The following is a 105,338-nucleotide window of genomic DNA, read 5'->3' as shown; positions in this document are numbered from 1 at the left end:
TCAGGGGTAGTATCCGACCTAGAATTCTGGTATTGAAGCTGCCCCGCGGATCTTCCGCCCGGTTCACAGCCACAGCCAGAGGAGGCGTTACATGCTTATGCGTATTTGCACGTACCAACGCGCCGCTCTCCTCGTCACGACCCTAGCTGCTGGTGGCTCCAATGAACCCGACCGTATTCCCTCTGCCCTTTGTAGGGCTCGCCTTCCGCTTTGAATTTGTTCGCGTGCCGCGTAGGCCCGCGAATGATCACGCGCGGCCTGTAGCAACAGCCGAACTCGATCACCTGCGCCGTCACGAACTTCAGCAGGAGCTGCGTCACGAGCTCAGCCCGCACATGCTTCGTGATGTCGGCCTCGACCACAGCCGGACAGACTGATGTGCTGGCTGCAGTGCGGTCAGTTGATCGCGTCCGGAACTGCTAACGTGCGTCGCCGCACATCGGCATGTCGCGGCCGCATCTACATAGATCGTGCGATGCCGGAACACATCGCACGCGCCCTGGTGGGAGGTCTGGTGCTCAGCCTCCTGCCGGGGCAACTCTGCTTGTGCACAGCCTAATGTTGAACCGGCGAGGCACTTGGTGTATTATCGTGACGTGGTATTGCAACCGGTGCCACAACAATTCGCCCTGACAGTGAGCTCCGCACGGCTAACTCTGTCAGGGCGTTTTCGTTTGATAGTGCGTTGACGCGATCACCAGGCATCCTATCTACTCAGTTGTGGTCTCTCCCTAATTGACCGCGGACGCCTTGGTTGAGGGTAAAAGACAGCACCTCAGCCAAGGCGTTTTTATATCCGCCGTTCGGAACAGCGACGTCACGGCAGTTCTCCCAAACTTGATAAGACACATGTTCAGAGAAATTGGTCTCTGGCGAGGCCAACGCTTGCATCCACGATCCTTACAGGAGGACTATCGATGACGTACTACACCAACACCAGCCTTCGTCTCCTGGAGACGGCATCGACAAAGGCCAATACCGAGTTCTCGCCGTGGTGGCTGGCTCTGAACGGGGAGCTTGCCAAGCGCAACCTGCCGGAGGCCCGCTATGGGGATGCTCGCGATTACTACGAGACGGGCCATTCACCGGAAACCGCCGCGGACGACGTCGTCGCGACCGCATGAAGCATTACCTCGGGCGTAATCGACCCGCCTCTCTGTCTCCTTCATGGTCCTCATGCCGGGATTGCCCCAGCCCACTATCAGGAGACATCTCATGACCGACGCCACCTCGATCGCTAACCGCTACATCGCTCTCTGGAACGAGACGAATGCCGACCGCCGGCAGGATCAGCTGGCCAATCTATGGTCCGAGGACGGCACCTATAGCGATCCCCTTATGCAGGGGAGCGGCCATAGCCAGATCGATGCGCTCATCAGCGCGGTGCACCAGCGCTTCCCCGACTTTCGCTTCTCCCTGATCGGCCAACCTGATGGCTACGGCGAGAACATCAGGTTCTCCTGGCAGCTCGGGCCCGAGGGCGCGGATGGCCCGATCAAAGGAACCGACTTCGCCACGTTGAACAACGGACGCCTGAAGCAGGTCACGGGCTTCCTCGACCAGGTCCCTGCCGGGGCCTGACACCTACCACCGTTAACCATCCAGAGGCTGGCCCTGATTGAGTTCAGGCCAGCCTTTTATTTTTTCAGTTCTGAACATTTGCCAGTCGGCATTCCTCAAACCCCAAAGAAGAATCTCGACGGCGCGGGCTCGACGCATGGTCGATCGAACCGCAACCCACCCTTACCGGCACAGAGTTGACCGGAGGATCCCATGACACATGATTTCAAGCTCAGGAACGGGCACCGGGCTCGCGCGCTCTCGCACGCGATATCCCTCATCAACGCTCAAGCCTGCAAACCCCTGTTCGAGCGCCGCGCCAGACTCTTGAGCGACATCGTTCATTGCGCCTACCAGATCGGCACCATCGCCTCCGATCGCTACAAAGCCCACGATGAGTTCATCGTGGCGGGTCTCGCCGAGAAGACCAATGAGATCGAGCTCGGAGCCCTGGCAAGCCACCTGCTGGGCTACGTCGAGATTGCCCCCACGTACCGCTCCATGTGGGGCGTGTGGCTCGATCACTGCGCCCGGCCTGGCTTCCTGACGTTCCAGGTGCCGCAAGGCGCCAAGTACCGTCAGACTATGGCCGGCGACATTCTCAGCTTCAGCCACGTGAATGGCGCAGGGCAGGGTGGACCAGCTTCCTGCCTGCCGATCGCGACTCTCGCTTGGGCCCTGTCAACGGAAGCACCAGGAGTTGAGACCTACCAGGACACACTGAAAGGGCACATCAAGACCTTGGAGGAAGAGATCTGCCCGGCTGTGATGGCAGAGTTCGGACAGGTGCCGCAGTTCGCCCAAGCCTTCAATGACTGCCTGACTTACCAGGACATCGTCCGGCTGTTTCCAGCCGTCGACAAGATCCTCAAAGCCGACGACGAGCATCGCAACGACAACGCCGTCTCGGCTCTCCTCACCCTCGCCGGCTGACCCTCTCCAGATCCTTAAGGTTCCTGTAATGAACATCCTCTCCACCACCCAGGTCGAAGCCACGCTCGGCCGCAAACTCATCTCCCGGGCTGACCAGTTCTTCAGCCATTCCTTCGACTGCATCATCGATGAGATGATCCAAAATTCACGCCGCGCGAAGGCAAAGAACGTCCACTTCACCCTGGAGGACGGTGATCTCATCATCGCCGATGACGGGCACGGCCTGACGGCTGAGAATGCCCATGTGCTCCTGATGGCAGGCGGCAGCAACAACGACGCTGCCGTAGAGATCAATGAGGCGGCCGCAGGGCTCGGATTCTTCGCCCTTGCTCACTACGATGTTGTCGTTCGTTCCCATAACTGGGAAATGCAGATCCCAAAGGCGGCCTTCACCGGCAATGCGACTGCCGCCCTGACCACTGGACATCCCCAACAGGGCGGTCTTTCGATCCGGATCCGTGCCTTCACCGACAAGGACGGTCTACGCCTGGGCGAGATCATCCAGAAGTGCGTGGTCTACTCCGGCCTGACAGCAACCCTGAAGGGCTTTCCAGAAGGTGTGCCGACCATTGTCATGCCCCAGACCTTCCTCGATCATGCCCTGACGGATCATGCCGATTGCATGGTGGCGGTACACACTGACACGGTGCACGGCGTCACCATCAAGCTCGCCCGGATCAAGGGGGAAATGTGGCGCAAGGAGAAGACGAAGCTCAACTTCTTCGGCAAGGTCATCAGCCTTGAGGACCACCGCGCCGGGCATAAGATTCCAGACGTTGAGAAGACTGTCACCCTCGACGAGGAGAAGAAGCTGTTCAAGGAGACCAGCTTCTGCACGATGGTTCTGATCGATGTGCACGACACCTCCCATCTCAAGCTGAAGCTGCCTGAGCGTGACGTCCTGATCCAGAACGACGGCCTGGAGGAGATCTGGAAGACCATTGATCTGCTCTACTGCAAGATGCTCTCCAATCCGGACCTCGTGAACGGGCTCTCGGCTCACCATCCGCTGCGAACCTTTTCGCCTTATCCGATTCCTCGTCCATCAGCGTCAGTCGCCAACATGGCCGGCACCCGCTGGATGCCAAAGGGTGACGGGCTGATCAGTGCCGAGGGCGACCGCCTTGAACTGCACGAGATCGTCAGCCTCTCGCTAGAGTCCTATGGGGTCCAGGATGGCGGCTATCTGGAGTCGATGCTCGAGAGCAACTACAGCCAGGGCGGCTGCCCCGAGGTCACCCGGATCCTGTTCGACGTAGGAGAGATCGAATACATCCTCGGCCGAGAGACGATCCCGTTCGTGGTCGGGAACACCCTGCTGATCAAAGCCGAGGGCGACGAGATCCAGGTGCCGCTTGACGATGGCACCTCCGGTTATCCCCTCACGTTCACGGATGTGGGCGAGGCCATAAAAGAGGTCGATATTGAGGATCTCTACGACACCATTGTCGAGGACCTGGCACTCAAGTTCTTGATCGATGACCGGAAGGGCGGCCATGGTTCACTCACGGTTCCGATTCCGGCGGTCTACTTCAATCCGGATTGGGACACGAACTACCCGTTTGTAATAATCGCCAAGGGCCGGGAGGATGAGGCAGTGTCGCGCATGATGCGCGGAATCCCTTGGAATAATGAGGAAGAAGATTATGAGCCGCAGGAGCGTGCCGCTGAGGAGAGCTACACGGCTCTGGTTGCTAAGATCACCGGCCAGACCCGCTCACACTTCCAGCAGAAGGTTCAGGCAGCGGTACTCGACCAAGCCTACTCCCTCATCGGTGAGATTGACGGTGAGGATGAAGAGATCATCGCCATGACCGTTACCGTCCGGATCAAGAAGGGCGAAACGCCCCTCGTGACCCTTGAGCCTGCCTCAGCGCCAATGGCAGAAGCCGCGTAAAACAGAAAAGGGCGGTCATGCCGACCGCCCTATTTGCTTCTCAAGGAGGTTACCAGCCGCCATAATAGCCAGAGCCGTAGTACGGCGAGCCGTAGCTATAGTCATAGGACCGAACCACGCGACGGGTACGGTACACCGGGCGGGGCTCCTCATAGTAGCGGACCACACGCCGCTCCCGGTAGGCCGGCCGTGCGTAATAGCCGTCATCATAGCGGTACGAGGTCACCGGAGCGGCATAGCCATAGGCAGGTGCGCCATAACCATAAGCAGGGGCCGCATAAGCCTGAGAGGCCGCACCAGCAATGATGGCGCCGGCAGCAAGGCCAACAGCACCGGCCGCAATAGCAGCCCCGCGGCGGCCCGAGCGGGCCTCAGCTTCCGAGGTGGATAGAGCGCCAAGAGCCAGAACGCCCACTGCGGCAAGAGTAGCGATCTTACGCATGTAATGTCTCCGGAACAGTTCTGGGGGAATTAACACAGAACCCCAACTTGAATTCATTTCATCACAGCACGCCTGAATACAGGCTGAACCAAATTGTTTGCTGGATCGCTCGAAATTCCTGTCCCTGCTTAAGTTCGACTTAGGTTGTTCTTGGCCCATGCCTGCTGTCCCAAAGGCGCAGCGCCAGGGTGGGGAAGGGGTAGGCGCTGCGCCTTGTAGGCGTGCCGCTCATTTGTTGCGCCGTAGTACGCAAGAACTCGCGTTGTGAGCTTTTAAGTCGAGCATTGGGTGAACCCGACAGTTGGTCAAAACCCCGAAAGGGAAGGGAGATCTCGATGCAGCTCACGCGCACGAACCGAAGCCTCATCCGCCGTCTGTTCCGCGAATTGAACCGCAACAAGGTCGATTTCCTCGCCCAACGCATTGAGCGGAAGAGGCAACTCGCCGAACTCGAGGAAGGCGGAATGGTCGCGATCGTCCATGGCGGCATCGATTGTGACGGCGGCCGCTGGGACAACCGCGTCAGCCTGGTTCCCGCAACAATCACCGCTGTGGAACAGTGGGCGGAGCGCTACCACGCCCAAGCCGAGGGGCCGCAGTGGCAGAGGCTGGAACGACCCTCGGTTGCCGCGGATCTCGTTGAGGATGACCGCGACCTCGCGCTGGAAGCCTTTGAGGACGGGCACGCTCACCTCCTCTGCGCCTGACCCGAGCCGGCCCGCACCATCGGGCAACCTTCTATTCCTGTGTTTTCGATAAGTGGTGGACCCGCCATGACGATGCGCCGTGCCCAGAACGACAACAGCCGCTTTCATCTCGGTTATCTGACCGTCAATCGCCGGGATCCTCATTCAGGGGCAGAGGTCCGGTTTGATCGACTCGACATCCTGCTGACTGACGCCGTCTTCGAGGCAAGCAACGGCGGCATCTACCGCAAGCTGCGGGCGAAAGGCCAGAACGGGGAGTTCTATTACGGCAGCGCCTTCGCAGGAAAAGAGCGCAACTTCACGAAATCGATGACCCTCGTTGTCTACTACGGATCCGAGAAGCTCACCGTCCCAGTGCCGGTGGCAGACCTTGCCGTCGGCGACATCTCCTCGCTGGAGCTCTCCTGCTGCATCCAGGCTACTCACCAGACGGCGCGCCCAGTGGCACCCGACCCCGAGGTGAAGCAGACCGACCTCCAGGAGGCTCGCCTCTGGTCCGTCACGGAAACCTTCATCCGGGCGCAGTCAATCAAGGAGAAGGGGCACCTCACGAAGCTCCGCCGGGCCGTGACCCTAATCTACCACCCTGATCCGTACGAGGAGGCGGAGCGGGAGATCCGGACCCGGATCATCGCCCGGGCCAATGACCTGATCGACAAGATGGGCCAGCAGATTGCGGCATGATCCTTCCCTCTAAAACCAAGGAAATCGCCTCGTGGACACAGCCGAACAGAGGACTGGGGATCAACCTGAGACGGTTGAGGCCCTTCTGAACACAATCCATGCCTACTTCGCCACCTTTGCGAATTGCGAGCAGCTGTCGCTGTCCGATACCGAAGAATCCCATGTCCTGTGCCTGAAGGACGTCACCCATATCGGGAGCACTGGCCTCGACCTTGTCGAGAAGCTTCAAGACAAGCTCAAAGCTCAGGAACAGGCCCGGTCACCGGTTCCGGTATCTGAGAAGATCGATCCTCTCGCCGGCCTCAAGGAACTGCCGCTCGACCGTGCCGTGATCCTCTATCTCGCCTCGGGCCACGCGCTCACAGGCGCCCTGGCGGAGAGCCCAGACGGTCAGATTGCCCTGTTCGAGCCGCGGAACAGGGGTTCCTCGCATTACCATGTCGTCCCGCTCACAAGCATCACTGCATGGTCTGATATGCGGGGCGAGGACGCTGACCCGCTGTTTCTGTACGATCGCCAGTACCTGTCTGAGCGCCAGATCCGCGAGAAGGAAAAGTGCAAGGCCAGCGGCTGAGCGGAAACCATATCGCTGGGTTCTGGGTTGCCCTGCCTCTCCTGCGCCGTATACCTAGGAAAGCCTCCTCAAGTCCTTTCATTCCTCGGGCTTCATGACCATTCGCCGCCGCTTTCTCCTCACCCCCTCCTTCGCCCGTCTGATCCAACGGGAGAGGGGCGGCTTGCGCCAGGTCGAAGGCTTCTTCCTGGAGCAGCGGGACCGAACCTCCTGGGTCCGTCTTGAGGAAAGCCGAGGGCTCCTCATCCTCAGTTCGGCAGGACCCGATGGCGACGTCGAGGAGGAGACCGAGGTTCCGGTGGGCCACATCCATGCGCTGCTCGATGTCTGCGCCGGTGAGGTCGACTATTCGCGAACAGCCCTGCCGATCAGCGACCGCCACGCCCTGGTCGACCAGATTGTTCGTCCCCGTGCCCTGCATCTCGTCACGGTGGAATTTGACACCGAGGCCGAGGCGCAGGCTTTCCAGCCTCTGGACTGGTTTGGTCCTGAGGTGACCGGAGATCCTCGTTACACCCATCACTCCATCGCCCTAAGAGGGCTCGATGAGGTTCCGGAGATCACCTTGTCCGATGCGGCGCTCAACAGCCTCATCGATACCATGGAGGGCCGCTTCCCCGCCCAGACCCGGATGGCCACCAACCGCCCAAAGGCCAGACAAGTCCCCGTGACCAGGGCCACGGCACAGACCGGCGATCAGGCCATCAAGGTCGATCTTGACGAGATCGAGAAGGCGATGATGCGCGAGATGGAGAAGACGCTCCAGAAGGACAAGCCTGAGTAGGGGGTGGCTATCCGATGCCCGACGCCCGTTCGCCCATACGGCACCACTTGGTGCTCTATCGGCGTGACCCGGAGCAGGGCAGGGCACGCTTCTTCAGCCTGATGATTGAGCGCGACTTGTTCGGCACGATCCGGCTGGTGCGCAACTGGGGTTATGTTGGTACCAAGGGACAGGGGAAGGTCGACATTTACCCTGACGAGGTGGTCGCCGCAAAAGCGCTAGAGGGCTGGGCAGAAACCCAGCGACAGAAGGGCTACACCGACCTTTGATCTGACTAATTGATCGCACTTCAGTGCCGGTAGAGCCGAAGAAGGACGACCTTGTGGACTTCATCGGGGAATAGACAAGAGATCAAGACCGGAAGGACCCCCTTTACGTAGCCTTTTCTTTGTCTGGCGGGGACAACCAATATGTCGCTCTTGCGTGCGCCCCCGCCTCAGGTAGCTTGGGACGCCTCATTCCCGCCATAGTCCATAATGATTTCCCCAGACCAGTATCTCCGTAATATCCTCATCCGCGAGGCGATCCCGGCCGGCCTCTACACCCCCCTCAACGTCTGCAAAACGACCCTCGTGCCTATTCTGCAGAATTGGGCCGGAGAATACCTGGCGGCGATCACGCCGAGCGGGTCGTTCGCCAAGGGTACGGCCAACCGTAGCGGGACCGACATCGACATCTTCGTCTCCCTGCGGTCCGAAACCCGGGAGACACTCAATGAGGTGTACGACAAGCTCCACGACCATCTGAAGGGCAAGGGCTTCACGCCCCGCCGCCAGAATGTGTCGCTTGGCATCAAGGTGAACGGGTTCGACGTCGACGTCGTCCCGGCAAAACGTCAGGACAGCTACAGCCAGGACCATAGCCTGTACCGGAGCAAGGCCGACACCTGGACGAAGACAAACGTGGCGCGCCACATCGACATCGTGGCCAACTGCGGCCGACGGGACGAGATCCGGATCCTCAAGCTCTGGCGAAACCAGAAGGGGTTGGATTTCCCGTCATTCTATCTTGAGCTCAGCGTCATCGAGGCCCTGAGGAACACCTACAGCATCGGCCTCAGCGGCAATGTCGTGACCTGCCTGACGTACCTGCGCGACCGCTTCCCGAACGCCCGGGTCGTCGATCCCGCCAACACCAACAACATCCTTTCCGACGAGTTGACTGCGATGCAGAAAGCCATGATCGCCAGCGCCGCCAAGGACGCCCTGTCAGCAGCATCCTGGGACCGGGTAGTAAAATGACCGAGTGGAACCTCGCCAACCTCCTCGCCGGCCTCCACACGGAGATCCACCAAAAGCTCGAGCACTCGCGGGCACTCCTCGGTCACCCCGTTCTGAAGGGAGATGCAACGGAGAACATCTGGCTCCAACTCCTGGGCAACTACCTGCCGAAGCGTTACAGCGTCGCCCGGGCGACGGTGGTCGACAGCAACGGCAAGTTCAGCCAGCAGATCGACGTCGTCGTGTTCGATCGGCAGTACAGCCCCTTCATCTTCACGTTCGAGGGGCAGACGATCATCCCGGCCGAGAGCGTCTACGCCGTGTTTGAGGCCAAGCAGGCAATCGACGTGGAAAACGTACGCTATGCACAAGACAAGATCGCCAGCGTCCGACGTCTGTACCGGACCAGCCTCCCCGTCCCTAACGTAAGCGGCATCGCGAAGCCAAAGCCGCTCCACCGCATCCTCGGTGGATTGCTGACTTTCGAGAGCTCCTGGAAGACGCCTTTCGGACAGCCGCTGCAGCAGGCGCTCGCGGACGGCGATCCGGACGGCAGCGTGGATCTCGGGTGCGTGGCGGCGCACGGCCACTTCAGCCGCTGCGAGGACGAAACCTACGTCTTTACCCTTGAGGGCAAGCCGGCGACGGCGTTCCTGTTCGAGCTGATCGCGAAGCTCCAGGCGAGTGCGACCGTCCCAATGATCGACATGCGCGCCTACGCGAAGTGGCTGGCGGACTGAGAGGCCGAGATGTCATCAAGAGACGCCACCATCATCAAGTTCCTCTTGGGCGGGATCCTCCTGGTCCTTTTGTTCGGCCGCGACGCAGTTATGAACTCGCTGCAGAGCGGGCTCTGGGTTGTACTCGGACTCGGAGCCCTTCTCGTGGTGGGGTGGATCGGCTGGGCGTTCGCGAAGGCCTTCTTCTACGACGTCCCAGCGGAGTACATCTCGGACATCAAGAAGGAGAAGACCCAGGGTGGCCCATGGCTCGCCGGCGCGGTCCTCGGCGTCGGTCTGCCGTTCGGCATGGCGTGGGTCGCCGGCATCTTGCTCCACAAGTGGGGTTGGGCGGACATCCGCGAGTATACCGAAGTGGCCGGCCAAGTCTGGTACATCCTCATGCCGATCTTCTTGGTCCTCTACGCGTGGAGTGGGCTGAAGAAGCACTACCGATCGATCCCTGGCGCGTTCGCCGCTGGTCTCAAGTCGTTCTTCCAGAAGTGGGGTTATCTCGCTGCCAGTCCGGTCCTCGCGCCGATCGGCCGGATCCAAGAGTACAAGGCGCAGCGGGTGGCCGGCACCTTTCGCGGCTACGGGTATGCCACGTTCGATTTCGCGATGACCATCATCGTGTCGCTCTTCCTCTCGATGATCGCGATCGTCCTTCCGCTGGTCTTCGCGCTGATCACCTATCACGAGATCTTCGGTTAGCTTTTGGATGGACGCACCTAGTAAAAACTCATCGGTGCGTCCGAAAACTAACCTGACAACAGGCCTCTATAACTTGTGCCCGTTATATCCTCTTACTGGGTTGGGCACTTTGCTGCCTCCGGAGCACTCGCAGCGGGAGCAAACCCGTACAATGCTGCCACACCCGCGATGTCCTTCGCGCTCAGAGTAGTGCGCTGACCAAGTGTGACCTGCGTGGTTTGCTTCGGTGTGATTGTGGGTCCCGAATTAGGTCTTGCAAAGGCTTCCCCAGAATAATGCATCACACTTCCGTAGTCGTATTCGCCCAAGGCTCGCGCGTTCGATGATATTTCAAAGTTGTTCTTTGCGTTATCTTGTATATTTCCCCAGTGTATTTCAACAAATGCATCCCGGTTAGGATGGGTGTGCTCATGATAAAGACCAATTGCGTGACCAATCTCATGCACAATATTGCCACACTTGCAATCAGGCTTCAATCTGATGATTTGTTCTCCCCCTTTCATACCTATAGACGAACTGCAAGCCCCTTGATCCAACTGAAACTTGACGTAGTTCTTTTCCCCCGCCTGACGCGCCACTAATTTGATTGCCCCTCCGGTTGCTTCTCTCCAAATCCCTATTGCTTTATCGATTTCAGGCTTACGCTGTTCCAAGCTTTCGTCGATTTCATATGGTATAGTCCCGTTAGGCCAAATTCCGCCGCTGGCGATGCCAGTAGAATATACACCTACTCTGTCCAGTTCTGACTTTATCTCAGCGACAACTTTATCGAGTTCAACGATATCATAAGGTGGCTCGTTCGGATTCTCAGGATCATCTGGCGGGCCCTTGTTGGCTTCAGCTATGTAGCGTTCCCTTAATATATCTAAGGCTTCAGCTGTACTATCTTGAAACCTTCTATCCGTCCGCCCAGCCAGAAATGCTTCCAAATCATCTTTGACGATTGAAGCGCCAAACAAAGAGCTGAGAGCTGCCTTGAACTTCAGGCTATCTAGCGATCCAACCCAAATATCTCCCTCCACGTAACCTTGCCTCCTGATGATGGTGGGGGTCGCAATACGCGTGTTCATTTGAATGAAATTTGCTATCGTGCGTCGATCGTCTGCCTTCCCACCTGTAGGTACAGTTAGCGGCAGTGGATAATCCACTGCAAGGCGGGAGGAGAAGAACCGCCGTCTATGTGTCTGTTGCTCTGGCAACGTTTGATCTTGCTGCGCCAACGCGCCTTCATTCGGCATGCTAAGTAGACAGAGGGCACTCACAACAAGAATTTGCATCCGGCTCATGCGTAAGCTCCTTCACATGCTTGAAGATCTGACTACAAGCGGTTGGAGCATTGAGACCGCGCCTCAAATGCGCTTTATAGGTGGCGCGGTTCTGAAAGGCCTGGCACCCTAATACGCAATAACCAAAAGCTAACTGGCCATTTCGGCAGACCACATCAGCTAGTTAAGCGGATTGATCCTGTTTGCCGGTCATCGCATCGATTGCCTCAAAGCTCCGCGTGAGCGCCCGCCAGAGGCTGCCGATCTCCTCCGATCCAGCCGATCCGGCGCTGAACTCGCTCACACCGGCTCCATGGGACAGGGAAAGCGACAATTCAGCGCGATGCGTGATCTGACCCGACCATGTCGGAACGTCGAGCGCCTGCATGGCCCCGCGTGCATCCGCAACCATCGGATCCTCCGAACCATTCTTGACCGGGGCCGCGTTGATCACCACCGCGTAAGGCTTCTTGAGTTCACGGCACATTTTGATTGTGGCTTGAACGGCATCGACATCGAATAGACCCGGGCGCATGGGGATCACGACGAGATCCGCGTGCCAGATCGCCTCGGCCACTGAGGCTTCCGCATTGGGCGGCGTGTCGATCAGGACCCATTCAGCCCCGGCTCGACGTGCCTTCGCCAGAGTGGCCGCAAGATGCTTGGTACCAACATGGAGCGGAAGATCCTGTGCGCCCCGGACCCGGTGCCAAAGGGCCAAAGACCCCTGCGGGTCCGCATCGATCAGGAGCGTCGGCCGCGCATTCTCGGCCATGTAGCTCCCCAGCTGCGCGGCAAGGGTGCTCTTTCCGGAACCTCCCTTGCGGGATGCAAAAACCACGACATTCATGCCAGTTCCCCCAGTCTTGATCAGGCACTGCATCGTCGCGCAGGTATGGTTAACGGAGCCTTATCACCGAGGGGACAGCAAAACGCCCTCACCGAGGGGCCACTGCGGACCTCCGGCTGAGGGCGGCTGGAGCCCCGGCCGAGGAAATCGGGTGAACCCTCAACCAGGGCTTATGCGGTTCAAGGAGGCTGAAACCGCACAAGCCAACCTTGGCCGTTCAACCGTGGCAATATTATGGGCTGCTTACCAGCGACGTGCCCCTTGGATCTTTACCACGCCAGCAGCCAGAACATCCAACCTGACCCGCTCCGCTCGCTCCAGGACCGCGGCCATAATGCCTGTCTGATAGGACACCGACCGCGCCAGCATGAGACGGGTTATCACGCGCGGTTCGTTGTCATTGGATGGCGCCGGCGGTGTTGGCCGCCTGTCGATCTGTCGCTTGCACATGACTTCCCCCTAAGCCCTGCAGGAGGATTACCAGGCCTAGATTGCGTGAGGGTGTCATGGCCTGCTGCGACGTCAGGGCCGCTTCGCCGGATTGAGCTTCAGAAACAGATGGGCCGCCAAGAGGGCATCGTTCAACGCATCGTGCGCGTCACGCAGGTGAGCAATGCTGATGCCCGCCTGCGAACAAGCATGGCGGAGTTTGCCGGGCAGGCCCGAGCGCTTTGCCAGAGCCATGGTGCAAAAGAAGCGCTCTCGCGGGTAAGTCGGCCGTGATGCCCGCTCGAACTCTCGTTTGAGCGTATTGTACTCGTAGGCATAGTTGTGAGCGACAATCGTATCATCACCCACGAACTCAATGAGCTCGTGAACGACCTCCTCGAAGTGTGGCTCATTTTCCAAGTCAGCCAGCGAAATGCGATGCACCGCATAGCAGAATGGGCTCATGGCTGAGCGCGGCTTGACCCTGCGGACAAACGAGCGAGGGGAGATCGTTCCGCCAACGACCTCAACAGCGGCGATTTCAATGACGTGATCATAGGATTGGGCGGTTTCAACGTCGATGACGACGTGTCGGTCAAATAGGTTCATCGTACAATATCGTGAGTATTTCTTGAGCAAATCAGTGCTTCAGCAATCTGCTCCTGGTGTGATTTGCCGGCGATGTTAAGGCAGCGCCGGCCGGGACACCAGTTTGTGGACGCCGCCACCAGCCCCAGGCAAGCTTAACCTCCTATCAAGATCCTCGGCGCAGTGTGCCCGCTCCATCATGAGGAGACGGCACCATGAGCGAATGGCATCACCGGGAGCGCGGACCGATCACGGAAGAGAAGTTGGTCCGGGCTGTTCACATCCTCGCTGACATGGTCGAAGACCACGGGCCAACGTTCCGCCCGCTCTACCAGGACCTTCGCCAGCAACTGGCCGAGCATCGTCAGCGCGAGCAGGCTGCCGCAGCGGCCGAGGCCAGAGCAGCTCAAGCAGGAAGCAAGGTCGCTTAAGGCTCATGACTTCCACTGGGTGGTGAACCTGAGGAAGATCAAACCCCATAAAAGGCTGGATCTCCTCAAAGCTACCACACGCTTCCAAGGAGGTCCGGTGCTGTGAGTTTGATATTCAACGAGCGGCAAAAGCTGCTCGCGAACAACTTTGACCGAATGTCGACTGCCTGCTTCACTGTCGGCATCGCCACCCCGCTTGCGGGGTATCTATATAACATTGGCAATTTTGCCAACACGGTGCGGCTCGCGGAACTCCTGCCGGTTGCAGCCGGTTGGACAATTGCTGCAGTTCTACTACATATTATCGCCAGGAAGGCTCTTAGAGGCTTGATATCATGAACGGACAAACACTGGTGGTTTCTGTCGTTCTGCCCGGCATGGTCGTACTGCTAGCCTTTGCGGCCCTGAAAGCGAACGAGTGGTACAACAAGCGTCACCCACAATAAGCCATCGGCTTAGCATTCGCTTGTAAGCATCTGATTTTCCAAGGATCGGCAGGATCTTCCGCCGGTCCTTTTTCTTTGCCCATCGCCGGCTGACAAACCCCAAGCCGCGCTATCCCGGACAAAGATATGCTCAAGTTTCTCCTCGGCCTCCCGCATGTGATGCGAGGGCCGCTGATCGACGCTGCCCGTTCCCTGAACGCGCCCGTCCTGATCAGCGCCAATGCGCTTTCCATATGGAAGAAGGACGCCAACGGGGTTCCTGTCTGGCATGGCTTCAGAACCACGAACCTGCATCATCTCAATGGTTTAGAAGCGTATCTTGATAGCGCAGGTTTCGTTGCAGCCAGCCGGTACCGCGGGCTCCCTTGGTCCGTAGACGAATACCTCGATCTGTGCGCAGCCTATCCTTGGAGATGGGCTGCAGCCGCTGATCTCTGTGTCGAACCCGAGGTGGCCCGAAACCGCGATCTGGTCCTAGACCGGATCTCGGCAACGGTTGACCTCAATCGGGCCTGCATTCGGGGCGCCAGAGAGCGGGGCATCCTCAGCCGCTTGATGCCTGTCCTGCAGGGTTGGGTTCCCGAGGACTATGTCCGCTGCCTGGAGCGCATGCCCGACCTCTCCGGCTTCCCAATCGTCGGAGTCGGATCCATGTGCCGGAGGCATCTGCATGGGCCGCAAGGCATCCTGCAGGTCATCGAGACGCTCGACCGGGAACTCCGAGGGACGGACATCAGGCTCCATCTGTTCGGCCTCAAAGGTGTCGGAGCTGCCGAACTGCGCCACCATCCCCGTGTGGCAACGGTGGATTCTCAGGCCTACGGCACCAAAGCCAGGGTCGAGGCCCGAGAGGCCGGAATCAGCAAGACCAACCAGTTCCTCGCCCGGATCATGACCGAGTGGTACCTGAAGCAGGTGGAGGCCCTGCAGGCTCCGGCCGGCGAGAACCGGCATCCGCCCGCGCTGCTTGATCTGAGAATGCCGCCCCCTTTGAACCCCTTAGAGGCGAGGCTTCACCAAGCCCGTGAGCAAATGCGGGAGCTTCTCGAGGCAGGCGAGATCGATTGGCAGCAGCTTCATGATGAAAGCGTGCTGGCCTTTGCCTTCGATGAGGACGATCAGGATACAGAAGCCGAATTTAATCTCGCCTTTGCTGCTTGATCCTGTCGATTGGCGGTGCCAGGGAGGAAGGGGTTGCGCCGCCAATCGCCCTAGCCTCGCCATGAGCGAATGGATTAACCAACGCGAGCGTAGCAGGAATTGCCGTTGAGCCGGCCCTTTTGGAGAGCGACGCTGATCGGCCGATGCGCGGAACCGCGTCGATGAGCGAAAGTTCTGCTATTTCACGATCTGGAGGCGTGGTCATTACAAACCCTCGCCTGCGACACAGCCCGAGCTTCAAGGAGACCGTTTCTGAATGACGACGAAGATCAATACTCCTAGCTTCCAGCCCGGTGAAACGGTCGTGTACCCGTCTCATGGCGTCGGGGTGATCACAGCGATTGAAGAGCAGGAGATTGCCGGTTTCGAACTCCAGCTCCTGGCGATCACTCTTGAGAAGGATCGGCTCACCGTCCGCATTCCACTCGCAAAAGCAAAGAGCAGCGGCTTAAGAAAGCTGTCGGATCCTGCCGTCATCGAACAGGCTCTTGGAATCCTCAGCGAAAAGGCAAAGGCGAAGCGCGGCATGTGGAACCGCCGTGCCACCGATTTCCAGGAGCGTATGGCGACCGGCCAGCTGACCGCAATGGCCGAAGTTCTGCGGGACCTGAACAGAGGATCTGAGCAGACGGAGGCCTCCTACAGTGAGCAGCAGATCTTCGAAACCGCATTGGACTTCATGGCCCGGGAGATCGCAGCCGTCCGAGGTGTGACCCACTCCGAGGCCCGCCAGCTGATTGCGACACATCTTGCTAAGGCCCCCCATCTCAACACGGCCGCATAAGTCTGATTGGCGGCGCTAGGGGAGGAGGGGGTGCGCCGCCAATCATCTAGAATGACCAGCTCTCGGCTTATTAAGGCACTGCTCAACACCGATGCGGCGGCGACATAAGCCGGCAGTCCATCATGATCATGCGTTCCGAGACCCAGCCGGTTCCATAGGCTGTTTGAACGTGCCATCGACTGCCACCGTGCCCAATGATCCGGGCCGGAGCATGGTCCGGAAGCTTGTCGCACCGCATTTGATCTTTATCGCATAGAGCAGCACCCGCTTTGATCCAGCACGCTTGCTGCTGGGTCGATACACACAGGCGGCGGGTATCCTTCTGCCAAGGCGTCTCCGCCATCGCTGCATTCACATAAAAAATCGATGCCGCGACGAGAACGCAGGCCAAATAGAAGCGAGCCATCCTAGTTCCTCTCGCCAGCAGCGTAAACCACCTCGCTGGCGCTCCACCCTAACCGTTCACTCCCCGACCAAATTAACCATCTGGCTCCGGGTGCAAAGAGCGATGCACGGACGATCCCGCCCCACCCACAAGGAAGTTACATGACACGTAGACGCCGGAAGGCCCCGCCACCCGAGCATCCGATCGAGAAGCTTCTCCGAGCGGCCAGTTCCATCGGTCACCTTGAGATCCTGGCCGGGATTGATCGCTTGCCTGAGGGAAGGAAAGCTTTCTGGAATGCTTACAAACACATCAATCCGCCTGGGGCCAGTTTGGACGCGGGCTGTGCCGAATTGCGGCGGATGGCTCGGGAGAAAGCAGGCTTACAGCCTGCTTGACGCAATTCATTCCGGAGCGCTCCCAACCTACTGCCGGGGCCAGGTTCGATACAAGCGCACCAGATGTTCGTCGATCTTGATCCCACCCGGGAGCTTTGAAAACCGCCACGTTTCTTGGTCGTAGCGAAGACCACTAAAATCGGCGGGTTGATTCCCAGATCCGCGGAAGACAAATCGGAAGTTCGGAGTAGCTCCAGTCCCCTGATTCCCAACCATGATCTTCTTGATCGGCTTCCCGATGATCCGCGCAAAGCGGAGAATTCGCATTCTGGCTGCTTCGTCAAGTTTGCTTAACCACGGATCCTCGCAACGGGGATCGCTGCAAAGGGCCGCAAAGTTCTGTTCGATGTAGTGCCCGAACTTATCCTCAGTGATACTCGGATCCTTGAGAAAGTTCTCGATCATCTCTTTCAGGCGTTGACGATCTTCGTCGGTGAACGGTCTTTTTCCAATGTCACTGTGGTGGGTGAGCAGGTAGACTTCGGTCCCGTCATTGTCCGTCTTGCGGCCGGTTTTCTCCTTGAATGACCATATTCCGTCCCATTCAAGCTTTTTGGTCGTATGATCATACGCAAAGCAGATGTACCTGTCGGTCGGTGAAATCTTCCAGTCCGGATGCACCTCGAAGAAGGGGAGGAGCTTCTCTGCCTCATAAGCTTTGCGTTCTGCCTCCGTGTACTTCGTTTTCGCCACTTCTTCGACATGCTCGATGACAGCAGCATCTGAGGCGCTCGATGCGTAGACCAGGACCTTGACGCCCTTACTGTGGATCCAGCTTGGATCTTGCGTCATCATATCGAACACGCCCTCAGCTACACCGGGAGCAGGGGCATCCTCAGAATTGAAATCAGAGGGGTCGGGAGCCTGATCGATCAACTCAAGAGTGAGTGGCTTCGCGTCTTCCCACTTGCTCTTAAACCACTGCTCAATCCGTGCGATCTCAGCAGCATCGTCAACGCGAACGGCTGCCTCATGGTTATGGACGAAGCCACGGGTGGAGGCATTGGCCGAACCGACAACGGCACTGGCTCGTGTGAGGTAAACCTTCGAATGAAGTCCCCTCAAGTGCCTGAGATCGTCACCTAGCTTCATTCGAAGTTCTCGCAGTTCATCCTTATTGCACGCCCCGCTCCACGGATCGCATATAACGCGGACCTTGCGCTTCTTGGCGAAGATTTGCATTCTTTTCGCGGCACCCTTGCCCCAATAGGCAACCGCCAAGTCACATACATCAGATTTCGAGATGATGCCTTTTACCGCTTCAAGGATCGCACTACCGTAAAGAAAGACTTGCACATTCGCCCCCGATTTTCGAGGGCAGGCTATTGATCCTTCTGAAATCCTTCAATCTTCGATGGCTCGGAAGTTCTGTAATCCTCAGTTCTTTTCGATTCCTTCGATAGTCCAAACCCCAAAACACCCGATGACCTCTCCGCCACGGCCAACACGACCGTGACGAAGGGGCCTTTAACCCCTTCAGGGCCTCAGGTAAGCCCGCCGGTTCCAAAGAGACCTTGTCTCTCGCGGTCCGCTCTCGGCCGCAGGCGAATCCTGTCCAATTTCACCCTGCGATTAACCCCTGCTGCATCCTGCGGCGGCCGGCTCGCGGTCAATGGAACCCCCGTCTCGATAGAGCATGCCGGCTGCCCTGAAGGAGACAGCTTATGAAACTCAAATCCCTTTCCGTTCATCTTGATCGCCTCGAGAAAGTCCTCAGGGCGCGTGGGCTCCCTTGTAAACGTCATCAATCCCTGGAAATCGCTGCGGCCGCATTCGGCTACCACAACCAGAACGAACTCACTGCTGCCGGTAAGGCTGGCGACCTCAACCCGCCGATGGCCGAGCCCATTGGGGAAGTCGCCTTGCCGTCAGGTGAGACCATCATCGTGGTTCGTGACCCCGTTGCCAACTCGGCATATGCGCTGGACAATGCCTTCGTCCAACAGGTGATCGCCGAACAGCGCGCCGAACTCTTCGGCCCCACGCCCTACGGACACCTTCTGAACCTGTCGCGGCTCTTGGACGATGCGACTGTGCCGCTACAAGCCAGCCTGGTTGGCCTGAGCTCTGATGCAGTTATCGAGATCCCTCTGTTCATTGCAGAAGTCAGCCACAAGCACGGAGACAACCTCTATGTGATGGCGACCCAAGAAGCCGTTGATGCGGAGGTCGCCGATTACTGCCGATCAAGCCTTTTCAACGATCGGACATTCCGGCCCGGCAACCCCGCAGAAACGGGTGACGATTTCACGAAGCTCTCCGACAAGGAGATCATCAGCCTATACTTCGACTCCCCGCACGAAGAATACCTCCATACGTCGACCGACACACTGCGGGTGCCGCTGCCGCTTCTTCGTCAGATCCTAGGCATCACGCGAGGCGCAGCGTCCCAGCCGAAACGCGAAACGCGGCCTGCTGCCAATATCGCACCGAAGCCACTTCCGGATACCACTCACCCCGATGCCTCGCAGCTGATCGCTGGGATTGACAGTGTCTGGGATGATCACCCTGACTACCCGTCTGAGGACTGGCAGTATGAGGTGGGGAACGGTGACACGCGCCGCGGCTACTGGGATTGGGTCGCGGCCAAACTCGAAGAGGCTGAGAACGAGGGCGATGGGGCCGAGGATGCCTCAGACCTTCCCCCAGTTCAGAAGTGGTGCACCGACGATGCCGAAGGGTACGCGGGAGGGCTGTTATACACCACGAACGGTTGTGCGGAAGTGGCCCACGCAGGGCCACGCCTGTTCACCAAGCTCGGGCTGGAGTGGAGTGTCGATGAGCATGGGTTCTTCTATCCGCTGACGGAGAAGGAAAGCCGGTTCATCGGCGAGGATGGCATTGAGCTTCCCAACGGCTTCTGGCCTCACATGGCCTATAGCTGCCTCTATGAGGGCCGGAAGTTTGCCTGCCCGTCTATTGAGATCGGCTATGGCCGTGACAATGAGAGTGACCGGGAAACTGTCCTGCGGCAGCTCAAGACTTTTGCCGACGAAATCCGGCCCCGGATCGAAGCGATCGGCGGTCATGTCATCCTCGAGGAGGACGAGCCCGACACCAGTCACACGCTGCTGACCCTGATCCCGTTCGACTACATCGTCCGGAACGCCGTCGAGTTCGACGACTGGAAGATCAAGCTGGCCCGGCTGATGATGCCAAACGATTCCCCGAAGGTGATTGCGGAATTCACGCCGCAGGTGTGGGTCGGGGATCAAACCATGGTGGTTGATCCGCAGGGTGACACAACCTGGGACATCACCCCGGAGATCGTGGCCATGGGGCGCCAGAAGGCACTCGAGCTGCAGGACGACCAGCACAACACGGACGATCTCCGGTACACCCTTAATGCCCCAAAGTGGGTCCAGGAATGGGAGGGGCCGTTCTACATTGAGGTGTCAGACCGGATTGCGGCCTTCTATGAGGCTCTCGACAAGAAGGCGTAAGTGTTTGGCACAATAACCAGCGAGCTTCGAGCGGCGGGTTTAATCCCGCCGCTTCTCTCCCTCTCCGTGGATTTACCAAGTTGTAGGGCCTTGGCTCCTACACAGATCATGAGGGCAGCGCTTTGGGGGTGGATTCGTTCGTCCCCAAAGCGGTGCGCTCATCACGCACCCCGCGACTGCCGCCACGCGGCCGGTTGGGGCATTCCCAGGGAGGAAAGATTGATCATCTTTTCCCTGCAGGTCAAAAACGAGAAGAGCGAGTGGAGTTTCACCCTCACACTCGCCCTTCCGTGGATGATCTAACCACCTGACCCTTCGGGTCAAACCCTGTAAAACAGGGGGAGACGTAGGTGCTCGCAACACCTGCGCCTTCCTGGGAATATATCAAACGCCGGAGCGCATGGGAAGTTGCGCTCCGGCGCGATCTCTGAAAGCCCTAACGCGGCTTCTTTCCGGCTAAAGGTTTGGAAGTTCAGCTACTTGGACGCCCCCTCAGTGGAAATCCCGTGCCGCGACCCGGATAATTGGCACCTCGGCTGATTGCTCCGGCAATTCAGCTGCCGGCGGAATGACGATCTCCCTCGGGCCTTCGCGCAGACGGTCCCGAGTGCCGATTTTGGCCTCATCGCCGCGTCCATGGCGCATGCTGAAGGGATCATCCCGGTCGCCGACGCTGCGCAGAAGGTCCGTCAAGTCGATCAGGTGCTCAGCGATCAAGTGCGTCACGCCCCCTTCGCGCTGGAAACGCCCGCGGACGCCAATCATACCCGATGAGAGGATCAGGCGGCGCTGCTCCTCAAAGAGGGACGGCCAGACAATGATATTGGCCACATCGGTTTCGTCCTCGATCGTCATGAACATGACGCCCTTGGCCGAGCCCGGCTTCTGGCGCACCAGCACCATGCCGGCAATAGTGAGCCATTGACCGTCCCGGACCCGTCGCAGCGTGGCACAGCTATGGATCCGGCGCTCGCGCAACTCGCCGCGCAGGAAGGCGAGGGGGTGCTGACGCAGCGTCAGACCCTTCGAGCGGTAATCCTCCACGACCTCGCGCCCTTCCGTCATCGGGGTAAGTACGACCTCCGGCTCAATGCTCTCGGACCGGATGATCCGATCCCGCTCATCGGCTGCCGCGAACAGCGGCATCACCTCGTCTGACAACCCACGGATCGTCCAGAGTGCGTCGCGGCGGTTCACGCCAAGAGAGCCAAAGGCATCCGCCTCGGCCAGACGCTCAAGGGCCGTGACCGGGATTTCCGCTCGGCGCCACAACTCTTCGATGGACCCATACGGCGTATCGCCCCTCGCAATCGGGATCATGCCGCCGTCGGCATTGGCCAGCCCATGCACCAGGCGAAGACCCAGGCGGACCGCAAAGCGGTGGCGGTTGCGGGTCGGCTCCAGGGTGCAATCCCATCGGGAGTGGTTCACATCGACGGGCCGGATCTCGACGCCGTGGGCCTTTGCATCCCGGACCAATTGCGCCGGAGCGTAGAAACCCATCGGCTGGGCATTCAGGATCGCGCAGCAGAACACGTCCGGATGATGCCGTTTCATCCAGGACGAGGCATATGCGATCTTGGCAAACGACGCCGCGTGGCTCTCCGGGAAGCCGTAAGAGCCAAATCCCTCGAGCTGCTTGAAGGTGCGCTCGGCGAATTCTGCGTCATAGCCGCGGGTTATCATTCCCTGCACCAGCTTATCCCGGAACTTCGTCACGCCAGCCGTCAGCTTGAAGGTCGCCATAGCGCGTCGGAGTTGGTCGGCTTCAGATGGCGTGAACCCGGCGCATTCGATGGCGACCCGCATCGCCTGTTCCTGGAAGAGCGGCACGCCAAGGGTCTTCTGGAGAACCCGTTGCAGTTCAGGGCGAGGGTACTCCGGCTTTTCGTGCCCCTCGCGCCGCCGCAGATACGGGTGCACCATGTCGCCTTGGATCGGACCCGGCCGAACGATGGCCACCTGGATGACAATGTCATAGAAATTCGCCGGCTTGATCCGGGGTAGCATCGCCATCTGGGCGCGGCTTTCGATCTGGAACACCCCAACGGTGTCGGCTTTCTGAATCATCTCGTAAGTTTTCTGATCATCGAGCGGAATTGATGCCAGATTGTGCTCGACGCCCTTGTGATCCCGCAGGAGATCGAAGGCACGGCGCATGCAGCCGAGCATCCCGAGCCCCAGAACATCGACCTTCATGAACTTCAGGGTGTCGATATCGTTCTTATCCCACTCGATGACCTGCCGGTTTTCCATCGCGGCCGGCTCAATCGGCACTAAGTCATCGAGACGGTCCTGGGTCAGCACGAAGCCGCCCGGGTGCTGGGAGAGGTGGCGAGGCGCTCCGATCAGCTCGGAGGCCAGTTCCAGCGTCATCCGCAGCCGCGGGTCGTTGAGATTGAGGTTGAGCTCCTTCGCCTCCTTGTCGGTGACACCATCGTTGCCCCAGCCCCAGACGAGACTAGACAAGCCCGCCGTCACGTCCTCTGGCACGCCCAGGACCTTGCCGACCTCGCGTACGGCGCCCCGGGCGCGGTAGCAGGTCACGACCGCCGTCAGGGCAGCCCGATGCCGCCCATAGGTGTCGTAAATCCACTGGATCACTTCCTCGCGGCGCTCATGTTCGAAGTCGACGTCGATGTCCGGCGGCTCCCGGCGCTCCTGGGATACGAAGCGCTCGAACAGCAGATCGTGCTCAGTCGGGTTAATGGAGGTGATCCCGAGCACGTAGCAAACGGCAGAATTCGCCGCCGAGCCGCGCCCCTGGCACAGGATGCCGCGTGACTTCGCGAAGTTCACGATTGCATGGACGGTAAGGAAATAGGGGGCATAGTCCAACTCCTCGATCAGGTGGAGTTCGTGCCGGCAGGTGGCTGCGACCACATCTGGCACCCCGTCCGGATAGCGTTTGGCAGCACCCTCCCAGGTCAGCCGTTCCAGCTTGTCCTGGGCCGTCTCTCCCGGTTCGGTCTCCGATGGATACTGGTACCGTAGCTCGTCGAGCGAGAACGTGCAGCGGTCAAGAACCTCATTGATGCGCCGGAACGCTCCAGGGTGCCGCTCAAATAACCGCTGCATTTCCGCCGGGTCCTTCAGAAACCGGTCGGCATGGCGATCAAGCCGGAATCCAGCCTCGTCGATGGTACAGCGCTGGCGGATGCATGAGACCACATCCTGCAGGCGCCGACGAGACGGATGATGGTAGAGGACATCGCCCATAGCCACCGTCGGCACCTTTGCGGCTTTGGCCGCCTCCTCCACGTGATAAAGCCTGAGATGTTCGTTGGGCGCGAACCGCCGGATAAGGGCCATGTAGGCACGATCGCCAAAAACCGCCTTCAGCCGCGCCAGGTTCGATTGAAGCTCATCGTCGGCCTCATCGCCCAAGAGGATTGCCAGCAGGCCTTCGTTCCAGGCGACCACATCATCCCACGTCAGGAGGCACTTGCCCTTTCCGCCGCGGCTCTTACCGACGCTCAGAAGCCTGCACAGGCCCGAGTAGGCAGCACGGTCGGTCGGGTACACCAGGAGTGACGTGCCGTCAGTCAGATCGAGACGGCAGCCGATGACGAGGCGCACGCCTGTCTCCCTCGAGGCTTCATAGGCCCGCACGATCCCGGCCAGCGAGTTACGGTCAACGATCCCCAGCGCTGTGATGCCGAGGAGTTTCGCCTGTTCAAACAGTTCACCCGGACTCGACGCTCCCCGTAGGAAGGAAAAATGGGTGGTGACTTGGAGTTCGGCGTACATCACCCGAAGAACCCGTGCATCCACCAGCGCCCGCCATCAACTGTCGGAGCATCGCGGAAGACCCAGAAGCGGCCGCCCTGATCGGTTTCGATCCGGTAATAGTCCCGGGAGGGTCCGTCAGGATCACCGGCCCACCATTCCGGTGCAATTCGCTCCGGCCCGTCGGCTCTGACGACCTTGTGACGAACCTTGCGCCAGACAATCTGCACCGGCGGGTGATCCGGCAGCAGCGCTGTGGACACGACCGGCTCCGGTGGGGCGAGCAAACGCGTCGGCCGGGGCAGGGTCTCCGGCCAGATGGCCTCGGTTGGAGGCGCCAGCGCCGGGATCCGCTTGGCCATGCGCTCTGGGATAAGGGTCTGCACCGGAGCAAGGCGATACACGCGGGCGCTGCCCACCTTGGCGCTGAGCCGGTCCACAAGGCGGCTCAGGTCCACGTCCGCCTCCGACCCGCCCTCAATGCCACGGGCCTCCGTCTGGGTCTCCACAAAAGGCTCAACCTTGCTGGCAACGAGCACCATCTCCTCGATGCCAAAGCCCGGGTCGACGGTCTGCAGGCGCTCGTCGAAGAGTTTGGCAAGGTGCGCGTGTTCGCGAGTGGCCTTTGCGGTGCCAACCCGGAGGGACGCCCCTTTCTCGTCCACCCGGCGCAGGATCAGGTCCAAGCGGCGCACGCCCTGACCGCGCTTCACAAGCTGCCGACACAGGTCCTCAGCCAGATCCCGCAATACCTTCTGCAGGTGTTCCAAGCGGCTGATCGGCTCCGCAAAGGCGCGACTGGCAAGCGCCGTCTCCTCCGGGATCAGCGGATTGATCGGCTCGAAGGCATGGCCCATCGCCTGATCGAGCCTCAGCGCCACGTCTTTGCCGAAACGGCGGACCATCGGCGCACGCGGCATAGCGGCCAGCTGTCCAACCCGTTCGACCCCGAGCTTCTGCATCGTGGCGATCGTCCGCGGCGGAATCCGAAGCGAAGCGACCGGCAAGGTGGCAACGGCCTCAATCGCGCGGCCGACCGGAATGATCCCGCCTCCACGAAAACGGGCGACTGCCCATGCAGTGCCAGGCGCATCGGCAATTGCCGCCTTTGCATTGATGCCTTGCCGGGCAAAACGGATCAGCAGGTGCTCCAGCAGCTTCTCCTCGCTGCCGAACAGATGGGCTACCCCGGCGATATCGATCCAGATGCCGTCCGGTGGATCGACAGCAACGATGGGTGAATAGGCGATCGCCCACTGGGCCAATCGCCCCAGTGCGGCTTCATCCTCCTCCGGCGCGGCCTCGACAATATGAAGGTTCGGGATCCGGGCCTGTGCCTGAGCAAGCGGGAGGCCAGCGCTCAGGCCTAACGCTTGCGCTGCCATACAGGCGGTACCGATGCGTCGGGCTGACCCAGCTGACAATGCCGTGACCAGCGGTTCACCCGGAGGAGGGCCACCGTGTTGGCGCCTGAACCTGTCCGTAGGCCAGGTCGGAAGATACACCGAGACCATCCTCCTCATTCCAAGCCCCTGTAGTCGTCTTCAGGCAAACCGCCCTGAAGGTAGGACCGGCATCCATCGCCCGGCCCGATTCATGGCCGGAACATAAGGCGAACGTCACAGGCGGTGGAAGAGATCCCTAAATTATCCCCACGGGGCCTGTGGATAGCGGGAACAAATCGTGATCATGGCCGGCCGTTAATCTGTCGGAAACCAGCTAACCAAGTTTGAGGGCGCCGGGGCGGCGACAGTGGCAAGCCCGGCAATGTCTGATATAAAAGGGGTAAGATTTGCAAATCATTTCTGATTTTCGAAGCATGATGCCAGGATGTTCCGCCCCGATGCAGCACGCCGAAGCCGTTGAAGCTCAAGACTCCGTCGTCTCTTTCGTCAGTGATGCTCATCAGGCTCTGACAGATCTCGGCCTGCGCAACAAGATGATCTCGCTGCCTGCCCCGGCAAAGAAGGGGCGCTCGATCGACTTCGCCGTTGATCCTGATGTACTGGTCGATCTGTTCTCCAAGCCGGACGCTGCCCTTCGGATTGGAACAGACCCACTCATAATTGCCCCAGGCTCCCAGCGCACCGCAGCCGATCTACGCCGGGCAATTGTCACTCTGATCGCCGATGCCGAAACCATCGCGAGCGAGCAGGGCATCGAGACCCGTAGGCTCGCCATTGGGGCGATCGCATGGAAGGACGCGGAGAACGCGATCCGGACCGCACCTCTGTTTACCATGCCGGTGACCGTCACGAGCGACCTGGTGATCGCCCCGGCTGGTTCTCTTGAGCCCAACGAGACATTCCCGCTCTTTGCCGCCTCCCTCGGCTGCACCGTTGGGATCGACCCCACAAAGCCGCCGTCCAAGGCGCTGTCGGTCAAAGCACATTCAGTCGAACCCGTTAAAGCGGGTGGCATGGCTATCCTTGGCTACACCCCGCGGGTCAACCTCAACCTCTATGCGGGTAAAAGTGCTGCCATGCACCGCGCGCTCGACCTGTCAGCTCGGCCTCACTTGAACGAGGTCGGCGCTCTTAAGGTCCTCGCAGGCTGCCCGCCCATTGCTCCGACGGTCTCTCCTGCTACGGCAAACCTCCACGTCGTTCAGGCCGACCTCAGCCAGGACGAGGCGATCACAGCCGCTAGGGCAGGGGAGTCGTTTGTTCTGCAAGGCCCACCTGGAACGGGTAAGTCGCAGACCATCGTCAACATTGTCGCCAACCTGCTCAACGATGGGAAGCGGGTTCTTGTCTCCGCCGAGAAGACAGCGGCCTTAGAGATCATCGTCGATCGCTGGCCCAAGGACCGGGCTGGCCTTCCATCTCCCGTAATCCTCACCGAGAATGGGGCCGCCCTTCCACCCGATACTGCCTTTGCAGTCTCAACGCCTGCCGTTGCCGCTCTCAAAATTCCACCTGGAACCGCCTTCGATGTGGTCATTGTGGACGAGGCCTCTCAGGTCAGGCTCTCCCATGGGGCCGTCGTTGCGGCTCTTGCATCCCAGATCATCGTCATAGGTGACTCACAGCAGATGGCGCCGAGTGCCTCGTTTGCCCGGGCGAGCCAATCCCAGACATCGACTGCGATGATCGTCAGCCTGCTGGACCATGCCGTCGCCTCTCGACTTCCGTCCCGGATGCTCAAGCAGCATTACCGTTCAAAGCACGAAAGTCTCATCCTGTTCTCAAGCAAGGCCTATTATCAAAGCCAGCTCGACATCATTCCGTCTCCATTGCTGGATGGCTCTCTGGGAGCAACATTCCGCTTTGTTCCCCACGCCGTCTATGACCGCGGAGGTAAGGGGGACAACCTTATTGAGGCCCAGGCACTCATTGCAGACGCAGTCGCCTATGCGAAGGAGAACCATGCCAGGCGGCATCATCCTCACGGTGGCGCACTCCGGTCGATCGGCATCATCACCCTGAATGAGCCTCAACGCGACCTCATCTTGACCCTCCTCCCTGACGCTCTCGCCAAAGAAGGCTTGTCCGAGACCGATCTCGCCGGCGGCACTGGCCTTGAGAGGCTCTTTGTCAAATCACTCGAGAACGTCCAGGGAGATGAGCGCGACATCATTCTCGTCTCGATGACCTATGGCCCTGACCGTAAGGGACGGTTCATCGCAAACCTGGGACTTCTCAGCCAGGCCGGAGCCGCGAACCGAGTCAACGTCCTCGCAACACGCTCGAAGTGGAAGACGATCGTGTACCATTCTTTCGACATGACCGGCCTCAATCGCAGCGATCACGACGGGAGTGCAGCGTTCAAAAAGTATTGGAGAGCCCTCAATACAGCTTCCACAGTTACCCCGGTCGCCACTCCATCCGGTGAACCCAACCCCGATGATGAACTCGATATTGCTTTTAGGCTTATGCAGAAGCGGCTCACGTCCGAGCGGTTCAACGTACACAAATTTCCTCGCTTTATTGCCGGGTATGAGCGCAACAAACCCCATCGCTACATTCTCTGCTTTTATTTCGAGGGTCTCTACTCGCCGCTGCAGGAAGCGTCAGACATTGCGCGGATCAAGAGTGCCGGATGGACCTTGTGCCGGATCCCGCTGGAGCGCTGGCGAGCCGAAACCAAGGAAGCCATCGATGGCGTCTATCGTGCCTTGATGAACGCCACGATCAATAAAATCGAGCTCTGATCGCTCTCGATTTATGGTTGAAGTTATAGGAAAATACAACTTCAGGTTCCATAAATAGTATTATGCGAATCCGATTTTAGAGGCAGAAAATACCCATGAAGCCCACCCTCGATGTCGATCCCTTTATCCTCAGCCTCAATCCCACGTGGGACCAAGTTTTCGATTTCATCCACAAATGCGTGACCTTCCAATTAGACATGCTGGATTATCTACATACGGAAGCGAGCAAACTTGATCTCGAAGTTCCGTTCAGCAAGTTGAAAATCAGCGAAGCACGAAAAGAGTATGCTGCTCTTCACGAACGGCTTCTTAAGTCAGAGGGGTCGAGTAAAGTTACAGATTTGGTCCTGAAGAAGGTCGTGGAAAACGCAGCCCTTTCCATCGCCCTGCTGGATAGCCTTGCAGAAAGCTTTCAAGGTCAGACCGGGTCGAAGGCTGAGCACTTTCGCGCACACATCGCACAGGTAAGAGCGGCAATGCAATCGACTATACCCACGATTGCCCCTGCGGTTCACTAACCACCGACCGCCCTGCTCGCCTCACCCGCACACGATCTAGTCCGTCGATAAACCGGAGTCGGTATGAAAGTCGCCAAGAAAGACAAAGAAGCCTATAATGAGCATATTGAGATGATCCGCTCCAGCTTGACGGAATTGATGGACAGGATCGATGATCTCTATGACGGACTCGCCGCCCTTGATGGCAAGGTAAACGCCTACAGCGAGAGGTCCGAGGATCTCCGCTCCACGATTTCCGAGTCCTGCAGCTATCTCCTCAAAGACCGCAACTGGATCCTCGCGTCAGACGCCCAAGCTGCGCTCCTTGCCAAGACCGATGCCCTCTATGATGAGGTAAAGGGTGCGCTAAACCGGATGTTTCAGGAGACCTTTGCTCATGAGATTGCGAAGGGAAATCCAAAGTACGTCAATGCCCTCCTCCCCGCGAGCAGCCAACTCTCCTGACATGAACTCAATCCTCCAAACTCCACAATCAGGGCCCACTCCCGGTTCCTTTGAGACCCTTATGGCCGAGATCGAACGCATGTCCGATCTCTTCGCAGGAATCCTTGATCAAATCGATGACCAGATCGAACACGCTCATGAGCTCGGCGGTCAAATGCATTTTGTCGAAGTCCGCGCAGAGCAGCTTCGGGACGAGATGGCTGCAACGTTCAATCGGCTGCGTAAGGCTGGACACAGTGATCGTGTCTGGGACCTAGCCATGGTTCAGGCCGGGTCGGTGTACGAGAACCTCGTGGCTCTACGAAAAATCATCGACGCTGAGATCGAACTCCTGGCTGATGCCGCTGGTATCGACCACCCAGTGCCAGCGCCTCGCTTCCTCCATTAGGGCCCTGCCAGGAGACAGTAATGAGCGAGTTCAACGATCTGTGGAGTCAGGTTGAGGCCTTGCCTCATCCTGGCCCGGCGCCAGCTCCATCCAATCTGCCCACCAGCCTTTTGCCCCAAGTCCGCTGGTTCCGCACCCTGCTGGATATCCGGACCATCGCCATCACTGTCATGTGGTCGGGGTTTGCGCTCCTGATCGTCTTGAACGTCATGGCGCGAGGCTCGGCAGTTGGCTGGATCATCGGCGCAATCACCCTACTGGCCGTCAGTTATGTTCTGATTGTGCCCACCGACACGAGCGCTTTTAGAGATCGCGCCGAGGCCGCCAAAGCGGAGTGGGATCGGATACAGGAGGAATGGGAGAACGAGGCAGGACCTCGGACGTTTGAAGTCAAGAAGCTGTTCCTCCTCCGGCTCCGAAATGCCAGTAGGGATCTTCCTGCCCTTCGGGACAGCAAGGTTCAGTCTCTACAGGACGACCAGCGACGGTCGCAGCTCAAGGCCTTCTTGTCTCAGTACAAAATCGACCAGTCAAAGATTGCCAACATCGCAGCCGTCCGGAGCGGCGCGCTACAGAAGGCTGGGTTCGTGACAGCAGCCGATATCGATGGAGCAAAGCTCTCCAATGTTCCGGGTATCGGCGATTCTGTTGCCAGCTCCCTGATTAGTTGGCGCAATGGACTGGAGGCTGAGTTCCAGTTCGATCCCTCAAAGCCGATCACCCCGGCTGATATTGAAACTGTCGACCAAGACATTGGAGCCCAGGAAAAGGAGCTTGTACTCGGCCTGGAACAGGGACTTGCTGATCTGCAGAGGACCCTCCGCCGGATCCAATCCGTCCGGACCCGCGGAATCCCGATTCTTGAGGCGACCCACCACGCCCATCGGCAGGCTCAAGCACAATTATCCCACCTCACCAGCTGAACGTGCCGCTCTGCTGGAGCAGGATTCCTGCTCGTTAACTCTAATTCGGCGCCTACAACCAGTGCGGACTGGTAGAGGTAAGTGTATGAATTTCTTAAAGTAGCGATCGTCGCCCACGTCGCCGTCAATCTCGTTTACGCTGATTTAAATCGCGAATTCAAAATAGTTACCCTTTGCCTTATCGTGCTGCTCGCATTCATCGGGAAGTATCTCGATTGATCAGCATGAGGACCCGGCGCAATGCAGCACAGCCCTGCCCTATCGATGGACCGTCAATCTGACTGGATCCCTTCTGGAGAGGGCATCGCCATCAACCTAAACGCTCCGCAAGTCTCTGATCAGGCTGGAGTTCCCATTCGATTGGGTGAGGAGCTAACCCACTCTGGTCAAGCCACCATTTACCGAGTTGCTGGTGACAATCGGGTTGCCGCCAAGATCTTTCACGGGGGAACATCACGTCACCTGACCGCTCGCCTGAACGGGATGGCCCAGCTCAGTAGCGCTGAACTCCGCAGGGTTACGTCCTGGCCGACGGCTCTTCTCTATCCCAAGGGTAGTGACGAACCCATCGGCTTCCTCATGCCGTTGCAGACCGCCCGCAGGAGCATCGAGAGCCTCTATAGCCCGAACGCCCGCCGGGCTCATTTCAAAAGGGCAGACTGGAAGTTCCTGATCCGGGCTGCCATCAACACATCTGCGACCTTCGATGCCATCCACAAGGCAGGCTGCGTCATCGGAAGTATCAGCCCCGCCAGCCTTCTTGTCGGCCAGGACGCAAGCGTCCACCTTACCGATTGCGACAGCCTCCAAATCAATCTTGAGAACAGTCTCACCAGCAGCCAAACCTCCCTTGAGACGCTCACACCCCCCGAACTTCAGGGAAAACCGTTCGGGGGCCTCGCTCGCGAAATCCATCACGATAACTTCGTGCTGGCTGTACTCATATTCCAGTTGCTGTTCATGGGGCGGCATCCCTTCGCCGGCCGGTACCTCGGCGGCGGGGACATGCCGATTACGAAGGCAATCGCGGAATTCCGGTTCGTCTACGGGACACGGCGTAATGCCCATATGATGGAACAGCCGCCGGGTACCCCTGCCCTTTCGATCGTCGGAAACGAACTCGCCTGCCTGTTCGAACGAGCCTTCGGGAAGTCCGCGGTTAAAGGTGGTCGGCCGACCCCTCGGGAATGGGTCTCGGCACTCAGCCGGCTTGAGCAGGAAGTCGCGCCGTGCAGGGTCGATTCCTCCCACTGGCATCGTCTTGGCTCCTCATGCCCTTGGTGTCGCGTGGAGGCCGACAGCGGCTCCTCACCTAGGTTCTTGGCCGAAGATGTTCCTTCCGCAGGAGGACCCGGCTTCGAGGCGCTCTGGAAAGAGGCCGAAGGCCTGGAGCCACCCAGGGGTGGCCCTGCCGTCGCGTTATCCGACTCCACCCCTTCCGAGGCCGCGCTGGCGATCCGCCGCAAAGGGAACTACGGCCACCTTGCTGCCTTTGTAATCGCCGTGACGCTCATTGGAATTGGGTTCCTCTCCAAGACTGAAGCCATTCATTCGATCTGGTTCGTCGCCGGTATCGTGGCTTTCTTTATCATGCACGGGATCTTCGATACCGCCTCTGATGAGGCTGCCCTGAAACGTCGCCTTGATCGGGCCAAGTTCAAATGGGAAGCGGCAGAAGCCGAGTGGGTCCTCCGGACGAGCGCTGACGAGTTCTCCCGACAGAAGGCTAGCATTCAAACCCTCCGGGAAGGCTGGGATAAGCTCCCCGCCTTGAGCCGCCGCAAGCACGATGAGCTCAAACAGAACCAATGGGCCCTGCAACGCCGGCGCTTCCTCGAGGGGTTCCTGATCACTGACGCCAGGATCGACGGCATGTCGAACGAGCGGCGGGCGTTCCTTGCCTCTTATGGCATCGAGACTGCCGCCGATCTCGATATCGCCCGGTTCAACGCTGTCCCCGGCCTGCCCACTCGGACCCTAGACAGCCTCATCGCCTGGAGAACCTCCATCGAGCAGGATTTTCTGTTCAATCCCAATCTCCCGGTCGACCCGGTGGATATCGCAAGGGTGGATCGGGAACTCCTGGCCGAACGTCGCCGGCTTGAAAGCCAGATGCGGAACGGGTTAGCCAACCTGAAACAGATCCGGCGCGACATCGAAGCAGCCCGCAGAACCCTCAAGGAGCCGACCGAACGAGCCTACCGTCATTACGCACAGGCTCAGATCGACGCGGCAGTGATTTTATAATCCCGATTGGCCGGTCGCCCGAGGGCGTCGGACAAGAATATTCAGAGTCTCAGATCTCTAGATCCATGGACCAGACCCAAACCCCGAAAAGCGGCTTGGATCAGGAGATTTACAATGAGCAAGCGCCCTCTCCCTCGGCTGAACCACGCGTTGAGCCTTGCAGGTTTCAGCCAATCTGAGGCCCATTCCGCCATCTATACCCGCCGAACCTACAAGGATGACTTTCTGGCCGCGTCCGAGGCAATATGCCATGTGGGCGGCGCGACGAAGGCCATTCAGTTCGCCCTCCGGTGCAAGCGGATCAATCTACAAAGCGCCAGATCTCTGGGCCAAGCGTAGAAAAGTTAAGGACATTTCCCCTTGCCTCTTGCAAGAGCGGGAATCGCCTTTGGAAATATCTCTCGTTTCTAGTACAATCTATTTCGCAAATCATACTTGCGGTGCGCCAGCTCGTTTGGTCCGCTTCGGGTATGCCCTCGAAAGGGAAGCGATAAGACCCTGAGACTACGCATCCACGGGCCCAGACAGCGACCCATAGATCGAGTTCTCGTAAGTAAGGATTAGACCACGATGCATTTCGAGCGCCGTTTCACCACAGCAGGGCAGTCGCCCTACGCTGCCCTCGCCTTCCGGCTCGCCACGAGCGAGATCCGCAATCCGGATGGCTCCCTCGTCTTCAAGCTTGAGAACATCGAGGTTCCCGAATCCTGGAGCCAGGTCGCTGCAGATGTCCTCGCCCAGAAGTATTTCCGCAAGGCCGGCGTTCCGGTTCGGCTGAAGAAGGTGGAGGAAAACGACGTTCCGTCCTGGCTGTGGCGCTCCGTGCCCGACGAGGCTGCCCTCTCCTCTCTACCTGAGGATCAGCGCCTCGGCTCCGAGATCTCCTCCAAGCAGGTGTTCGACCGGCTCGCCGGCTGCTGGACCTATTGGGGCTGGAAGGGCGGCTACTTCTCGTCCGAGGAAGACGCCCAGGCCTTCTATGACGAGCTACGCTTCATGCTCGCCAACCAGATGGTGGCACCGAACTCCCCGCAATGGTTCAACACCGGTCTGCACTGGGCCTACGGTATCGACGGCCCCGGCCAGGGCCACTATTACGTAGACTACAAGACCGGCAAGCTCACCAAGTCCAAGTCCTCCTACGAGCACCCGCAGCCGCATGCCTGCTTCATCCAGGGCGTCGAGGACGATCTGGTGAACGACGGCGGCATCATGGACCTGTGGGTCCGCGAGGCCCGCCTGTTCAAGTACGGCTCCGGCACCGGCTCCAACTTCTCCAAGCTGCGCGGCGAGGGCGAGAAGCTCTCCGGCGGCGGCCGCTCGTCCGGCCTCATGAGCTTCCTCAAGATCGGCGACCGGGCCGCGGGCGCGATCAAGTCGGGAGGCACCACGCGCCGCGCCGCCAAGATGGTGGTGGTCGACGTCGATCACCCGGACATCGAGAGCTACATCGACTGGAAGGTGAAGGAGGAGCAGAAGGTTGCCGCCCTCGTCACCGGCTCCAAGCTCGCCGCCAAGCACCTGAAGGCCATCATGAAGGCCTGCATCAACTGCGAGGCCGAGGGCGATGCCTGCTTCGATCCGGAGAAGAACCCGGCTTTGAAGAAGGAAATCAAGCTGGCCCGCCGGGTGCAGATCCCGGACAACTACATCAAGCGCGTGATCCAGTTCGCGAAGCAGGGCTACAGGGATATCGACTTCCCGGTCTACGATACCGATTGGGATTCGGAAGCCTACCTCACGGTTTCGGGCCAGAACTCCAACAATTCGGTTTCAGTAACCGAGGAGTTTCTTCGCGCCGTCGAGAACGATGCCGACTGGCACCTCACCGCCCGTCGGGACGGCCGCGTCATGAAAACTCTGAAGGCCCGCGACCTGTGGGAGCAGATCGGCCATGCCGCCTGGGCGTCTGCCGATCCGGGCCTGCACTTCAACACCACCATGAACGACTGGCACACCAGCCCAGAAGGTGGCCGCATCCGGGCGTCGAACCCCTGCTCGGAATACATGTTCCTGGACGACACCGCGTGCAACCTGGCCTCCGCCAACCTGCTGCAGTTCCTAAACCGCAATGCAAGCACCTTCGACATTGAAGGTTTCAAGCACGCCTGCCGCCTCTGGACGGTGGTGCTCGAGATCTCCGTGACAATGGCGCAGTTCCCCTCGAAGGAAATCGCGCAGCTTTCCTACGAGTACCGCACGCTCGGCCTCGGCTTCGCGAACATCGGCGGCCTGCTCATGACCATGGGCCTGCCTTACGACTCTGATGAAGGACGAGCCATTGCTGGGGCGATCACCGCGATCATGACCGGCGTATCCTATGCCACCTCGGCCGTTATGGCAGGCGAGTTGGGGCCGTTCCCACAGTACAAGAAGAACGCGAAGCACATGCTGCGGGTGATGTATAATCACCGCCGGGCTGCCATCGGTGCTCTCGACGGGTACGATGGGCTGTCAACCAGCCTTGTTCCCCTCGACGTTGATACCCTCACTCGCCCCGGAGTTCTGAACGAAGTCTGGAATTCGTTAGGCAAGCAGCTTGCGATCGAATCTGCCCATGCCTGGGACATGGCTGTGGAACTCGGCAAGAAGAATGGCTACCGCAACGCGCAGGCCACCGTGATCGCCCCCACGGGCACCATCGGCCTCGTGATGGATTGCGACACCACCGGCATCGAGCCTGACTTCGCCCTGGTGAAGTTCAAGAAGCTCGCCGGCGGCGGCTACTTCAAGATCATCAACCGCGCCGTTCCGGATGCCCTGCGCACGCTGGGCTACCGCGAGCACGAGATCGCCGAGATCGAGGCCTATGCGGTCGGTCACGGCTCCATGAAGCAGGCGCCCGCCATTAACCCGGGCTCACTCGCTACCCGGGGCTTCACGGACGACAAGATCGACGCGGTGGAGAAGGGCCTCCGTTCAGCCTTCGACATCAAGTTCGTGTTCAACCGCTGGACGCTCGGCGAGGACTTCCTCACCGGCACGCTCAAAGTCCCGGCGGAGAAGCTCAACGATCCATCCTTCGACCTGCTGCAATTCCTCGGCTTCTCGAAGGCCGACATTGAGGCCGCGAACATCCACATCTGCGGAGCGATGACGCTGGAAGGCGCACCGCACCTCAAGACCGAGCACTACGCGGTGTTCGATTGCGCCAACCCGTGCGGCAAGATCGGCAAGCGCTATCTCTCGGTGGAGAGCCACATCCGCATGATGGCGGCGTCGCAGCCCTTCATCTCGGGTGCGATCTCCAAGACCATCAACATGCCCAACGACGCCACTGTCGAGGATTGCAAGAACGCCTACATGCTGTCCTGGAAGCTGGGTCTGAAGGCCAACGCCCTCTACCGCGACGGCTCCAAGCTCTCGCAGCCGCTCAACTCCGCTCTCATCGCCGATGAGGACGAGGATGCGGACGACGCGGCAGAAGCCGTCGCCAACCTCCCTGTCGCCGCGAAAGTAGCTCAGATCTCCGAGCGCATGGTCGAGAAAGTTGTCGAGCGCATCGTCAAGGTCAGAGACCGTGAGCGCATGCCGGATCGCCGCAAGGGCTACACCCAGAAGGCAACCGTCGGCGGCCATCGCGTCTACCTGCGGACTGGCGAGTACAATGATGGACGCCTCGGCGAGATCTTCATCGACATGCACAAGGAAGGCGCCGCCTTCCGGGCCATGATGAACAACTTCGCCATCGCGATCTCGCTCGGCCTGCAATACGGCGTGCCGCTGGAGGAATACGTGGAGGCCTTCACCTTCACGCGCTTCGAGCCGGCGGGCTTCGTCCAGAACAATGATCGCATCAAGTCCGCCACCTCGATCCTCGACTACGTGTTCCGCGAGCTCGCCGTATCCTATCTCGGCCGCAACGACCTCGCCCACGTGGACCAGGAGAACACGCCGACTACGGTTGGCCTTGGCAAGAACGACGGAAGTTCTGCCGAATCCTCGGGCGTTGTTCTGCCGATTTCCCGCGGCTTTGTCCGCTCGGATATCCAGACGGTTGCCGTATCATCGTCGGCAGTGATCCCTCAGATCGACGGGAACGCAGCACTCGCGCTTCATCCAGTGGAGAACCTTCCGTTTCAGCCGCCAGCAATTGCACGAGCCGAGGATGACATGGCCACGAAGCTCAGTGTCGCCAAGAACCAGGGCTTCATTGGTGAGGCCTGCGGTTCGTGCGGAAGCTTGAGAGTAATTCGCACGGGCAAATGCACAACTTGCCTTGAGTGCAATTCAAGCGGCGGATGTGGGTAAGGAAAAGAGTCCTAAACATTGCGCCCATATGCGCGGTGTTTAACCCAGTCCCCGGCGCGGCATTGCCATAACGCAGTTGCGCCGGGGAGCCTCACAAATACTAATGCCACCCCTGCCCTCGATACAATCATGCGGAAATCTTCGAAAACAGGCTCGTACGGTAACCGGACCCGATTCGGCCGAAAGCTGAATAGCAAGGTCCGGCAATGTGCCGTGTCGGCTGAAATCAAGCTGGTCCCGCAGGACGGCTCCCGTGTCGAATTGATCGTCGCAGGAGCCAGCCACGGGATCTTCCATAACACCATGGCTGCAATGGCCCAAGTCTCTGCTCTGAGGCTTGTAAGATCTCTCCCGACGACGGCCAAGAAGCCGCGGTCCGAGCGTGTCTATGATGTGACCCCGATCCGGGGATCGGGCCATGTTCGCCTCTACATCGACGGCAAGTTCGAGGGTGTATTTTCCAGCGCGGCGGCCGCCGGATCCTATGTAGCTGACAGGAGCGGCCCGCGACCTGGCACCCCTTCCAAGCCCGGCCACATTCCCATTCGCCTCCCTTCGTACTGAATGACCTCGCACATGCATATCGTTGACGTCGAAAATGGCCCGTCGGTCCTCTATGACGGTCCGCGCCTGATCGCCAGTGGCTCCCGGGAGATGTGTGAGGCCGTCCGGGATGGGCGGCTGGCTGACTATATCGCTAGATGCGAAGAGGAGCGCAAACGCCTGAAGATCGGGTTCCACAGCCCTCGTCTTCAACGGCAGCTCGCTCTTGAGGAAGCCCAACTCGCTGCCCTGCCACGACAGGCTGAATTGCTGCTGTAACTGGTCTTCGCCAGCGTCACAAAAGCGTCGGCTGATACAATAGGGGAAGATTGCCGAGCCCTTTCCTCCCTATCACTCCGCATTTCATCAACAAGTGACAGAGACCTCATCCTATGGCGCACCATGCAATCGCTTCGATCGCCGGCTACTACGACGATAACGTCTACTGGCGAAAGTCCGCCAATACCATGAATGGCGAGCAGGCAGTGGTCACCTATTCATTCCTGACGACTGCACCAGGATGGAGCGATCCCTATTACGGAACGCCGCGGACAACGTTCCAGCGCTACTCGGAAGGCGAGAAAAGCCTTGTCCGGAATGCGCTTGCAACAATTGCCTCAGTAGCAAATATTCAGTTTGTTGAAGCAGTCGGCGATCCTCTCATCACCTTCGGACAGTTCAACATTCCCGGCAACGTTGTCGGATTCGCCAATCAGATCACCTACTTGAAACCGGACGCCGACTTCAGCGGAGCTGAAATCTGGATCGACACCCAGGAGGACTTCAGCCTTATGGGCAGTGGCATGCACACGATCCTGCATGAGATCGGCCATGCCCTCGGCTTAGAACATCCGTTTGATGGAACTTCGCCCCTCAAAGGTAAAGAGCTCAATTCCTCCATCATGGGCTATTCGTATGTTGGGCCGAACAACAAACTGGGTGTGTTCGACATCATGGCCCTGCAGAGCATCTATGGGCCGGCGAAGGCTCGCCTTGGGAACAACACCTATAAGTTCGGCAGCGACACGCTCATCTGGGATGGCGGCGGAAACGACACCATCGATGCCAGGGGTGCCAGTTCCAAGATCGTCTTGAACCTCAACGACAGCACCTGGAGTTATATCGGCAAGAAGGCTGCCTCTCTGCTCGATCCCAAACAGGTGTTCATCGGCGACTTCACCATCATCGAGAATGCCAATGGGTCCCAATACGGTGACCAGATCATGGGCAATGAAGCCGCCAATAGCGTCCACGGGAACGGCGGCAATGACACCCTCAAAGGCAGTTCAGGAGACGATCGCCTCTGGGGTGACGCCAACAACGACAGCCTTAGCGGCGGCTGGGGACTGGATACCCTGTCAGGCGGATCAGGCCACGACCAACTGAGCGGCGGTGGCAACGCGGATGTCCTTAGCGGCGGGACCGGTCGGGATAAATTCCAGTTCTCCTCTTACTCCAACTTTGGCGATCTCACCTCTTACGACCGCATTTTGGATTTCAGGCGCGATGATAAAATGGATTTTTCCAAGCTCGACGCTAATCCGTCTGCTGCGGGCCGTCAGAGGATGATCTTCCTCGGAAACGGCGTCGAGGACGCAAGGCTTTCAGCCTCGAAGGCCGGGCAGTTCTATTATAACACCAGCAAGGATGCGCTTGTTATCGACGCCACAGGCGACGGCATCGCCGATCACCTGGTTGGGGTGCGAGGGGTGAACGAGTTTAAATCCAGTTATTTCATTCTGTAGGGGGTTACAGGGAAAGCTTTTAGGCTTCCCCCTTTTTGTTCGGATCGCCAAACCCGTTTGCCATAATCCTTAACGAAAAGATCCGAATTCGGAGAACGCACAGGCCAAGGCGGGGATCGAGAAGGCGTCCTTATGGGACGAGGGATTTAATCCCCAAAATCAGACCAAAAGATCTTGACCGTAAGCTGTGCAGAAGGTTTTGTATCGTACCAATCTATTTCGGTTCGATACATTTTCAGGCGCACGCGCTTGCTTCATGCGCTAAGAAAAAGAAAGAAACGTTATGTCGCATAAAGCTATTCTCGCAATTCGGGGCGTTGGGAACGAGGATGAGTATTTCCGGTGGTATTCCAACACATATGATGGTGAAGGAGTCGTAATCACCTACTCGTTCCGAACCTCGTTGCCGAGCGATCACCAAGATATCCTTTATGACGGCGCCGATGCCACGTTTTCCACTTACAACAGTCAGGAGCAGGCTGTCGTCCGTGCTGCACTTCAGCACTATTCCTCATTCACAAATATCAGATTTGTAGAAACGGCCGCAGCTGACGCACTTATTCAATTTGGCCAATATGAAATCCAGGGCAGCATCACTGGTCATGCGTACAGCCTCTTCTATGACAAGACACAAAGCAGGTACAACCCTGGTCAAGTGTGGCTTGACACGGAACTCGATTATGGAAAGGGCGGAAATGCACAGGAAACCGCCCTCCATGAAATCGGTCACGTTCTTGGACTAAATCATCCCTTCCTTGGCCCCAACAAGCTTTCAGGCAAGGAACTCGCCTCTTCGATCATGGGGTACACTTATGATGGTCCCCATAACAAGGTTGGCGTGTTCGACATGATGGCCCTACAGTCGCTTTATGGGCCCGCGCAGGCTCGGCTGGGCACCAACACCTACAAGTTCGGCAAGGACAAGTTAATCTGGGACGGCGGCGGCACGGACACCATCGACGCCTCGGCAGCCAAGGCCAAGGTCGTCCTCGACCTGAACGACGGCACCTGGAGCTACATTGGCAAGAAGGCAAGTTCGCTACTATCAGCCAACCAGGTGTACATCGGTGAGTTTACGGTCATCGAGAATGCCAAGGGCTCGAAGTACGCCGACAAGATCTACGGCAACGAGGTGCGGAACGGCATCAAGGGAGGATCGGGCAACGACAGTCTCGATGGACGAGCCGGCGATGACAAGCTGTATGGAGACGCTGGCAACGATCTTCTCAGCGGTGGTTCTGGGATGGACTATCTGTCAGGCGGATCAGGGAATGATACGATCCGCAGTGGGACAGATGCCGACCGGCTCTATGGCGGCTCAGGCAAGGACAAGTTCAAATTCAACGGCTACGGCGACCTCGGCGATCTCTCTTTCTTTGATCAGATCTTCGACTTCAAGAAGGAGGACAAGATCGACTTCAAGTCGTTCGATGCCAATCCCGAGGCTGCGGGCCGTCAGAAGATGACCTTCCTCGGCAACTCTACCGGCGACTGGAAGCTCAACGCCGGCAAGGCTGGTCAGTTCTACTTCAACACCGCCTCCGACAGGCTTGTGATCGATGCAAACGGAGATGCGGTCGCTGACCACTACATCGGTCTGAAGGGCGTCACCTCGATGAAGGCGGACTACTTCCTGCTTTAAGCGCGAGAGGGAGGTCTTTTAGACCTCCCTTTTTTGTTTCGGGCCAGGGAATTCAGGAGATCCCCGAGACAATGCCGACCCTTCGAGAATATTTTGCCGAAATGGAAGCTCGCCGGAAACGGCTGCAGGAAGCGCACGATCGCGGCTGGTCCGATTGCATCGAAGGCGAGCAACGCACCGTCGATGAATTCGAACACGTCCTTATGAACGCTCTGACGAAGAATGGTACCGAGCTGGTGGAGGCCGCAGGTGATGTGAACCTTGGCGCTCTGCCGATCGGGATCTCTCTGGCTTATAGCTGCGAGTGATATGATCGCTGGCACGAACTTCGGGAGGACGGTACATCCGCGTCTCTCCCGAACTCGCCAACCAGTTTTCCCAGCCCGGTTGATGCCTTGATAATGCCGGTATGGTTAAAATCCGGTTAACGCTGCGAATTAAAATCTTAAGATTGATCTCTATTTCTTCTTCGGAGCGTGGTTTTTTGGAAAAGACTGATCCCCAAAAAGTAACCAACCTGTCCGCGCCCGTTCACCCGTTATGAACGGCCAAGCTTTGAGCGCTGCAAAGCGTTCGAAAGGAGTTCGACTTGCGCTTCGATATTGTTGCTGACGTCCATGGCCATGCCTCCAAGCTGACTGCCCTGCTGTCTAAGCTTGGCTATAAGCTGAAGAATGGCACCTGGCAGCACCAGGACCGGACACTTGTGAGCGTTGGCGACCTAATCGACCGTGGCCCGGAGCAACTGGAAACCGTCGATATCCTCCGCCGGATGCGCGACGAGGGCTTTGCCCTGGTGACGATGGGCAATCATGAGCACAATGCCATCGGCTGGTTCCTCACCGATCCGGCTGATCCAGCTAAGCCTCTACGGGCGCACAGCGCAAAGAACCGGAAACAGCACCAGGCTTTCCTCGATGCCGTCGGAGAGGGCTCGCCCCTCCACAAGGAGCTGGTCGAGTGGTTCATGACCCTCCCTCTCTGGTGGGAAACCGATGGCCTTCGGGTCATTCATGCCTGCTGGCATCCCCGCGAAATTGCCGTGGTGCGGGATTTCGTCAATAACGACGCTTCCCTCACCGAGGACGGCGTCTATGCGTCCTTCGCTAAAGGACATCCAGCACACAACGCTGTCGAGATCCTCCTGAAGGGCCTTGAGATAGCCCTTCCGGCAGGCGTATCATTCCTCGATAAGGATGGCCACGAGCGGACCAACACCCGCATCCGATGGTGGGACGATGCGGCTACCACCTACAAGACCGCTGCTCTGGTGGATCCGGAAACCACCGCCCTCCTCCCGGACATCGAACTCGGCTCCGGGGATCGTTTGGCCTACGATCACGCTGCTGCGGTGGTCTTTGGCCACTTTTGGCTCCAAGGCGAGCCGGTCCTCACCGACCGGAGCCGGCTCTGTCTGGACTACTCCGTGGCCAAAGGAGGTCACCTTGCCGCTTACCAGTGGGACGGTGAGACGGAGCTCGATTCCAGCAAGCTGGTGTACGTCAGCTAACCAGATGCGCAGGTCTGTAAAGGCAGGCCTGCGTCACTCCTCTAGCTCCAGTGCTTTGAATGCCGAAGAACAGGTTCGTTGACGACGATCGGGATTAACCCTGGTGCTGAATTTGCTGCCGGTTGATTGTAGTCGGATGCGATCCGAATTAAACGTCTGATAAGCAAAACTTCATGATTTGCGTTTCAAATGGCGGATTGGAAGCTCACTCGTTTGAGCCCGATCCAAAGGCATGATGCCGCCCCGCCATACCGGTGCGAACCCGGTATATCGAAACTGTTGAAGCTCTTTCGGGTTCAAGCGCTTAGTGGCCGCTGACGCTCGAAGGTTGATGCGGGCATCACATGCTGACCATTCACGAATTCGTTTTCACGGAGCGATCCGCTCTCCTGATCGCAATGGGAATCGCAACTCTCGTCATTGCGTGTCTCACGAGTGCCCACCAGTGGGCGCAGGCGCGCAAAGCCCGCGGTATCTCTCGTATTGTCCTGAACGGCATATCTGTTTCATCTGCCCTGTTTGCTATCTGGTCTACCCACTGGGTTGGGAGCAGAGTGCTATCGCCCCCTCCTCCAGACGGATTTGGAATCAACCCTACCCTGTTGGCCTACGTTGCCGGTGTCGTCCTGAAGGGCATCGGCGCCGGTATGGGAATCCGTGACCGCTGGAACCGCACGCGCGATCTCGTTACTGGTCTCGAGAACCGAGCAAACTTTATAGACAGGGTTGATCGCGAGATCGCGCGGCATCAAGCCAGGAGCCAGAAGCTGGCGATCCTCTGCCTCGACATCGACGGATTCAAGAACATCAACGACCACTACGGGCACACGACGGGTGACCATGCTCTTCGGGAAGTTGCTGGCAAGCTCTCCGCAACACTCAGCCGCGGACAGACTCTTGCCCGCCTTGGCGGGGATGAATTCGCAATCCTGATGCCCAACATTGAAAGCCCAACGGAAGTCAGGCTCCAAGTCGAGAGGCTGCAAAGAAACGTCAGCGCCGGGATCAATGAGATTGGCGTCCCCGGATCCATTTCCGTCAGCGTCGGCATCGCCCTATATCCGTCTGACGCTAGTGATCGCGCCGAATTGTTAACGTACGCCGACACCGCTCTGCATCGGGCCAAGGACGGCGAGAGCGGATCGTGCCGTTTTTTCGACCCCGCTATGGGCCGCCAACTTCGCGAGCGCCGGACCATTGAAGAGGATTTGGCAAAAGCCATCCCGGACGGCCAGTTTCATCTCGTCTATCAACCTCAAGCCAAAATTCGCACCGGCGAGGTGACCGGCTTCGAGGCTCTATTGCGTTGGGCGCACCCCACCCGCGGAGATGTTTCGCCCGGGCTGTTCATCCCAATCGCGGAGGAAAGCACCTTCATCCTCACTATCGGCGAATGGGTTTTACGCGAAGCCTGCCGAGAGGCAGCAACCTGGAAGCGGCCCCTCACAGTCGCCGTAAATGTTTCCGCCCGACAGTTAGTCGATACCGGATTGGCTGATTTGGTTCGCAATGTCCTGGCGGAGACTAATCTCCCGCCGAACCGGCTTGAGATTGAGGTGACCGAGACGGCGCTCATCAGTGATCCAAACCGAGCACTGCAAACACTCGACAGGCTCAAGGCTCTTGGCGTCACCATCGCGATGGACGATTTCGGAACTGGCTATTCCTCCTTGTCAAACGTCCGGGAGTTCCCGCTCGACAAGATCAAAATCGACCGGTCGTTCATCAAGGGGGTTCACACCAACAAGCAGGCCGGGTCGATCATTCGCGCCATCCGCCTCCTGTGCGATGGCTTGGGCCTGCCCGTCATCGCTGAAGGGGTGGAAACGCCAGACGAACTCAACTTCCTGATAAAGGAAGGGTTCACCGACGCTCAAGGGTACCTTCTGGGAACTCCCGTCCTACCCAGTGAGATTGCCGCCCTGACCTATGACAATGTCATCCCGCTGCCGAACACACGCGTTCGGATGCTCAGCGAGGTGGCCGCTCAATGATCCGCACCCTCCTGACCTCGACCAAAATGATAGGCCCCACCGCGCCGACACGAGTACGCACCCTCAGTCGGTTTAAGGTCGTCCTGGTGGTCCTTGCAGGATGCTTTATCGTCTCGGCTGCCTATTTGTCTTGGCTAATTGCAGAACGACAGGCACGGCTTGAACGGGTCTCCCGCCTGGATGTTGCATGGGTGGCAAACAAGGCGGAGTCCGAGTTCTTTCGCCTTCAACAGACCCTTCTTGCCTATCGAACAGGTACGGGAGGCGTAAACGCCGATGATGTAGTTCTCAGGTTCGACATCATTCACAGCCGCTTCAAGATGCTGACGGAAGGCGATTTTGGCGCCTTCGCGCGGAGTGGAGCAGAGATCCAGCGGACAGCGGACCGTCTGAATGAGATCCGCACAGCCGTGGAGCCATTCATAAACCGCCTTGAGGAACCCGGAGCGGCTGACCAAGCAGCCGCACTACTTGAGCCGATTGAAACTCTCCTGCCGTCCCTCGTTGGCACGGCAAACCAGTATGTTGCCGGCCTGATTACGGAGGATCATGCATCCCTGTCGGGTTTGCATCGAACTTTCACGCTGATGATGCTTGGAATGATTGCTTGCGGCTTCGCCTTGATGGCTTTCATGAAGCTCCAGAACGATCGGCTCGAGAACGCCCATGATGAGGTTCAGGAGCTTGCCAGGAACCTGTCGCACTTGGCCCATTATGACGCTATGACGGGCCTGGCGAACCGCGTTCTCTTCCGAGAGCATTTGAACAGCGAGCTCGATGCGTTGCGCTCCCGGGGTCAACCGTCGACAGTCTTGTATCTCGATCTGGACGGCTTCAAAAAGGTCAATGACAGGCTCGGACACGCGGCTGGTGACGAGTTGCTGCGGGCGGTCGCCAAGCGTCTTCAACACTCCATTAGACCAAGCGATGTCGCTGCTCGTCTTGGCGGCGATGAGTTTGCTGTTCTGCTCCGGGACACTCTTTCGGTCGAGGTGGCAGAGTCTATTGCACAGCGGATCATCGGAGCCGTCAGTGCTCCAATTCTGCTGGATCGTCAGGAGGTCTCGATAGGGATAAGCATCGGGATCTTCGTGGCGAAAGATCGCAGCCTGACCGGCGACAAGATTATGCGGCGTGCAGACAAAGCCCTTTATCAGGCAAAATCGGAAGGCAGGGGTCGCTACCGTCTGTTCGATACTATTCCTCAGCCTGATCAAAAGGTCGCCTGAAAAGAAAAGGCCGGTCAGATCGACCGGCCTTTCGCTGTTTACGCAGCGTCGTCGGCCGCCTCATCGCCCGTGTCGTTGGCCTGCAGATCATGCATGAGCAGGCCGGCGTTTTGGCGGATCCTGGCCTCGATCTGGCCAGCGACTTCCGGGTTCTCCTTGAGGAAGGTCTTGGAGTTCTCCCGCCCCTGCCCCAGCCGCTGACTGTCGTACGAGAACCAGGCACCCGACTTCTCGACCACACCGGCTTTGACGCCGAGATCGATGAGTTCGCCCATCTTCGAGATGCCTTCGCCGAACATGATGTCGAACTCGACCTGCTTGAACGGCGGAGCGACCTTGTTCTTGACAACCTTCACCCGCACTTGGTTGCCGATCGGCTCATCCCGATCCTTCAGGGTCGAGGTCCGGCGGATGTCCAGGCGCACGGAGGCGTAGAACTTGAGAGCATTGCCGCCTGTCGTGGTCTCCGGGCTGCCGTAGGTGACACCGATCTTCATCCGGATCTGATTGATGAAGATCACTAAGGTGTTCGTCCGGTTGATCGACCCGGTGAGCTTGCGCAGGGCCTGGCTCATCAGACGGGCCTGAAGGCCCGGGCGGCTCTCGCCCATCTCGCCCTCGATCTCAGCCTTTGGCGTAAGCGCCGCCACGGAGTCGATCACCACGACGTTGATCGCGCCCGAGCGCACCATCGTATCCGCGATCTCAAGTGCCTGCTCGCCGTTATCCGGCTGCGACACGAGTAGGTCATCGAGATTCACGCCGAGCTTGCGGGCATAAACTGGGTCGAGCGCATGCTCGGCATCGATGAAGGCGCAGACGCCACCCAGCTTCTGCGCTTCCGCAATGGCGTGCAGGGTCAGAGTTGTCTTACCCGAGCTCTCAGGTCCGTAGATCTCGACGATCCGGCCCTTCGGGAGCCCGCCCACGCCAAGTGCGACATCGAGGCCCAAAGAGCCGGTAGAGATGGTCTCAACCTCGACCACCTGCTCACCCCCAAGGCGCATGATCGCGCCTTTTCCGAAGGCGCGTTCGATCTGAGCGACCGCTGTATCGATCGCCTTCTTCTTATCCAAGCTCATAAAGGCTCCGCACGTCCAAATTGTCTAGGAATGAGGGAAGGCTATCTCAAAGGACCCCAAAAGACCAGAACAAAAAGGGAACTGCGGTGAATTGTCAGCAGCTTCCGGCCAAGGTGACTTCACCCCGAATGGAGCCTCAAAGCTCAAGCTTTAGCTGAGGACTCTCCGACTCCTCGTCTGTATTCAAGCTCGACAGAGACGTGCCGAGAAGGCGCACGCTCTTCCCAAACGGGAACTCACCGGCAAGCAGGTCTATGACCGTATGGTCCAGAGTTGCTCGGCTCTCGACCATTCCAGGCAGGGTACGGCTGCGGGTAATCTGCTGGAAATCCGAGAACTTTACCTTCAGCGTGACCGTACGGCCCCGCACCCCGGAGTTCTCGCAGTAGCGCCAGACCTTGTCGATGATCGGCTGCAGCGCGGCCGTCATCTCCTCTAAGGTCGCCAGGTCCTTCTCGAAGGTATTCTCGGCGCCCACGGATTTCCGAATGCGATCAGGACGCACGGGCCGGCCATCGATGCCTCTGGAGAGCCAGTAGTAATAGCTCCCTGCCTTACCGAACCGCTCCTGCAAGAGTTCCAAGGATTGGGCCTTGAGGTCGAGGCCGGTGAAAATACCCAGCGAATTAAACTTCGCAGCGGTTGCCGGACCAATCCCGTGAAACTTCTTGATCGGCAGTGCCTCCAAGAAGGCGGGTGCCGTTTCTGGCGTGATCACGAACTGACCGTTAGGCTTGTTCTGATCCGACGCCATTTTGCTTAGGAACTTTTGGAAACTGATCCCGGCCGAAGCCGTCAGACGCGTCTCCTCCCAGATCCTGGCTCTGATCTCCCTAGCCACCTGGGTCGCGTATTGGATGCCCTTCAGGTTCTCGGTCACATCCAGATACGCCTCATCAAGCGACAGCGGCTCAACAAGCGGCGTGTACTCAAAGAAGATCTCGCGGATCTGCTGCGACACCTGCTTGTAGACGTCAAAGCGCGGCTTCACGAAGATCAGGTCAGGGCACTTCCGCCGGGCTGTGACCGACGGCATCGCTGAGTGAACGCCGAAGCGGCGGGCCTCATAGCTCGCGGCTGCCACGACTCCCCGCTCCCGCGAGCCACCCACCGCAACAGGTTTGCCGCGCAGTTCTGGATTATCTCGTTGCTCTACAGCGCAATAATAGGAATCCATGTCTACATGGATGATGCGCCGGTCGCCCATAGCCCGACGCAGATCCGTATCATGCGTCTCGAAAGCAGTAATGGCTGGATCAAGGTCAATGACCGACATGGTTCCCACGACTGGACGCAAGCAGGCAACGTCCTCCCGGATATAGCATTTCCTGTTCTGCTTTTGTACCCGCGCGCCAGTTTTCCACCCGTTTTCTGCGGCGTTGCCGGTTTGAGATCTTCTTCGATCAATCCCCGAAATGAGGTGCTTCGAATGTCTGCCGACAAGCACAGAAGCCTTGCCCGTCGAACGGCGTATCTTCGCCTCGCGGCTTCCCGCGGGGACACGGGCTTTGCCGTCCAAATCAAGTGGGGCTATGCGGTCACGCCAGACATGAACGCCCTTGAGAAGCTCGGCTGCCTTCGCCGTTCCCGGAACTCCGCCGGCGGCCGCAAGCGGGTTACCTGCATGGTGATTACGCCAGCCGGGCAAGCGCTCCTCCAAGGAACCCTCGCCCGCCGTGGCCATGACTTCGGCCCCGTTTCCCTGATCCGAACCATCGACCCGCGCAAGATCCGCAAGGACGAGAGGCGCAAAATTGCCTCTCAAGTCGCTGGATACACGAGCCGCCGCGTCTATTCCGGTATCCGCACGATGGATGCCGCAGCGGCGGCCCGACACCTGGAGCGGGTCAGGCGTTCCTTTGCCACCCTGGCGGCTGTCTGAGGCTCACCATGCACGCTGTTATTCTGACCATGGCCGCTGCCCTCGTTGTCTGGCTTCTCTGGAGAACCAGCGGCGCTCGGGCCAGGCGACCTATCAACCCCCGTCTCCTATGCGTCATCGATGGAGATACGCTTTGGATCCTGAATCCGGACCGCACGGTCTCGGAAAAGGTCCGTCTCCAGAACGTGAATGCGCCTGAGCTCCGGCGCCCCCACTCCCGTCGGGAACTCAACCGGGCAGTCGCGGCAACTGGGTTCCTTCGAGGAAAGATCGAACAAGCCCGATCAGCCACGATCCGGCGGAGGGGGAAGGATCGATACGGGCGAACCCTCGCCCGTATCGCCATCGACGGACAGGACCTCGGCCGCATGCTGGTCCGCGCCGGCCATGCCCAGCGCTGGGTCTAAAAAGCGGTTCTAAGCCGATGCGGCAGTTGAGCGGCGGCCAGCATTCTTCTTCACTGCCTTTGCCGCGGTCTTCTTCCTCATGACACCAAGACCTATCGTTTTAGCCATTTGGGAACGCTGCTCAGAGTAGCTCGCGGCAACCATCGGATAATCCGCCGGCAGCCCCCACTTTGCCCGATACTCATCCGGCGTCAGGCCTGCAGTCCTCAGGTGCCGCTTCAGGGTCCGATACTGGCGGCCGTCTTCCAGACTGATCAGGTAGTCCGGCGTGATCGTCTTCTTGATCGGCAGCCGCGGCTGCAGGGGCTCTGCCGCCTTGATCTCCTGGGGACCGTTCTGGATTGAGGCGAACACCTTGTGCACATTCTCGATAAGTGTCGGGATGTCCTGCCTGACCATGGAATTGTTGGTTACGTAGGCAGTCACGACGTTCGCGGTCATCTGGAGGAGATCGTCGCTACTCACGTCAGCGGAAGTTGCAGTGGTGGTCATAGAGTTACTTTCTTTGAGTCCTAAGCAGTCCGGAGGCTATTAAAGGGGGGTGGTTCGTCTGAGGCCACCTTCTGAAAGGCTTAGTTGGTTAGGGCAAAAGGCTATTGGGATCTTCCAGTAGCGTTTGTGTTCTATCCGGGATCTGCTGAGTTCTTGGACTTGCGGTCAACGGACCAGGTAGGCATTCAAAATGGCGGGGCAGTTAAACCCCGTAAGGCGTCTATCTTCCAATTGGCTTTCTTCCAAGAGGTATCCTTTGCTTTTGCAGGTTTACCTCTGGAAGGTTTGATCGGTAGAGCAAAAGCTATTGGCGTGTTCCAGTGGCGTTCCTGTTCTATCTGGGATCTGCTGTGTTTTTGGATTGGCGGTCAGCGGACCAGGTTCAGGGCGAAAAATGGCGTCTATTCTAAACCCCATAAGCCGTTCAATTCATCCAGTGAGTTCATTTAGGACTGTAGTTCTGTTTCTTCTTTGATGGTCTCGAAATCGGTTCAAAAGATCAGTGAAAACCCCGGGAAGGCTGCTGACTAATGCAGCAGCCAGGAAGGCAAAGCTGATCCAACACGAGAGTAGAGTACATGATCGCGATCGACACGAACTCCCGGTACGGCACCCTCGCCCAGCTGCGCGACCGCTACCGCAGCATGTATGAGCCGACCCACGGCGCTCTCAAGTCGATGAGCCTGAACCTCATCTCGAGCGAGAACCGCGCGACCCTCGTCCTCGGCTTTGCTCCGGCCTCCGGCGGTCCGCGCAAGATGACGGCGGAAGTCGCCTTCGATCCCGGTGAAACCACGGTTGCGAGCCTCGCCTCCCGCTGGCACTAAGGCGATGCATGGAGGACCATTCGGGCCTCCCCCTTTGCCCCTCGTTTCCATTCCAGCACGAGATCTCCCGCATGTTCGACACCCACTTCTCCCGTGATGCTGCCGGTCGCCTCCTCGTCGAGGCCTATATCGACGGCGCCTGCTCCGGTAATCCGGGTCCTGGCGGGTACGGCGTCGTCATCCTGGACACGAATGGGGAAGCCCATTCCCTCTCCGGCAATGGCGGCGCAATGACCACGAACAACAGGATGGAGCTTTCGGCCGCCATCGCATTGCTCGATTACTTCGGGGAGGAGAAGTGCAGTTTCACGATCCACGCCGACAGCCAATACGTGATCAAGGGCATCACGGAATGGATCATCAACTGGAAGCGCAACAACTGGCGCAACGCCCAGAAGAAGCCAGTCGAGAACCAGGATCTCTGGCAGGATCTCGATCGCCTCGCCTCCCGCCAGCAGATCAAGTGGAACTGGGTCCGCGGCCACAACGGCAACCGCTACAATGAGATGGCTGATCAGCTTGCCGTCAATGCCGGTCGGGGCATCGTCCTGACGCCAGATTTGGTCGGGTCCGGTGGGCAGAAGCGCCCTGCCCCGCCAAAGATCGCGATTCCGATCACATCGCCGGAAGAGCAACTCATCACCCAGCTCGAGCAGGCTCTCGCGACGGGCGCGCTTCCCGATCTCAAAAGCGCCGCTCAGGCCGCCCTCGACCATCTGAAATCCCGCTAGCCTCTCACGCCTAAGGACAGCCATGACGACAATTGCATCCCAGGCTCTGGTCTGGGCACGATCCCGCTCGCCCCGATCCCTGATGGCTAAACTTGGCGAGGCGCCGGTACTGGTCGCCGTCCTGGCATTCCTAGCCCTCGCGATTGCGGATCTGATTTTAGGCACATCCTTTGCGACGGTGTTTCTCATGTTCGCCGTCCTGCCGGCGACATTTTACTTCGTCCGCGATCACTTCCGCCCCAGCCCAGTACAAAAACGCATCGCGAGTTTGGCTACGTCATCGCTACAGCGTTATGTGACCCTGGCCGAAATCACCGTCGAGGCACCGCTCGTCTCCAAGACGGGCAGCCTGATCCTGATGTTGGACCGGCGGTCACGCCGGGTATCCGACGGGATGGAGTCTTTCCGGCTACTGCAGGAGGGCGCACTCCGGCAGACGTTTGTAATCGCGCCGACGATCCGGTTTCATCGGGACGGTGTTGCCGACATCGAGCTCAGTCGCCACGACCTGAAGCCGGTACGGATCCGGGTCGACCTTCGGCGCGGGCTCACCCGCATCACGCTCAGGGAGACTGTCCCTGACGACAAGAACCCCTTCGTTAACGAGGTTCGATCGATCCTGTCGAAGGCGTCCCTCGACAGTGTTGCCGACATCCGCAAGGCGCGAATTCGCATCGCGCAACTCCTTAAGGTGGATACCTGCCTCCCGGCCGAAAAGGCTAATAGGACCGCCGCCATGGCTTTTGCCAATGACAGGCTGGATAGCCGCAAAAAGGAACTGTTCGGCCAATGAGCATCGCGAAACTCATCTCGGCAGATGAAACTAAACTCCTCTGCTCGATGCTCCTGTTCTTTCCTGCCTGCGCTGCCGGGAGCGTGGCGCTGGTCACCCTTGTTGGCATTTTGGCTGACTGACCGATTCACCCGTCGAAAGGCTATCCCATGATCAATCCGCAATCAGTCCATTGGGCTGAGACGGTCCTCGATGCCGTTGCAGGAACTTCCCGCGCCGAGCTCGCCATTGAAACCTATGACCGCACCGCTGGGATGGTCGGCAACACAGGTATTCAGATCTGGCACCTGATCCTGTCGCTTATGGACCTGTGTGAGGCCCAAGGATCGCACTTCGACGTGCTCCTTCAGCAGGCCCAAGTGGCCTTTGCCAAGGACGTGGCCGGCAAGCCCGACGCTCAGATCCTGATCCTGCTGTTCGAGCTGATGGCCTTCTGCAAGACGAAGGACATCGACCTTGCCGAGATTGTTGCCAACGTCCGGGCCGAGCGGCCGATCATCAATGGAGAGAATGCCGATGCTTGATCGACAGAAAGCACGTACCGAGATCCTGGAGGCCGTTCGGGCAATGGCCCGGGAATATCCTGACGCGGAATATGGCTTCGCCCGTGAGCAATCCGGACTCCTCGGCAAGATCAAACGCATCTGCGGGAACGCCATGCCCACGGCCCGGCGCTGTTGGGAGTATGTGGGCTTGGATCGATCGAAAATGGTTGACGAATTCACCTTTGCCCAGGAGGACCTGAGAAAGGCCAGCGCACCGAAGCTGTACCCGCATCAGGAGAAAGCCCTTGAGGCCATTCGCCAGGCGAACCCAATCATCCTTCAAATGCGGTGACAGCCTCAGATCATGCCCTGCAGAACCATTGCATCCGGGTGACTTTGTCCTTCCAGATGTAAGTCCATGTGAGATTTTTCGTATCGGTGTTGTAATAGAAGGCGTGCGGAAACCCTGCCCTCACGCCCGCTCCAAATACCCCGGTTGCATCCTTTCGCACCAGGAAGCTATCGCCTTTAGGGTCGAATACATCGCCCTTTTTTGACCGGAAGCTCCATTCGGGCTCGCTCGGTGAGAACCGCGAGTACATATGAACCTCGTGCGCGTTCTCATCGATTACAAAGCGATTGACTGAGCCCATGCGCTCGGCCTCGACGGGATCGCTGGTCAATTCGCAGCGTAAAGTCAGCGCGGAGGCCGGCATCACGACGATCCCCAGTATTGCAGCCAACAACAGGCTCTTCGAGTTCATTTCTCATCCCGTTTTATGTGAAGCCATCGCTTTTGCGGCGATCCTTTGTCTATCAAACGGCCCACATACACAATTCGGTTCCCGTCCATCGGGCGAACGGCCCGGATTGTTATCGCCCTTGATCCCGATCCCCAGCGAGTGCCCCATGGATGCCTCAACCGACCTCCCCATTGGTGAAGTCCGCGCCTACTGCGACCTCCATCGGCGTTGCAGCTCCCTCAAAGCCATGACTGGCGAGAAAAAGGGGAAAGTGGTCGCCAAGCCAAAACAGGTCGTGCTCCGGGATGTCCGGTTCGAAGTGAGCCAGGCAGGCCTCCGCCGCACTCGTGACGAGAACATTCGAAACGTACATGCGTATGCCCGAGGCCACGTCCGTGACCAGGATGTCGAAGCCGTCCGTAATCATCCTGACGCAGTGCAGATCCGGTATAATCCGCACAAGTTCGATACCTTTGTCAGGGCCGATACCCTGGAGCCCGTCGCGACCGCTCAAGTGTTCGCAATCGATGGCAAGCTCTCGTTTGCGATCGGCGTTGCCTGATCCAACCGACCTCATTCCAACCCAATGCTACGCCGGAGAAAAGACGTGAACGCTCATTCGCCCGTTCTGGTGACCGAGACCGACATCCTTCAAGCCCTGCCGGTCATTACCTATGACGAGATCCGAGCGGCCTCAGGGTGGAGCCGGGGCAAGATCTACAAACTTGCCCTGAAACACAATGCTCGCAAGACCGAGGCCCGTATCCGCGAGCGGACTGCCGAACGCAAAGCTCGCCAGCTCGAGAGCCTCGCAGCCCTGATCGACACGACAGCGAAGGCCGACGTTCTGGACTATCTCGACTCCCTGCCGGACGAATGTGCCCAGCTTGTCATCACCAGCATCCCGTACAATGTCGGCAAACGCTACGGCGATGGTGCCTCCGCCGATCAGATGGCCTTCGTCTACTTCATGGGTTGGACGATGCAGGTCATCTCCGAGTGTGCCCGCATCCTGAAGACCGGTGGCACCCTGTTCCTGCAGGTCGGCTCCACCCGTGATGAAACCGGCGGCCTTGCTCCACTCGACGCGCTCCTCTTCGAGCCGTTGAAGAAGGCTGGTCTCACCTTCCAGTCTCGCGTGATCTGGACCCAGCCGCACGGTCTCACGCCCAAGGGCCGACTATCGGAGCGCCATGAGACTGCCCTTGTCTTCTCCAAGGGACCCCACCCCGTTTTCAACCCGACCCCGGCACGTACGCCCCAGAAAGGGCCAGCCAAACGTGCGTTTAAAGGGGAACGCAAAGGTCAACTCTCGTCCCATCCCTTAGGTGCCTGGCCGTCCAACGTTTGGACCGATATCGGGAACATCGGCCACAATCATCCGGAACGTACCGGACACCCAGCCCAATTCCCGCTGGAGCTCGCCCGACGGGCGGTCCTCCTTTACTCGATGCCCGGCGATCTCGTTATCGACCCGTTCTCGGGATCGGGAACGACCCACGTCGCTTGTCGCGAAACAGGCCGGAGCTTTTCCGGGTGCGACCTCTTCTATGAGGATCTTCGCGCCAAACGCCTCGCGGCCGTAGAGCCGGATCTCGTTTCGGACCTCCCGGGCGTCTCCGATGAGACGCTTGCCGTCTGGCAGGCCGAGGCCCGCCGCGTCGATGCGCCGGCCCAAGCCGATCTTCTCGACTTCCTTCCATAAACCGAGGCTGACCAATGCGACGCCATATCAAGCTCAACGAGCTTTCTCATATCCCTACGCCGAAATCAGATGATTACGGCCCGGACCTAATGGAGCAGGCACGGGCCGCGCAGGTGAAGAAGAACCTGCGCTGGGACAACACCCTTGGCATCTTAAGGGACGACGATATCGGCCTGCGGGCGCGGTTCGTGAACCAGTCCGATCACGAACCGCATGACAATGAGGAAGATGTCATGCAGTGGGTCTTTGCCTCGTCCATCAAGAACTCGGCAAGCCGGATCAGCCGCGGCTACGAACCCTAGCGGATAACCGCAGCTTAAGGCACGTGCGCTACATAGTTGATAGCATACCCAGTCTCCGCCTGGGCAAACCTCCTAGCGATCAATGCCGCTGTATCTCAACAGTCTCTTCGCCCAAGCTAATGTCCCGCCCTCAGACATTCGTCTTCTGAGGCACAAAGACTCTCGGTCGACCAGAGGCCGGACACCGTATGAGCTTTGGCGGGACGACAGGCCTGCCTTCGATCTCTACCAGGGCACTCAGAGCTTTGGAAACAGGCCGAAGCTGCAGGCAGGCTATTGGGCGTCCTTTGTGGTAACCCCGACTGGAGAGACGCTCCTCGCCGGTTTTTATCGATGCCGGTATCTCGGGCCTTCCACGGAAGACAGGATCTGGCCTCACGCCGAGGGGATCGACCTCGCCGGCACCTGCGACATCTACGATCTGACCTTGGTGGATGACCTCCTCGACCTTTCTGGTCGGCTTGTGATCGACTGGGGCGCCTCAGAGCGGGCATGGATCCAGCGCGCCGACAATCAGAACAAAGTCGTCCTCGAGATCCGCACGGTCTTTCAGGAACCGGACTTCCCCGGCTTCGAGCGGTTCATCGCTCCCCTGTCCAAGATTGAAGGCCTCCCGCTATCCTGGCGCACAGCGCTTTCGAATTCCCGGGGAGTCTATCTCCTGACCTGTCCGAAAACGAAGGAGCAATATGTCGGCGCCGCCTACGGCGAGGGAGGGTTCTACGGCCGCTGGCTCGCCTACGTCCACGGCGGTCACGGCGGCAATGTCGCCCTTCGGAGCCGAGATCCCAGCGACTATCAGGTTTCGATCCTGGAGGTCGCAGGCTCCGCCGCCACCTTCGAGAATATCATTGGCATGGAAGACCTTTGGAAACGGAAGCTCCAAAGCCGGGAGATGGGCTTGAACCGGAATTGAGCCGTTCATCAGTCCGAATTAAAATTCTTGCAATCGCTTTATAAAGTCGGAGATCAGGGGCCAAGGGATTGTATTCGATCTTTTGCCAAACCCCAGGAACTTCGATGATTCGAGAAATTCGCGGCAATGCTCTTCAGACCGAGGCCATGATCATTGGTCAGGGGACAAATTGCATCGGCGCGATGGGCAAGGGCTTTGCCGAGGCCATCGCCGACACCTGGCCGCACGTCAAACGCGAATTTAAGCGGCTCCATAGTTCGGTGCCGACCGTCCGCGGCACTCGCCCGAACACGGCCGTTGCTCCCTCTCTGCTTGGTACCGTTCAGTTCGTCGGCGTGACCGAGGTGGGGCTCCGCCGCCGGTTGCGCCCTAATCTGGCGGCCATCGCCAATCTGTTCATCCAGTTGGAGGTCGGCACCGACCGCCGCCGCGTCGAGTACGACGCCGTGCGCTCCTCGCTCACCTCGGCCCGAGATCAGATGCTGTCGGGCATCATCCTGGATTCGCGACGTCCTGATGAGGTCCTCCACCCGACGTCACTCGCCCTCCCCCGGATTGGAGCCGGACTTTCTGGCGGAGATTGGCCGACGATCAGGGCCATCGTCGATGAGGTCTTCGGAGCCTCCCCGATCGACGTCACGATCTACGTGCAATAAGGAGCCGGCATCTGATGCCCGTCCAAGCCGCTGCCGCCCTTAGCCGTCAATCTCGCCACGACCGTCGGATCAGCCGTGCCGAGACAGTGATCCCGCACGGAGACTACTGCTACCGCATTGCTCGCGTGGAGACCGGTCCGGACGGATCTCCGTCCGTGAAAACCCAGCGTTGCCCGTACTGGAAGGGCCGAAAGGACCGGCCTGAGCAACGCTTTGGATACTGCCGCCTCCTTAAGGTTGGCGACTACACCCAAGGCCGCAAAGCCGACGGCAAACCCCGGGCGACCTCGCTCCTCTGGGACCAGGTCAAGGAGTGCGGGATCAACCCCGATCCCCTCTCCACCAGTAGCTCATCGCCTACAGAAAGTTCGATCCATGCATCTTGAGGAAATGGCCGCCACCCTGGAAGCGACGGGCCGCTACCGCGTCCTGCGCGAATTGGCCACTGACGCCACTGCGTTCTGCCCTGTGCCCGATCCTCGCGACCTCCCGGCTGGACACCGCCTCGGCCTCTGCGTCGACACGGAAACCACCTCCCTCGACCCAAGAACGGGCGACATCATCGAGCTGGCCATGGTCCCGTTCACCTTTACGGACGACGGGCAGATCGTTGAGATCTTCCAGCCGTTCCAGCAGCTGCAGCAGCCATCAGGGCCGATCCCAGCCGCCATCACCGACCTGACCGGCATCGACGACGCCATGGTCGCGGGCATGTCCATCGACCTCGATGCGGTCGTTGGCCTCGTGTCGACCGCCGAGATCTGTATCGCTCACAAAGCTGCCTTCGATCGCCGTTGGCTCGAAAAGCTGTCGCCGATTTTCACCACGAAGCCTTGGGCCTGTTCTCTCCATGAGGTTCCATGGAAGGACGAAGGCTTTGAGAATCTGTCCCTCAGCTACATCGGCATGAAGAGCGGCTTCTTCTTCAAGGCGCACAGAGCTGCGGAAGACTGCCTCGCCGCCCTTCAGATCCTAAAGCTCCCACTCCCCAAGTCTGGGCGCTCCCCGATCTCCTACCTTCTCCAGGCCTCCAGAGCGATCACCTGCCGCATCAAGGCGCCGAACACGCCCTTTGAGCGCAAGGAGCTTCTCAAAGCCCGATCCTACCGCTGGTCGGACGGATCGGACGGCTCACAGAAGGCGTGGTGGATCGACATACCCGAAGAGAAGCTTCAGGAGGAGATCACCTTCCTGCAGTCGCAAATCTATCTACGTCCGGTTGATCCTCCCGTTCGCCGGATCACCGCTTTGGAGCGGTTCTCCGCAAGAGCCGATTGAAGCCAGGATCTGAGGACCGGCGGAAACTCTACCGCTGAAATCCCTTGAAGGAGATGAGAATGGACAATCTGGCCGAGATCCTGGTCACGCCCCGGCTCGCCTCGATCGGCATGGCAGGTCTCACCGCCAACCTCGAGCCCGTCCCTCCTTATGCCTTCGTCCTGGATCGCGGCATGGATCCGGAGGAGCGTCTTGAAAATGCGATCCTCTGGAAGACCCTGAAGGATCGTGCAGGCTCCCAGATCAAGGCTTATGACGACCTGAGCAAGGTTCCCGATTCCGTCACCCATATCTTCGGTCGGGCTGGCCATCGCAGCGACCTCTTCCGGGAGGGTCTGACGTATCCAGGTCCGATGGAGAAGACGCTACCCTATTGGACGGTGCCAGGCTTCCTGGAGCTCGCCGGCCGCTCCATCAAACTTTGCGATCTTGATCAGGCCGACGCGGAGGTCCAGCGTCTCCACCTCGACGGCAAGGATGCCTTTGTGAAGGCAACGCGGGACAAGTATTTCACCAAGCAGGTTCCCGTCGGCACTTCGCTCTGGCAGGCGCTGGATGCCATGGTCTACTCCTTCATTGACGAACAAGCCTGCCTGTTGGTGCAGGAATACGTCGAGATGACGTATGAATACCGCCTCTTCGTGGTCGACGGACAGGTCGTGACGGGCGCCGGATGCATTCCGTGGAAGACGCCGTTGGACAACACCGCCCTCTATGACCCTGCGATGATCGAGCATCGCGGAAATAACAAGGTAGGTGGACCGGCAATGTCCAACCTCCGGCTCGACCAGTATCTCGCCTTCGCGTCAGAGGCCGTCGACCGGCTCGGAGGCGGCAGCTTCGTTCTGGATATTGCCATGATCAATGGCGATGTCGGGATCGTCGAGCTCAATCCGATGCGGCTGGGCCAGGTTGGGATTTATGCGGCCAATGTGCGTGCTCTCGTTGATGCAGTACTGAACCGGTTCGGGTAGGATCACTCCCGACCCCCTTCCTACGGAGCGCCAAGGTATGACAGATACCCAGCCGTCGGCACCGCGCCCGAAGATTACTCCCGAGGAGATGGAGCGACGTCGCCGCGCAGTAGAGCACGCTGCCCACGATAGCGCTATGGAGGGCGTTAGACGCGACCCTCGGACAGATCACGTTTTCGACGCATTCGTGCGGGGAGATATCGAGATCTCAGACATGATACCGATGATCAAGAAGGCTCTTGGAGACGAATAGATTGGTCAGTTCATAAGAAAGGGCCGGCGATCCTGGTTCACGCCGACCCCTTGGGTTCCGTAGTTGAACGGCCCGATTAGTGCCGCTTTGTAGCCTCTCCGATCAGACGACCGATCCGCTTGTTATTGACGTAGCCGGCCTCGACTTCACGCAGCTCCAGCAGGAGCCGGACTTCAAAAGGCAGGCTCTCGTCCGCCAGCAGAGCCGCGATCAACTGGTCCCTTGCCTCGGCAACATCCTCGCGAGAGACAAAGCCGTTGCTTGCATCGGCCAGGACGTTCATTGCTCCGGTAACTGCGCTCATTTCGAGATCCTCTTCTTCAGTGGGGGGCAGGTTGCAGGCCCTTCCTGCAACCCTGCCTCTCCGGCGAGGAGCGGAGGGTGGGTGCAAGTCCCGGTGCAGAGCCCGAGACGAAGTCCGAGGCGTACCGGAGCGTGCGCAACGCGGTTGCTCCTGAGCCGCAGGCGATGGTGCGACCGACTTGCTGCATGAACCGGGCAAAGCGGCGGCTTGCAGGGAGGTGAGGCAGCGCCTCCCTTCCTGGAACGGGGTGTCGACACAAGCTTCTGGCGCTGCGCTTCGTCCGAGATGAGATCCTGGTTTTGAGACCGGTTCGGATGGCCGCGAACGCGGTGGAAAGGCCCCAGTCATTGAACGATGTTCCTTGTTTGTTCTGGCCTCTGGATCCCACCTCGCTCTGCCCCCGTCAATTCTGGTTAACGAATTATCCCCGCTATCCCAAGCGACAGAAGTCGGCCTCCGGCCGTCCATTTTTGGCCGAGGGCGTTTCGCCCTCCCGCACCGACACACAAATTGATCTGACCCCAAAAGGGTCAGTCAGCTGAGAGCAAGACAGCCTTATCTCTTTGCATCCAAGGAAAGCCTAATGGTCACTCTTACCCCTGAGGACGCCGCCCGCCGGTATGTTGCCTTGTACGATGCGGACATCTCCCAGGATAAGCATCTGGAAGCACTCGGCGACACCCGAACCGAGCCGTCGCGCAGCGCCCAAGAGTTCGCACGAGCATACGAGGATCAGGCGAGCCCTGAAGATTACGCTCAGTACCTCGAGATCCTTGATCGATTGCTGAAAGAGTAGGCGAAATCGCTTCAGGAAATCCCCGATGAAAGATCTGACGCTCATTGACTTCGCGGAGGTGATCCGGACCGTCACCCTCACTGACAAGCAGTGCAAGCTTTTGTCGGACTGCTTGCGATTTGGCATGGACGATGAAGTACGCCGCGCCGCGTCCACTGTGCTGTTCGATACATTCCATGGGAAGGAGGGAACGTTCACCCTCACCATCGCGGATTGGTACGAGGTTGAGCACGCTGTCATGTGTCTCGAAGGCTTCCTGCAAGAAACCCTCTCTTATGAGACGTTCCCCGAGCGGCATAAGGATTTCGAGGAAATCCATCGTCTGATCGATGGCGACGACAGCAACGGCGTTTCGAGGTACCTATTCGGCTGTGCTCAGCCCTCCATGCCCCAAGCCGCCCCCGAGGGCGACTCGCCCTCATGCCCTTCTGGCACAAGAACGCTCTGACCCGCCTCGGGTCAGCCAATCTAGACCAGATATGCCGCTTTCTCGATCGAGCCTGCGCTGCTTTAGAACGGGTGGCTCAGGATCCGAGGGCTCGCCAAGTAAGGGATGATCTCTGGAGACTCCTCCTGCGCCTCGACTTCAGATCCCAGACGCAGGGTGATAACGAGAAACTTGCCATCGTGCATCTGCTTGAAGACCGTGTAGACGCGATCAACCCAACGTTTCACGAGCAAGCTCATCTCATCGCCAGAAATCCGACCGATCTCCTGCCACGCAACAGGCTGTCCCTGGCATACGACTTTCACATCCGAATAGTCGCCAGCCGAGCTTTCCGGCTCAACGCCGGCCTCCAGGGCTGACATCTCCTCACAGTCCAGGGCCGTTTTGACGATAGCAAAGGCCAACTTTGCCGACATCCAGTCACCAAGGAGGATTTCAGGGATCGGAGCCTCAAAATGGGATGGAATGACCTGAAGCTCTGGATCTGGCTTCGGCTCGCCCCAACGCTCTAGCCCCTGCCTGCCGTAGTTGAGGATTGCCGCCAGATAGTCAGGGTCCCTGAGGTTGAGCAGGATCGTATAGAGGGCGTCCACCGCTTCGCGTCTGAAGGCACGGCTTTCAACCTGGGTGAGGCGGCGGACCTGATCCAGCGGAATGGCGCCGCCAGTGTGGAGCACGACTGCTTGTGTGTCTTGGATCAGGTCCGCCCAGTTCGGGTCCCCCGAGTGGTAGTCCTCCAGGCAGGTATCCCGGAAGCACAGTCTGACGATGGCTATAGAGAGAGCTTTGGCCATCTCATCGTCGATCACCATCGATTGGATCTCAGGCATACCTTTCCATTCCTACGCAACGCTGTTTTCCAAACAGTAGAACCTAGTCCTTTCCTAAGGCTGGTCACTTACTCCTAAGGGGAACGCCTGATGGCTAAGTGGTTTCGCCAGAAGAGATTTGTCTCAGAAAATTGAGGCGAAGGGATGAAGGTCAAAAACCCCGAAAGATCAACTGCAATTGAGCAGTCAGGTCGGAAGGGAAGACTTCAAAATCCTCAAGAAGAAGAGACGAACAACAATCGTCCCACAGCATCAAACGGCCAGCCAGGACGGCGGCCACATCATCACCAGCCTTTGGCACAACAGGAAAGACAGCCAATCATGGATACGGCAGTGAACGACAACCAGGTTTCGAACAACGCAGCTGGCACCCAGACGACGCAGGAGCGCTCCCGCGCCTATCCGCTGCGCGGCCACCTCTCGGCAGTGGAAGTGCTCGAAGACAAGAACAAGAAGCCCTATGCCAAGGCGAAGCTCACCTATACCCGACGCGATCAGCGCGAAGTGACGGTGACCACGATGGCCTTCGGCAAGGCGTTCGACGACACCCAGAACCTCTTCAAAGAGGGTCCCGTCGCCCTCTACGGCACCTTCGAGCGCAATGTCTTCCGCGTGATCAGCGAAGCTCTGCCGCCCAAGGAACAAGCAGCCGCTTAATCCAAAGCCCCCTGGATTTCGGCCAGCTTGAGAAAAGCCACGTTGTGTAACGTGGCTTTTCTTTTGCACGCGTCAAAAAAGCCAGTGAACTCTTCCAGAAGTCGTGGGTTTTGCTCCCTCAACCCAAACAGGACAACCACGGACGAAATCCCCGAGGATCAGAATGGCCGCACCCAGTCTCGTTTACCTAGACATCGATGGTGTCATCGTCACTGACCGTTCCACGAAGCTGGGTGGAGCCGGATACATTCCGGCAGGGGCGGCATCCATGATCGTCGACATACTAGACCAGACGGGCGCCCGCCTGGTTGTTGCCAGCACATGGCGCCGGGATGCAGACTGTCGGGCCAAGTTGGCTCAGGCTGGGATCAGCGAAGATCGCTATTTCGTCGATTGGCGCACACCTGACCTGTCCCCAGAGGAGGAGATTGCTGATCTTCCGATCCGGGGCTCTGAGATTGAGCGTCATCTGAGACGCCATCAGCCCAGCCGCTATGTCATCATTGATGACGATCCCGGCATGCTCCCGCATCAGAAGGGTTTCCACATCCAAGTTGATCCGAGCATCGGGCTCACGCGAACCGATGCGGAAACAGCAATTGCTCTTTTGCGCGGGTAGCGAAGTGCCAGCTTCGAAGATCTGAATTCCAGGCTCAGTCCGAGATGAAAGGGATGAATTGAAAATCCCCGAAATCAAGGAGAGCCACGATGTCCGGTTACGCTCGTTTTTCGTCGCAGGAAGCAGCCAACATCAACACCTTCGGCTCTGACGTGAAGGACGCGATCATTCTCCCGGAGGACGACGGCTTCGTGGTCCGGATCGAGACCGCCCAGGGCGACTTCTTCTCCCTCCCTTGCACCTCCTACGCTGCCGCTTCGGCCACCGCCGAGCGGCTTCTGTGCGCCTGATTGTATCTCCAACAGAGGAAGCACGATGCCGGATCATTACCGCGTCATTGACTACGAAGACGGCCGCCGCCTGGAGGCGCTGCAACTGGCCAAGTCGACGGCCGCGACGAGGCCCGGGTTCCTGCGGCTGTTCTATTCCCTGAACCCTAAGGCGACACGCCGGTACTTCGGCGTCCGGCTTCACGACGACGGCGCCGACATCCTTCATGGTGACGGCCGCACGGCAACGTCGTTCATGCGGGTTCGCCCCAGCGAGCTCGGCCGATGGCAGAACCACTGACGTCGTCGGGATTGGTTTACCCGCCTCTGCTACCATGGAGGCGGGAGAATTGGCCGAAGGCCCCTGAGGAGGCCGAGGCCGCTCCCGCCTTACAGACGCTGGATCCAGGACCCATGGCTAACGCCCGCAAGACCCTTTTGACTGCCTATGACGCCCTTATGGCGGCACGTCAGCATAAGGAAGCGCTGCTCCCTGAGCGGATGAAAACCCTCAAGACCGACCCTGAATTCACGGAAGCCGTGGCGCGGGAATACGCCGCCCATCTGGCTTTCGATCTCTGTGCGCTCGCCTTCTGTAAGGAACTCAGACGTGAATCTCCCAAAACTGATGATGCACCTCCCCTCAACGGGAGAGTTGCTCGACGTAAAGGCCCTCGAGGAGGGTGAAATCCTCGGGCTGAACGAAGCAGGCCACCTCCTTCAATGGGGCGTAGATATCGGCCTCTACACTTCGCAGGAGACGCCAGAGGAATACGGGCTTCACAACCTCCATCCGCGCGAAATGCACCGGATCAATGCGCAGTCACAGGGCTCGACTGTTCGTCGGCCGCTCTTTCCGTTCTCCAACCAGGAGAAGAACACTGTTCTGGCTGCCCTCTTTCATTACCATAAGGAGGGCCTCGGAGAGCCCTTTAACCGTTCGAATGAGGTTCATGCCCTAGCCTCAGGCGAGGCGGACGACCTTCAGGAAGACATCTCCCTCGATAAGGACGGAGTTTCGGAGCTTCTGAACCAGTTACGGCAGTCGGACGGCATAGAGATGGCGGCATTGCTCCACCTGCGGCGGTTTGCCGACAACCAGGACAAAATCATCTCGGACCCGCTGGGCGACGGAAGCGGCAAGGACTCCCGCCCGCCGAACGGTGACGATTGGAACTCGCTCCATGCCGAAGTCATGGATGTAACGGAGGCCTTAAGGCATGTCGCTTAATCCTGCCGCCTTTGATCCGAAGGATCTCAGCGACCATGATCTGTGCCTAGCACTCGAGGAGATGCGCCGCCGCGGCTGGGCCGTTGCCGCCTACGATGTCAGCGACGTCGAGGCGTTGATCAGCGATGACGTCGATCCGGCTCCGACGGACGAGGAGATCCGCACTTGGTTGCAGGACAACCAGGACGAACTCCAGCACGGCATGTGCGCCGCGATGCACGATGCCGTGAACGCGGAATGGAACCGCTCTGACCAAGGCTGACGCCTAGTCCACCAGCCACGATCCAACGTCGGCCCAACCGACTTTCCCGCGGGAGGATTCCTCCTCCCGCGCTGCTTTCGCTTGCCTTCCTTTCATGGAGATCCCGGACAATGGCTTATCCCCCGATTGCAGTCGCCAATACCCTGATCCTGCGCCACGCGGCGTCTGGAGGCATCACGCACATGCGGATTCAGACCCTGTGCTATCTCCTCTATGGATGGTCGATCCCGATCCTCGGGAGACCGCTGCTGACCGAAGCCCCGGAGGTCTGGACCAAGGGTCCGATCTTCGGCCGCCTGTACTCGCAGCTGTCCCATCATGGCGACGCACCGATCCTGCAGCCGGTGGCGATCAAGCCATCGGACACCGACTACCCGGTGATCCCGGAGGAGGACCGGATCAGCCACGAATTGATCGAGGGGGTTGACGAGCGCCACTCAGGCCTGTCCGGAACGAGCCTCGAGGCACTGGCGCTTGGCCCCAACTCGCCCTGGCGTCGCGTTGTTGAAGAGCATTCGTTCATGCTCTCCGATCCGGTGGAGATCCCGCAGGCGGTGATCGCCCACCACTTCACCGCCCAGGCGCGGCAAGTGTCGCTGATCCAGTAGCGCGAACGAAACTCCGGACCCAATCCCAAGATCGGGTCAGCCCCCTCTCCCAAGCCCAAGCCGTTGGAGGCTCCCTTGCCGAAGAACCCTGGTATCCTGACCGACGAAGGCCTCGCTTCCCTGAAACACAATGTGGTCGCAATCTGCCGCCACCCCTATCGGGGAGAGCGCTCCTTTGTGGCATTCGCCACTCACCTCGGCGGCGGCGCTTTTGCGACCATTTGCGACGGGAAACTCCAGCTCCCGTTCGACAAGTGGGATGGGCTCGGGCGCTACAGCAACCTTCGGGTTCACCTCCTCGATGGCTCCGGCCAGATGTTCTGGATCGACTGGATCTATGAGACGCCGATCGCGCCGATTGCGATCCTGCAGGTCCGCGGTGACGGCGTGGAGCGCTGGCCAACTCCTGTTGTTGCCACGATGGCTGCTATGTCAGGCAAGAACCACCTTTGGCGGATTGGGTACTCCCGAGGCGTATTCGGCGATCAGAACCTCGACATCCCCAGCCTTGGCACCGAACCGCCACACGTGGTGACCGACGGATGGATCTGCACACATCCCGTCATGACATACTTCCGGAATGGTGCCGATGAAGACTACGGCAAAATGACCACGATCGCGGGTCATGCTTGTTTCGGTTACCCCAACAAGAGCGATCTCGGTGGTCCTGTCGTCGACAACGAAGGGAGTCTTGCTGGGGTACTCGTCGGGGTCGATCTTGGCTCTCAGGAAAGCCATGTCGGGGCCTATGTACCCACAGATCTGATCATGCCCTTCGTTGGCTTCGCACGAGCCTCCAAGGTGTATCAGCAGTTCCGGTATTCGCTCTATCCCGTTGTGCACCAGGTCGATGAGAGCGAGGTGCTTGCTTCCGCCGCATAGGAAGTGGAGATTTTTCTCCAGTCGAGAATGCGAGGAAGGGAAAATTCAAATCCCCAAAAGTAAACGCTTCATCGGGCCACTGCCAGACCATGTTGATGGTACTCCGTTAGCTTCACGAAGCACTTAAGCATGTCCGAAAGGATGGATTGCCTTCTGCCGAATTATTCCGCAGAATTCAGGAACTGCCGAGGCTCTCGGCGCATGAGAGCCTCGGTACTCAAGACGATCAGAGGAAAACCTCTGACCTGATAGGGGGATACCATGCGAGGCTCTTCAACTACCTCTGACAGCGTCGACCCGTATGCGACACTCGATGCCATCCTGAAGGCCATCAAGCGAACATGGCTGACTGAGGAGTGGCGGCTGGAAGACATCCGCCTCTTGGCCCAACAAGCGATGAACGACCGCCCCAGGAGAGCGCCTCGGGAATCTGCGACCCGCACGCCTCATGTTCGAAAGAGCCGGTCTGAGATCAAGCATCTGCGGATTACGAGTTCAGAGCAGTCTCTCAGCCTCTGACTTCGGATCGTAACTTCCATTGCTTAAGGCCTTCCGGCCTCTCGCGCATCTAAGGTGGGTTGCCACCGCAGATCGCGGCCATTCATCAAGAGATTTTTTATCGATTTGAAGTCACGCAAGAGGGGAAATTGAAATCCCCGAAAAATGGCCCTACCCGAGAGGAGGTTAAGATGAAACGTTAGATAAGCTCATAGCTTCAGACATTGACAGTCGAACAACATACCTGCCCCATCTGATGGTCCATAGACCGTACTGCAGGAACTCTTTGACCAAAGTAGCCTTTTGGCCAGGTACACGGCGAACATGTAACCCGACCGTTGCCTCAGCCTCTGATCCTCGCTGACGCGGATCCATCACCTCCGGATCTAAAACACCAGGTAGCATTGAGCACCGCTGACGGGCTCCCTATCTCTTCAGGGACGAGAGTGGACCGACCTCCAACCTAACGGTCACCTACCGAAAAGAAGCTGCGGGAGTGCCACAAGGCACTAACAACCTCCCGCGGCTTCTTTTTTGCTCGTTGAGCCAAACCCCAACAATGCGCCGGTCGAACCGACAATCACCACTGCCGGGTTGAACCTCCAGCGTCGAGACGGCTCAATTCCGGTTTTTGCAAATCCCGGAGAACACTGAATTCAGAAAAGATCAGCGAAGGAAAGAGGCTTCAATCCCCGAAAAGGGAAGTCAGGTTTCCTCAGATCAAAGTGAGCAAGGCTCGTTTCAATCCCCTGAAAGGAAGAGTTCGATGACAAACGCAGCAAACACCTCCGCCGTCGCCACAGTCGCCAATGACAACACCCAGCGTCAGGCTTCCTACCCGCGCCTGGTGACGCCCAAGACGATCAAGGAAGGCAAGAACAGCAACGGCACGCCGTTTGTCAGCTTCGTGGGTGAGTACACCCGCCGCGGCGCCAGCAAGCCCTCGACCATGCTGCACACCGCGTCGGGAAAAGCTCTCGATGCGATCCGTGAGCAGCTCAAGGAAGGCCAGCCGGTCCGCGTCTTCGGCGTCTTCGAGAAGCTGCCGGCCAAGGAGGACCGCTCCGAGTCGCAGGTGTTCAGGATCATCGGCCTTTCTGTTCCCCGTGAGCAGGAGCCGGCCGCCATGCAGGAAGCCGCGTAACCGGCTTCGACCGCATCCCCGAAGGCACCCACTGCCGACACAAAGGCCGCCCTCCTGGGCGGCTTTTTTCATGTGCGCAGCGAGATCCGTCTCGCTCTTGGCAATTGTGGAGGTAAAAGTGGTCGCAGAACTGATGCGCTTTGCGCTGGGTATCGTATTCCCCGTGGCTGCCGTGGCCTACGCTCTCGCGAAGACGGTGGAGCTCCCTTTCAACATCCTCGTGAGCATCGTCGAGAAGAGCTTCTGACGGTATCTTGCAGGCAGCCTTAACGCTTAAGCCGCTGGGATTAAGGGGATTGCGCCGAACGGAGGGAAGCTTGATGCTAGGCGTCTAGCGCCGGAGGCACGATGAAGCTTCAATGGACGAGAGATACTGAGCACTTCCCTGATGAGGAATGCTATCTTGCGTCCCTCGGGGAGTTCGGTGTCGGCACCGTCCTGCGCGGCTTTGGCGTGTGGGACTGGGACATCGACGGGTACTTTGCCGAGTTCATCACACCCAGCAAAGGCAAGGAGCTGACCCAGGCAGCGGCCCAAGCCGCGGTCGAAAAGGCCATCGGCGAGTGGGTGCGCAGGGCTGGCCTTTAAACGGCAAGAACGCTGAGATCCTGTTACCATTTGCGGAACGAGCTTTGGGAGGCTGTTAATCACAGTCCTTGTAATATTGCGGATACCATTCCGTTATGCATAGAAATCTCCTGATAGAGGAAGGGAGCCAACCGTGAATTCTATACCTGCGGCAAAGATACGATATCCATTTTACACTAGCCCCGTGGCAATAAATTTGGGAATTGCCGTCCTGCTATACCTCTCATTTGAGATCGTGGGCCCTTTGTGTTTCTCAACTATAGAGGCGCTCGGCATCTTCGAAGTCGGTCGAATGGGCACACCGAGCTACAATTCGAGTGAGGAAACAAAGCAAATCCTAACGGTAATTGCTTTGATAATCATTGCGATGGGGTTCATCTTTTGGCTCCTCCGCAGAGCAGCGGGTCAGCTGATCCAACGCCGCCAGCTTTCAGAAATTAGCCGACTAGCTCGTTCTCCAATCGAAATGCATGACTCAAATGGACGCGACTGGGGTATCGCGATCGCCGGGGATAAGCTCTACGTCGTTGACGACCAAGTTGTCGGCAGTATCCCCCTTACTGCGATACGGCAAGTTTCGTGGAAGATCTCTGGGTATGACGTGACCATCTATAGAGGCAGCAGTATCTTGAAAGCCTTCATCTCAAGCGTGTCAAACAAACGCTCTGAAAAGGGAGCTGCGCTAACAAGCGGATTGTCGATCACGGGTGACGATCCTTCACAGCCAGTCTGGTTCTTTCGGTGCACCAACGAGATGGTACTTCGCCGATGGAACAACATAATTACCCAGGCCATTGCGCGCGGTGAGGTGAAGCTGGAGGCTGCATAGCCAGCGGCATCAAGTACCGCATGAAACTCTATGGAGGAAGCCGGGTGTTTCGCCCGGCTTTTTTCATCGATCCGATCATGGTAGCTAAATTGCAGAGCAACCTTACCGGTCAGCCCGCAAGCCATTCTGCTTTCAGCAACGACTAAGAGACACACGGCCTCAAGCGCTTTTTCTCGATCCAGAAGATCGAACCAGGGTGATTTCGAAATCCCCGAAAGAAAAGGGCTCGCCGATGTCTCGCATCTTCAACGAAGTTCGCAATCTCCGCGTTGCCATCTCGAACATCGAGTCCGCGCAGTACAAGCTCTCCGATGAGCGCCGTGAGGCCGTAAAGACCGTTCAGGCCGACATCCGGGCCCTTTTCAAGAACCTTCCCGCCGGCCTGCGACACCTTTCGCACCCGTCCCTCGCCTCCGAAGGCAATCGCTACCTCCTGATCGACCTGGACGGACCTGAGGGCGGGATCGTCAACGGCGCCCGCACGCGCTTCACCCTCATCGACATCTGCAAGAGCCTTGCCGGCCTTGCTGCCTGGGATATCGCCCGCGACGAGTTCCTGGGCGAGGTGAACGAGTTCTCGTTCCGCGATTCCACCTTCTGGCCCGACTGGATGATCTATTCGAACCATCCCCAGAAGCGGAAAGTGTGGACGGATGCTGTGTTTCACTCCGACGTGAAGGCCACGTTCTTCCGCAAGATCCTGCTTCCGGTGTCAGGCCCTGCCCTCGCTCATCCGGCATTCGCCCGTCTGGCCGACTACGCCCGGTCCGTGATCGAGCGCAAGGTTGCGAACATGGAGCATCTACGCGGCTTCGACGCTAAGTTCGATGCCTATGACGCTCAGGTCGAGGAGATCGAGCGCAAGGCGCAGTCCTTCGCTCTCACTGAGGGCCAAGACCCGGAGATCCTGAACGCTCAGAACGGCGAACTCGCTGGCCTGATCCAGACGATGGATTGGACTTACGACATGGCTGCTGACCGCCCAAACCGCGCCTATGCGGAGCAGGAGCGCCGGATCCGGGCCCTACTCTCGGCTCTGCCGGTGGACGATGCCGTCGTGGTTTTCGTCCAGAACGCAGGGAACGACTGGGTAAAGGCTCCTTACTACCTCCAGGGGCACCCGGAGGTGAAACAGATGAAGGCGGCTGCCTGATGCCTTGCTGGAATAAGGCTTGGCCATCGGGGGACCGATGGTCTAGTTTGGGGCTAACTACAGAGTAACGTGTCAGGCAATGTCTCTCCCCTTTCATCCCGAATGGATCAAGTTCCTACAGGTGGTTTCTGTAAGGACCGACGATACTTGGCTGTTTCGCGGTCAAACCGAAGCAGGATGGGGGCTAAGTCCCTCTGCTGGCCGTGCGAAGTGCGTCGGGCCAGCAGGGTATCGTTACGAAGATGAACGCGACCTTTTTTATCAGTTCAAGCGAGAGGCCGTCCGGTACGAGGATAGGGTTGGGACCGACCTTGAATGGCTCGCACTCGCTCAACACCATACACTGCCAACCCGCTTACTAGACTGGTCGACGAACCCATTGGTCGCAGCATGGTTTGCTTGCGAAAACGAGAGCAGCACCGAACCGGGTGCAATCCATATGATCAACGTTCCAGCCGATAAGCGCCTCGAGCACGTGCTAATACCCGATCCCTTCGATCGGAGACTTTCGAACGTAATGCTGATCCAGGTTCCGCCTCGCGTAGGGCGTATCACCGCCCAGCAGGGCCTTTTCTCGCTGCACCCGGACCCCACATTAGACTGGAAGCCAGGGCCAAGTCTCAGTTACGATACTTTCCCTATCCCAGTAGCGGCTAAGCCCTTCTTCCGACAGGCACTTCATGCATTTGGGATCAATCGGGGACGGCTAATGGTTGACTTGGACAGCCTATGCGCGACGCTATCTTGGAAGTATCGTACGCGCTCCTAGTGAGGTCATTCGATGACTAAAACCCATTCTGACCGCTCTGAAGCATCCTCCCAAAAGAGGAAGAGGGCTGAAGCTGCGAGGGATCCAGTCTCAGAGAACGCCAAGGCAAGCTCCGTGGCGGGGATCCAATACATTTTACTTCTGCCTAGTTCACCAAATCTTTGGGAACAACTAAGCTTCCGAGGTACTGATAAGGATCATACTCCAAGAGCAGGTGGTGCAAGATTAATGGAGCCGGTACGTCTCTCCCCAAGTAGTAGAGAACTCGGACATGAGATCCTAACCCACTACCTGACTCCTTGGGAGCACCCACGTGACGAAGGTACTTCTGCCAAACTGCCCCGGTTGGTCCAAATCACCGATCCTTCTAACAAGAAAGAGGGGTACACAGTTTGGGGTCTCCCATTACAGGAGCCAATGAGCCACGCCGCTGACCGTGTTGCAGACCACATCCGCAACTTTCAGGTAGATCAGCACCCGTTTTGGAAAGAAGTGACTAAAGAGTACCCGGATGCAAAGCTCTTTGCTGTAGAATGCTCGCCAACGTCTGTAGCGATCGATGCTAGTGGCAATTTCTCAACCCGAGCCCGCTTGATCGTTCACATACCCCATCGGTTCGAAGATGGGTTCGAAACCTATGGTTCTATGACAATCCCTTCTTTCGTCACCGGAACACTTCACGACGACGGCGAAATCACGATCACTGAATTTCGCTTAAGCGTGAATCACCCTGGCTGAGACAAGATCCACCACCTGCGAACCAAAGAAGCCCGGCTCTTGAGCCGGGCTTTCTGTTTCTGGGTTTGATTCCAATTCCTCGATCAATCAAGCGCTAAGGGAAGTTTGAAAATCCCCGAAAGCAAAGATCAGGTTTCGCTTCTAAGAAGCGGGAAAAGTTTCGTCAAAATCCCCAGAAAAGGATGAGTTCGATGACAAACGCAGCCCTTGCTACCTCCGCCACCACGGTCGCTAACGACGACGCTCAGAAGCAGCGCACCTATCCGCGCGTCGTGACGCCCAAGGCGATCAAAGAGGGCAAGAACAAGAACGGCACCGAGTTTGTGAGCTTCATCGGCGAGTACCGCCGCCGCGGCTCCGAGAAGGTTTACACGATGTTCCACACGGCGAGCGGTGCCGCCTTGGCTTCGGTCCGTGACCAGCTCAAGGAGGGCCAGCCCATCCGTGTCTTCGGCGCTTTCGACGAGATGCCGGCCGATGGCGAGCGTCGCTCGAAGCAGGTCTTCAGGATCATCGGCAAAAGTGAGCCGCGCGAACAGGCTGCTGAGGAGATGCAGCAGGCCGCGTAAGGCCCGTAATCAGGAAAGATAACAAGCCGCCTTCGGGCGGCTTTTTTCATGGGCGGATCGGGCGTGTTGAACGCACCGCTCAATCACACCACCAGGTGTCTTACGCCACGAAGGAAAAGACATCAGTTGCTCTCCGGTGAGAGCGCAAGAGTTCTTTGTCAAATCCCCTGAAAGAAGGAAGAGTTCGATGACAAACGCAGCCAACACCTCCGCCGTCGCCACCGTTGCCAATGACAACGCCCAGCGCCAGACCACCTATCCGCGCCTGGTGACGCCGAAGGCGATCAAGGAAGGCAAGAACAAGAACGGCACCGAGTTCGTCAGCTTCGTCGGCGAGTACACCCGCCGCGGCGCCAGCAAGCCCTCGACGATGCTGCACACCGCAAGCGGAAAGTCGCTCCAGGCGATCCGCGAGCAGCTCAAGGAAGGCCAGCCGATCCGCGTGTTCGGCGTGTTCGAGACGCTGCCGGCCACGGAGGATCGCTCCGAGTCGCAGGTGTACCGGATTATCGGCCTGAGCGTGCCGCGCGAGACCACTCCGGAGGGTGCAGCCGCAGCCGAGATGAAAGAGGCCGCTTAAGGCCAGAGCCCTGGATCTGGGACGATCAAGAAAGCCGCCTTCGGGCGGCTTTTCTCATGGGTGCGGAGGGCGTTGTCACGCACCATCCGAAATCACGATCTGAGGGTCTTCGACACAAAAGGAAGACATCAGGTTCCTGCAGAAAAAGTGAGCGAAAGCTCGGTTCAGTCCCCTGAAAGAAGGAAGAGTTCGATGAACGACAATACCGCCACCTCCGCCGCCGTCTCCACCGAAGCCCGTGCCCAGTCTTACCCCCGCACCGTCACGCCCAAGACCATCAAAGAGGGCAAGAACAAGAACGGCACGGAGTTCGTCAGCTTCATCGGCGAGTACAAGAGCCGTGGCTCCGACAAGGTGCGGACGATGTTCCACTCCGCGAGTGGTCGGGCTTTGGACGCAATTCGTGCAGACCTGAAGGAAGGTCAGCCGATCCGCGTGTTCGGTGTGTTCGACGAAATGCCGGCCGACGGCGAGCGGAAATCGAAGCAGATTTTCCGCATAATCGGCAAGAGCCTGCCGCGTGAGCAGGCTGCCGAGGAGATGCAGCAGGCCGCGTAAGCCGGCCATGAAGAAGCCGCCCACTTGAGGCGGCTTTTTTCTTGTACGGGTTCGCAACCCCCGTTGTATAGAAGAGAATTGCACAGCAGGAGAGCACAGTGTCAAAACCAATAGCTCCGCAGGAGCAGGACTGGTTCTTCGAACGGCTGCGCGACGCGCGAGTGGATGTTCAGGTATTTCTGGTAAATGGCGTCAAGTTGATCGGTCGCATTGACCATTTCGATCGCTACACCGTTCTCCTGTCGAGAGGCCCCAGCTCCCAGGTCATCTACAAGCACGCGATCTCAACGGTTGTACCGCCCGCGGGCTTCGAGATGAGTGGCTCCGACTCGTAGCCACGTTAGGCAGCAACAGCCTCGGGAGCGGAACGTGCCTGCACTTTGGCCGATCCCCTGGCGTCCACCTTTGATTTCGATGCCTCGCCCCGAATTGCCTCATAGCGGGCAACAAACTCATGGTTGGCTCGGGTCAATTCCTTGATCTCGGCCTTCAAGTCGCCGATCTCCAGCTTCAGCTCTGACACCTGCTCAACCAGATCGTTATCCTGCCGGATCTGAGAGCGGAGCCCGCGGATTGTTCCCTGCTGATCAGCCACCTTGGCCTCGAGCTTCTTGATCCGCTTCTCGGCCTCTGCCAGGAGGCGCTCTGGGGTTTTCTCCTGCTCCGCAGCCTTCATCGCCCCTGCCATAATGCCTGCCCCTTCATCTGTCGGCTGATTGCCAAATAGAACAAAGCAGGAACTTACCGTGAGGGTCAACGAGACAGCCTGTCGCGCTTCCTATGAACAGCCCCTGATGGGCCAAAAGGAAAAGGGCGGCCCGAAAGCCGCCCTTCGCAGATTTGTGAGCGTCTGCTGCGACTTAGAACAGGAAGTCGTCAGCCGTCAGCTGGCCCTTGAACCCTTTCAGGGCGATCGTGCCCTGCGCGGTCACGACAACCGCACCCTCATCAGAGTAGGTGATTGAGGCTGAGAACTCTTCGAAGGACTCGATGCCAGATTTCGAGAAGTCGATAACGTCCTCGCCCTGCGTGAAGTCCGTGATCTTGTCCCTGCCGAACTTGGCATCGAACGTGAAGGCGTCGGCACCGGCGCCGCCCGTCAGGACGTCGTGTCCGGAGCCGCCATTGAGGACGTCGTCGCCCTCGCCGCCGGCGAGCTTGTCGTTGCCAGCGCCACCGAGGATCTCGTCATTACCGACGCCGCCGTCGAGGTGGTCGTTGCCAATGCCGCCGTCGATGCTGTCGTCGCCTAGGCCGCCCCAGACCTGATCGTTGCCGAGACCACCGATCAGCTTCTCGTTCCCGGCTCCGCCCTTGATCTTGTCGTTGCCTGCACCGCCGTCGAGTGTGCTGTCAGCATCGGTGCCGAACAGCTTATCGTTGCCGCCAAAGCCCTTGAGAATGTCTTTGGATTTTCCGCCGCGCAGCACGTCGTCGCCGCGGCCCCCGTTTTTCTTAGCCATTGTTGTTTTCTTTCAGAGAGATTGCCTCTGAAAACAGAAATACCGGAAGGCATTCGCCTCGGGCAAGTAGACCAAATGTCCTATACGTATTTACCGTAAACGCAGCAGCAACTTTAGGCGGAATCGCAGTTCTTAACGTTCGCTGAACCAAGGGCATAAGGTTCTAATCTTTTTTCCACGATGGAGCAGCAGAGATTCAGATTTGAAATCCCGGAAAAGGATTAAGAGCATGCTCAAGGCGACGATGTATTTCTCATACGGACGCGACGCACGGTCGGGTCTGAATTCGAAGACGACATTCGACGCCATTCTGGCAGGCGAGCGCAGCTCGACGACACGATTTCCATCGTGGCCAGGATATGAGCGCTGGAAGGCTCTGAAGGTCGGCGATCAGGTTCGCTTTTACGCCGATCGCGACATGAAGGGCCGCTATGTCGATGTGACGGTGACCGAGGTGCCCCGCGTCATCGATCTGGCTCAGTGCAGCGAGGCGGAACTCGCCGCCTGGTCACAGGCCGAGGGCTGGAGCGAGAGCGCTGGGCGCGGCTACGGGCGCAAATACGGGTCGGGTCTCCAGATCCGGTACCGGCCTCTGGCCACCGCGTGAGGGGTTCATGAGAAAAACCTTCTCTTTCCCGCTCTTCATCATCAAGGGCGGGTTCACCCTCCTTGCCCTCTACATCACCGCCGTCTTCCTCATGACCAACCTGCCCCTCATCGGGCAGCGGTATTTCACCTGGTTCATCTGGATTGCTGGCGTGTCAGGAACACTGGTCCTCATCGGCCTTGCCCATGAGACCCGCCTCACCTCGCGCTTCATCGCCATCTTCGTCAAAGGACTGCCACCCCGGTGGCTGCGGATCATCATGGACCTTCTCGACCGGTACACCAACAAGGACGGCCTCCTCGCACGTCTGGCAGCCGTCCAGCGATCCGAGCATCTCGACGCCACGGCACTTGCCGCCGCGGTGAAGCAGAAGGTCGTGGGTCAGGACCTCGTTGCCGATGAAGTTGCAGCTACCCTGCGCCGTCGTCTTGCTCAGGTAGCACGTGACAAGCCCGTCGGCGTATTCCTTTTCGTTGGCCCTCCTGGTGTGGGCAAGACCGAAATGGGCAAGCAGTTCGCCCACCACCTCGAGCGCGGGTTCGTCTTTGAGGATATGTCGACCTGCAGCAATCCCGCCGGCGCCGAACGGCTTTTCGGCGTTCCTCCAGGATACTCGGGCTCCGACAGGTATGGGACCCTCACGGGTGGACTGCGAGATCAGCCCAACTCTTTCGTGCTCCTCGATGAGATCGAGAAGGCGCACGTTGACGTCCAAAAGCGGTTCCTGACCGCTTGGAACGATGGCTTCGTAACGGAGGCGTCGACCGGCCAGAAGGTGCCGACCAACCGGGCGATCTTTGCTGCAACAACCAACGCGGCCGCCGATCGCATTGGGGAGTTGGCTCGGGAGATCACAGACCGGGATAAGCTCCTGGCTGCAGTTCACAATGTGCTCAAAGAGGCTGGATTCCCCGGTGAGGTTCTCAGCCGAATTGATGAAGTGTTCGTCTTCAATCCGTTGGAAGGGCTCGATCTTGCCCGGGTGGCCATCATCCAGATCGTCAGTATCGTGACAAGTTATGGGCTCGAGCTCGACGAGGGTGGCATTGATGATGTCATCCTGTTCGAGGCCATGCAGCGCGCCGAGGTCCTGCAGACGGCTGGCGGTGTCCGTGCCGTTATCCGCGCCCTCGAAAAGCGCATCGCCGATGTGCTGATTGAAGCCCGTCAGAAGGGCGCTCGCCGCGTCAAACTCATCATGAATGAATCGGACCTGGATCAGGTCCGGGTGACGATCACCGGATAGGAGGCGAACGATGCTCCATCGACTGATCCCCCGACCTGTCCAGAGGCTTTGGAATGAGGCTGCCCTCTGGCGCTGGTGTCTCATCCTCGCGGTGGTATCGAGTGGCATGATCTGGATTGCCGCTCCGCCGCCCTTAACCAAGGCTCCTGTCTCAGGAAAGTCCATTCTCAGTCGCGCGGAACATCCACATAGGTGATCCGGCGAATGGTCTCAAACGCAAGCACTGCGATCACCAGGAAGTCCGGACCATCCAAGGCCCGGAACTTCACGCTCTCCATTGGGAAGCGTGCTTGTGAGACCTCGTAGAGGATCTCGGATATCCCGCTCTTCTCGTCCCACACGCGATAGGGGTTCACCTGTAGCCGGGACCGGTTAGGCACCTCAAGGTGCCATCCAAAGAAGTTGAGACGGGCCGAGCCCAGCTTCTCACCCGAACTGTCGCAAACAAGGGTATTCCTGATGTACCGGTAGAGCATCCGGTGCTCTCTGCCGTTCATTGTGGCTCGGCCATCCCTGAACAGGAAGCCAACTTCGTAATCGATCAAGCACTCGTCTTGGACGAACAGTTTGAAGTGGGACACATGGCGGTTCTGCGGTCGCCATTCACCTTCGATGATGACGGGATTTACCATGCCACTGCCCTCTTTGCCCGCTTGGAAACGGGAGGGACTGACGCCGACTGTAGGTCGACCGCTCGGCAATGGATGCAATTACTTGAACTCTTCATCGTGCACGGGCGCATCGGGCCGCTGTGCATCCAAACTTTGTCGATAGTGGATGCAGCCCCGCATGAACTTGGGCCATGGCGGCACGGCTATCGCTGGATCCAGTCTTTCCGGCAGCAGGCCCCACAGATCAGGGTGATGCCAGCAGAGCTCATGACCAGTTGAATCCCGGTGCTCGCGAATGCCAGCCCTCAGACGGCGCACCTCCTCGAGCAACTGCTCCCGGCTCATGCTGTTGAGGTCCTCGTCCATTTTCGGCCTCCCCATTAGACCAATATCGAAACGCGAGTGAGGGTGAGGTGGTTCGCTTTCTGGAAGTTCAGGATCTGTGAAAGCGTTATCGAGAAAACCCCAGAAGGCAAAGCCATGAACATGACGATCTCCGAGCACACCATTCCGTTCTCCGCCGGGGCCGGTGAGGAGATCTTTGCCATTGCCGATATCCATGGCCGCAGCGAGCTTCTCACGGCCCTCTTCGAGACGATTGCCGCTACCGAGCGTGTTTCCGGGCTGCAGCGCACCGTGGTTCTCCTCGGTGACCTCATAGACCGTGGCCCGGATTCCCTTGGCTGTCTCGATCTTGCCATCGAGGCCAAGGAGCATACAGGCGCCGACACCGTCGACGTCCTGTGCGGCAACCACGAGCAGATGCTCCTGACAGCCATCATCCAGGACGACCAGACCCTGCGTCGGCACCTTGGTTATCGGAACTGGCTGGCGAATGGTGGCACGAAAGTGGTCGAGGAGTTGCTTGATCAGGGGCACAGTGCCCGAACACCAGCTGACGTCCGGGAGGCGCTTGGACCTGAACGGCTCCTGTTCCTTGAAGGGCTGCTCAGTCACCGCACGTCGGGCGAGATCCTGTTTGTCCATGCCGGGCTCAACCCGTTCATCGACCTGACGACGTTCCTCGCTGAGCCCGTCGACGTCGATTTCTCCAGGCTGGAGGAAGACGATCACTGGGCTTGGATCAGGGGCCGGTTCCTTGAGCACAAGCCGTCCGAGCACGGCAATCGGGGCCACCATGGACACTTCGTGGTCCACGGCCACACGCCGCCAGCCTATGAGATGCTCTCCCTTGAGGAACAACTCGCCCATGATCGTCTCAACCTCGATGGCGGTTCCTACAGCACCGGCCGCGCCCGAATGGCACGGATCATCGGGTCCGAGGTGACCTTCTACGAGGTGGGGGCTTAGTCCCCACCCGCTTCCCTGCCATTCCAGTCCTTACCCGCCTCTGTCAGGAGACCTTCGTGGTTGCAGAGATCCCTTGCCGCTGGACGTGCCCTAAGTGCCGGCATGGCCAGAACGACAGCGTTCACCCTGAGGACGGCCCCTGGTTTTCCTGTGTCTGCGAACGCTGTGGGTCGAGTTCCTCCGATGAGGAACTCGACCCTCAATCTCAGGCTTCGTGGGAACTCGCCAGGAAGCTGGCTGACTCTGACCCGTAACGACACCTCTGTACCTTTTGGCACATCCAAACAGCGGAAAATCGGGAATTAAGATCCCCAGAAGGAGCGCGCCCATGCACGCCTATAGCCGCCCACTCGCTCGTCGCACCCCCAATGCCGCCGAAAGGGCGGGACACATCCTGCTGCTCGGTCTGGTGCTGTTCGGCCTCGCGGGCGTTCTGACTGCGATCGTCTGCTACACGGTTGAGCCGCACGTGATCGTGGCCGCTCTCGTCCTGGCTCTTCTGTTCCTGGTGTTCCGGATCGAAAGTCGCCCGCAGCGGCTTCCTGAGGGTGCTTTCTACCCTTTCCGCTCCCCCAAGTATCGCTGAGCCCGGCGCCATGCGCTTCCCCAACCAGGTGTTCGCACCCACTCCGGCCAACTGCAGCCGCCACGCCATCGAGACTTTTGCTCAGAGCGTTGCCGAGCGCTTTGGCTTTGTCCCGGATCGGGACGCCGCGGAATCCCCGCGGATGCGGGGCAAGGTCCGCTTCGAGCGTATTCAAGATCTGATCAGGAAGATTGGCGTCCATATCGACTTCGAGTACGTGCCGGCTGCAGAGCTCCACACCTCACAGAGCCTCATCGTCTTCAGCGAGGAGCGATTTGAGATCGCCCTCCTCGGGCGGTACCGGATGGAGGAGAAGGACCAGAACTGGATCTTGGCTCAGGAACTCGGCCACCGCCTCCTGCACTACCCGCTGGTGGTCCAGCAGCATGGCCACACTGCCATGGCTGTGAAGCGGTACCCGGACGATGCCGACCCGATTGCGCGGCAGGCCCGCCGCGAGGCGCTTTGGTTCGCCTTTGGGTTCCTCACCCCGGCCAAGGCCTTTATGGACGCCTATCGTGCGACCACTCGGCCGGATGCCCTCGAGTACCGGTTCAATGTTCCCCGGCGCGTCATCGAACTCCGGTACCAGTACCTGAGCGAATTGAAAGCGTCAGGCTAAGACCGCCCTCGCTTCCTGAACACAAGGACTCCAAAATGACTTCGACAGGAGAAGGCGGGAACGCGCTTCAATATGCCCAGCGTAAAGCCCGCTACGGGCATCGGGACTGGCTCTTCTGGACCGACCGCAACGGTAGCACCCGATGTGCTCCGAGGAGCAAGGAGATCATCAAGCAAGCCATGCTGGCCTCAGGCACCCAAGGGCGCTGGTTTGTGGTCAGCGCTTCCACCGCCGTGCTCCAGAAAGGGTTCTGGGCCATGGGCGTGCTCATGCTTCGAAACGCCAAACACGGCATCTGAAACCCAAACCGGAGACCTCTCATGTCGAACCTCCCCACCTGGCCTGGAGCCGATGTCTGCTATACCCGCGCCGGCAAGATCAACGAGCACCTGTGCCGAACCTCCTATGCCGCTGCCAAAGTCAAGAAAGGCTGGAGACCACCTGAGGAGGTCACCGAGTTGATCCAGGCGATGAACCGCGGCGACGAAGAGGCGATCAAAGCCGCCTGTCTGCGTTATCCCCATATCTGGGCTGCTGCGGCCTGACCCACATGCTGTGGTAATCACCCGGCACGGCAACAGGACCCAGTCGATGGAGGGTGAGAATGAGCGACGATGTTTCAAGCCGTGGAGCACCACGATGGGGCGACTCTGAAAGCTTAGGTCTTCAGGTCTTCAATTTCATTGTCGCGGATGTGGATCGTATAATCCAGTTTATGAATATCACGGGTCTCCAGCCGGAAACCCTTCGAGAGTCGGCGAAGGCTCCGGACTTCCTTCTTGGCGTGCTCGAATACGTGTCTAAGGACGATGAACTGCTCAAGGCGATCCACAATGAGCTCGGTATTCCGCCGGACGCCATCCTGACCGCAACTGGACATCGGACAACCGCCTCCGGGTCCACCCCAGCCTCCGACAAGAAGCCGGAAAGCCGTCCACTGCCGCCGCGGCGATCTCTGTTTGAGTAAACTGTGCAGCCTTCAGGCAGCTACAGCGTCACACGGCTGCCTTGAAAGGAATGCCTCAAGCTCCTGCACGGGCATGGGACGAGCAAAGAGATAGCCCTGCAGGATGTCGCACCCGGCCCAGGAGAGAAAGTCGCGCTGCGCTTCAGTCTCCACACCCTCGGCCGTCACAGTCAGGTTCATCCGGCGGCCAAGATCAATCATCTCTTCGATCGTCTTGTACGGCTGCATCGACGTAGCATGAGCAAGATCGCGGATGAAGGATTGGTCGATCTTCAGCTTGTCGACCCCAATGTGGTTCAGCCGCTTGAGGCCTGAATACCCAACCCCATAATCGTCAAGAGCAATCCGAAAGCCAGCGTCGCGCAACGACGCGATGGTTTCCCGGGCGGAGCCATTCCCGCCCAGCGGCAGGTTTTCCGTGATCTCGAACTCGATCTGGGATGGATTGGCCCCGCACTCGTTCACAATCCATGTCAGCCGCTCAATCAGCACTGGGCAGTTAAACTGCATCGGGGACAGATTGACGGCAACCTTCAGATCGGGATGACGCCGAGAGAGCGCGCAGGCATCCTTCAGAACGAAGTCGGTAATCTGGGTGATAAGGCCGGTCTCCTCCGCCAATGGGATGAACACCCTTGGCGACACCGGGCCGACGCTCGGGTGACTCCAGCGCACCAGCGCCTCCACAGCGATGACGTGGGAGTCTGCAGCGCTCACTTGGGGTTGGTAGGAGACGCTCAGCCCTTCATCGGACTTCAGGGCTTTGGCAAGCTCACGGCCCGGAATGCCGCCCAAGTACGAGTAGGCCTGCGAGAGCTTCCTCTCGAGGTTCAAAAAGTCAGTCTCTGTTCGAGGCAGATCCTGAAGCAGCACAAAGCACCCGGTCAGCGGCAAAATTCGAAGATTAAAAATAACTTAACATATCCGAATTTAATTGTCACGCTTCTAGCGGTTTAATTCGGGCTTATATTCCTGCATAGCGTCCATCTTGTTATTCTTTTTGGCGCGAGAGCCTCGCCGCATCCCGGCATTGTGCCTGTTGCGGGTGACAAAGCCAGCACGTTCGCAGATCTCCGAGCCAAAGCCTGTGATGATAGTTAATGCGGTGCTTTTGCCCTCATCAGGCGTCAGCGAGTGATCTTCGCTAGCCGATCATCGCAGTCCAGAAGGACAAATCCCCAGAAAATCGGCGAAACGGAAGCAAAAACGCTTCCGGCTTGTGTTCGTCATCCTGACCGGAGAGTGCCGTGTCCGCATATTTTGTTGACAAGCTTCACATTGACGTTCTCGTCTCCGGTGCGATCGATTTCGCGTGCGCGGCGAGGCTCTCCAAGGGCGGCGATCTCATCGTTGCACTGCAGGAAAACGGCACGGAACTGGGCAAGATGTTGTGGGCCGAGAATGCCCGCTCGGTGAATTATCTCGACGCGCTTGTCTACCAAAGGACCAACTCGGCGTTAAACGAGATCGTTGGGTTCTATGGTTTCGAGTACCGGCGCAACCTGTGCCCGACGGTCATCGCCAAGGCCTTGACCTCCTACGAGCACCAGGCGTGCGAGTGTCCGGACTTCGAGAACACGCTGGCCTATGACTTTGCCTCCCGGCTGTCCCGTTGCCTGACCAAGAAGCTCCCCGGCTGGGACAAGGCTCCATGGGGCATCGATTTCCCCGAGCAGATCGCCGTCCGGTTCTCGTAACCGCTCCCTGACCGCAATCCATCGCCTCTCTCACAGAAAGAGCCTTCATCTATGAGTTCAGCCATTCGGATCGAGATCACCGACACACTGGGCAACATCAGCTATCTCTCCCGCAACTCGAACGATTGGTGGCAACTGGTGAGCCAACGCGGAATCCCGTTGGCCCTCGGCAATGTGGTCGAGAACGAACCGCTCGTGCGCTTCGCCATCCAAGATGCCGGAGACGACGCCAATGCGATCCTCCAAGCCATCACGAAGCATCTGAGCGGCACCCGTACGGCCCGTCTCCTGTCTCCGAGTCCGGTGACATCTCCCAAGGGCGGCCTCACAGAGGATGAGAAGAAGGACTTCGCCTGGATCCTCACCGAAACCATCGACCTGTCTGTCGGCCGGCGCGGTGACCTCGCCCAAGAGGATGCCAAGTCCGAATTTGAAAGTATCCAGCGTGTCCTCGACTACCTGGAGCGCCAGGGCGCCGACATGAGCGTCCAACGCCTCGCTCTAGGCAACCCCCGCTTCTGACTGTCTCCCCCTCTGGATCGAAAGGATTGTCACCTTGCGCAGAAAACGCGTCCCCGTGTCCCTTGTCCGCGAAGCTCAGAAGAGGATCGACCAGATCCGGGAAAACATGGAGGAGCTTCGGGCCCAGGAAGGAAAGGCCCGGGCCAATGACTACCTCCGCTCAGAGCGGACGGCCAGTCTGGGGCAGGACGCCATCAAGGTCCTGATCCGGGCGGGAATGCCCCTTCCCCACTGGGTCGGCAACAACTGGCGGTACCTTGAGGCTATGGGCTGGCATCAGCCCCACCTCTCGCTGCCATGGAACTCCTCCCTGATGGCCAGGTGCTAGGTCATTCAGCGCAACCACAACAGCAAGGGCAGGGCACGTCCCTGCTCCGATCCATTCCTTTGAAGACGAGCATTCAATGCAACTGCATTTCAAGCGCAACCCTGCCGAGTTTCCCGACACCGAAGATGACGAGTTGATGCTCATGGACGGGGACAAATGGACCGGGGTCAGCATCCAAGATGCCAGCTCATATGGCGGAGGCTACGGCGTCAACCGTTATGGTAGGGAGTGCTCAACATCGCCCCTGACCGACCTCGACTTCTTCTCAGAGGACTGTGGATCCTTCAAAACCTTGGCTGCCGCCAAGGAGCATGCACTGAAGGTCCACAGTGGCGAGTGGAAGCGCTAATCCGCTGATCCCTAATGGGAAAGATCAAGGCGGATCAGATGGCTCGTTGGAATTCGCCGGCGGAGCCATTTGGCTGCCGACTCCGTCCTCGAGTTCAACCAAGGCAATCCCAGCCTCTGCCAGTTGGTTGACGACATCGTCAACCTGCTCGGGTGTGGCTCTGCCCGGAGGCAGAAGCTTGTCGAGTTCCTCGGACGTAATATAGCCACGCCTCTTGGCCTGCCGGATGACCCGCCAATTGGCTGCCTTGCCGAGATCGATGAGGGGACCATCCATCGCCGCCTCCCTGGGTTCAGGGGTATAGCCCTCCTCAGGTAGGCCGTCGTGGACGGTTTCAAGGCTCAAAGGTCCACAGCCTTCCTCCCTGGCATTCTCCTACAGCATAGGTTCCCGAATTAAAATGCGGTACAGCCGCTAGGTAACACGGGATTTCTCGAATCGTCGTCGGCGAGCGAGGCAACCGATATCAAAGGGCACCTGGGATATGTTGTTGTCCCTCATCACATGCTGCTTGCGAGGGTTTCAAAGGCGTTGGGCCTTTCCCGAACTGTCTGAAGACGTCCTCCTCACGCGCGAGAAGGATCTGATCGCCCGATGGACCCCCGCCCTTGAGGCCGAGGCCCTTCGCGAAGGCTGGACGATGGTGAAAGTCTATAACACGCCTCTCCTCGCCCTCCATGTGCTCGACCAGAAGTATATCGGACTGCCCGAACAATACGTCCGCATGCGTGGCCACGCTGGAAGCCGGGCAGCATGGATAGCCCATGATATTCACTGGCAGCTATCTGCCGCCAGGCGGCTGGCAATGCAGAGGCGGTTGCGCAAGCTCGCCGAACCGGATCATGCGCTCCGTTATTACGCAGACTGGCTCGGCAAGAACCGGACGATCTATGATGCCAAGCGTGACGGGATCAGGATTGTCGCCGATGACGAAGTCCGGCGGATGCTTGCTGCGTGCAGCCACAAGGGTGCGGTCGCTTCCGTCCTGATGGGCTCAAGCGACCTTCACGCCGATCTTCATTCCAAGCACCGCCTCCACTGACTTCGGTGCTTTTGTCGCACTCAGCTTTAACAGGAAGGCAAAACTGATGGCTTCACGAACAGAACTCCCCTCGCTTGTCATGGCTCCTGTCGATTGTCCGCTCTGCGGCGCCAAGACTGTGGCGCAGGCGCAAAAGAAATGCCGTGCGAACCAAGACACCGAGCTCCGCCCCGACTGCATGATCGCGCGCCACGACGAAGACGGCAATTTTGTTATGCCTACCCCAGAAAGCTACGCCGCCTTCGAGGCAGGCTTTGCCAGCTTTCTAAGGGAATGAACGTATTGCTTTCCGACATTTTTCTTCTATGACACCCCGCCGGAGAAACGATGGGAATCAAACAATCGGTCGTCGCTCAACGGATGAAACCACGGCGGCAAGCCACGCGGCGAACAAAGTCAGATGAAGCTCTGGAGAAACTCCAAGCCCATCCGCGAGTTGAAATCGTCGATGATGAGCGCTCGATCGGAAACTCCGTCATCGTGACCTTGCGGCGCGGGTGGCGGTTCAACGATCCAGGCGAACACGTCTTCGGGGAGGATACTCCCGAGGAATGTCTTGCCGCTGTCGAAACACGCGTGAAACCCTGTGCCTGCTCGGAATGCAAGGCGGCTAAGAGGAAGGTAGTGTGCAGATGACGGATGATGCGTCGCCAGGAAGACACCGCACACCTGTGAAGACGTGGAAGCTGTATTCCGTCTCGGTTCCTGGCTTCGGGCGCGAGATCATTCACGCACTCTCAAAGCAGGACGCGTTGCGAGAGGCACGCAACTGCGAAGCCTTTGGTTCGATGACGCTGACACGTTTCCGGCAGATCGCCACCGCCTATATGCTCCGAGAGCCCCTCGAGGATGACGGCTACGATTATATCCGCCAGCAGTATGGGCTTGATGTTCGCGTCTCCCGGCGCTGCTGGATTCAGGACCAGAAAAGCTCAAGCTACGGCAAGTCTGGAACGATCCTGTATGCCGGCCGCTCCACAAGCCATGTGCGCGTGGCGCTCGACGGATCCGACACTCCACTGAACTTCCACCCGCTGGACGTGTCTCTGGTCCCGCCTGAATCACGATCGCAGGCAGCCTAAGCCGCCCCCATCATCCGCACAGATGCCAGCCCGCCCTCACCGGCGGGCTTTTCCGTTTGCGCTCCCCTCTCCTCCCGACCGATTGGATACGAACATGAGCGATGCCCAACCATATGCCGCCCAGGTGGGCGATGACCTCATTCGCCAAGCCGCGGCCCTGACTGACCTCAACGAAGCCTGTAAACTGCTGCAAGACGCAGTTGGCATCACTGACGGCGGCATCGCGGGAATCCATTTCAGCGGCAAGTGCCCCAATCCCGATGATCCTGAGGCCGGCGATCTCCTCGATTGGGAGGATGCGTGGCCGATCATTTCTGCGGAGACTCGGGAAGCAGAACTCAGAAACTGGCTCACCTTGGAAGACGCCTTCCGGGATCAAACGGGAGGGAGTGATCCAGCGCTCACGATCGAAGGCAGGATCACCTATCTGGCCGCTGCCAACGATCTGAGAGTTGGTGACGTTCTCACAAATTCCGACGTCCTGGAGAATTTCCCTACCTACTACATCGAAGAAGGAGCCAGGTTCGTGGTCGTTCGCAATGAGCTGAACACCAACAACCCCATCCTCGACATTCGGTTGGTGCCGATGGATGCAGCGCTCATGAACGAGAGCAACCTGCGGGAGTGGGGCAACTGCGTTCAGTTCTATGGTCCGCAGCATGAAGGCTATGAGAACGATCCTGGGGTTGATCCCGGCGACCGGGAAGCCCCCGGGAATATCTGGGCTAAAGCCACCCTCGCCATCCGCAAGGATAATGACCTTCTGACGCCGGATCATAGGGTTGCCGCGGTCTATACGTTCCTACTGGCTGAGGGCATCGGCCCTCACATGGCCGAGGTGGTCCGCCGAAATGCGTCCCAGACTAGCGAGAACGTCTGTCACAGTCATGACTTCTGCGATGCGAACATGGTCATGGCAGACGCCATGGAGCATGTTCTCGGCCGCCCGGTCTGGATGCCCTCGGACTGGGAGGAAGGCCGCTGCTCTGAGGCCGACCATGAGGCGGATATCGCCCTCTGGAATCGTGCCTGGGATCTCGCCAAGAGAGAATACTTCCTCGCCTTTCAGGCCCCTGATGATGCTGAAGACGAGGCAGAGGTGCACTATGAGGCTCTCTACTCCCATCGGGGCGACTACTGGTACGTCGACCGCCGGGGCTCTGAAGGCGGCGAAACAGTTGCCGGAGCCAATGGCGAGCTCAGGTTGACGGAAGAGGAAGCCCGGCAGATTGCCAGCCGGCTCAACCAGGGCGATCCGCTGACCCTTGCCCTTGCCTCACGGCGCCGGTCCGAAAACCCACTCGCCGGTCCCCTTCTGGAGTTGCTGCAATACGTCGGCGGCTGGGATCAAACTAATCCCGAACACCCGATCGTCAAAGCACGCCTTGCCTATGAAGGTGTGACCGGGACGGTCCTGAATGGCCAGGGGACAGACGTCGAGTTCAGGCCTCTAACCGACACGACGGTTTGGCGGCATTGTCGCCAGCTCGGGGTCAATGCCGACTACTGCATCCTCTATCAGCGGGCCGAGGGCCACGACGGGTGGAGCCCCTTTGCGACCTGTGCGCCTGAAACCGTCGAACTGATCAAGAAAGACGGAGTTCGAGCACATGCCGCACTCCTGAAGCTGTTCAAGCAATAAACCGGACAGGCCCTCGACAAACCCCAGGAGACGAGGACGATGGGAGATCAGAAGGTGCGTCAGCCCGGACCGGCCGACAAGATCAACAGCCTCCAGATCCGAACACCTTTCAATCCCGGTAATGCTCCAATCGTGGATTGCAACGGCAGGCCGTTCACGCCCGGATGTCGGGTGAGGTTCGTTTTGCCGTCGCACTACATCAACACGTTCTCGGACACGGGAACCCTGATATCCAACTTCGACCCCTTCGGAGGCGTGACCATCCGAGCAGACAATGAGCACAACTATCATGACAGGACGGGCAACATCGCCGGCCGCCGTCATGAAGTTTACGCAACCAGCCGGTACCATTCCGATGGGGCCTTTGCAGGCCATCGGGTGACCCTTGCCGGACTAGGCGATCCGTACGAGCATGGGGTCCAGCGAATCTATGTCGAAATCACCGACGATTGATTGCCGGCCAAAGGAACGCTCACGGTAAATTCGAAATCCCCAGGAGGAATAGACATGAACCAGAATGGCCATTCGACCATCCAAGTCCTTGCCAGTTCCCTCAACCCGCAGACGTTCCTGCCGGCTCAGCGCCGGGGTGATCTGATCCATCTGGCCCAGTCCTTTCCGGCTAACGCCGTCCGCCACGCAATTCGGGCGACGGCAGCCGCCGTGCGCGGACGTCATACGGACGAGGACTTCATCGATCCCAATGTCTTTGTCCCGAATGAGCGCCAGATCGAACTCATGGCTATGGCGCAACAGGACAGCGCTAGTGCCGTCGACCAGGCGATTTGCGAAACCGCCGCCTTCCATCTGCTGAAAACGCGCACCGCCCACTAAGCGGACCCAAGGGGGTCTCTCACGGCCTCCTTTTTCTATGCGGGCACAAACAAACCCTTCGATTTCGATCGAGGCGAGATTGCGATCCAATGGTTTGAGAAATCCCCGAAAAGGAAGATGAAGATGGCATACTCCTACGCGCTCAACGTCATTCGCCAGCGCAACGCCAACGGCCGCACGGCTTTTGCCGGAGTCAGCCGGTCTTTCGCAGTCACCCGCGGCACTGCCACGGAAATCCTATCAAGTCTGGGCCTCGGCGATGATCTCGACTTCATCAACAGCGATGAGGACGTCTGCTCCGTCCAGGTCAACGCGCAGAAGATCCTGGAGGCGAAGATCGATCCGAAGCACCAGATCGTCAACGGCCAGGAACTCGGATTCGGCAACATCAACCTCCAGAGCGAGCTTGAAGGACTGCTTGAGGTCCAGAAGGACCTCCGCGCCAGCTCGCGCGCCACTGTCTTCCTGGAACTGAATTAAGCCGGCCCCGGACGGCACCACGAGGCTCCCTTCGGGGAGCCTTTTTCTTTGGGCCGACGTCCAAACCCCTCTTCCTGAATCGGGGTCATGCTCACGAACAGATGAAGGTCTAAATCCCCGAAAGGATTGTTCGATGAGAGTTGTCCGTTTCAATTCGCTGCAGGACGCAGCCAAAGGATCGCAAGCGGATCTTGTTGCTGAATATCGCAACGTGCGTATCGCCGAGGATCATGAATTCCCGTCCAATCTGGACCGAGATCGCTATGCACGGGCGATCTACACCATGGGGTCCTTCCTCTACGGGCACATCTTCATCGCCCAGGTCGGCCCGGAGCCTGAGTCCCCTGACGTGATGATCATGGAGGGACGCTACCCCCATCGTGCCCGCTACTGAGGCTCCGTTACGGGAGGAGGAGCCGCTCGATGAGCGGCTGCTCAGGTTCCGCCCTGTTGGGACGAACCCGCTGTTGAAGAAATCTCCGAAAAGGATGGCAAAGATGTCCGTGATCGTCTCCGCTCTTCTCCCGAACGTTTTCGCCATCGAGGGCGCTCCGCAGCGGGAGCTCGAACTCACCCGCGAGGAGGCCATCCAGATCGTCACGGGCATCAAGACCGTCGGCACGGCCGATCCCGACTTCATCGGGCTCAATGACTGCCAGTTCGGCTATTACGCCATCCGCTCCAACCCTAAGGGCGTTGCCGAAGCAGTTCAGACGCTAGACCCGGAGCTTCGGAGCAAGGTCGCCGATCACCTGACCTTTGCGCTGAAACACAGCCTCGCGGTCACGGTCGAGAGCCGGGACGACATGGCCTATAACGGCGCAAAGCCGATCCTTCGGGTGGAAGGCGAGCGCACGGACGATCCGCAGGTCCAGTGGACGGGCAGCCACGCCGTCGAGGCCCTCCGGAATGTCGGGATCAAGTACAACACCGACAGCCCCCATCCTCTGCAAGCCTCTGACCTGGTGGCCGCTTGCGAGAAGCGCCTCGACAAGGTGTCCGATATGGACACCGCCCGCCTCCTCGAGATCGCCGAGTACGCAATCCGCCAGGCTGGCCCCGACGCCGAAGTCCTGGCCGCCTGACGGGACGCCCTTCCCTCGCCATTCCCGCTTACCCGCCCATCCAAGGATCGGACAAACGATGCTGCGCGCCGAGAACGACAACCTGCCCTACGATCAATTCAAGGCCGGCGTTCAGCCTGGACCGAGCATCGCTCCTGTTCGTCAGGATGCCACGGTTATCTTCCAGGGCCGCATCCCTGGTGGATTCATCACCCTTCAGAAGAGAGTGCGGCTCGGACCTGATGGGGTTCCGATACTCACGGCGGCTCCCATGGCAATGATGCCCCACCCGGAGTGCCCTCCAAACCGTCTCGTTGCCCCGCAAATGATGCCTGCCGATAGAGGCCTGCGCCAGGAGCGTCCGGCCTACATCCGTGGCGTGGTTGTTAACCAAGAGCAGCGAGCAGTGGAAATTTGCTGAAACGCGAATTATAATTCGTCTCATTCTTGATCTACTTCGTTGCTGCCTGGATGTGAGCAACAGATGGGGAAATCCCCAAAAAGGATGGTCGAAATGGCAAGTCTCTCCGCCCGGATGTCAGAGATCACTCAGGCTGCCGGCCTCTTCGGGTTCAACCTCCAAATGCTTCCGAACGACGGCTCTGAGACCGTTGTGGCGGAGATCGAAGTTGGTCCGTTCTACACCAGCGAGCATGAAGCCCGGAACAAGGCTCAGTCTGCCCTTATGCAGTATGAGCTCACGGGCAAGTTCCCAAACTTTTCCGCGGACGCTCCCCAGCAGGAGTCGCAGATTTCCAAGGTGCGGGAGTTTCGGAAGCGGACGGGCTGCACACTCAAAGAAGCCTTCGATGCGGTCGTAGGCTCCGGGGAGTCACGCCTCTAAGAGTATCCTCCGTTGACAGGGAGCCGAAGCGAGGTTCCGATCCTGAAGGATCGGAGCCTTTTTCTATGCCCATTCGGCTAAACCTCTGGACCGCCCCCACCGGGCTTGAACGTATTTACATCAGCGGGCTCAACACCACCGAGAAGGTCTGGCTCCAGAAGGGCGTCGGGCAGCGGATCAATATTACATCAGGGGCCCTTGGGTCAGCAGCCGTAGAGCGAGCCCTGCTCGACGCCTACGGGCTGGAACGCCTCGATTGGGACCAACTCGTCGAGATCGCCAAGACCCCTGTCCCCCGGGGTAAACCCCCGGCTGACGCACCTATCGTGGCAACGGTGCCATTCGGGGCCAATGCCGGACATTGGACAGCCGCCGATGCCGAGGCGCTCGATGCCGATACCATGGCTCATCCGATCCCGGAGCCGACGACCCTCCTGGTTGATCATCGAGAACCCGCAGAACTGAAGGAGCGCCTGCGTCAGATCCATAACCTCATCGTGCAGGAAGAGCAGCTTGAGGTCGGCGATTACGTCCTACCGGGGATCCTGACGATCGAGCGCAAGACGATCAGCGATCTGGTGGTCTCAATCACAGAAGATTCCCGTCGGCTCTTCCACCAGACCGACGCCATGACCATGGTCCCAGGATCGTCCGTCCTGCTCCTGGAAGGTGACGTCTACGGACAGCAGCGGCTGACCCTGCCCAACATCGCCGGGACGCTCTCGTATCTGGCGGTCATCCAGGGGGTCTCGGTTCTCCCCACGCTTTCGCTGCCCCACTCTGTCTACATGATCGCCAAACTGGTTCGGCATCGGGTCTATGGGCTCGGCTACGACATCCCCCTTCGGGGCACGGCGCCTAAACACGCCTCCAAAGCCGCCGCCTTCCTCCTGGAAGGTCTGCCCGGCGTTTCGGCCAACCTCGCCCGACGGCTGCTCCGACACTTCGGATCGGCCCAGGCCGTAGCCAATGCCACGGAAGCAGAGCTTCGTGCCGTAGAAGGCATCGGGCCGAGCAAGGCCAAAGCCATCGTTGAGGTATTCGCCGCTTCTTCTGACCCGTGAGAGTCGGGCCTGAATGCACAGAAGCCATCCCGCCGACCGCGTCGCTCCAAATGAATTCAAGCTGAGGGCTTGAGATCAGGGATCCAAAATTCCCCAAAAGGAGCTTCGACCATGCTGACGGTGAAATTCGCTTCGAGCCTCTCCGCCACCCTCTATCCGAGCCTCCTGACAACTGCCCTCCCGCTGCTCGGCAACATGCGGGGCGCGGTGATCCAGAAGGATGGGGAAGACTTCGCGGTTGTTCAGATGGGCGCAGAAGCCATCACCTTCCGGGGCATCCCGGCCCACCTGTTTGTGACCGAGGACACCTTCGCCTTCGATCCTATGGTCTTTGAGGCCTTCGCTCTGGAAGTCAGCGGTCCGGGCGAAACCCTCTTCCAGACGATCGGGCGCTGCGTCTCCGGCTTCTGGGACGCCAGGCAACTCCATATCGGTGATCATGGGATCGCAATCTTCCATGAGAATGACCGGCCGGAGCACCACGGCCCCGAGTTCTCCATGACGTTCTTCTCCTACGACCAACTCCGGAAGGTCGCCACCCAGGGGTACGGCTACAGCGACGGCGGGATAGTTCTCCGGACCGAGTTCAAGGACTTCGGCACGGCGCCGACGGAGCCCACCAAATTCAAGGACGCCCCGAAGGATCCTGAAGCCGACCTGATGCGGGAGTTCTACGTGCGTGTCCGCCGGCTCATGTGGGAAGAGACCCTGATGCAGATTCAGCCGGATCTGAAGGCGTTCCGATCCCAGCCCCGGCTGGACCTTGCTGCCTGACGGGCGGCTACGACTTCAAACGCGGCGCAAACTTCGCGCCAGCTTGGGCCACTAGAAGGAGCGCCTTCTCAAGCTAGGAACGCAAGCATGCGTCTAGACCAGCCCGAGCGTCGGGCCAGCATCCGCTTTCCAACCCACCTCGAAGGCTGGATCGTCGGAAAGCCCCCGCACCAGCCGGTCCAGTGCACCGTCTTGGACCTTTCCGATGGAGGCGCTCGCCTTACGGTTCCGGCTCCCGCTGACATCCCGGTGGAATTCGAGCTCAAGATCCCAGACCACGGCGCCCTAGCGTCGGCGAAATTGATATGGGCCTCCGGAGACAATTACGGAGTCGCCTTCACAGACTGAATGTTCTGGCGGAACTACCCGCCTAACAGGGCCGGCCCATTCGGGGTCGGCTTTTTGCTTGGGTGCATTCTTTACGGAGAAAACCCATGCAGGAACTCTATTTGTTACATGGCCGAACCCGCCTCGAGGAAGACATGGAGGATTGGGGTTTCAACGGCCCGCGCCTTCAGGGCGTCGACGGCATCCACGTCACCTACGGCAATATCAACGTTCACTTCGCTGGTGACGCCTATCTGCTCGCGGCCCAGCAACTCACGGGCTGGGATCGTTTCGGCGACACGGCCCTCACCGTACGCATGGCAGAGGACTGCGTCGAGGTCCGTGGCTTCAACGGGCACGATAACGACAACACTCCTCTGACCGACGCTACGGTCTATTTCGGGGACTGGGGTCTGATGAAGCAGGAGTCCGATCAGGCCAGTCTGATCAAAGCCGCCCAGCCGGCCCCGCGGCCGACGCCGCAGGCCTCCGGCGACATCGACTACGTCAAAACTGCCCAGTCCTATGGGCTCGTCATCGTCCCGTGGGCTGAGTTCCTGGCTAAGACTGATCTCCCTGACGGTCTGATGGCCCGGGCCCTGGAAGTCCAGAAGACGGTGAACGGCAGCCAGGTTCTTTATGACCCTGATGACGACGCCGAAGGCTTCAAGCTGATCGGCGACGATCCCGTTGCCCTTGCCAAGGGATGGGAGGAGCACTCGCTCATCGAGAACATCGTCTATACGTACCGGACCTAAGGCAGGACTAAGAGAGCGCGGGGTCGGGTACCCTCCCCGCGTTCCCTGCAGAGGGACTGCTTCTCTCTCGCTTCCATCGGGCGAAGATCCTCCGAGATCAAATCCCCAAGAATGATAGACGGCAGAGAGGCCCGATGTCCCGCAATCCGTTCGAAGACCTATGCCACTCCATCGACCCGAACGGGACCGTTCACACAGTTCCCGCCCGCACCTACCGGGAAATCGGATCGATGGAAGCCTTCAAGAAGCATTGGCCGGCGACAGGCTTCTCAACCAAGTTTCAGGGGGACCTCGAGGAGTTTACCCGCGTCAGCCCTGATCTCCCGCCGGATGAACAGCAGCGCCGGAAACTGGTTGAGGTTTTCCCTCGCTTCTCCGGCAAGCTCGTCGAGCATGCCTCCCCCAAAGCCTTCTTCGAAGCCATCGGCTACGTAGGGGAGGCAAAGCGGAAATGCCGCAACGGCTATCGCCGATGGAAGCGGGCTGCGCTCTTCGAAAACGGCGTCCGGCTGATCTCGACCGCCCCATTCCGCGTCACTCTCAATTTCTGACAGGAGCCTCCCAATGGCATGCCTCTACTGCGGCAGCGACACTGAGCGCTGCGTCTCGTCCGATGAAGCGGCTCATTGCGATCAGCCGCCGTCTGGATTCATCGTCCATCGGAACGCCGGCCACCCATGGGATCAACGGTCAGGCTGGGACCTGATAGAGGTCAAAGCCGCGACTGAAGCCGCGCTCGCGCGCTTCATCGCCCGGGCGACTGATAAGTTCTGGAGTGTCTGGATCCAGGACAACACGGGGACGGCGTCAGCTGTCCTCTACAAGCCTTCCAACGCCACCGGCGCCTGGTCAGACATCCCTCACGCAGCCTGATCGATAAGGATCGTCGATGACAGACAAACTTACGTTCCTGAAATCCCTTCACGCCGACCTCAAGGCAAGCCGTGAGCCGGATCGCGCACTGGATGCCCGGATCTTCCAGGCCTTCGATCCCGAGGCACGGGTCCTGCCCTGGCCGAAATGGATTGAGCAGCAGATCTCCGGCCGAGACGACTTCAAGGGCATCAAACCTTTCACCAGTTCGGTCGATGCCGCGCTCACCACGTTCGTGGATCCAGATGCAGCTATGATCCTTCGGGAAGTTGCCCGCGATCTTGATAAGCCGGAGGAGCATGACAGGGCTGGGGTACTGCCTCACATCGCCCGCGCCATCGTGCTCAAGAACATCGAACACACAATCATGCAGATGACGCTGACCGGCGATATCTTCTCGCACGGGTTTCGCCCTAGCGAACAGGTCACACTCACCAGGGCGATCAGTGCGGAAGGCGAGACCTTTCAGTCCGGCACCCAGATGGAGATTGAGCAGGTTTATGAGGACAGCATCGATCTCATCCACCATGACACCCGCGTGCTGATGTGGGTGCGTCCGGATGAAATCGCGAAGATCGAAACGCCGCACCGTCAGGTATGACGGCGCACATCCCGCTTATTCCCTCGCCCGTACAGTCCGTCTGAAAAGAGCGCACATGACCGACAAAAACATTGTGATAGATGCCGCCAAACGGCTCGACCCCGTGGCTTGGACTGCCGAGACCCTTTCGCTCACCGACTCCAAGCTGGCTCGGGAATTTGCAGTGCGACGGGCACACACCCTCCAGATCGTCAAATCGGTCATTCAGACCTTCAAGGAGCCGTCTGAGAAGATGCTGGAAGCCGGCTTCTTGGCTCTCCCGAAGCCGCGTCCCTACGACACTCGGCCGGTAAGGGCCTGCTTTGTCGCCTGCATGGATCAGGCACTGGGCGCCGCCGAAGTCCTCACTGCGTCCATGCCGGCAGAGGGCCCTGAACCCCGCCCACAAGCTACTGAGGTCTAAGCATGCGCCTTCCCCGGAACGCTCACGATCCGATCCCCTGCGGCTTTTCCAGAGATCGGATCTTCAGCGAGGCGGCCACGTTTGCGTCCGGGATCGGCTTTGCCGTCGGCACCCCGGCAGTGAGCCTCCTTGCAAAGATGGGTGGCAAGACGTCCATCATGAATGGTCTGGCCGATGTAGTCATCGGAAGCATGCCCAGCGAAGACAGCGACTGTCTGGTTGTCTATGGCGAACGGGATTTCCTGGTTCTGCTCAAGCCGTCGGATAACCCGGACCTCGCTCGGGCCAACCTCGAGGTCGCCAAGGCCATCGGCCACTACGTGCTTCACAGCCCCAAAGTCCGGGAGAAGCACGGCGCCGACGCTGGATTGATCGTACGGCACTATCCGAAGACCTCACAGGAGGAGCTCTGCCAGCGCGAGGCGGTTCAATTCGCCTTTGGGCTGCTGGCTCCCCTCGACCGCCTGAAGGCGGAATGGGAGCACACCGGCGGCGACCTCAAGAAGCTGCGGGAGATGTTCCGTATGCCTTTGGAATTGCTAGAGGCCCTGTACCAAGAGTGTGCGGTACCAACCGCCTAACACCTTTGCTCCGGGGAGAAGGACAACCCTCTCCCCTTAAGCCCTGCTCTCGTGACGGTTCTGTCGTCTTGCCTCAATCCGGACAAGTGATCATCGGATTGCTGAAATCCCCTGAAAAGGAATTCGGCCCATGACAGATCACACGAACCCACCGCTTCGGAATGATGAGGGCCATCCCATGGAAACGCTTTCCCGCGCTCAAATTGAGTCCATCGCCCGCTGGATCGGCGCAGTCACCTCCCACCCGGACGCGACGGCTGAGCAGCTCGAAGCCGTGTACCAGTACGTGAGCACCGCTCGGCTCTCAGATATTGCCGAGACCGCTAAGTCGCTCGGCTACTGAGAAAGGCCCAACGGTAACCTCTTTCGAGGGCCGTTCGCGAAGGAAGATGATTTTAAATCCCCGGAAGGAAGAAGATCATGGACGCAGTTGGCATCATCTACACCCTGGTGAACACGCAGCGCCTGGCGCTCATCGCCACGGAGGGTTTGAAGAGCGACCTGTTCCGCATGGATAATGAGGAGCTGATCGATGGCTTCCTGTTCGGCCGTGACCTCAACGCGATCCGCGTGTCCGACCTGGTCAACGCCGAGGACGCCCCCTTCACCATCATCGGCTTCAATGCCGACTCCATCTCCGAGATCGTCGACATCATGCCGCTGACTGGCGGCGTCGAGCACCCCGGCCTTCGGGAGATGGCCTTCTCGACCGAGCCCTTCACCATCCCGGCCTCCGAGCTCGAGTATCTTGATGTTGCGGGCGACTGCTGGATGCAGGTCGAGGGCTACAGGGCACCTGCCGCGCATTTCGAGATGCTGAATGTCTCGGCGAACGACAACGGCGTGGAAGAGGAACTCGCCAAGGACGCGGAGATCATCGGTTCGGACCTTCCGGCTGCGGCCGAGACGCCGGCGGCCCCAGCCGTTGCCGAGGGCGCGCCCGAGAAGAAGTACGACCGCCCGTATCTGCCGCCGAAGGAGTATTTCAAGATGCTCCGCGAGACCGGCCAGTACGTTCCGCGGAAGAAGGCGAACGACGCGGCTCCGGCAAAGCGGGTTCGCTCCGACGCCGAGCGCCGCGCGATCGGCGGGTTCTACGCCCGCCGGCGCCAGCAGGCGGCCTAAAGCACCGCCATGGACGATCATAAGCAAGGAGCCGACGGCGGCATCGCCGTCGGTAAGCGCGCCCGTTACATCGGTCATCCCGAGATGACCACCTGGAACAAGCCCTGCATCGGGGTCACGGGCCGGATCACCCGGAAGCACGTGTTCCAGTCCAAATACTCTGAAACTGAGCAGACCCTCTGGGTGTTTGAACCAGAACAGCCCGGCAAATGCCTGCCACCCTGGATGTATGTCCGCGCCCGTGACATCCGGCCCATTGCAGAGGATGTTCCCCCAGAGGGAGAAGCCTCGTTGTCTGGCGACTGCTCCTATGCGGCGATGCTAGCCAAGGCTGGCATCGATCTGAGCCTTCTGACCGAACATCAGGATCGCGCCGCAGCCTGATGCAGCAATGGCTGTGTCCTCTTTCCTCAAGGATGGATCGAACTCGGTTTGATCGAAATCCCCGAAAAAGAGGATTGAGCGATGGCAAAGGCAGCTCCACACGAATGCACCCGCTGCGGCGGCACCGGTATGACCACCCACATCCGGGCTCATTACGGCGTTCCCGGGCTCTGCTTCCACTGCAATGGAGATGGCAAGCGCGAGACCCAGGTGAGGACGTTCCGGGCAGCGAAGCGTCAAAAGCAGATCCAGGAACTTGCCGCCAAGGCGGACGCCGAAATCCGAGAACTGGCGGAGCGTCACGGTGGTCAGCATCTCCACCTCCCGCGGGAAAAGCGCCGTGCCTTTGCGGCCTTCGAGGTCTTCTCGACCCAAGCTTACGCGGAGAAGTTCGGCATGAAGCCGAAGGAAGCGTTCATCGAACTCGCCAGGGCTTGGCCACACTACAGGGTCCATACCGACGAACAGGGCCAGCCCAAGGGTTGGTGGAGCGCCTAGTCAACAAGAAGCCGCCCCATCGGGCGGCTTCTTTTATGCTCGGGTTGCAAAACCCCTTCGCGGTCAGAACTCGCCTCTAGAAAATCCAGAAGTCCTTCACGCTCACAGCAGCCTTATTGGCGAGCGTGGCAAAGTGGACAGATGCGCCTCCGCCAGTACCGTCGGCATCATAAAACAGCTTGCCGGTGTCCTTCTCATAGATGATCCGGTCGGAGCGATCCTGTGCTTTGCCGGTCAAATTGGATCGGAATGCTGCTGCCTTCAGCGCACCATCCGGACCAGCCTTCGTGAAGACGTCACTGTCAAACCAGATGGTGTCATCAACCGAACGGAAATCGATGATCTTGTCGTTGTTGGTTGACCGATTTGGCCTCACGTCGAAGACGAAGTGATCCTTACCGGAACCTCCGGACAGAACGTCATTCCCAGCACCGCCGTACAGGTAGTCGGCTCCACCACCACCTTTGATGGTGTCATTCCCACCAAAACCATAAAGCCTGTTATCCGCCCAATCGCCTACAAGGGTATTACCGCGGCTCGTTCCGACGATTGGAAGAAGACTACTGACGCTGAATATCCCATCCTCAAAGGCGGCATATTCCACGTCATAGAGATAGTTGACGTTGAAGCGCTCGACCGTGTCCTTTGCTTTAAAGGAGGCGCTAAAATCATCCCACGAGAATACATATTCAGTGCTCGAACCCTCGAACACAACCGTATCTACACCGGATCCGCCGTAGATGGCATCGAGGCCGTGCCCGGATATGATCGTGTCATTGCCGGCGTCTCCGTACAGATAATCGTACCCGTCGCCACCCTCCAGGACGTCATCACCCCAGCCGCCCCTGATGATGTTGCCTAGATCGTTCCCGATGAAATGGTCGTTGCCCTGATTGAAACGCACGTACCATGCTGGCGCATTCAGATGGGCAATCGTGGTCTGAATGTTCACATCAGCCAGTGTCTGAACCAGGGTGGTTCCTTCATAGTAGTAAACATCCTCTACAACGACGTAGTCATAGCCGTCGTAGTAGTAGTTGACCGTGACATTGTCGTATTCGGCAAATCCGTAGGCATTGAACGTGATGGTATTGTAGCCTGAATACAGCGTCCCGCCGGGATCAACGGACTCGATGTAACCCCATCCGTCTTCGTTGAAATCCGACATATTGATGCCGGAGCCCCAGAAATTCGAGAGTTCGATGTATGCCATGATAGCTCCAAGGAGAACGGTCGTTGGGGCACCATAAAGAGGCATGTGTTTCCGCTTGGTAACCGATCCTGCCCAAGTCGCCTTCAGGTGCCCACGGGGAATGGATCGAGATCAAAATCCCCGGAGAAAGACAATGGCAGCAGCGGCACCGGCCATCGAGATGGGCATCTTCCGGCAATTCGCGTTCGCTACCTTCCTGACTTCACTCGACGCTTACATGGCCGTGGTCACGAGCGACCCTGAAGGCAAGATTGCCATCAGCCATGATGTGCTTGGAAACCGTATCCAGGTAGCCGATGAGGATGGAGACCTCGTCCAGACCCTGATGCGCGACGCCGGCTTTGCCATTCAGGGCGAAACGGTCGCCCTCCCCGTTCAAGAGGTCTGGGTTGTCGATCCGAACATGCTGAAGGGCCTCGATTTCGAGGACTACGTCGATGAGGAGCACGGCCTCTTCCGCTCCATCGTCTGAGATCCGGATCAGCGGACAATTCGAGATGAAATCCCCGGAAAAGGAAAAGCCGATGCCCACGATCCGTTATGACATCGTTCCGCAGGGCCTGATGATGTCGGTCGACGGCGCACCGACCTACTGGTTCGACCGCAAGGCCTCCTTCGGCATCCTCTGGGAGCAAATTGCCGACGACCATTTCGAGATCGTCCGTCACGGCCGGGTCGAGATGGTGGTCGAGCGGGAGGCGTCCATGCGGGCGTTCTACGCTGAGATCGGATCCGTCGCCCCCAAAACGGGCAAAGCCTTCGCTACGGTCGAGCAGATCGACTCCGCCACGGTCGAAATCCTCAACCGTGTTCTGGCCGGCGAAGAGAAGCCCCTTGCCGCCGTCACGGCGATGCAGGCTCTGTCACGGGCTGCCCTGCTGCGGGCCATGCCAGCGCACAAGCGCTACCTGGTCGAAGCGGCTTAAAGGGGAGCCAGCATGCATCCTCGCCTACACCGCCCCAGGCAAGCCCTCGTCATCCGGCTCCAGAGAGCCACCATCGCTGAGAGGATCGCTGCGGTGTTCCTCCGGAAACAGCACGACCCCTCCGGCCCCCGCGAGACATTCCTGCGCCTCCGAGCGGAAGAAGCCCGTCGGGCGCTCCGACACCCGGGTCGGAAGCACCGCTGATCCCGTTGGATTTTCTGTCCAATTGAGATGGGCAGACACTCTGAGATGAAAATCCCCGAAAGGAACGGCCATGGCGTTCGACTTCTCGAAGATCAAGGTTCTCACCCCAGAGGAGCGGAAAGCCCGTGAGGAGGCCGAGCTCCAGGCTCAGATCGCTGAAGACGCCAAGAAGCGCGAGGAACTCTCCAAGCACACGATCACCGTGTCCCTTAGCGAGTACCCGATGCACCGGTTCACGGGAGCGGGAGACAAGATCGTCAGCTTCCACGGCACCGATGAGCGCGGCCGCCGCTTCTCTGGGACCTATTTCGTTCCCCATTTCCGGGAGCGCTCCGAGATCGACGCGATGCTTGCCCCTATGGATCAGGGCACGACCGTCGTGGTCCGCGGCTACTGGAAGAAGCGCACCTGGCGCAACCAGCAGAACCAGGAGGTCGAGTCCTGGGAATTCCAGATCCAGTACGTCGAGCCCAAGCAGGGCTAAAGCAACCGATCCATTGCCTCCCGAACAGCAGGAGACGCCGCTATGTCCGACCAGAAGATCGTGTCCGCCCGCATCACCCCGATTTCCCGCTCGCCGTTCGGCCCTCTCCCGGAGGTCCACGCGACCTTCGAGGACGGCCGTGAAGTTATGCTGTTCGACTACTACCCGGACGAGATCAGCTTTTCCTCATCCGAGTTCGTCGGCCTCACCGAGGCGGAGGGCCGAAACCTGAAGTTCCAGAAGGACGTCGCTTACCTGCGCTCCTAAGCCGCCACCCTCCCCAGACATCAAGAGAAGGATAGCGCCGATGACGGCTGCCACCGACCTGATTGCCACTCACCGCTGCTTCGTGTTCCCGGACGCCGAGACCGCCGGGATGGTCTACACCGAACTCATGCTCCGCAGTGAGACCGACTACATGGGGCTCTATATCGACCCGCCGACCAGGACCATTCTGGTCAGCGAGCCCTTCGGCGATGCCTTCGTGTCGCTCCTGGATGACACCGGCAACCTCGGGCCCGAGATTGTGGTCAAGCAGAAGATCGGCAACGAGCTCTATGATCTCGGCACCGCTGTCGAGGTCCTGCAGCAGGTCTGGCATAGCCTCCAATACGGGATGGGAGCCGACGGCAACCTCTACCTCATGAGAGGGCCGGATACGGTGCTGACGATCCCGGCCGACGGCACGCTCGGTCTGTTCTTTGAAACCGATACCCTCATCGGCGGCACCCTGCACAAGCACGGCCCTTCCGATCTGGTCCAGGAACATTTCGAGCGTCACCGGCAGGCGTTCCGCCATGCCGGCCTGTACGACAAGGCCAATGCGCTGAAGTTCGTCGAAATTCCGGTCGCTTCCCTCACGCCGCCGGTGATCGCCGAATTGAATGCCTGTCTGTCCATCTCAGGCCGGATCGGACGCATCACCGAACGTCTGAACACACTCCACTGACCGGAGGTCCTCATGGACGACTGCCCTCATTGCGACGGGACAGGCGAGCGAGACTGGCTCAGTGGAGCCCGCTGTTATGAATGCAAAGGCACGGGCATCGCCAAGGACGATGACCCGTGCACTGATTGTCGGGGAGACGGGGCCTGCTCAGGCCAATGCCTGGAGGACCCATCCGGTCACTAAGAATTGAGCGGCCGGCTGATGCGGAAATCCTCGAAAAGGTCGCTCACGAAATGGTGTGAAGCACTTTCCAGCGCCCGGATTTTCTCCTCCACCAAGTCGGCCAAGATGCTGCCCGGATGACAGGCCCGGACCTCTCTGACCGCGTCCCTGACCTGACTGAGGTCTAAGGGAGAAACCATCGTCCTCTGACAATCTCTGGGCCCCTGTTCCAGTGTCATGCGTGATCTCCACGTATGCCGACAATGCGGCGGAATAGCCCCAGCCCAACAGCCACACCAAGATGGGCATGGCCGCGTTTCGTTTCTATGACCCGGGGATTACAAGTTTGTTATGAAGCCGGCTCATCGCTGTTGCATATCTGCACGCAACGGCTCCCAAATTGAAATGTCGCGCTCTTCCCTCAGAAGTTCCGGGAGCGCCTGATGGTAAGCCTCACGGTACGGCCGGTTCAACTGGACGGACAGAACGTCCTCATGGCTCTCCCAGGTCTCGTAGAGCATGAAGCGGTTCTTGGACTCCGGATCCTGGTGCAGAACCGCCTGATGGAACATCGGCTCGCTTCGCATCGCGTCGAGCACTCCGTTCAGGAGCGAGAGAAACCGATCGCGCTGCTCGGGCACAACATCGAACTTGATCAGGTAGGTGATTGCCATCGTTTGGTCCTCAATCTGGGAGGTCACTTGCGCTCAAGAGTTCAAGCGAACTCGCTTAGGTAGCGGGACCATGCCGGACGCGCTGCCTCGGGTCGATTACGCCAGAGGTAATGGGATCGGTCCCCGGTCGGCCGAAGGCTGGGGAAACTTGACCAGTTCGATCGAAGAATTTCAGATTTGGTCTACAACAGGGGAAAGGGGAGGATAACGCTCCCCGAAATCATTGGGAGAAAACGATGTTCTCGTTCCTATCACAATTCTTCCTGGGAGAGCCGCCACAGCCACGGGACTTCGACATCGGGGCGGTCTACCACTCTCCGAACCTCCATGCCTTCTTCATGTTCGGTCTTATTCTGCTCTGCATGTGCCTGGCTCCGGCAGTGCTGACCCTCTGGAAATCCCACAGGCAGGGCTGGGCCACTGGGCTGGGCCTCGTGGTTGTTGTCGGGGTGGCCTTCGCGACAGGCGGCGTCTACGCCAGCGGATACTCAGAGGCGAAGTACCCCAACCTTTCAGGAGCGCCGGCTAAGAAGACAGCCGCCGCTGCCATCACAACCTCTCGCACCTTTGACTAACCCAAAACGGGCGCTGCCTGGGTAAAGTCCCCGAGGAGACACTTGCCCGGTGAAGGAAGAGGGAGGACAGGCTGTGTCCGAATTCATCATTGAAACGACGATCACAGGGCCGCAGGCGACCCTAGGCGAATTCAGATCCCACTTTTTGAATTCCTTTCCTGTCGTCAGGAAAGACACTTCGGAAGAGATCATCGTCAGCTTATCGGGCGGTGACCTGGACCCGCGTCCTACTCTGCTGAACCTGTCCGGCGAATTTCCTGCCCTGACATTCGCAGTCGTGGAATACCCGGCTCATCCTGGAAAAGATCAGGCATCTCATCGTTGGACCGCCCGGGACGGAGAAATGACATTCGGGCGATAGCGGTAGCGACGACGCCTCTCTGGGGAATGAACTCGTCCAATCCACGGCTCTTGCAGCGTTCGGAAGCTTATTTCGGATCATGAGCGTGAAGATGAATTCGGAAAAATCCCCAGAAAGGATCAGGACAATGGCTCGCTTCAATCCGGTTCAGGCAGCTCTCGCCAACGCACGCAGCCAGGGTCGCAGCACCCACAAGGTCGTCGACACCCGCAAGAAGGGTAAGGGCGTCGCCTATAACCGCGCAGCCGCCAAGCGCCGCGACGACTACTGAGCCAGGCGCAACCTTCGCCCTCCATCCTCAAAATAGAAAGCAGCCTCGATGCGCAAGATCCCAACCCTGTTCCTTGCCCTCTTCACCTTTGGCGCTTCCCTGGCGGAAGCCGCCGCCCAGTCCCGCTATCCGGGGAGCTACCGAGATAGCGGTTATGAGCGTGACCGGTATTCGGGCTACGATCGCGAGTATCGGCGCTCCCGCTATGATGAGCCTCGGGACTATGGCCGTCGACACTATCGCCGAGGGGACAGCGGCGATGCCCTCGTCGCAGGCATCCTGGGATTGGCCATCGGCGCGGCCGTTCTCGGGTCACTCGCCAACCAAGCGCAGGCCCAAGTGGCTCCGGCTCCTCCGGCTACGCAAGATCCGCAGCTTGCCGCCTACTGCGCTCGCCGCTTCCGGTCTTATGATCCGATGACCGGCACGTACCTGACTAGCGCCGGCGAACGGTTCGTCTGCACCTACTGACCTCCCAGCCGCAGCTCGGCGACAAAAAGGCTCCTAAAGGGGCCTTTTTTGATGAGCGCGTTCTCAAACCTTTTCGAAGATCCTCGCATTAACGCAACCCGATCATTTCAGCTCCACATTCTACTTCGGATTATGGACGCCAACTCGGAATTCGAATAATGCCAATTAGGGAATGTTTCTCTCGTTTGACGAAGCTCGGTTGAGGGACGGGCTTTGCCTAAACCCATAGGCCTCTGTGCCACTCCCTCCAAACGATGGCCCCAAACAGGCCACAAGGAAAGACGATGCGTAAGTTCGCTTCTCTGCTGATTGCCGCCTCCATGCTGGCGGCTCCGATGTCCCAGGCTGTGGCGGCTCCCCGCAACCACACCCCGGAGATCACCAAGGAATACCCAGGTGAGGGTTACACCCAGTACCGCCGCTATTATGGCGGCCCACGCTACTACCATGGTCCCCGTTACTACCGCCGCGGCGGCAACGGCGGTGCGGTCGCAGCAGGTGTCCTCGGTCTGGCCGCTGGCGCTATCATCGCCGGCGCAATTGCCAGCCAGGCACAGGCCGCTCCTCCCCCTCCCGGCACAGTCGATCCGCGCTTGGCAGCCTACTGCGCCCGCAAGTACCGGTCTTATGACCCGAACACGGGAACGTTCCGCGCCAGCAACGGCATGCGCTACGTCTGCACCTACTAATCGGCCAGGTACAGGCATGACGCAAAGAGGCTCCCGGAGGAGCCTCTTTTTTTACGAAAGCTGCTATTCTTCGATCGATTTCGTCA

The 105,338-nt window shown here is 59.0% G+C and carries 141 protein-coding genes (1 of these 141 only partly in view); 116 read left to right on the top strand and 25 right to left on the bottom strand.

Annotation, left to right across the window (positions count from 1 at the left end):
- Positions 1-10, top strand: the 3' portion of a protein-coding gene (locus IC232_RS04815) for a hypothetical protein (RefSeq protein ID WP_190843785.1). 296 nt of this gene lie to the left of the window's left edge; the window shows 10 of its 306 coding nt (coding positions 297-306); the start codon falls outside the window, past its left edge; its stop codon occupies positions 8-10.
- A gap of 124 nt (positions 11-134) precedes the next feature.
- Here IC232_RS04815 and IC232_RS04810 read toward each other — a convergent pair whose 3' ends face one another.
- Positions 135-362 carry a hypothetical protein gene (locus tag IC232_RS04810; RefSeq protein ID WP_190843784.1) on the bottom strand — a complete coding sequence of 76 codons (228 nt, stop codon included), beginning with the start codon at positions 360-362 and terminating at the stop codon, positions 135-137.
- Between the two features lie 555 nt (positions 363-917).
- Here IC232_RS04810 and IC232_RS04805 point away from each other — a divergent pair.
- The 4 genes from IC232_RS04805 (at position 918) to IC232_RS04790 (ending at position 4,390) form a co-directional block, all read left to right on the top strand.
- Positions 918-1,124, top strand: a complete 207-nt coding sequence (locus tag IC232_RS04805; RefSeq protein WP_190843783.1) for a hypothetical protein — start codon at positions 918-920, stop codon at positions 1,122-1,124.
- 91 nt (positions 1,125-1,215) lie between these two features.
- On the top strand, positions 1,216-1,581 hold the full coding sequence (locus IC232_RS04800; protein ID WP_190843782.1) for a nuclear transport factor 2 family protein: 366 nt from the start codon (positions 1,216-1,218) through the stop codon (positions 1,579-1,581).
- 192 nt (positions 1,582-1,773) lie between these two features.
- Positions 1,774-2,493: a hypothetical protein gene (locus IC232_RS04795; RefSeq protein WP_190843781.1), complete on the top strand. Its 720-nt coding sequence runs from the start codon at positions 1,774-1,776 to the stop codon at positions 2,491-2,493.
- A 28-nt stretch (positions 2,494-2,521) separates the two neighbouring features.
- A complete protein-coding gene (locus tag IC232_RS04790; RefSeq protein WP_190843780.1) occupies positions 2,522-4,390 on the top strand; it encodes a hypothetical protein in 1,869 nt (622 codons plus the stop codon).
- 49 nt (positions 4,391-4,439) lie between these two features.
- On the opposite strand, the gene IC232_RS04785 is transcribed toward IC232_RS04790, so the two are convergent.
- On the bottom strand, positions 4,440-4,832 hold the full coding sequence (locus tag IC232_RS04785; RefSeq protein ID WP_190843779.1) for a hypothetical protein: 393 nt from the start codon (positions 4,830-4,832) through the stop codon (positions 4,440-4,442).
- Between the two features lie 335 nt (positions 4,833-5,167).
- Here IC232_RS04785 and IC232_RS04780 point away from each other — a divergent pair, with 335 nt between their 5' ends.
- The 8 genes from IC232_RS04780 (at position 5,168) to IC232_RS04745 (ending at position 10,234) form a co-directional block, all read left to right on the top strand.
- Complete coding sequence (locus tag IC232_RS04780; protein WP_190843778.1) at positions 5,168-5,539, top strand: hypothetical protein; 372 nt, start codon at positions 5,168-5,170, stop codon at positions 5,537-5,539.
- A gap of 66 nt (positions 5,540-5,605) precedes the next feature.
- Complete coding sequence (locus tag IC232_RS04775) at positions 5,606-6,223, top strand: hypothetical protein (RefSeq protein WP_190843777.1); 618 nt, start codon at positions 5,606-5,608, stop codon at positions 6,221-6,223.
- A 31-nt stretch (positions 6,224-6,254) separates the two neighbouring features.
- Entirely contained in the window at positions 6,255-6,797 is a 543-nt protein-coding gene (locus IC232_RS04770; protein ID WP_190843776.1) for a hypothetical protein, read from the top strand.
- Positions 6,798-6,891: 94 nt separating this feature from the next.
- Positions 6,892-7,581 (top strand): hypothetical protein, encoded by a 690-nt coding sequence (locus IC232_RS04765; protein WP_190843775.1) that lies wholly within the window; start codon positions 6,892-6,894, stop codon positions 7,579-7,581.
- Between the two features lie 14 nt (positions 7,582-7,595).
- Positions 7,596-7,850, top strand: coding sequence for a WGR domain-containing protein (locus tag IC232_RS04760; protein WP_190843774.1), 255 nt, complete (start codon positions 7,596-7,598; stop codon positions 7,848-7,850).
- 207 nt (positions 7,851-8,057) lie between these two features.
- A complete protein-coding gene (locus IC232_RS04755) occupies positions 8,058-8,822 on the top strand; it encodes a nucleotidyltransferase (protein WP_190843773.1) in 765 nt (254 codons plus the stop codon).
- A complete protein-coding gene (locus IC232_RS04750; RefSeq protein WP_190843772.1) occupies positions 8,819-9,541 on the top strand; it encodes a DUF6602 domain-containing protein in 723 nt (240 codons plus the stop codon). The genes IC232_RS04755 and IC232_RS04750 overlap by 4 nt, the downstream gene beginning before the upstream one ends.
- Positions 9,542-9,550: 9 nt before the next feature.
- Positions 9,551-10,234 carry a hypothetical protein gene (locus tag IC232_RS04745; protein ID WP_190843771.1) on the top strand — a complete coding sequence of 228 codons (684 nt, stop codon included), beginning with the start codon at positions 9,551-9,553 and terminating at the stop codon, positions 10,232-10,234.
- Positions 10,235-10,326: 92 nt separating this feature from the next.
- Here IC232_RS04745 and IC232_RS04740 read toward each other — a convergent pair whose 3' ends face one another.
- The 3 genes from IC232_RS04740 to IC232_RS04730 form a co-directional block, all read right to left on the bottom strand.
- A complete protein-coding gene (locus IC232_RS04740; RefSeq protein ID WP_190843770.1) occupies positions 10,327-11,520 on the bottom strand; it encodes a M12 family metallopeptidase in 1,194 nt (397 codons plus the stop codon).
- A gap of 163 nt (positions 11,521-11,683) precedes the next feature.
- Positions 11,684-12,349, bottom strand: a complete 666-nt coding sequence (locus IC232_RS04735; protein ID WP_190843769.1) for a ParA family protein — start codon at positions 12,347-12,349, stop codon at positions 11,684-11,686.
- A gap of 522 nt (positions 12,350-12,871) precedes the next feature.
- A complete protein-coding gene (locus IC232_RS04730) occupies positions 12,872-13,417 on the bottom strand; it encodes a 3'-5' exonuclease (RefSeq protein WP_246812036.1) in 546 nt (181 codons plus the stop codon).
- 164 nt (positions 13,418-13,581) lie between these two features.
- Here IC232_RS04730 and IC232_RS04725 point away from each other — a divergent pair, with 164 nt between their 5' ends.
- The 3 genes from IC232_RS04725 to IC232_RS04715 all read left to right on the top strand — a co-directional run bounded on the left by IC232_RS04725 (position 13,582) and on the right by IC232_RS04715 (position 16,188).
- Positions 13,582-13,797, top strand: a complete 216-nt coding sequence (locus IC232_RS04725; protein ID WP_190843768.1) for a hypothetical protein — start codon at positions 13,582-13,584, stop codon at positions 13,795-13,797.
- A gap of 572 nt (positions 13,798-14,369) precedes the next feature.
- Positions 14,370-15,404 (top strand): hypothetical protein, encoded by a 1,035-nt coding sequence (locus tag IC232_RS04720; protein ID WP_190843767.1) that lies wholly within the window; start codon positions 14,370-14,372, stop codon positions 15,402-15,404.
- 256 nt (positions 15,405-15,660) lie between these two features.
- The gene (locus IC232_RS04715; RefSeq protein WP_190843766.1) at positions 15,661-16,188 is read left to right on the top strand and encodes a CarD family transcriptional regulator; all 528 of its coding nucleotides are present in this window, start codon (positions 15,661-15,663) and stop codon (positions 16,186-16,188) included.
- Between the two features lie 82 nt (positions 16,189-16,270).
- Here IC232_RS04715 and IC232_RS04710 read toward each other — a convergent pair whose 3' ends face one another.
- Positions 16,271-16,594, bottom strand: coding sequence for a hypothetical protein (locus tag IC232_RS04710; RefSeq protein ID WP_190843765.1), 324 nt, complete (start codon positions 16,592-16,594; stop codon positions 16,271-16,273).
- Positions 16,595-16,998: 404 nt separating this feature from the next.
- Positions 16,999-18,267 carry a phospholipase D-like domain-containing protein gene (locus tag IC232_RS04705; protein WP_190843764.1) on the bottom strand — a complete coding sequence of 423 codons (1,269 nt, stop codon included), beginning with the start codon at positions 18,265-18,267 and terminating at the stop codon, positions 16,999-17,001.
- Positions 18,268-18,635: 368 nt separating this feature from the next.
- Between IC232_RS04705 and IC232_RS04700 the strand changes: the two genes are divergently transcribed.
- Positions 18,636-20,414, top strand: coding sequence for a hypothetical protein (locus tag IC232_RS04700; protein ID WP_190843763.1), 1,779 nt, complete (start codon positions 18,636-18,638; stop codon positions 20,412-20,414).
- Between the two features lie 492 nt (positions 20,415-20,906).
- Here the strand turns inward: IC232_RS04700 and IC232_RS04695 are convergent, their stop codons facing one another.
- Complete coding sequence (locus tag IC232_RS04695) at positions 20,907-24,164, bottom strand: error-prone DNA polymerase (protein WP_190843932.1); 3,258 nt, start codon at positions 24,162-24,164, stop codon at positions 20,907-20,909.
- Positions 24,164-25,657 (bottom strand): Y-family DNA polymerase, encoded by a 1,494-nt coding sequence (locus IC232_RS04690; RefSeq protein ID WP_409564865.1) that lies wholly within the window; start codon positions 25,655-25,657, stop codon positions 24,164-24,166. Before IC232_RS04690 ends, IC232_RS04695 begins: the two co-directional genes overlap by 1 nt.
- Before the next feature lie 329 nt (positions 25,658-25,986).
- Here IC232_RS04690 and IC232_RS04685 point away from each other — a divergent pair, with 329 nt between their 5' ends.
- The 16 genes from IC232_RS04685 (at position 25,987) to IC232_RS04610 (ending at position 45,730) form a co-directional block, all read left to right on the top strand.
- On the top strand, positions 25,987-28,296 hold the full coding sequence (locus tag IC232_RS04685; RefSeq protein WP_190843761.1) for an AAA domain-containing protein: 2,310 nt from the start codon (positions 25,987-25,989) through the stop codon (positions 28,294-28,296).
- Between the two features lie 95 nt (positions 28,297-28,391).
- Complete coding sequence (locus IC232_RS04680; RefSeq protein ID WP_190843760.1) at positions 28,392-28,814, top strand: hypothetical protein; 423 nt, start codon at positions 28,392-28,394, stop codon at positions 28,812-28,814.
- Positions 28,815-28,877: 63 nt separating this feature from the next.
- Positions 28,878-29,258 (top strand): hypothetical protein, encoded by a 381-nt coding sequence (locus IC232_RS04675; protein ID WP_190843759.1) that lies wholly within the window; start codon positions 28,878-28,880, stop codon positions 29,256-29,258.
- A gap of 61 nt (positions 29,259-29,319) precedes the next feature.
- Positions 29,320-29,646, top strand: a complete 327-nt coding sequence (locus IC232_RS04670; protein WP_190843758.1) for a hypothetical protein — start codon at positions 29,320-29,322, stop codon at positions 29,644-29,646.
- A 20-nt stretch (positions 29,647-29,666) separates the two neighbouring features.
- A complete protein-coding gene (locus IC232_RS04665; protein WP_190843757.1) occupies positions 29,667-30,569 on the top strand; it encodes a hypothetical protein in 903 nt (300 codons plus the stop codon).
- Between the two features lie 483 nt (positions 30,570-31,052).
- Positions 31,053-32,816, top strand: a complete 1,764-nt coding sequence (locus IC232_RS04660; protein ID WP_190843756.1) for a hypothetical protein — start codon at positions 31,053-31,055, stop codon at positions 32,814-32,816.
- A gap of 114 nt (positions 32,817-32,930) precedes the next feature.
- Positions 32,931-33,155, top strand: a complete 225-nt coding sequence (locus tag IC232_RS04655; RefSeq protein WP_190843755.1) for a hypothetical protein — start codon at positions 32,931-32,933, stop codon at positions 33,153-33,155.
- A 231-nt stretch (positions 33,156-33,386) separates the two neighbouring features.
- Complete coding sequence (locus tag IC232_RS04650) at positions 33,387-37,067, top strand: vitamin B12-dependent ribonucleotide reductase (RefSeq protein ID WP_190843754.1); 3,681 nt, start codon at positions 33,387-33,389, stop codon at positions 37,065-37,067.
- 213 nt (positions 37,068-37,280) lie between these two features.
- Positions 37,281-37,631, top strand: a complete 351-nt coding sequence (locus IC232_RS04645; protein ID WP_190843753.1) for a hypothetical protein — start codon at positions 37,281-37,283, stop codon at positions 37,629-37,631.
- 12 nt (positions 37,632-37,643) lie between these two features.
- Complete coding sequence (locus IC232_RS04640) at positions 37,644-37,889, top strand: hypothetical protein (RefSeq protein ID WP_190843752.1); 246 nt, start codon at positions 37,644-37,646, stop codon at positions 37,887-37,889.
- 113 nt (positions 37,890-38,002) lie between these two features.
- A complete protein-coding gene (locus IC232_RS04635; protein WP_190843751.1) occupies positions 38,003-39,355 on the top strand; it encodes a M10 family metallopeptidase in 1,353 nt (450 codons plus the stop codon).
- 283 nt (positions 39,356-39,638) lie between these two features.
- Positions 39,639-40,997: a M10 family metallopeptidase C-terminal domain-containing protein gene (locus IC232_RS04630; protein WP_190843750.1), complete on the top strand. Its 1,359-nt coding sequence runs from the start codon at positions 39,639-39,641 to the stop codon at positions 40,995-40,997.
- Between the two features lie 71 nt (positions 40,998-41,068).
- Positions 41,069-41,305: a hypothetical protein gene (locus IC232_RS04625; RefSeq protein WP_190843749.1), complete on the top strand. Its 237-nt coding sequence runs from the start codon at positions 41,069-41,071 to the stop codon at positions 41,303-41,305.
- A gap of 281 nt (positions 41,306-41,586) precedes the next feature.
- Positions 41,587-42,507: a metallophosphoesterase gene (locus tag IC232_RS04620; protein WP_190843748.1), complete on the top strand. Its 921-nt coding sequence runs from the start codon at positions 41,587-41,589 to the stop codon at positions 42,505-42,507.
- Positions 42,508-43,109: 602 nt separating this feature from the next.
- Positions 43,110-44,501 (top strand): putative bifunctional diguanylate cyclase/phosphodiesterase, encoded by a 1,392-nt coding sequence (locus IC232_RS04615; protein ID WP_246812034.1) that lies wholly within the window; start codon positions 43,110-43,112, stop codon positions 44,499-44,501.
- Positions 44,498-45,730 (top strand): GGDEF domain-containing protein, encoded by a 1,233-nt coding sequence (locus IC232_RS04610; protein WP_190843746.1) that lies wholly within the window; start codon positions 44,498-44,500, stop codon positions 45,728-45,730. The genes IC232_RS04615 and IC232_RS04610 overlap by 4 nt, the downstream gene beginning before the upstream one ends.
- Before the next feature lie 38 nt (positions 45,731-45,768).
- Here the strand turns inward: IC232_RS04610 and recA are convergent, their stop codons facing one another.
- A complete protein-coding gene (gene recA / locus IC232_RS04605) occupies positions 45,769-46,812 on the bottom strand; it encodes a recombinase RecA (RefSeq protein ID WP_190843745.1) in 1,044 nt (347 codons plus the stop codon).
- Positions 46,813-46,948: 136 nt separating this feature from the next.
- Positions 46,949-48,019, bottom strand: a complete 1,071-nt coding sequence (gene dinB / locus IC232_RS04600) for a DNA polymerase IV (RefSeq protein WP_190843744.1) — start codon at positions 48,017-48,019, stop codon at positions 46,949-46,951.
- Positions 48,020-48,241: 222 nt separating this feature from the next.
- On the opposite strand from dinB, the gene IC232_RS04595 reads away from it, so the two are divergent.
- Together IC232_RS04595 and IC232_RS04590 are read left to right on the top strand one after the other, a co-directional pair.
- The gene (locus tag IC232_RS04595) at positions 48,242-48,694 is read left to right on the top strand and encodes a hypothetical protein (RefSeq protein WP_190843743.1); all 453 of its coding nucleotides are present in this window, start codon (positions 48,242-48,244) and stop codon (positions 48,692-48,694) included.
- Between the two features lie 8 nt (positions 48,695-48,702).
- Positions 48,703-49,101 (top strand): thermonuclease family protein, encoded by a 399-nt coding sequence (locus IC232_RS04590; protein ID WP_246812033.1) that lies wholly within the window; start codon positions 48,703-48,705, stop codon positions 49,099-49,101.
- Between the two features lie 9 nt (positions 49,102-49,110).
- Here IC232_RS04590 and IC232_RS04585 read toward each other — a convergent pair whose 3' ends face one another.
- Entirely contained in the window at positions 49,111-49,593 is a 483-nt protein-coding gene (locus IC232_RS04585) for a MucR family transcriptional regulator (protein ID WP_190843742.1), read from the bottom strand.
- Between the two features lie 578 nt (positions 49,594-50,171).
- On the opposite strand from IC232_RS04585, the gene IC232_RS04580 reads away from it, so the two are divergent.
- The 6 genes from IC232_RS04580 to IC232_RS04560 all read left to right on the top strand — a co-directional run bounded on the left by IC232_RS04580 (position 50,172) and on the right by IC232_RS04560 (position 52,781).
- A complete protein-coding gene (locus tag IC232_RS04580; protein ID WP_190843741.1) occupies positions 50,172-50,420 on the top strand; it encodes a hypothetical protein in 249 nt (82 codons plus the stop codon).
- Between the two features lie 71 nt (positions 50,421-50,491).
- Entirely contained in the window at positions 50,492-51,151 is a 660-nt protein-coding gene (gene rnhA, locus IC232_RS04575) for a ribonuclease HI (protein ID WP_190843740.1), read from the top strand.
- Between the two features lie 82 nt (positions 51,152-51,233).
- Positions 51,234-51,944, top strand: a complete 711-nt coding sequence (locus IC232_RS04570; RefSeq protein WP_190843739.1) for a hypothetical protein — start codon at positions 51,234-51,236, stop codon at positions 51,942-51,944.
- A complete protein-coding gene (locus IC232_RS32820) occupies positions 51,941-52,066 on the top strand; it encodes a hypothetical protein (RefSeq protein WP_281413341.1) in 126 nt (41 codons plus the stop codon). The genes IC232_RS04570 and IC232_RS32820 overlap by 4 nt, the downstream gene beginning before the upstream one ends.
- Before the next feature lie 27 nt (positions 52,067-52,093).
- Positions 52,094-52,468: a hypothetical protein gene (locus tag IC232_RS04565; RefSeq protein WP_190843738.1), complete on the top strand. Its 375-nt coding sequence runs from the start codon at positions 52,094-52,096 to the stop codon at positions 52,466-52,468.
- On the top strand, positions 52,461-52,781 hold the full coding sequence (locus tag IC232_RS04560) for a hypothetical protein (protein WP_190843737.1): 321 nt from the start codon (positions 52,461-52,463) through the stop codon (positions 52,779-52,781). Before IC232_RS04565 ends, IC232_RS04560 begins: the two co-directional genes overlap by 8 nt.
- Positions 52,782-52,791: 10 nt before the next feature.
- On the opposite strand, the gene IC232_RS04555 is transcribed toward IC232_RS04560, so the two are convergent.
- On the bottom strand, positions 52,792-53,193 hold the full coding sequence (locus tag IC232_RS04555; protein WP_190843736.1) for a hypothetical protein: 402 nt from the start codon (positions 53,191-53,193) through the stop codon (positions 52,792-52,794).
- Between the two features lie 145 nt (positions 53,194-53,338).
- On the opposite strand from IC232_RS04555, the gene IC232_RS04550 reads away from it, so the two are divergent.
- The 8 genes from IC232_RS04550 (at position 53,339) to IC232_RS33210 (ending at position 59,256) form a co-directional block, all read left to right on the top strand.
- The gene (locus IC232_RS04550) at positions 53,339-53,734 is read left to right on the top strand and encodes a hypothetical protein (protein WP_190843735.1); all 396 of its coding nucleotides are present in this window, start codon (positions 53,339-53,341) and stop codon (positions 53,732-53,734) included.
- Between the two features lie 45 nt (positions 53,735-53,779).
- Positions 53,780-54,877 (top strand): DNA-methyltransferase, encoded by a 1,098-nt coding sequence (locus IC232_RS04545; RefSeq protein ID WP_190843734.1) that lies wholly within the window; start codon positions 53,780-53,782, stop codon positions 54,875-54,877.
- A 14-nt stretch (positions 54,878-54,891) separates the two neighbouring features.
- Positions 54,892-55,179, top strand: a complete 288-nt coding sequence (locus IC232_RS04540; RefSeq protein WP_190843733.1) for a hypothetical protein — start codon at positions 54,892-54,894, stop codon at positions 55,177-55,179.
- Between the two features lie 289 nt (positions 55,180-55,468).
- Positions 55,469-56,095 (top strand): GIY-YIG nuclease family protein, encoded by a 627-nt coding sequence (locus IC232_RS04535; RefSeq protein ID WP_246812031.1) that lies wholly within the window; start codon positions 55,469-55,471, stop codon positions 56,093-56,095.
- A 104-nt stretch (positions 56,096-56,199) separates the two neighbouring features.
- Entirely contained in the window at positions 56,200-56,751 is a 552-nt protein-coding gene (locus IC232_RS04530) for a hypothetical protein (protein WP_190843731.1), read from the top strand.
- Between the two features lie 213 nt (positions 56,752-56,964).
- The gene (locus IC232_RS04525; RefSeq protein WP_312895104.1) at positions 56,965-58,029 is read left to right on the top strand and encodes a 3'-5' exonuclease; all 1,065 of its coding nucleotides are present in this window, start codon (positions 56,965-56,967) and stop codon (positions 58,027-58,029) included.
- 59 nt (positions 58,030-58,088) lie between these two features.
- Positions 58,089-59,003, top strand: a complete 915-nt coding sequence (locus IC232_RS04520; protein ID WP_190843729.1) for an ATP-grasp domain-containing protein — start codon at positions 58,089-58,091, stop codon at positions 59,001-59,003.
- Between the two features lie 37 nt (positions 59,004-59,040).
- A complete protein-coding gene (locus IC232_RS33210) occupies positions 59,041-59,256 on the top strand; it encodes a hypothetical protein (protein WP_190843728.1) in 216 nt (71 codons plus the stop codon).
- A 76-nt stretch (positions 59,257-59,332) separates the two neighbouring features.
- Here the strand turns inward: IC232_RS33210 and IC232_RS04510 are convergent, their stop codons facing one another.
- Positions 59,333-59,560 (bottom strand): hypothetical protein, encoded by a 228-nt coding sequence (locus tag IC232_RS04510; protein WP_190843727.1) that lies wholly within the window; start codon positions 59,558-59,560, stop codon positions 59,333-59,335.
- Positions 59,561-60,143: 583 nt separating this feature from the next.
- Here IC232_RS04510 and IC232_RS04505 point away from each other — a divergent pair.
- Positions 60,144-60,356 (top strand): hypothetical protein, encoded by a 213-nt coding sequence (locus IC232_RS04505; protein WP_190843726.1) that lies wholly within the window; start codon positions 60,144-60,146, stop codon positions 60,354-60,356.
- A gap of 25 nt (positions 60,357-60,381) precedes the next feature.
- On the top strand, positions 60,382-60,804 hold the full coding sequence (locus tag IC232_RS04500) for a hypothetical protein (RefSeq protein WP_190843725.1): 423 nt from the start codon (positions 60,382-60,384) through the stop codon (positions 60,802-60,804).
- Positions 60,805-60,866: 62 nt separating this feature from the next.
- Here IC232_RS04500 and IC232_RS04495 read toward each other — a convergent pair whose 3' ends face one another.
- Positions 60,867-61,634 carry a hypothetical protein gene (locus IC232_RS04495; RefSeq protein WP_190843724.1) on the bottom strand — a complete coding sequence of 256 codons (768 nt, stop codon included), beginning with the start codon at positions 61,632-61,634 and terminating at the stop codon, positions 60,867-60,869.
- 321 nt (positions 61,635-61,955) lie between these two features.
- On the opposite strand from IC232_RS04495, the gene IC232_RS04490 reads away from it, so the two are divergent.
- The 20 genes from IC232_RS04490 (at position 61,956) to hfq (ending at position 73,923) form a co-directional block, all read left to right on the top strand.
- On the top strand, positions 61,956-62,291 hold the full coding sequence (locus IC232_RS04490) for a hypothetical protein (RefSeq protein WP_190843723.1): 336 nt from the start codon (positions 61,956-61,958) through the stop codon (positions 62,289-62,291).
- A 163-nt stretch (positions 62,292-62,454) separates the two neighbouring features.
- Positions 62,455-62,910: an HAD domain-containing protein gene (locus IC232_RS04485; RefSeq protein WP_190843722.1), complete on the top strand. Its 456-nt coding sequence runs from the start codon at positions 62,455-62,457 to the stop codon at positions 62,908-62,910.
- Between the two features lie 89 nt (positions 62,911-62,999).
- The gene (locus IC232_RS04480; protein WP_190843721.1) at positions 63,000-63,200 is read left to right on the top strand and encodes a hypothetical protein; all 201 of its coding nucleotides are present in this window, start codon (positions 63,000-63,002) and stop codon (positions 63,198-63,200) included.
- A 25-nt stretch (positions 63,201-63,225) separates the two neighbouring features.
- Positions 63,226-63,480 (top strand): hypothetical protein, encoded by a 255-nt coding sequence (locus tag IC232_RS04475; RefSeq protein ID WP_190843720.1) that lies wholly within the window; start codon positions 63,226-63,228, stop codon positions 63,478-63,480.
- 113 nt (positions 63,481-63,593) lie between these two features.
- Positions 63,594-63,866: a hypothetical protein gene (locus tag IC232_RS04470; protein ID WP_190843719.1), complete on the top strand. Its 273-nt coding sequence runs from the start codon at positions 63,594-63,596 to the stop codon at positions 63,864-63,866.
- Positions 63,835-64,410, top strand: coding sequence for a hypothetical protein (locus tag IC232_RS04465; RefSeq protein WP_190843718.1), 576 nt, complete (start codon positions 63,835-63,837; stop codon positions 64,408-64,410). Before IC232_RS04470 ends, IC232_RS04465 begins: the two co-directional genes overlap by 32 nt.
- Positions 64,400-64,672, top strand: a complete 273-nt coding sequence (locus IC232_RS04460) for a hypothetical protein (protein WP_190843717.1) — start codon at positions 64,400-64,402, stop codon at positions 64,670-64,672. The genes IC232_RS04465 and IC232_RS04460 overlap by 11 nt, the downstream gene beginning before the upstream one ends.
- 110 nt (positions 64,673-64,782) lie before the next feature.
- Positions 64,783-65,280 (top strand): Panacea domain-containing protein, encoded by a 498-nt coding sequence (locus tag IC232_RS04455; protein WP_190843716.1) that lies wholly within the window; start codon positions 64,783-64,785, stop codon positions 65,278-65,280.
- 75 nt (positions 65,281-65,355) lie between these two features.
- Positions 65,356-66,162: a hypothetical protein gene (locus IC232_RS04450; protein ID WP_190843715.1), complete on the top strand. Its 807-nt coding sequence runs from the start codon at positions 65,356-65,358 to the stop codon at positions 66,160-66,162.
- Between the two features lie 1,264 nt (positions 66,163-67,426).
- Positions 67,427-67,804 carry a hypothetical protein gene (locus tag IC232_RS04445; RefSeq protein ID WP_190843714.1) on the top strand — a complete coding sequence of 126 codons (378 nt, stop codon included), beginning with the start codon at positions 67,427-67,429 and terminating at the stop codon, positions 67,802-67,804.
- 118 nt (positions 67,805-67,922) lie between these two features.
- A complete protein-coding gene (locus IC232_RS32815; RefSeq protein WP_281413340.1) occupies positions 67,923-68,051 on the top strand; it encodes a hypothetical protein in 129 nt (42 codons plus the stop codon).
- A gap of 101 nt (positions 68,052-68,152) precedes the next feature.
- Positions 68,153-68,392 (top strand): hypothetical protein, encoded by a 240-nt coding sequence (locus tag IC232_RS04440; RefSeq protein WP_190843713.1) that lies wholly within the window; start codon positions 68,153-68,155, stop codon positions 68,390-68,392.
- Positions 68,393-68,684: 292 nt separating this feature from the next.
- Positions 68,685-69,221 carry a hypothetical protein gene (locus IC232_RS04435; RefSeq protein ID WP_190843712.1) on the top strand — a complete coding sequence of 179 codons (537 nt, stop codon included), beginning with the start codon at positions 68,685-68,687 and terminating at the stop codon, positions 69,219-69,221.
- A 232-nt stretch (positions 69,222-69,453) separates the two neighbouring features.
- Positions 69,454-70,374 carry a hypothetical protein gene (locus IC232_RS04430; RefSeq protein WP_190843711.1) on the top strand — a complete coding sequence of 307 codons (921 nt, stop codon included), beginning with the start codon at positions 69,454-69,456 and terminating at the stop codon, positions 70,372-70,374.
- A 79-nt stretch (positions 70,375-70,453) separates the two neighbouring features.
- A complete protein-coding gene (locus IC232_RS33205; protein ID WP_190843710.1) occupies positions 70,454-71,143 on the top strand; it encodes an FRG domain-containing protein in 690 nt (229 codons plus the stop codon).
- 417 nt (positions 71,144-71,560) lie between these two features.
- Positions 71,561-71,881: a hypothetical protein gene (locus IC232_RS04420; protein ID WP_190843709.1), complete on the top strand. Its 321-nt coding sequence runs from the start codon at positions 71,561-71,563 to the stop codon at positions 71,879-71,881.
- Between the two features lie 191 nt (positions 71,882-72,072).
- Positions 72,073-72,450: a hypothetical protein gene (locus IC232_RS04415; RefSeq protein WP_190843708.1), complete on the top strand. Its 378-nt coding sequence runs from the start codon at positions 72,073-72,075 to the stop codon at positions 72,448-72,450.
- A gap of 187 nt (positions 72,451-72,637) precedes the next feature.
- The gene (locus IC232_RS04410) at positions 72,638-73,030 is read left to right on the top strand and encodes a hypothetical protein (RefSeq protein ID WP_190843707.1); all 393 of its coding nucleotides are present in this window, start codon (positions 72,638-72,640) and stop codon (positions 73,028-73,030) included.
- Between the two features lie 192 nt (positions 73,031-73,222).
- Positions 73,223-73,588 carry a hypothetical protein gene (locus IC232_RS04405; RefSeq protein WP_190843706.1) on the top strand — a complete coding sequence of 122 codons (366 nt, stop codon included), beginning with the start codon at positions 73,223-73,225 and terminating at the stop codon, positions 73,586-73,588.
- A gap of 98 nt (positions 73,589-73,686) precedes the next feature.
- A complete protein-coding gene (hfq, locus tag IC232_RS04400; protein WP_312895103.1) occupies positions 73,687-73,923 on the top strand; it encodes an RNA chaperone Hfq in 237 nt (78 codons plus the stop codon).
- Positions 73,924-73,928: 5 nt separating this feature from the next.
- Here hfq and IC232_RS04395 read toward each other — a convergent pair whose 3' ends face one another.
- On the bottom strand, positions 73,929-74,276 hold the full coding sequence (locus IC232_RS04395; protein WP_190843705.1) for a hypothetical protein: 348 nt from the start codon (positions 74,274-74,276) through the stop codon (positions 73,929-73,931).
- A 172-nt stretch (positions 74,277-74,448) separates the two neighbouring features.
- Complete coding sequence (locus IC232_RS04390) at positions 74,449-75,051, bottom strand: calcium-binding protein (RefSeq protein WP_190843704.1); 603 nt, start codon at positions 75,049-75,051, stop codon at positions 74,449-74,451.
- A 229-nt stretch (positions 75,052-75,280) separates the two neighbouring features.
- Between IC232_RS04390 and IC232_RS04385 the strand changes: the two genes are divergently transcribed.
- Together IC232_RS04385 and IC232_RS04380 are read left to right on the top strand one after the other, a co-directional pair.
- Complete coding sequence (locus IC232_RS04385; RefSeq protein WP_190843703.1) at positions 75,281-75,658, top strand: hypothetical protein; 378 nt, start codon at positions 75,281-75,283, stop codon at positions 75,656-75,658.
- A gap of 7 nt (positions 75,659-75,665) precedes the next feature.
- Positions 75,666-76,904, top strand: coding sequence for an AAA family ATPase (locus IC232_RS04380; protein WP_190843702.1), 1,239 nt, complete (start codon positions 75,666-75,668; stop codon positions 76,902-76,904).
- 167 nt (positions 76,905-77,071) lie between these two features.
- Here the strand turns inward: IC232_RS04380 and IC232_RS04375 are convergent, their stop codons facing one another.
- Complete coding sequence (locus IC232_RS04375) at positions 77,072-77,536, bottom strand: hypothetical protein (RefSeq protein WP_190843701.1); 465 nt, start codon at positions 77,534-77,536, stop codon at positions 77,072-77,074.
- Between the two features lie 78 nt (positions 77,537-77,614).
- Positions 77,615-77,881, bottom strand: coding sequence for a hypothetical protein (locus IC232_RS04370; RefSeq protein ID WP_190843700.1), 267 nt, complete (start codon positions 77,879-77,881; stop codon positions 77,615-77,617).
- A 114-nt stretch (positions 77,882-77,995) separates the two neighbouring features.
- On the opposite strand from IC232_RS04370, the gene IC232_RS04365 reads away from it, so the two are divergent.
- The 6 genes from IC232_RS04365 (at position 77,996) to IC232_RS04340 (ending at position 81,001) form a co-directional block, all read left to right on the top strand.
- A complete protein-coding gene (locus IC232_RS04365) occupies positions 77,996-78,826 on the top strand; it encodes a metallophosphoesterase (protein ID WP_190843699.1) in 831 nt (276 codons plus the stop codon).
- Positions 78,827-79,154: 328 nt separating this feature from the next.
- Positions 79,155-79,412, top strand: a complete 258-nt coding sequence (locus IC232_RS04360; protein ID WP_190843698.1) for a hypothetical protein — start codon at positions 79,155-79,157, stop codon at positions 79,410-79,412.
- A gap of 10 nt (positions 79,413-79,422) precedes the next feature.
- A complete protein-coding gene (locus tag IC232_RS04355) occupies positions 79,423-80,034 on the top strand; it encodes an ImmA/IrrE family metallo-endopeptidase (protein ID WP_190843697.1) in 612 nt (203 codons plus the stop codon).
- A gap of 35 nt (positions 80,035-80,069) precedes the next feature.
- On the top strand, positions 80,070-80,333 hold the full coding sequence (locus IC232_RS04350; protein WP_190843696.1) for a hypothetical protein: 264 nt from the start codon (positions 80,070-80,072) through the stop codon (positions 80,331-80,333).
- 21 nt (positions 80,334-80,354) lie between these two features.
- Positions 80,355-80,579, top strand: coding sequence for a hypothetical protein (locus IC232_RS04345; RefSeq protein WP_190843695.1), 225 nt, complete (start codon positions 80,355-80,357; stop codon positions 80,577-80,579).
- Between the two features lie 59 nt (positions 80,580-80,638).
- A complete protein-coding gene (locus IC232_RS04340; RefSeq protein ID WP_190843694.1) occupies positions 80,639-81,001 on the top strand; it encodes a DUF3572 domain-containing protein in 363 nt (120 codons plus the stop codon).
- Positions 81,002-81,013: 12 nt separating this feature from the next.
- Here the strand turns inward: IC232_RS04340 and IC232_RS04335 are convergent, their stop codons facing one another.
- The gene (locus IC232_RS04335) at positions 81,014-81,835 is read right to left on the bottom strand and encodes an EAL domain-containing protein (RefSeq protein WP_190843693.1); all 822 of its coding nucleotides are present in this window, start codon (positions 81,833-81,835) and stop codon (positions 81,014-81,016) included.
- Positions 81,836-82,248: 413 nt separating this feature from the next.
- On the opposite strand from IC232_RS04335, the gene IC232_RS04330 reads away from it, so the two are divergent.
- From IC232_RS04330 to IC232_RS04320, 3 genes are all read left to right on the top strand, one after another.
- The gene (locus tag IC232_RS04330; RefSeq protein WP_190843692.1) at positions 82,249-82,698 is read left to right on the top strand and encodes a hypothetical protein; all 450 of its coding nucleotides are present in this window, start codon (positions 82,249-82,251) and stop codon (positions 82,696-82,698) included.
- Positions 82,699-82,749: 51 nt separating this feature from the next.
- On the top strand, positions 82,750-83,220 hold the full coding sequence (locus IC232_RS04325; RefSeq protein WP_190843691.1) for a hypothetical protein: 471 nt from the start codon (positions 82,750-82,752) through the stop codon (positions 83,218-83,220).
- 404 nt (positions 83,221-83,624) lie between these two features.
- Positions 83,625-83,897 (top strand): hypothetical protein, encoded by a 273-nt coding sequence (locus IC232_RS04320; protein WP_190843690.1) that lies wholly within the window; start codon positions 83,625-83,627, stop codon positions 83,895-83,897.
- 24 nt (positions 83,898-83,921) lie between these two features.
- Here the strand turns inward: IC232_RS04320 and IC232_RS04315 are convergent, their stop codons facing one another.
- Positions 83,922-84,173: an RNA polymerase sigma factor region1.1 domain-containing protein gene (locus IC232_RS04315; RefSeq protein ID WP_190843689.1), complete on the bottom strand. Its 252-nt coding sequence runs from the start codon at positions 84,171-84,173 to the stop codon at positions 83,922-83,924.
- 214 nt (positions 84,174-84,387) lie between these two features.
- Here IC232_RS04315 and IC232_RS04310 point away from each other — a divergent pair, with 214 nt between their 5' ends.
- From IC232_RS04310 to IC232_RS04195, 24 genes are all read left to right on the top strand, one after another.
- Positions 84,388-84,939, top strand: coding sequence for a hypothetical protein (locus tag IC232_RS04310; RefSeq protein ID WP_190843688.1), 552 nt, complete (start codon positions 84,388-84,390; stop codon positions 84,937-84,939).
- Between the two features lie 46 nt (positions 84,940-84,985).
- The gene (locus tag IC232_RS04305; protein ID WP_190843687.1) at positions 84,986-85,216 is read left to right on the top strand and encodes a hypothetical protein; all 231 of its coding nucleotides are present in this window, start codon (positions 84,986-84,988) and stop codon (positions 85,214-85,216) included.
- 394 nt (positions 85,217-85,610) lie between these two features.
- Entirely contained in the window at positions 85,611-86,021 is a 411-nt protein-coding gene (locus IC232_RS04300; protein ID WP_190843686.1) for a hypothetical protein, read from the top strand.
- A 94-nt stretch (positions 86,022-86,115) separates the two neighbouring features.
- Positions 86,116-87,663: a hypothetical protein gene (locus IC232_RS04295; protein ID WP_190843685.1), complete on the top strand. Its 1,548-nt coding sequence runs from the start codon at positions 86,116-86,118 to the stop codon at positions 87,661-87,663.
- Between the two features lie 39 nt (positions 87,664-87,702).
- Positions 87,703-88,116: a hypothetical protein gene (locus IC232_RS04290; RefSeq protein ID WP_190843684.1), complete on the top strand. Its 414-nt coding sequence runs from the start codon at positions 87,703-87,705 to the stop codon at positions 88,114-88,116.
- Positions 88,117-88,170: 54 nt separating this feature from the next.
- Positions 88,171-88,497 carry a hypothetical protein gene (locus IC232_RS04285; RefSeq protein WP_190843683.1) on the top strand — a complete coding sequence of 109 codons (327 nt, stop codon included), beginning with the start codon at positions 88,171-88,173 and terminating at the stop codon, positions 88,495-88,497.
- A gap of 123 nt (positions 88,498-88,620) precedes the next feature.
- Positions 88,621-88,977, top strand: coding sequence for a hypothetical protein (locus tag IC232_RS04280; protein WP_190843682.1), 357 nt, complete (start codon positions 88,621-88,623; stop codon positions 88,975-88,977).
- 133 nt (positions 88,978-89,110) lie between these two features.
- Complete coding sequence (locus tag IC232_RS04275; protein ID WP_190843681.1) at positions 89,111-89,371, top strand: hypothetical protein; 261 nt, start codon at positions 89,111-89,113, stop codon at positions 89,369-89,371.
- A gap of 103 nt (positions 89,372-89,474) precedes the next feature.
- Positions 89,475-90,062 carry a hypothetical protein gene (locus tag IC232_RS04270; protein ID WP_190843680.1) on the top strand — a complete coding sequence of 196 codons (588 nt, stop codon included), beginning with the start codon at positions 89,475-89,477 and terminating at the stop codon, positions 90,060-90,062.
- A gap of 58 nt (positions 90,063-90,120) precedes the next feature.
- Positions 90,121-90,462 carry a hypothetical protein gene (locus IC232_RS04265; RefSeq protein ID WP_190843679.1) on the top strand — a complete coding sequence of 114 codons (342 nt, stop codon included), beginning with the start codon at positions 90,121-90,123 and terminating at the stop codon, positions 90,460-90,462.
- 93 nt (positions 90,463-90,555) lie between these two features.
- The gene (locus IC232_RS04260; RefSeq protein ID WP_190843678.1) at positions 90,556-90,885 is read left to right on the top strand and encodes a hypothetical protein; all 330 of its coding nucleotides are present in this window, start codon (positions 90,556-90,558) and stop codon (positions 90,883-90,885) included.
- Positions 90,886-90,950: 65 nt separating this feature from the next.
- Complete coding sequence (locus IC232_RS04255; RefSeq protein ID WP_190843677.1) at positions 90,951-91,949, top strand: ERCC4 domain-containing protein; 999 nt, start codon at positions 90,951-90,953, stop codon at positions 91,947-91,949.
- Positions 91,950-92,060: 111 nt separating this feature from the next.
- The gene (locus IC232_RS04250; protein WP_190843676.1) at positions 92,061-92,723 is read left to right on the top strand and encodes a hypothetical protein; all 663 of its coding nucleotides are present in this window, start codon (positions 92,061-92,063) and stop codon (positions 92,721-92,723) included.
- A gap of 87 nt (positions 92,724-92,810) precedes the next feature.
- Positions 92,811-93,071, top strand: a complete 261-nt coding sequence (locus tag IC232_RS04245; protein ID WP_190843675.1) for a PilZ domain-containing protein — start codon at positions 92,811-92,813, stop codon at positions 93,069-93,071.
- A gap of 86 nt (positions 93,072-93,157) precedes the next feature.
- Positions 93,158-93,808 carry a hypothetical protein gene (locus IC232_RS04240; protein WP_190843674.1) on the top strand — a complete coding sequence of 217 codons (651 nt, stop codon included), beginning with the start codon at positions 93,158-93,160 and terminating at the stop codon, positions 93,806-93,808.
- Positions 93,809-93,942: 134 nt separating this feature from the next.
- Positions 93,943-94,359 (top strand): hypothetical protein, encoded by a 417-nt coding sequence (locus tag IC232_RS04235; protein ID WP_190843673.1) that lies wholly within the window; start codon positions 93,943-93,945, stop codon positions 94,357-94,359.
- Between the two features lie 13 nt (positions 94,360-94,372).
- Positions 94,373-94,681, top strand: coding sequence for a hypothetical protein (locus IC232_RS04230; RefSeq protein WP_190843672.1), 309 nt, complete (start codon positions 94,373-94,375; stop codon positions 94,679-94,681).
- Between the two features lie 16 nt (positions 94,682-94,697).
- Positions 94,698-95,282, top strand: coding sequence for a hypothetical protein (locus tag IC232_RS04225; protein WP_190843671.1), 585 nt, complete (start codon positions 94,698-94,700; stop codon positions 95,280-95,282).
- 55 nt (positions 95,283-95,337) lie between these two features.
- A complete protein-coding gene (locus IC232_RS04220; protein ID WP_190843670.1) occupies positions 95,338-95,685 on the top strand; it encodes a hypothetical protein in 348 nt (115 codons plus the stop codon).
- 2 nt (positions 95,686-95,687) lie between these two features.
- A complete protein-coding gene (locus IC232_RS04215) occupies positions 95,688-96,266 on the top strand; it encodes an ImmA/IrrE family metallo-endopeptidase (RefSeq protein ID WP_190843669.1) in 579 nt (192 codons plus the stop codon).
- 130 nt (positions 96,267-96,396) lie between these two features.
- Positions 96,397-96,609: a hypothetical protein gene (locus tag IC232_RS04210; protein WP_190843668.1), complete on the top strand. Its 213-nt coding sequence runs from the start codon at positions 96,397-96,399 to the stop codon at positions 96,607-96,609.
- A 77-nt stretch (positions 96,610-96,686) separates the two neighbouring features.
- Positions 96,687-97,391 carry a hypothetical protein gene (locus IC232_RS04205; protein ID WP_190843667.1) on the top strand — a complete coding sequence of 235 codons (705 nt, stop codon included), beginning with the start codon at positions 96,687-96,689 and terminating at the stop codon, positions 97,389-97,391.
- Between the two features lie 9 nt (positions 97,392-97,400).
- On the top strand, positions 97,401-97,775 hold the full coding sequence (locus IC232_RS04200; protein WP_190843666.1) for a hypothetical protein: 375 nt from the start codon (positions 97,401-97,403) through the stop codon (positions 97,773-97,775).
- 81 nt (positions 97,776-97,856) lie between these two features.
- On the top strand, positions 97,857-98,273 hold the full coding sequence (locus IC232_RS04195; protein WP_190843665.1) for a hypothetical protein: 417 nt from the start codon (positions 97,857-97,859) through the stop codon (positions 98,271-98,273).
- 76 nt (positions 98,274-98,349) lie between these two features.
- Here IC232_RS04195 and IC232_RS04190 read toward each other — a convergent pair whose 3' ends face one another.
- Positions 98,350-99,486 carry a calcium-binding protein gene (locus IC232_RS04190; protein WP_190843664.1) on the bottom strand — a complete coding sequence of 379 codons (1,137 nt, stop codon included), beginning with the start codon at positions 99,484-99,486 and terminating at the stop codon, positions 98,350-98,352.
- A 133-nt stretch (positions 99,487-99,619) separates the two neighbouring features.
- Between IC232_RS04190 and IC232_RS04185 the strand changes: the two genes are divergently transcribed.
- Together IC232_RS04185 and IC232_RS04180 are read left to right on the top strand one after the other, a co-directional pair.
- On the top strand, positions 99,620-99,958 hold the full coding sequence (locus IC232_RS04185) for a hypothetical protein (RefSeq protein WP_190843663.1): 339 nt from the start codon (positions 99,620-99,622) through the stop codon (positions 99,956-99,958).
- Positions 99,959-100,010: 52 nt separating this feature from the next.
- Positions 100,011-100,412 (top strand): hypothetical protein, encoded by a 402-nt coding sequence (locus IC232_RS04180; RefSeq protein WP_190843662.1) that lies wholly within the window; start codon positions 100,011-100,013, stop codon positions 100,410-100,412.
- Between the two features lie 24 nt (positions 100,413-100,436).
- Here the strand turns inward: IC232_RS04180 and IC232_RS04175 are convergent, their stop codons facing one another.
- Entirely contained in the window at positions 100,437-100,610 is a 174-nt protein-coding gene (locus IC232_RS04175; RefSeq protein WP_190843661.1) for a hypothetical protein, read from the bottom strand.
- A 76-nt stretch (positions 100,611-100,686) separates the two neighbouring features.
- Here IC232_RS04175 and IC232_RS04170 point away from each other — a divergent pair, with 76 nt between their 5' ends.
- From IC232_RS04170 to IC232_RS04160, 3 genes are read left to right on the top strand one after another with little or no spacing between them, the layout of a single operon-like run.
- On the top strand, positions 100,687-101,100 hold the full coding sequence (locus tag IC232_RS04170) for a hypothetical protein (RefSeq protein ID WP_190843660.1): 414 nt from the start codon (positions 100,687-100,689) through the stop codon (positions 101,098-101,100).
- Positions 101,101-101,142: 42 nt separating this feature from the next.
- On the top strand, positions 101,143-101,367 hold the full coding sequence (locus tag IC232_RS04165) for a hypothetical protein (RefSeq protein WP_190843659.1): 225 nt from the start codon (positions 101,143-101,145) through the stop codon (positions 101,365-101,367).
- A 40-nt stretch (positions 101,368-101,407) separates the two neighbouring features.
- Positions 101,408-102,049 carry a hypothetical protein gene (locus tag IC232_RS04160; RefSeq protein ID WP_190843658.1) on the top strand — a complete coding sequence of 214 codons (642 nt, stop codon included), beginning with the start codon at positions 101,408-101,410 and terminating at the stop codon, positions 102,047-102,049.
- A 179-nt stretch (positions 102,050-102,228) separates the two neighbouring features.
- On the opposite strand, the gene IC232_RS04155 is transcribed toward IC232_RS04160, so the two are convergent.
- Positions 102,229-102,450: a hypothetical protein gene (locus IC232_RS04155; protein ID WP_190843657.1), complete on the bottom strand. Its 222-nt coding sequence runs from the start codon at positions 102,448-102,450 to the stop codon at positions 102,229-102,231.
- Between the two features lie 123 nt (positions 102,451-102,573).
- Positions 102,574-102,885, bottom strand: a complete 312-nt coding sequence (locus tag IC232_RS04150; protein WP_190843656.1) for a putative quinol monooxygenase — start codon at positions 102,883-102,885, stop codon at positions 102,574-102,576.
- A gap of 236 nt (positions 102,886-103,121) precedes the next feature.
- Between IC232_RS04150 and IC232_RS04145 the strand changes: the two genes are divergently transcribed.
- The 5 genes from IC232_RS04145 (at position 103,122) to IC232_RS04125 (ending at position 105,252) form a co-directional block, all read left to right on the top strand.
- Entirely contained in the window at positions 103,122-103,460 is a 339-nt protein-coding gene (locus tag IC232_RS04145) for a hypothetical protein (protein ID WP_190843655.1), read from the top strand.
- 73 nt (positions 103,461-103,533) lie between these two features.
- Positions 103,534-103,821, top strand: a complete 288-nt coding sequence (locus IC232_RS04140) for a hypothetical protein (protein WP_190843654.1) — start codon at positions 103,534-103,536, stop codon at positions 103,819-103,821.
- Positions 103,822-103,948: 127 nt separating this feature from the next.
- Positions 103,949-104,092 carry a hypothetical protein gene (locus tag IC232_RS04135; protein ID WP_190843653.1) on the top strand — a complete coding sequence of 48 codons (144 nt, stop codon included), beginning with the start codon at positions 103,949-103,951 and terminating at the stop codon, positions 104,090-104,092.
- Positions 104,093-104,140: 48 nt separating this feature from the next.
- Positions 104,141-104,563, top strand: coding sequence for a BA14K family protein (locus IC232_RS04130; protein ID WP_190843652.1), 423 nt, complete (start codon positions 104,141-104,143; stop codon positions 104,561-104,563).
- A gap of 284 nt (positions 104,564-104,847) precedes the next feature.
- Positions 104,848-105,252, top strand: coding sequence for a BA14K family protein (locus tag IC232_RS04125; RefSeq protein WP_246812030.1), 405 nt, complete (start codon positions 104,848-104,850; stop codon positions 105,250-105,252).
- Positions 105,253-105,338: the final 86 nt, after the last annotated feature.

Origin of the sequence: Microvirga sp. (assembly GCF_014699075.1) — a bacterium.
Classification (GTDB): Bacteria; Pseudomonadota; Alphaproteobacteria; order Rhizobiales; family Beijerinckiaceae; genus Microvirga.
The sequence above is the reverse complement of the archived record's forward strand: the minus strand, read 5'-3'. Positions and strand labels throughout refer to the sequence as shown.

Excerpts from the sequence above, each read along its gene's own strand:
- IC232_RS33205 (WP_190843710.1), top strand. The coding sequence starts at position 70,454 with ATGTCTCTCCCCTTTCATCCCGAATGGATCAAGTTCCTACAGGTGGTT.
- IC232_RS04460 (WP_190843717.1), top strand. The coding sequence starts at position 64,400 with ATGTCGCTTAATCCTGCCGCCTTTGATCCGAAGGATCTCAGCGACCAT.
- IC232_RS04590 (WP_246812033.1), top strand. The coding sequence starts at position 48,703 with ATGCACGCTGTTATTCTGACCATGGCCGCTGCCCTCGTTGTCTGGCTT.
- recA (WP_190843745.1), bottom strand. The coding sequence starts at position 46,812 with ATGAGCTTGGATAAGAAGAAGGCGATCGATACAGCGGTCGCTCAGATC.
- IC232_RS04680 (WP_190843760.1), top strand. The coding sequence starts at position 28,392 with ATGAAGCCCACCCTCGATGTCGATCCCTTTATCCTCAGCCTCAATCCC.
- IC232_RS04295 (WP_190843685.1), top strand. The coding sequence starts at position 86,116 with ATGAGCGATGCCCAACCATATGCCGCCCAGGTGGGCGATGACCTCATT.
- IC232_RS04540 (WP_190843733.1), top strand. The coding sequence starts at position 54,892 with ATGCGACGCCATATCAAGCTCAACGAGCTTTCTCATATCCCTACGCCG.
- IC232_RS04165 (WP_190843659.1), top strand. The coding sequence starts at position 101,143 with ATGTCCGACCAGAAGATCGTGTCCGCCCGCATCACCCCGATTTCCCGC.
- IC232_RS04270 (WP_190843680.1), top strand. The coding sequence starts at position 89,475 with ATGTCCGTGATCGTCTCCGCTCTTCTCCCGAACGTTTTCGCCATCGAG.
- IC232_RS04520 (WP_190843729.1), top strand. The coding sequence starts at position 58,089 with ATGGACAATCTGGCCGAGATCCTGGTCACGCCCCGGCTCGCCTCGATC.
- IC232_RS04610 (WP_190843746.1), top strand. The coding sequence starts at position 44,498 with ATGATCCGCACCCTCCTGACCTCGACCAAAATGATAGGCCCCACCGCG.
- IC232_RS04220 (WP_190843670.1), top strand. The coding sequence starts at position 95,338 with ATGACCGACAAAAACATTGTGATAGATGCCGCCAAACGGCTCGACCCC.
- IC232_RS04200 (WP_190843666.1), top strand. The coding sequence starts at position 97,401 with ATGGACGATCATAAGCAAGGAGCCGACGGCGGCATCGCCGTCGGTAAG.
- IC232_RS04190 (WP_190843664.1), bottom strand. The coding sequence starts at position 99,486 with ATGGCATACATCGAACTCTCGAATTTCTGGGGCTCCGGCATCAATATG.
- IC232_RS04625 (WP_190843749.1), top strand. The coding sequence starts at position 41,069 with ATGCCGACCCTTCGAGAATATTTTGCCGAAATGGAAGCTCGCCGGAAA.
- IC232_RS04210 (WP_190843668.1), top strand. The coding sequence starts at position 96,397 with ATGACAGATCACACGAACCCACCGCTTCGGAATGATGAGGGCCATCCC.
- IC232_RS04350 (WP_190843696.1), top strand. The coding sequence starts at position 80,070 with ATGACTTCGACAGGAGAAGGCGGGAACGCGCTTCAATATGCCCAGCGT.
- IC232_RS04275 (WP_190843681.1), top strand. The coding sequence starts at position 89,111 with ATGAGAGTTGTCCGTTTCAATTCGCTGCAGGACGCAGCCAAAGGATCG.
- IC232_RS04755 (WP_190843773.1), top strand. The coding sequence starts at position 8,058 with ATGATTTCCCCAGACCAGTATCTCCGTAATATCCTCATCCGCGAGGCG.
- IC232_RS04455 (WP_190843716.1), top strand. The coding sequence starts at position 64,783 with ATGGCTTATCCCCCGATTGCAGTCGCCAATACCCTGATCCTGCGCCAC.
- IC232_RS04260 (WP_190843678.1), top strand. The coding sequence starts at position 90,556 with ATGGCAAGTCTCTCCGCCCGGATGTCAGAGATCACTCAGGCTGCCGGC.
- IC232_RS04395 (WP_190843705.1), bottom strand. The coding sequence starts at position 74,276 with ATGGCAGGGGCGATGAAGGCTGCGGAGCAGGAGAAAACCCCAGAGCGC.
- IC232_RS04555 (WP_190843736.1), bottom strand. The coding sequence starts at position 53,193 with ATGAACTCGAAGAGCCTGTTGTTGGCTGCAATACTGGGGATCGTCGTG.
- IC232_RS32820 (WP_281413341.1), top strand. The coding sequence starts at position 51,941 with ATGAGCATCGCGAAACTCATCTCGGCAGATGAAACTAAACTCCTCTGC.
- IC232_RS04700 (WP_190843763.1), top strand. The coding sequence starts at position 18,636 with ATGAAACTCAAATCCCTTTCCGTTCATCTTGATCGCCTCGAGAAAGTC.
- IC232_RS04790 (WP_190843780.1), top strand. The coding sequence starts at position 2,522 with ATGAACATCCTCTCCACCACCCAGGTCGAAGCCACGCTCGGCCGCAAA.
- IC232_RS04795 (WP_190843781.1), top strand. The coding sequence starts at position 1,774 with ATGACACATGATTTCAAGCTCAGGAACGGGCACCGGGCTCGCGCGCTC.
- IC232_RS04325 (WP_190843691.1), top strand. The coding sequence starts at position 82,750 with ATGAGTTCAGCCATTCGGATCGAGATCACCGACACACTGGGCAACATC.
- IC232_RS04655 (WP_190843755.1), top strand. The coding sequence starts at position 32,931 with ATGAGCAAGCGCCCTCTCCCTCGGCTGAACCACGCGTTGAGCCTTGCA.
- dinB (WP_190843744.1), bottom strand. The coding sequence starts at position 48,019 with ATGGGCGACCGGCGCATCATCCATGTAGACATGGATTCCTATTATTGC.
- IC232_RS04240 (WP_190843674.1), top strand. The coding sequence starts at position 93,158 with ATGCAGGAACTCTATTTGTTACATGGCCGAACCCGCCTCGAGGAAGAC.
- IC232_RS04560 (WP_190843737.1), top strand. The coding sequence starts at position 52,461 with ATGCTTGATCGACAGAAAGCACGTACCGAGATCCTGGAGGCCGTTCGG.
- IC232_RS04180 (WP_190843662.1), top strand. The coding sequence starts at position 100,011 with ATGCCCACGATCCGTTATGACATCGTTCCGCAGGGCCTGATGATGTCG.
- IC232_RS04215 (WP_190843669.1), top strand. The coding sequence starts at position 95,688 with ATGCGCCTTCCCCGGAACGCTCACGATCCGATCCCCTGCGGCTTTTCC.
- IC232_RS04485 (WP_190843722.1), top strand. The coding sequence starts at position 62,455 with ATGGCCGCACCCAGTCTCGTTTACCTAGACATCGATGGTGTCATCGTC.
- IC232_RS04740 (WP_190843770.1), bottom strand. The coding sequence starts at position 11,520 with ATGAGCCGGATGCAAATTCTTGTTGTGAGTGCCCTCTGTCTACTTAGC.
- IC232_RS04225 (WP_190843671.1), top strand. The coding sequence starts at position 94,698 with ATGACAGACAAACTTACGTTCCTGAAATCCCTTCACGCCGACCTCAAG.
- IC232_RS04660 (WP_190843756.1), top strand. The coding sequence starts at position 31,053 with ATGGCCCAGCTCAGTAGCGCTGAACTCCGCAGGGTTACGTCCTGGCCG.
- IC232_RS04675 (WP_190843759.1), top strand. The coding sequence starts at position 28,878 with ATGAAAGTCGCCAAGAAAGACAAAGAAGCCTATAATGAGCATATTGAG.
- IC232_RS04125 (WP_246812030.1), top strand. The coding sequence starts at position 104,848 with ATGCGTAAGTTCGCTTCTCTGCTGATTGCCGCCTCCATGCTGGCGGCT.
- IC232_RS33210 (WP_190843728.1), top strand. The coding sequence starts at position 59,041 with ATGACAGATACCCAGCCGTCGGCACCGCGCCCGAAGATTACTCCCGAG.
- IC232_RS04195 (WP_190843665.1), top strand. The coding sequence starts at position 97,857 with ATGGCAAAGGCAGCTCCACACGAATGCACCCGCTGCGGCGGCACCGGT.
- IC232_RS04750 (WP_190843772.1), top strand. The coding sequence starts at position 8,819 with ATGACCGAGTGGAACCTCGCCAACCTCCTCGCCGGCCTCCACACGGAG.
- IC232_RS04130 (WP_190843652.1), top strand. The coding sequence starts at position 104,141 with ATGCGCAAGATCCCAACCCTGTTCCTTGCCCTCTTCACCTTTGGCGCT.
- IC232_RS04650 (WP_190843754.1), top strand. The coding sequence starts at position 33,387 with ATGCATTTCGAGCGCCGTTTCACCACAGCAGGGCAGTCGCCCTACGCT.
- IC232_RS04685 (WP_190843761.1), top strand. The coding sequence starts at position 25,987 with ATGCAGCACGCCGAAGCCGTTGAAGCTCAAGACTCCGTCGTCTCTTTC.
- IC232_RS04715 (WP_190843766.1), top strand. The coding sequence starts at position 15,661 with ATGACGACGAAGATCAATACTCCTAGCTTCCAGCCCGGTGAAACGGTC.
- IC232_RS04315 (WP_190843689.1), bottom strand. The coding sequence starts at position 84,173 with ATGGATGGTCCCCTCATCGATCTCGGCAAGGCAGCCAATTGGCGGGTC.
- IC232_RS04420 (WP_190843709.1), top strand. The coding sequence starts at position 71,561 with ATGAGCCACGCCGCTGACCGTGTTGCAGACCACATCCGCAACTTTCAG.
- IC232_RS04775 (WP_190843777.1), top strand. The coding sequence starts at position 5,606 with ATGACGATGCGCCGTGCCCAGAACGACAACAGCCGCTTTCATCTCGGT.
- IC232_RS04800 (WP_190843782.1), top strand. The coding sequence starts at position 1,216 with ATGACCGACGCCACCTCGATCGCTAACCGCTACATCGCTCTCTGGAAC.
- IC232_RS04250 (WP_190843676.1), top strand. The coding sequence starts at position 92,061 with ATGCTGACGGTGAAATTCGCTTCGAGCCTCTCCGCCACCCTCTATCCG.
- IC232_RS04185 (WP_190843663.1), top strand. The coding sequence starts at position 99,620 with ATGGCAGCAGCGGCACCGGCCATCGAGATGGGCATCTTCCGGCAATTC.
- rnhA (WP_190843740.1), top strand. The coding sequence starts at position 50,492 with ATGTTCGACACCCACTTCTCCCGTGATGCTGCCGGTCGCCTCCTCGTC.
- IC232_RS04435 (WP_190843712.1), top strand. The coding sequence starts at position 68,685 with ATGGGCACACCGAGCTACAATTCGAGTGAGGAAACAAAGCAAATCCTA.
- IC232_RS04170 (WP_190843660.1), top strand. The coding sequence starts at position 100,687 with ATGGCGTTCGACTTCTCGAAGATCAAGGTTCTCACCCCAGAGGAGCGG.
- IC232_RS04280 (WP_190843682.1), top strand. The coding sequence starts at position 88,621 with ATGGCATACTCCTACGCGCTCAACGTCATTCGCCAGCGCAACGCCAAC.
- IC232_RS04695 (WP_190843932.1), bottom strand. The coding sequence starts at position 24,164 with ATGTACGCCGAACTCCAAGTCACCACCCATTTTTCCTTCCTACGGGGA.
- IC232_RS04735 (WP_190843769.1), bottom strand. The coding sequence starts at position 12,349 with ATGAATGTCGTGGTTTTTGCATCCCGCAAGGGAGGTTCCGGAAAGAGC.
- IC232_RS04360 (WP_190843698.1), top strand. The coding sequence starts at position 79,155 with ATGCACGCCTATAGCCGCCCACTCGCTCGTCGCACCCCCAATGCCGCC.
- IC232_RS04470 (WP_190843719.1), top strand. The coding sequence starts at position 63,594 with ATGGCTAACGCCCGCAAGACCCTTTTGACTGCCTATGACGCCCTTATG.
- IC232_RS04780 (WP_190843778.1), top strand. The coding sequence starts at position 5,168 with ATGCAGCTCACGCGCACGAACCGAAGCCTCATCCGCCGTCTGTTCCGC.
- IC232_RS04375 (WP_190843701.1), bottom strand. The coding sequence starts at position 77,536 with ATGGTAAATCCCGTCATCATCGAAGGTGAATGGCGACCGCAGAACCGC.
- IC232_RS04585 (WP_190843742.1), bottom strand. The coding sequence starts at position 49,593 with ATGACCACCACTGCAACTTCCGCTGACGTGAGTAGCGACGATCTCCTC.
- IC232_RS04570 (WP_190843739.1), top strand. The coding sequence starts at position 51,234 with ATGGCTAAACTTGGCGAGGCGCCGGTACTGGTCGCCGTCCTGGCATTC.
- IC232_RS04805 (WP_190843783.1), top strand. The coding sequence starts at position 918 with ATGACGTACTACACCAACACCAGCCTTCGTCTCCTGGAGACGGCATCG.
- IC232_RS04720 (WP_190843767.1), top strand. The coding sequence starts at position 14,370 with ATGCTCAAGTTTCTCCTCGGCCTCCCGCATGTGATGCGAGGGCCGCTG.
- IC232_RS04530 (WP_190843731.1), top strand. The coding sequence starts at position 56,200 with ATGATTCGAGAAATTCGCGGCAATGCTCTTCAGACCGAGGCCATGATC.
- IC232_RS04320 (WP_190843690.1), top strand. The coding sequence starts at position 83,625 with ATGCAACTGCATTTCAAGCGCAACCCTGCCGAGTTTCCCGACACCGAA.
- IC232_RS04230 (WP_190843672.1), top strand. The coding sequence starts at position 94,373 with ATGGCATGCCTCTACTGCGGCAGCGACACTGAGCGCTGCGTCTCGTCC.
- IC232_RS04710 (WP_190843765.1), bottom strand. The coding sequence starts at position 16,594 with ATGGCTCGCTTCTATTTGGCCTGCGTTCTCGTCGCGGCATCGATTTTT.
- IC232_RS04490 (WP_190843723.1), top strand. The coding sequence starts at position 61,956 with ATGGATACGGCAGTGAACGACAACCAGGTTTCGAACAACGCAGCTGGC.
- IC232_RS04640 (WP_190843752.1), top strand. The coding sequence starts at position 37,644 with ATGCATATCGTTGACGTCGAAAATGGCCCGTCGGTCCTCTATGACGGT.
- IC232_RS04135 (WP_190843653.1), top strand. The coding sequence starts at position 103,949 with ATGGCTCGCTTCAATCCGGTTCAGGCAGCTCTCGCCAACGCACGCAGC.
- IC232_RS04390 (WP_190843704.1), bottom strand. The coding sequence starts at position 75,051 with ATGGCTAAGAAAAACGGGGGCCGCGGCGACGACGTGCTGCGCGGCGGA.
- IC232_RS04785 (WP_190843779.1), bottom strand. The coding sequence starts at position 4,832 with ATGCGTAAGATCGCTACTCTTGCCGCAGTGGGCGTTCTGGCTCTTGGC.
- IC232_RS04355 (WP_190843697.1), top strand. The coding sequence starts at position 79,423 with ATGCGCTTCCCCAACCAGGTGTTCGCACCCACTCCGGCCAACTGCAGC.
- IC232_RS04340 (WP_190843694.1), top strand. The coding sequence starts at position 80,639 with ATGAGCGACGATGTTTCAAGCCGTGGAGCACCACGATGGGGCGACTCT.
- IC232_RS04480 (WP_190843721.1), top strand. The coding sequence starts at position 63,000 with ATGTCCGGTTACGCTCGTTTTTCGTCGCAGGAAGCAGCCAACATCAAC.
- IC232_RS04290 (WP_190843684.1), top strand. The coding sequence starts at position 87,703 with ATGGGAGATCAGAAGGTGCGTCAGCCCGGACCGGCCGACAAGATCAAC.
- IC232_RS04245 (WP_190843675.1), top strand. The coding sequence starts at position 92,811 with ATGCGTCTAGACCAGCCCGAGCGTCGGGCCAGCATCCGCTTTCCAACC.
- IC232_RS04410 (WP_190843707.1), top strand. The coding sequence starts at position 72,638 with ATGACAAACGCAGCCAACACCTCCGCCGTCGCCACCGTTGCCAATGAC.
- IC232_RS04430 (WP_190843711.1), top strand. The coding sequence starts at position 69,454 with ATGTCTCGCATCTTCAACGAAGTTCGCAATCTCCGCGTTGCCATCTCG.
- IC232_RS04445 (WP_190843714.1), top strand. The coding sequence starts at position 67,427 with ATGACAAACGCAGCAAACACCTCCGCCGTCGCCACAGTCGCCAATGAC.
- IC232_RS04495 (WP_190843724.1), bottom strand. The coding sequence starts at position 61,634 with ATGCCTGAGATCCAATCGATGGTGATCGACGATGAGATGGCCAAAGCT.
- IC232_RS04635 (WP_190843751.1), top strand. The coding sequence starts at position 38,003 with ATGGCGCACCATGCAATCGCTTCGATCGCCGGCTACTACGACGATAAC.
- IC232_RS04595 (WP_190843743.1), top strand. The coding sequence starts at position 48,242 with ATGTCTGCCGACAAGCACAGAAGCCTTGCCCGTCGAACGGCGTATCTT.
- IC232_RS04550 (WP_190843735.1), top strand. The coding sequence starts at position 53,339 with ATGGATGCCTCAACCGACCTCCCCATTGGTGAAGTCCGCGCCTACTGC.
- IC232_RS04235 (WP_190843673.1), top strand. The coding sequence starts at position 93,943 with ATGTCCCGCAATCCGTTCGAAGACCTATGCCACTCCATCGACCCGAAC.
- IC232_RS04500 (WP_190843725.1), top strand. The coding sequence starts at position 60,382 with ATGAAAGATCTGACGCTCATTGACTTCGCGGAGGTGATCCGGACCGTC.
- IC232_RS04265 (WP_190843679.1), top strand. The coding sequence starts at position 90,121 with ATGCTGCGCGCCGAGAACGACAACCTGCCCTACGATCAATTCAAGGCC.
- IC232_RS04345 (WP_190843695.1), top strand. The coding sequence starts at position 80,355 with ATGTCGAACCTCCCCACCTGGCCTGGAGCCGATGTCTGCTATACCCGC.
- IC232_RS04380 (WP_190843702.1), top strand. The coding sequence starts at position 75,666 with ATGAGAAAAACCTTCTCTTTCCCGCTCTTCATCATCAAGGGCGGGTTC.
- IC232_RS04415 (WP_190843708.1), top strand. The coding sequence starts at position 72,073 with ATGACAAACGCAGCCCTTGCTACCTCCGCCACCACGGTCGCTAACGAC.
- IC232_RS04725 (WP_190843768.1), top strand. The coding sequence starts at position 13,582 with ATGAGCGAATGGCATCACCGGGAGCGCGGACCGATCACGGAAGAGAAG.
- IC232_RS04745 (WP_190843771.1), top strand. The coding sequence starts at position 9,551 with ATGTCATCAAGAGACGCCACCATCATCAAGTTCCTCTTGGGCGGGATC.
- IC232_RS04305 (WP_190843687.1), top strand. The coding sequence starts at position 84,986 with ATGGCTTCACGAACAGAACTCCCCTCGCTTGTCATGGCTCCTGTCGAT.
- IC232_RS04365 (WP_190843699.1), top strand. The coding sequence starts at position 77,996 with ATGAACATGACGATCTCCGAGCACACCATTCCGTTCTCCGCCGGGGCC.
- IC232_RS04370 (WP_190843700.1), bottom strand. The coding sequence starts at position 77,881 with ATGGACGAGGACCTCAACAGCATGAGCCGGGAGCAGTTGCTCGAGGAG.
- IC232_RS04665 (WP_190843757.1), top strand. The coding sequence starts at position 29,667 with ATGAGCGAGTTCAACGATCTGTGGAGTCAGGTTGAGGCCTTGCCTCAT.
- IC232_RS04160 (WP_190843658.1), top strand. The coding sequence starts at position 101,408 with ATGACGGCTGCCACCGACCTGATTGCCACTCACCGCTGCTTCGTGTTC.
- IC232_RS04565 (WP_190843738.1), top strand. The coding sequence starts at position 52,094 with ATGATCAATCCGCAATCAGTCCATTGGGCTGAGACGGTCCTCGATGCC.
- IC232_RS04405 (WP_190843706.1), top strand. The coding sequence starts at position 73,223 with ATGAACGACAATACCGCCACCTCCGCCGCCGTCTCCACCGAAGCCCGT.
- IC232_RS04760 (WP_190843774.1), top strand. The coding sequence starts at position 7,596 with ATGCCCGACGCCCGTTCGCCCATACGGCACCACTTGGTGCTCTATCGG.
- IC232_RS04255 (WP_190843677.1), top strand. The coding sequence starts at position 90,951 with ATGCCCATTCGGCTAAACCTCTGGACCGCCCCCACCGGGCTTGAACGT.
- IC232_RS04285 (WP_190843683.1), top strand. The coding sequence starts at position 88,171 with ATGAACCAGAATGGCCATTCGACCATCCAAGTCCTTGCCAGTTCCCTC.
- IC232_RS04690 (WP_409564865.1), bottom strand. The coding sequence starts at position 25,657 with ATGGTCTCGGTGTATCTTCCGACCTGGCCTACGGACAGGTTCAGGCGC.
- IC232_RS04385 (WP_190843703.1), top strand. The coding sequence starts at position 75,281 with ATGCTCAAGGCGACGATGTATTTCTCATACGGACGCGACGCACGGTCG.
- IC232_RS04670 (WP_190843758.1), top strand. The coding sequence starts at position 29,320 with ATGGCCGAGATCGAACGCATGTCCGATCTCTTCGCAGGAATCCTTGAT.
- IC232_RS04505 (WP_190843726.1), top strand. The coding sequence starts at position 60,144 with ATGGTCACTCTTACCCCTGAGGACGCCGCCCGCCGGTATGTTGCCTTG.
- IC232_RS04630 (WP_190843750.1), top strand. The coding sequence starts at position 39,639 with ATGTCGCATAAAGCTATTCTCGCAATTCGGGGCGTTGGGAACGAGGAT.
- IC232_RS04765 (WP_190843775.1), top strand. The coding sequence starts at position 6,892 with ATGACCATTCGCCGCCGCTTTCTCCTCACCCCCTCCTTCGCCCGTCTG.
- IC232_RS04510 (WP_190843727.1), bottom strand. The coding sequence starts at position 59,560 with ATGAGCGCAGTTACCGGAGCAATGAACGTCCTGGCCGATGCAAGCAAC.
- IC232_RS04580 (WP_190843741.1), top strand. The coding sequence starts at position 50,172 with ATGATCGCGATCGACACGAACTCCCGGTACGGCACCCTCGCCCAGCTG.
- IC232_RS04205 (WP_190843667.1), top strand. The coding sequence starts at position 96,687 with ATGGACGCAGTTGGCATCATCTACACCCTGGTGAACACGCAGCGCCTG.
- IC232_RS04155 (WP_190843657.1), bottom strand. The coding sequence starts at position 102,450 with ATGACACTGGAACAGGGGCCCAGAGATTGTCAGAGGACGATGGTTTCT.
- IC232_RS04150 (WP_190843656.1), bottom strand. The coding sequence starts at position 102,885 with ATGGCAATCACCTACCTGATCAAGTTCGATGTTGTGCCCGAGCAGCGC.
- IC232_RS04440 (WP_190843713.1), top strand. The coding sequence starts at position 68,153 with ATGAAGCTTCAATGGACGAGAGATACTGAGCACTTCCCTGATGAGGAA.
- IC232_RS04145 (WP_190843655.1), top strand. The coding sequence starts at position 103,122 with ATGTTCTCGTTCCTATCACAATTCTTCCTGGGAGAGCCGCCACAGCCA.
- IC232_RS04475 (WP_190843720.1), top strand. The coding sequence starts at position 63,226 with ATGCCGGATCATTACCGCGTCATTGACTACGAAGACGGCCGCCGCCTG.